General features: G+C 63.1%; 110 protein-coding genes and 4 tRNA genes (1 of these 114 running past the window's edge). 50 read left to right on the top strand and 64 right to left on the bottom strand.

Annotated elements, in window-relative coordinates; translation table 11 throughout:
* Positions 1–853: the 3' portion of a CE1 family esterase gene (locus VK792_RS03370; protein WP_326295935.1), read on the top strand. It extends 38 nt beyond the left edge of the window; 853 of the gene's 891 nt are visible here — the last part of the coding sequence; its start codon lies beyond the left edge, outside the window; it ends in the stop codon at positions 851–853.
* Positions 854–858: 5 nt separating this feature from the next.
* Here the strand turns inward: VK792_RS03370 and VK792_RS03365 are convergent, their stop codons facing one another.
* The 3 genes from VK792_RS03365 to ctaD form a co-directional block, all read right to left on the bottom strand.
* Positions 859–1767 (bottom strand): glycosyltransferase family protein, encoded by a 909-nt coding sequence (locus tag VK792_RS03365; protein ID WP_326295934.1) that lies wholly within the window; start codon positions 1765–1767, stop codon positions 859–861.
* A gap of 17 nt (positions 1768–1784) precedes the next feature.
* Positions 1785–2279 (bottom strand): DUF2244 domain-containing protein, encoded by a 495-nt coding sequence (locus VK792_RS03360; protein WP_326295933.1) that lies wholly within the window; start codon positions 2277–2279, stop codon positions 1785–1787.
* Between the two features lie 194 nt (positions 2280–2473).
* Complete coding sequence (gene ctaD, locus VK792_RS03355) at positions 2474–4147, bottom strand: cytochrome c oxidase subunit I (RefSeq protein WP_326295932.1); 1674 nt, start codon at positions 4145–4147, stop codon at positions 2474–2476.
* A 324-nt stretch (positions 4148–4471) separates the two neighbouring features.
* On the opposite strand from ctaD, the gene VK792_RS03350 reads away from it, so the two are divergent.
* On the top strand, positions 4472–4696 hold the full coding sequence (locus VK792_RS03350; RefSeq protein WP_326295931.1) for a hypothetical protein: 225 nt from the start codon (positions 4472–4474) through the stop codon (positions 4694–4696).
* Positions 4697–4819: 123 nt separating this feature from the next.
* Here the strand turns inward: VK792_RS03350 and lipB are convergent, their stop codons facing one another.
* Positions 4820–5488 (bottom strand): lipoyl(octanoyl) transferase LipB, encoded by a 669-nt coding sequence (gene lipB, locus VK792_RS03345; protein WP_326295930.1) that lies wholly within the window; start codon positions 5486–5488, stop codon positions 4820–4822.
* A 3-nt stretch (positions 5489–5491) separates the two neighbouring features.
* Positions 5492–6229: a LytTR family DNA-binding domain-containing protein gene (locus VK792_RS03340; RefSeq protein WP_326295929.1), complete on the bottom strand. Its 738-nt coding sequence runs from the start codon at positions 6227–6229 to the stop codon at positions 5492–5494.
* Positions 6230–6378: 149 nt separating this feature from the next.
* Between VK792_RS03340 and VK792_RS03335 the strand changes: the two genes are divergently transcribed.
* The 3 genes from VK792_RS03335 to VK792_RS03325 all read left to right on the top strand — a co-directional run bounded on the left by VK792_RS03335 (position 6379) and on the right by VK792_RS03325 (position 7580).
* Positions 6379–6888: a DUF2306 domain-containing protein gene (locus VK792_RS03335; protein ID WP_326295928.1), complete on the top strand. Its 510-nt coding sequence runs from the start codon at positions 6379–6381 to the stop codon at positions 6886–6888.
* Between the two features lie 65 nt (positions 6889–6953).
* Positions 6954–7040 (top strand) — tRNA-Leu (locus VK792_RS03330).
* A 345-nt stretch (positions 7041–7385) separates the two neighbouring features.
* On the top strand, positions 7386–7580 hold the full coding sequence (locus VK792_RS03325; RefSeq protein ID WP_326295927.1) for a hypothetical protein: 195 nt from the start codon (positions 7386–7388) through the stop codon (positions 7578–7580).
* On the opposite strand, the gene iolG is transcribed toward VK792_RS03325, so the two are convergent.
* Genes iolG through iolD form a run of 5 tightly spaced genes read right to left on the bottom strand, consistent with a single transcriptional unit; the run spans position 7577 to position 13119 of the window.
* A complete protein-coding gene (gene iolG, locus VK792_RS03320; protein WP_326295926.1) occupies positions 7577–8569 on the bottom strand; it encodes an inositol 2-dehydrogenase in 993 nt (330 codons plus the stop codon). The genes VK792_RS03325 and iolG overlap by 4 nt on opposite strands.
* A gap of 1 nt (position 8570) precedes the next feature.
* Positions 8571–9410, bottom strand: coding sequence for a class II fructose-bisphosphate aldolase (locus VK792_RS03315; protein WP_326295925.1), 840 nt, complete (start codon positions 9408–9410; stop codon positions 8571–8573).
* The gene (locus VK792_RS03310) at positions 9407–10264 is read right to left on the bottom strand and encodes a 5-deoxy-glucuronate isomerase (RefSeq protein ID WP_326295924.1); all 858 of its coding nucleotides are present in this window, start codon (positions 10262–10264) and stop codon (positions 9407–9409) included. Before VK792_RS03310 ends, VK792_RS03315 begins: the two co-directional genes overlap by 4 nt.
* Before the next feature lie 15 nt (positions 10265–10279).
* Positions 10280–11248, bottom strand: coding sequence for a 5-dehydro-2-deoxygluconokinase (gene iolC, locus VK792_RS03305; protein WP_326295923.1), 969 nt, complete (start codon positions 11246–11248; stop codon positions 10280–10282).
* A complete protein-coding gene (gene iolD, locus VK792_RS03300) occupies positions 11248–13119 on the bottom strand; it encodes a 3D-(3,5/4)-trihydroxycyclohexane-1,2-dione acylhydrolase (decyclizing) (RefSeq protein WP_326295922.1) in 1872 nt (623 codons plus the stop codon). Before iolD ends, iolC begins: the two co-directional genes overlap by 1 nt.
* Positions 13120–13255: 136 nt before the next feature.
* Here iolD and VK792_RS03295 point away from each other — a divergent pair, with 136 nt between their 5' ends.
* The 3 genes from VK792_RS03295 to VK792_RS03285 are packed head-to-tail and all read left to right on the top strand — an operon-like array spanning position 13256 to position 16419.
* The gene (locus VK792_RS03295) at positions 13256–14371 is read left to right on the top strand and encodes a Gfo/Idh/MocA family protein (RefSeq protein ID WP_326295921.1); all 1116 of its coding nucleotides are present in this window, start codon (positions 13256–13258) and stop codon (positions 14369–14371) included.
* 13 nt (positions 14372–14384) lie between these two features.
* Positions 14385–15275, top strand: coding sequence for a sugar phosphate isomerase/epimerase family protein (locus tag VK792_RS03290; protein WP_326295920.1), 891 nt, complete (start codon positions 14385–14387; stop codon positions 15273–15275).
* Positions 15276–15285: 10 nt separating this feature from the next.
* Positions 15286–16419, top strand: coding sequence for a Gfo/Idh/MocA family protein (locus tag VK792_RS03285; RefSeq protein WP_326295919.1), 1134 nt, complete (start codon positions 15286–15288; stop codon positions 16417–16419).
* A 68-nt stretch (positions 16420–16487) separates the two neighbouring features.
* Here VK792_RS03285 and VK792_RS03280 read toward each other — a convergent pair whose 3' ends face one another.
* Positions 16488–17486, bottom strand: coding sequence for a LacI family DNA-binding transcriptional regulator (locus tag VK792_RS03280; protein ID WP_326295918.1), 999 nt, complete (start codon positions 17484–17486; stop codon positions 16488–16490).
* A gap of 184 nt (positions 17487–17670) precedes the next feature.
* Between VK792_RS03280 and VK792_RS03275 the strand changes: the two genes are divergently transcribed.
* The 5 genes from VK792_RS03275 (at position 17671) to iolB (ending at position 22654) form a co-directional block, all read left to right on the top strand.
* On the top strand, positions 17671–18627 hold the full coding sequence (locus tag VK792_RS03275; RefSeq protein ID WP_326295917.1) for a sugar ABC transporter substrate-binding protein: 957 nt from the start codon (positions 17671–17673) through the stop codon (positions 18625–18627).
* Between the two features lie 104 nt (positions 18628–18731).
* A complete protein-coding gene (locus VK792_RS03270) occupies positions 18732–19859 on the top strand; it encodes an ABC transporter permease (protein ID WP_326295916.1) in 1128 nt (375 codons plus the stop codon).
* Positions 19860–19887: 28 nt separating this feature from the next.
* Positions 19888–20679, top strand: coding sequence for an ATP-binding cassette domain-containing protein (locus VK792_RS03265; protein ID WP_326295915.1), 792 nt, complete (start codon positions 19888–19890; stop codon positions 20677–20679).
* A gap of 19 nt (positions 20680–20698) precedes the next feature.
* Positions 20699–21844: a phytanoyl-CoA dioxygenase family protein gene (locus tag VK792_RS03260; RefSeq protein WP_326295914.1), complete on the top strand. Its 1146-nt coding sequence runs from the start codon at positions 20699–20701 to the stop codon at positions 21842–21844.
* A 12-nt stretch (positions 21845–21856) separates the two neighbouring features.
* Positions 21857–22654 carry a 5-deoxy-glucuronate isomerase gene (gene iolB / locus VK792_RS03255; protein ID WP_326295913.1) on the top strand — a complete coding sequence of 266 codons (798 nt, stop codon included), beginning with the start codon at positions 21857–21859 and terminating at the stop codon, positions 22652–22654.
* 235 nt (positions 22655–22889) lie between these two features.
* Here iolB and VK792_RS03250 read toward each other — a convergent pair whose 3' ends face one another.
* The 6 genes from VK792_RS03250 to VK792_RS03225 all read right to left on the bottom strand — a co-directional run bounded on the left by VK792_RS03250 (position 22890) and on the right by VK792_RS03225 (position 29277).
* Positions 22890–23744 carry a fumarylacetoacetate hydrolase family protein gene (locus VK792_RS03250; RefSeq protein ID WP_326295912.1) on the bottom strand — a complete coding sequence of 285 codons (855 nt, stop codon included), beginning with the start codon at positions 23742–23744 and terminating at the stop codon, positions 22890–22892.
* Between the two features lie 94 nt (positions 23745–23838).
* The gene (locus VK792_RS03245) at positions 23839–25347 is read right to left on the bottom strand and encodes a sugar ABC transporter ATP-binding protein (RefSeq protein WP_326295911.1); all 1509 of its coding nucleotides are present in this window, start codon (positions 25345–25347) and stop codon (positions 23839–23841) included.
* Positions 25344–26345 carry an ABC transporter permease gene (locus tag VK792_RS03240; RefSeq protein ID WP_326295910.1) on the bottom strand — a complete coding sequence of 334 codons (1002 nt, stop codon included), beginning with the start codon at positions 26343–26345 and terminating at the stop codon, positions 25344–25346. Before VK792_RS03240 ends, VK792_RS03245 begins: the two co-directional genes overlap by 4 nt.
* 50 nt (positions 26346–26395) lie before the next feature.
* Complete coding sequence (locus VK792_RS03235) at positions 26396–27370, bottom strand: ABC transporter permease (RefSeq protein ID WP_326295909.1); 975 nt, start codon at positions 27368–27370, stop codon at positions 26396–26398.
* 60 nt (positions 27371–27430) lie between these two features.
* Positions 27431–28234, bottom strand: coding sequence for an SDR family NAD(P)-dependent oxidoreductase (locus VK792_RS03230; RefSeq protein ID WP_326295908.1), 804 nt, complete (start codon positions 28232–28234; stop codon positions 27431–27433).
* A gap of 80 nt (positions 28235–28314) precedes the next feature.
* On the bottom strand, positions 28315–29277 hold the full coding sequence (locus tag VK792_RS03225) for a sugar ABC transporter substrate-binding protein (RefSeq protein ID WP_326295907.1): 963 nt from the start codon (positions 29275–29277) through the stop codon (positions 28315–28317).
* 371 nt (positions 29278–29648) lie between these two features.
* Here VK792_RS03225 and VK792_RS03220 point away from each other — a divergent pair, with 371 nt between their 5' ends.
* From VK792_RS03220 to VK792_RS03190, 7 genes are all read left to right on the top strand, one after another.
* Positions 29649–31352, top strand: a complete 1704-nt coding sequence (locus VK792_RS03220; protein ID WP_326295906.1) for an ABC transporter substrate-binding protein — start codon at positions 29649–29651, stop codon at positions 31350–31352.
* An 18-nt stretch (positions 31353–31370) separates the two neighbouring features.
* The gene (locus VK792_RS03215) at positions 31371–32180 is read left to right on the top strand and encodes an SDR family NAD(P)-dependent oxidoreductase (RefSeq protein ID WP_326295905.1); all 810 of its coding nucleotides are present in this window, start codon (positions 31371–31373) and stop codon (positions 32178–32180) included.
* A 68-nt stretch (positions 32181–32248) separates the two neighbouring features.
* On the top strand, positions 32249–33547 hold the full coding sequence (locus VK792_RS03210) for a M24 family metallopeptidase (RefSeq protein WP_326295904.1): 1299 nt from the start codon (positions 32249–32251) through the stop codon (positions 33545–33547).
* A gap of 3 nt (positions 33548–33550) precedes the next feature.
* Entirely contained in the window at positions 33551–34315 is a 765-nt protein-coding gene (locus VK792_RS03205) for an SDR family oxidoreductase (RefSeq protein ID WP_326295903.1), read from the top strand.
* Positions 34316–34325: 10 nt separating this feature from the next.
* Positions 34326–35066 carry an SDR family oxidoreductase gene (locus tag VK792_RS03200; RefSeq protein ID WP_326295902.1) on the top strand — a complete coding sequence of 247 codons (741 nt, stop codon included), beginning with the start codon at positions 34326–34328 and terminating at the stop codon, positions 35064–35066.
* Entirely contained in the window at positions 35066–36205 is a 1140-nt protein-coding gene (locus VK792_RS03195; protein WP_326295901.1) for an alpha-hydroxy acid oxidase, read from the top strand. The genes VK792_RS03200 and VK792_RS03195 overlap by 1 nt, the downstream gene beginning before the upstream one ends.
* Before the next feature lie 161 nt (positions 36206–36366).
* A complete protein-coding gene (locus VK792_RS03190; protein ID WP_435404826.1) occupies positions 36367–37791 on the top strand; it encodes a di-heme oxidoreductase family protein in 1425 nt (474 codons plus the stop codon).
* An 84-nt stretch (positions 37792–37875) separates the two neighbouring features.
* On the opposite strand, the gene VK792_RS03185 is transcribed toward VK792_RS03190, so the two are convergent.
* On the bottom strand, positions 37876–39114 hold the full coding sequence (locus tag VK792_RS03185) for an AGE family epimerase/isomerase (RefSeq protein WP_326295899.1): 1239 nt from the start codon (positions 39112–39114) through the stop codon (positions 37876–37878).
* A gap of 199 nt (positions 39115–39313) precedes the next feature.
* Between VK792_RS03185 and tig the strand changes: the two genes are divergently transcribed.
* The gene (tig, locus tag VK792_RS03180; RefSeq protein ID WP_326295898.1) at positions 39314–40645 is read left to right on the top strand and encodes a trigger factor; all 1332 of its coding nucleotides are present in this window, start codon (positions 39314–39316) and stop codon (positions 40643–40645) included.
* A gap of 174 nt (positions 40646–40819) precedes the next feature.
* Here tig and VK792_RS03175 read toward each other — a convergent pair whose 3' ends face one another.
* The 6 genes from VK792_RS03175 to rpsF form a co-directional block, all read right to left on the bottom strand.
* Positions 40820–41659 (bottom strand): acyl-homoserine-lactone synthase, encoded by an 840-nt coding sequence (locus VK792_RS03175; protein ID WP_326295897.1) that lies wholly within the window; start codon positions 41657–41659, stop codon positions 40820–40822.
* Between the two features lie 129 nt (positions 41660–41788).
* A complete protein-coding gene (locus VK792_RS03170; protein WP_326295896.1) occupies positions 41789–42490 on the bottom strand; it encodes a LuxR family transcriptional regulator in 702 nt (233 codons plus the stop codon).
* Between the two features lie 40 nt (positions 42491–42530).
* Positions 42531–42899 (bottom strand): helix-turn-helix domain-containing protein, encoded by a 369-nt coding sequence (locus tag VK792_RS03165; protein ID WP_326295895.1) that lies wholly within the window; start codon positions 42897–42899, stop codon positions 42531–42533.
* A gap of 223 nt (positions 42900–43122) precedes the next feature.
* Entirely contained in the window at positions 43123–43743 is a 621-nt protein-coding gene (rplI, locus tag VK792_RS03160) for a 50S ribosomal protein L9 (protein WP_326295894.1), read from the bottom strand.
* Positions 43744–43755: 12 nt separating this feature from the next.
* The gene (gene rpsR / locus VK792_RS03155; RefSeq protein WP_008328567.1) at positions 43756–43983 is read right to left on the bottom strand and encodes a 30S ribosomal protein S18; all 228 of its coding nucleotides are present in this window, start codon (positions 43981–43983) and stop codon (positions 43756–43758) included.
* Between the two features lie 24 nt (positions 43984–44007).
* Positions 44008–44364, bottom strand: a complete 357-nt coding sequence (gene rpsF, locus VK792_RS03150) for a 30S ribosomal protein S6 (RefSeq protein WP_326295893.1) — start codon at positions 44362–44364, stop codon at positions 44008–44010.
* A 256-nt stretch (positions 44365–44620) separates the two neighbouring features.
* Here rpsF and VK792_RS03145 point away from each other — a divergent pair, with 256 nt between their 5' ends.
* From VK792_RS03145 to mltG, 7 genes are all read left to right on the top strand, one after another.
* The gene (locus VK792_RS03145; RefSeq protein ID WP_326295892.1) at positions 44621–44842 is read left to right on the top strand and encodes a hypothetical protein; all 222 of its coding nucleotides are present in this window, start codon (positions 44621–44623) and stop codon (positions 44840–44842) included.
* Between the two features lie 293 nt (positions 44843–45135).
* Entirely contained in the window at positions 45136–45330 is a 195-nt protein-coding gene (locus tag VK792_RS03140) for a hypothetical protein (protein WP_326295891.1), read from the top strand.
* 84 nt (positions 45331–45414) lie between these two features.
* Positions 45415–46356 (top strand): ACP S-malonyltransferase, encoded by a 942-nt coding sequence (fabD, locus tag VK792_RS03135; RefSeq protein WP_326295890.1) that lies wholly within the window; start codon positions 45415–45417, stop codon positions 46354–46356.
* Positions 46357–46382: 26 nt separating this feature from the next.
* Positions 46383–47120, top strand: a complete 738-nt coding sequence (gene fabG, locus VK792_RS03130) for a 3-oxoacyl-[acyl-carrier-protein] reductase (RefSeq protein ID WP_326295889.1) — start codon at positions 46383–46385, stop codon at positions 47118–47120.
* A gap of 452 nt (positions 47121–47572) precedes the next feature.
* Positions 47573–47806, top strand: coding sequence for an acyl carrier protein (locus VK792_RS03125; RefSeq protein WP_189680207.1), 234 nt, complete (start codon positions 47573–47575; stop codon positions 47804–47806).
* A 175-nt stretch (positions 47807–47981) separates the two neighbouring features.
* The gene (gene fabF, locus VK792_RS03120; protein WP_326295888.1) at positions 47982–49241 is read left to right on the top strand and encodes a beta-ketoacyl-ACP synthase II; all 1260 of its coding nucleotides are present in this window, start codon (positions 47982–47984) and stop codon (positions 49239–49241) included.
* Between the two features lie 4 nt (positions 49242–49245).
* On the top strand, positions 49246–50403 hold the full coding sequence (gene mltG, locus VK792_RS03115) for an endolytic transglycosylase MltG (RefSeq protein WP_326295887.1): 1158 nt from the start codon (positions 49246–49248) through the stop codon (positions 50401–50403).
* A 228-nt stretch (positions 50404–50631) separates the two neighbouring features.
* Here the strand turns inward: mltG and VK792_RS03110 are convergent, their stop codons facing one another.
* Positions 50632–51219 (bottom strand): riboflavin synthase, encoded by a 588-nt coding sequence (locus VK792_RS03110; protein WP_326295886.1) that lies wholly within the window; start codon positions 51217–51219, stop codon positions 50632–50634.
* A gap of 112 nt (positions 51220–51331) precedes the next feature.
* Between VK792_RS03110 and VK792_RS03105 the strand changes: the two genes are divergently transcribed.
* From VK792_RS03105 to VK792_RS03095, 3 genes are all read left to right on the top strand, one after another.
* Positions 51332–52624, top strand: a complete 1293-nt coding sequence (locus tag VK792_RS03105; RefSeq protein WP_326296062.1) for a capsule polysaccharide biogenesis protein — start codon at positions 51332–51334, stop codon at positions 52622–52624.
* A gap of 95 nt (positions 52625–52719) precedes the next feature.
* Positions 52720–53868 carry a polysaccharide biosynthesis/export family protein gene (locus VK792_RS03100; protein ID WP_326295885.1) on the top strand — a complete coding sequence of 383 codons (1149 nt, stop codon included), beginning with the start codon at positions 52720–52722 and terminating at the stop codon, positions 53866–53868.
* Positions 53834–55879: a capsule polysaccharide biogenesis protein gene (locus tag VK792_RS03095; RefSeq protein ID WP_435404824.1), complete on the top strand. Its 2046-nt coding sequence runs from the start codon at positions 53834–53836 to the stop codon at positions 55877–55879. Before VK792_RS03100 ends, VK792_RS03095 begins: the two co-directional genes overlap by 35 nt.
* Here VK792_RS03095 and VK792_RS03090 read toward each other — a convergent pair.
* The 12 genes from VK792_RS03090 to VK792_RS03035 all read right to left on the bottom strand — a co-directional run bounded on the left by VK792_RS03090 (position 55876) and on the right by VK792_RS03035 (position 69196).
* Positions 55876–56472: a hypothetical protein gene (locus VK792_RS03090; RefSeq protein ID WP_326295883.1), complete on the bottom strand. Its 597-nt coding sequence runs from the start codon at positions 56470–56472 to the stop codon at positions 55876–55878. The genes VK792_RS03095 and VK792_RS03090 overlap by 4 nt on opposite strands.
* Before the next feature lie 195 nt (positions 56473–56667).
* Positions 56668–56901: an RND transporter gene (locus tag VK792_RS03085; protein ID WP_326295882.1), complete on the bottom strand. Its 234-nt coding sequence runs from the start codon at positions 56899–56901 to the stop codon at positions 56668–56670.
* Between the two features lie 13 nt (positions 56902–56914).
* Positions 56915–57196, bottom strand: coding sequence for an HlyU family transcriptional regulator (locus tag VK792_RS03080; RefSeq protein WP_326295881.1), 282 nt, complete (start codon positions 57194–57196; stop codon positions 56915–56917).
* A gap of 13 nt (positions 57197–57209) precedes the next feature.
* The gene (locus VK792_RS03075) at positions 57210–57824 is read right to left on the bottom strand and encodes a hypothetical protein (protein WP_326295880.1); all 615 of its coding nucleotides are present in this window, start codon (positions 57822–57824) and stop codon (positions 57210–57212) included.
* Positions 57825–57871: 47 nt separating this feature from the next.
* Complete coding sequence (gene rpoD / locus VK792_RS03070) at positions 57872–59860, bottom strand: RNA polymerase sigma factor RpoD (protein ID WP_326295879.1); 1989 nt, start codon at positions 59858–59860, stop codon at positions 57872–57874.
* 125 nt (positions 59861–59985) lie between these two features.
* Complete coding sequence (gene dnaG, locus VK792_RS03065) at positions 59986–61914, bottom strand: DNA primase (RefSeq protein WP_326295878.1); 1929 nt, start codon at positions 61912–61914, stop codon at positions 59986–59988.
* 46 nt (positions 61915–61960) lie between these two features.
* Positions 61961–62266, bottom strand: coding sequence for a hypothetical protein (locus tag VK792_RS03060; RefSeq protein ID WP_326295877.1), 306 nt, complete (start codon positions 62264–62266; stop codon positions 61961–61963).
* A gap of 58 nt (positions 62267–62324) precedes the next feature.
* On the bottom strand, positions 62325–62876 hold the full coding sequence (locus tag VK792_RS03055) for a sarcosine oxidase subunit gamma (protein ID WP_326295876.1): 552 nt from the start codon (positions 62874–62876) through the stop codon (positions 62325–62327).
* Positions 62869–65805, bottom strand: a complete 2937-nt coding sequence (locus VK792_RS03050) for a sarcosine oxidase subunit alpha family protein (RefSeq protein WP_326295875.1) — start codon at positions 65803–65805, stop codon at positions 62869–62871. The genes VK792_RS03055 and VK792_RS03050 overlap by 8 nt, the downstream gene beginning before the upstream one ends.
* Positions 65802–66074, bottom strand: a complete 273-nt coding sequence (locus VK792_RS03045; protein WP_326295874.1) for a sarcosine oxidase subunit delta — start codon at positions 66072–66074, stop codon at positions 65802–65804. Before VK792_RS03045 ends, VK792_RS03050 begins: the two co-directional genes overlap by 4 nt.
* Before the next feature lie 152 nt (positions 66075–66226).
* Entirely contained in the window at positions 66227–67480 is a 1254-nt protein-coding gene (locus VK792_RS03040) for a sarcosine oxidase subunit beta family protein (protein ID WP_326295873.1), read from the bottom strand.
* A gap of 279 nt (positions 67481–67759) precedes the next feature.
* Positions 67760–69196 carry a Glu/Leu/Phe/Val family dehydrogenase gene (locus VK792_RS03035; RefSeq protein WP_326295872.1) on the bottom strand — a complete coding sequence of 479 codons (1437 nt, stop codon included), beginning with the start codon at positions 69194–69196 and terminating at the stop codon, positions 67760–67762.
* Positions 69197–69796: 600 nt separating this feature from the next.
* Between VK792_RS03035 and VK792_RS03030 the strand changes: the two genes are divergently transcribed.
* From VK792_RS03030 to VK792_RS03020, 3 genes are read left to right on the top strand one after another with little or no spacing between them, the layout of a single operon-like run.
* Complete coding sequence (locus tag VK792_RS03030) at positions 69797–71341, top strand: Tad domain-containing protein (RefSeq protein WP_326295871.1); 1545 nt, start codon at positions 69797–69799, stop codon at positions 71339–71341.
* Positions 71342–71358: 17 nt separating this feature from the next.
* On the top strand, positions 71359–71874 hold the full coding sequence (locus tag VK792_RS03025; protein WP_326295870.1) for a TadE/TadG family type IV pilus assembly protein: 516 nt from the start codon (positions 71359–71361) through the stop codon (positions 71872–71874).
* Between the two features lie 16 nt (positions 71875–71890).
* Positions 71891–72646, top strand: coding sequence for a TadE/TadG family type IV pilus assembly protein (locus VK792_RS03020; RefSeq protein WP_326295869.1), 756 nt, complete (start codon positions 71891–71893; stop codon positions 72644–72646).
* A gap of 73 nt (positions 72647–72719) precedes the next feature.
* Here the strand turns inward: VK792_RS03020 and VK792_RS03015 are convergent, their stop codons facing one another.
* Positions 72720–73187 carry a hypothetical protein gene (locus tag VK792_RS03015; protein ID WP_326295868.1) on the bottom strand — a complete coding sequence of 156 codons (468 nt, stop codon included), beginning with the start codon at positions 73185–73187 and terminating at the stop codon, positions 72720–72722.
* Positions 73188–73363: 176 nt separating this feature from the next.
* On the opposite strand from VK792_RS03015, the gene VK792_RS03010 reads away from it, so the two are divergent.
* Positions 73364–74275 carry a pirin family protein gene (locus VK792_RS03010; RefSeq protein ID WP_326295867.1) on the top strand — a complete coding sequence of 304 codons (912 nt, stop codon included), beginning with the start codon at positions 73364–73366 and terminating at the stop codon, positions 74273–74275.
* Between the two features lie 44 nt (positions 74276–74319).
* Here the strand turns inward: VK792_RS03010 and VK792_RS03005 are convergent, their stop codons facing one another.
* Both VK792_RS03005 and VK792_RS03000 read right to left on the bottom strand, forming a co-directional pair.
* Positions 74320–75264, bottom strand: coding sequence for an NAD(P)-dependent oxidoreductase (locus tag VK792_RS03005; protein ID WP_326295866.1), 945 nt, complete (start codon positions 75262–75264; stop codon positions 74320–74322).
* 71 nt (positions 75265–75335) lie between these two features.
* Positions 75336–75923, bottom strand: a complete 588-nt coding sequence (locus VK792_RS03000; protein ID WP_326295865.1) for a TetR/AcrR family transcriptional regulator — start codon at positions 75921–75923, stop codon at positions 75336–75338.
* Positions 75924–76022: 99 nt separating this feature from the next.
* Here VK792_RS03000 and VK792_RS02995 point away from each other — a divergent pair, with 99 nt between their 5' ends.
* Entirely contained in the window at positions 76023–76307 is a 285-nt protein-coding gene (locus VK792_RS02995; RefSeq protein WP_326295864.1) for a hypothetical protein, read from the top strand.
* Between the two features lie 73 nt (positions 76308–76380).
* Positions 76381–77667, top strand: coding sequence for a homoserine dehydrogenase (locus tag VK792_RS02990; RefSeq protein WP_326295863.1), 1287 nt, complete (start codon positions 76381–76383; stop codon positions 77665–77667).
* A gap of 8 nt (positions 77668–77675) precedes the next feature.
* Here the strand turns inward: VK792_RS02990 and VK792_RS02985 are convergent, their stop codons facing one another.
* From VK792_RS02985 to VK792_RS02950, 8 genes are all read right to left on the bottom strand, one after another.
* Positions 77676–78143 (bottom strand): DUF1203 domain-containing protein, encoded by a 468-nt coding sequence (locus VK792_RS02985; protein ID WP_326295862.1) that lies wholly within the window; start codon positions 78141–78143, stop codon positions 77676–77678.
* A 165-nt stretch (positions 78144–78308) separates the two neighbouring features.
* On the bottom strand, positions 78309–79295 hold the full coding sequence (locus VK792_RS02980; protein WP_326295861.1) for an ABC transporter substrate-binding protein: 987 nt from the start codon (positions 79293–79295) through the stop codon (positions 78309–78311).
* Between the two features lie 46 nt (positions 79296–79341).
* Positions 79342–80187: an ABC transporter permease gene (locus VK792_RS02975; protein WP_326295860.1), complete on the bottom strand. Its 846-nt coding sequence runs from the start codon at positions 80185–80187 to the stop codon at positions 79342–79344.
* Positions 80184–81116 (bottom strand): ABC transporter permease, encoded by a 933-nt coding sequence (locus tag VK792_RS02970; RefSeq protein WP_326295859.1) that lies wholly within the window; start codon positions 81114–81116, stop codon positions 80184–80186. The genes VK792_RS02975 and VK792_RS02970 overlap by 4 nt, the downstream gene beginning before the upstream one ends.
* Positions 81113–81376, bottom strand: coding sequence for a hypothetical protein (locus tag VK792_RS02965; RefSeq protein WP_326295858.1), 264 nt, complete (start codon positions 81374–81376; stop codon positions 81113–81115). Before VK792_RS02965 ends, VK792_RS02970 begins: the two co-directional genes overlap by 4 nt.
* Entirely contained in the window at positions 81366–82136 is a 771-nt protein-coding gene (locus VK792_RS02960) for an ABC transporter ATP-binding protein (RefSeq protein ID WP_326296061.1), read from the bottom strand. Before VK792_RS02960 ends, VK792_RS02965 begins: the two co-directional genes overlap by 11 nt.
* A 443-nt stretch (positions 82137–82579) precedes the next feature.
* Positions 82580–84037, bottom strand: coding sequence for a dihydropyrimidinase (hydA, locus tag VK792_RS02955; protein ID WP_326295857.1), 1458 nt, complete (start codon positions 84035–84037; stop codon positions 82580–82582).
* A 91-nt stretch (positions 84038–84128) separates the two neighbouring features.
* Entirely contained in the window at positions 84129–85379 is a 1251-nt protein-coding gene (locus VK792_RS02950; RefSeq protein ID WP_326295856.1) for a Zn-dependent hydrolase, read from the bottom strand.
* A gap of 208 nt (positions 85380–85587) precedes the next feature.
* On the opposite strand from VK792_RS02950, the gene VK792_RS02945 reads away from it, so the two are divergent.
* Complete coding sequence (locus VK792_RS02945; RefSeq protein ID WP_326295855.1) at positions 85588–86193, top strand: TetR family transcriptional regulator C-terminal domain-containing protein; 606 nt, start codon at positions 85588–85590, stop codon at positions 86191–86193.
* An 80-nt stretch (positions 86194–86273) separates the two neighbouring features.
* Positions 86274–87476: an aminotransferase-like domain-containing protein gene (locus VK792_RS02940; protein WP_326295854.1), complete on the top strand. Its 1203-nt coding sequence runs from the start codon at positions 86274–86276 to the stop codon at positions 87474–87476.
* A gap of 53 nt (positions 87477–87529) precedes the next feature.
* On the opposite strand, the gene preA is transcribed toward VK792_RS02940, so the two are convergent.
* The 3 genes from preA to VK792_RS02925 form a co-directional block, all read right to left on the bottom strand.
* A complete protein-coding gene (gene preA, locus VK792_RS02935) occupies positions 87530–88837 on the bottom strand; it encodes an NAD-dependent dihydropyrimidine dehydrogenase subunit PreA (RefSeq protein WP_326295853.1) in 1308 nt (435 codons plus the stop codon).
* A gap of 23 nt (positions 88838–88860) precedes the next feature.
* Positions 88861–90198, bottom strand: coding sequence for an NAD(P)-dependent oxidoreductase (locus VK792_RS02930; RefSeq protein ID WP_326295852.1), 1338 nt, complete (start codon positions 90196–90198; stop codon positions 88861–88863).
* Positions 90199–90688: 490 nt separating this feature from the next.
* Complete coding sequence (locus VK792_RS02925) at positions 90689–91111, bottom strand: PaaI family thioesterase (RefSeq protein ID WP_326295851.1); 423 nt, start codon at positions 91109–91111, stop codon at positions 90689–90691.
* A gap of 57 nt (positions 91112–91168) precedes the next feature.
* On the opposite strand from VK792_RS02925, the gene VK792_RS02920 reads away from it, so the two are divergent.
* The 4 genes from VK792_RS02920 to gluQRS all read left to right on the top strand — a co-directional run bounded on the left by VK792_RS02920 (position 91169) and on the right by gluQRS (position 95013).
* Positions 91169–91954, top strand: coding sequence for an enoyl-CoA hydratase (locus tag VK792_RS02920; RefSeq protein WP_326295850.1), 786 nt, complete (start codon positions 91169–91171; stop codon positions 91952–91954).
* Between the two features lie 168 nt (positions 91955–92122).
* A complete protein-coding gene (gene trmFO / locus VK792_RS02915; protein ID WP_326295849.1) occupies positions 92123–93472 on the top strand; it encodes a methylenetetrahydrofolate--tRNA-(uracil(54)-C(5))-methyltransferase (FADH(2)-oxidizing) TrmFO in 1350 nt (449 codons plus the stop codon).
* 12 nt (positions 93473–93484) lie between these two features.
* The gene (locus VK792_RS02910) at positions 93485–94099 is read left to right on the top strand and encodes a class I SAM-dependent DNA methyltransferase (protein ID WP_326295848.1); all 615 of its coding nucleotides are present in this window, start codon (positions 93485–93487) and stop codon (positions 94097–94099) included.
* Entirely contained in the window at positions 94096–95013 is a 918-nt protein-coding gene (gene gluQRS / locus VK792_RS02905; protein WP_326295847.1) for a tRNA glutamyl-Q(34) synthetase GluQRS, read from the top strand. Before VK792_RS02910 ends, gluQRS begins: the two co-directional genes overlap by 4 nt.
* Positions 95014–95113: 100 nt before the next feature.
* Here the strand turns inward: gluQRS and VK792_RS02900 are convergent, their stop codons facing one another.
* Both VK792_RS02900 and hisI read right to left on the bottom strand, forming a co-directional pair.
* On the bottom strand, positions 95114–95848 hold the full coding sequence (locus VK792_RS02900; RefSeq protein ID WP_326295846.1) for a hypothetical protein: 735 nt from the start codon (positions 95846–95848) through the stop codon (positions 95114–95116).
* A gap of 52 nt (positions 95849–95900) precedes the next feature.
* The gene (hisI, locus tag VK792_RS02895; protein WP_326295845.1) at positions 95901–96263 is read right to left on the bottom strand and encodes a phosphoribosyl-AMP cyclohydrolase; all 363 of its coding nucleotides are present in this window, start codon (positions 96261–96263) and stop codon (positions 95901–95903) included.
* 67 nt (positions 96264–96330) lie between these two features.
* On the opposite strand from hisI, the gene VK792_RS02890 reads away from it, so the two are divergent.
* Positions 96331–96783 (top strand): iron-sulfur cluster assembly scaffold protein, encoded by a 453-nt coding sequence (locus tag VK792_RS02890; RefSeq protein WP_326295844.1) that lies wholly within the window; start codon positions 96331–96333, stop codon positions 96781–96783.
* 52 nt (positions 96784–96835) lie between these two features.
* On the top strand, positions 96836–98242 hold the full coding sequence (locus VK792_RS02885) for a methyl-accepting chemotaxis protein (protein ID WP_326295843.1): 1407 nt from the start codon (positions 96836–96838) through the stop codon (positions 98240–98242).
* A gap of 186 nt (positions 98243–98428) precedes the next feature.
* On the opposite strand, the gene VK792_RS02880 is transcribed toward VK792_RS02885, so the two are convergent.
* The 5 genes from VK792_RS02880 to sciP all read right to left on the bottom strand — a co-directional run bounded on the left by VK792_RS02880 (position 98429) and on the right by sciP (position 104187).
* Positions 98429–98581, bottom strand: coding sequence for a hypothetical protein (locus tag VK792_RS02880; RefSeq protein ID WP_326295842.1), 153 nt, complete (start codon positions 98579–98581; stop codon positions 98429–98431).
* A 60-nt stretch (positions 98582–98641) separates the two neighbouring features.
* A complete protein-coding gene (gene recG, locus VK792_RS02875) occupies positions 98642–100735 on the bottom strand; it encodes an ATP-dependent DNA helicase RecG (protein ID WP_326295841.1) in 2094 nt (697 codons plus the stop codon).
* Between the two features lie 3 nt (positions 100736–100738).
* Positions 100739–102994 carry an NAD-dependent DNA ligase LigA gene (gene ligA / locus VK792_RS02870; protein ID WP_326295840.1) on the bottom strand — a complete coding sequence of 752 codons (2256 nt, stop codon included), beginning with the start codon at positions 102992–102994 and terminating at the stop codon, positions 100739–100741.
* A gap of 70 nt (positions 102995–103064) precedes the next feature.
* Entirely contained in the window at positions 103065–103784 is a 720-nt protein-coding gene (gene ctrA / locus VK792_RS02865) for a response regulator transcription factor CtrA (protein WP_326295839.1), read from the bottom strand.
* Positions 103785–103893: 109 nt separating this feature from the next.
* Positions 103894–104187, bottom strand: a complete 294-nt coding sequence (sciP, locus tag VK792_RS02860) for a CtrA inhibitor SciP (RefSeq protein WP_326295838.1) — start codon at positions 104185–104187, stop codon at positions 103894–103896.
* Between the two features lie 120 nt (positions 104188–104307).
* Here sciP and mnmA point away from each other — a divergent pair, with 120 nt between their 5' ends.
* Entirely contained in the window at positions 104308–105450 is a 1143-nt protein-coding gene (gene mnmA / locus VK792_RS02855) for a tRNA 2-thiouridine(34) synthase MnmA (protein WP_326295837.1), read from the top strand.
* A gap of 233 nt (positions 105451–105683) precedes the next feature.
* Here the strand turns inward: mnmA and VK792_RS02850 are convergent, their stop codons facing one another.
* Genes VK792_RS02850 through VK792_RS02835 form a run of 4 tightly spaced genes read right to left on the bottom strand, consistent with a single transcriptional unit; the run spans position 105684 to position 109954 of the window.
* Positions 105684–106895 carry a beta-ketoacyl-[acyl-carrier-protein] synthase family protein gene (locus VK792_RS02850; protein ID WP_326295836.1) on the bottom strand — a complete coding sequence of 404 codons (1212 nt, stop codon included), beginning with the start codon at positions 106893–106895 and terminating at the stop codon, positions 105684–105686.
* 25 nt (positions 106896–106920) lie between these two features.
* Entirely contained in the window at positions 106921–107181 is a 261-nt protein-coding gene (locus VK792_RS02845; RefSeq protein ID WP_326295835.1) for an acyl carrier protein, read from the bottom strand.
* A gap of 35 nt (positions 107182–107216) precedes the next feature.
* Positions 107217–108308, bottom strand: a complete 1092-nt coding sequence (gene lpxD, locus VK792_RS02840; RefSeq protein ID WP_326295834.1) for a UDP-3-O-(3-hydroxymyristoyl)glucosamine N-acyltransferase — start codon at positions 108306–108308, stop codon at positions 107217–107219.
* 26 nt (positions 108309–108334) lie between these two features.
* Positions 108335–109954 (bottom strand): L,D-transpeptidase family protein, encoded by a 1620-nt coding sequence (locus tag VK792_RS02835; protein ID WP_435404823.1) that lies wholly within the window; start codon positions 109952–109954, stop codon positions 108335–108337.
* A gap of 317 nt (positions 109955–110271) precedes the next feature.
* Between VK792_RS02835 and mepK the strand changes: the two genes are divergently transcribed.
* Complete coding sequence (gene mepK, locus VK792_RS02830; RefSeq protein WP_326295833.1) at positions 110272–110841, top strand: peptidoglycan L,D-endopeptidase MepK; 570 nt, start codon at positions 110272–110274, stop codon at positions 110839–110841.
* Between the two features lie 514 nt (positions 110842–111355).
* On the opposite strand, the gene VK792_RS02825 is transcribed toward mepK, so the two are convergent.
* Positions 111356–111432 (bottom strand) — tRNA-Asp (locus tag VK792_RS02825).
* A 32-nt stretch (positions 111433–111464) separates the two neighbouring features.
* Positions 111465–111541, bottom strand: a tRNA-Asp gene (locus tag VK792_RS02820).
* A 394-nt stretch (positions 111542–111935) separates the two neighbouring features.
* Here VK792_RS02820 and VK792_RS02815 point away from each other — a divergent pair.
* The 3 genes from VK792_RS02815 (at position 111936) to VK792_RS02805 (ending at position 113119) form a co-directional block, all read left to right on the top strand.
* The gene (locus VK792_RS02815) at positions 111936–112715 is read left to right on the top strand and encodes a LytTR family DNA-binding domain-containing protein (protein ID WP_326295832.1); all 780 of its coding nucleotides are present in this window, start codon (positions 111936–111938) and stop codon (positions 112713–112715) included.
* A 46-nt stretch (positions 112716–112761) separates the two neighbouring features.
* A tRNA-Gly gene (locus VK792_RS02810) sits at positions 112762–112835 on the top strand.
* A 41-nt stretch (positions 112836–112876) separates the two neighbouring features.
* Positions 112877–113119: a hypothetical protein gene (locus tag VK792_RS02805; RefSeq protein ID WP_326295831.1), complete on the top strand. Its 243-nt coding sequence runs from the start codon at positions 112877–112879 to the stop codon at positions 113117–113119.
* Positions 113120–113180 lie beyond the last annotated feature (61 nt).

Genomic DNA, 113180 nt, shown 5'->3' with positions numbered 1-113180 from the left:
TGCGACGGTGACGATTTTCAGTTCGACCCTGTTTGTGCCGTCGACCCGCGTCAGCCATGCGCTGCGAATCCAGTTCGGGGATGACAGTTATTACGCGCTGCTGGAAGAGCCGCTGCGCGAGGATGTCAACGAACGTGTGCCGTTGATCGTCGTGTTGCACGGCTATGGCGGCACGATTTCATCGATCCGGTCGAGGAGCGAGCTGTCCTTTCTGACGTTGGGCGGGTTTGGCGTGCTGTATGTGCAGGCGCGGCCCGATGACACCGGCCAGACGCACTGGAACGCCAGCATGACCCTGACCGCGCGGGATGACCGGGCGGCATTGGTCGGGATCGTGCAGATGGCGCAGGCGCGCTATCACTTTGACCCGCAGCGCAGCTTTGTCGTCGGCTACTCCAACGGCGGGTTCATGGCCTATTCACTGGCCTGCCACAACCCGGGCGTCTTTGCCGCCGTTGCCAGCGTCAACGGCACGATGAGCGGGGCGGACTGGGTCAATTGCCCGGCGCGGGGCAGCGTGCCGCTGTTCCATTCCATGGGCGGCGCGGATGACGTGGTGCCCGGCGACGGGACGATGAATGTCGCTGATGGCTGGGGCGGGGCGCCGGCGGCGCTGAAGGTGGTGGAAAGCTGGGCAGCGGACTCGGGGGCGCGCACGCGGATCGAGAAGATGCTGGATGACCGCGTGTCAGAGGCGACGTGGTTCACCCAGCGTGGACAGATGGCGGCCAAGCTGGTCACTTTTCAGGACCTGGGCCACGACTGGCCCGACAAGCGCTTTTTCGGGGTCGAACTGGCCAACGAGATCGAACAGTTCTTCCTGCGGGTGATGCGGGAACACCCAGCCCCCTAGGCCGGTCAGGGCTTGGGGAAATCGGTTTCGATGGCGCCGAGCGCGGTTGCATCGGTCACGCGAAAGCGTTCTACGAAGCGGGTCTTGAAACTGACGCGCCCGCGCCGCGCGCCAAAGTTTTCACCGTGGTTCAGCACATAGAGAACGGCGGGCGTTGCGAACGGCACCAGCCGCCGCCCTGCCAGTTTCGCCAGATAAGGGAACATGCGGTGTTCGTGCTGCGTCATGGCGCGCAGGAAGGGCAGGGTTTCGGCGATGGCCGGATCATGCCGCAGCGCCACGCAAGAGCCGCAGAGCTTCCAGAACGGTTTGCGCAGGGGGCTGACAAGGCTGGGGGCATCGGCCAGCCCCACGTGGCCGTTGGCGTGGTTCAGAGCATAACCTGCCTGCACAAGATAGCCGCCGCTGGCCTGACCGGTCAGCATCTCGGCCACGGCGGCGCGGTGCAGCAGGTCGTCGGCATCGAAGCTCATGACATAACCGGGGACAGCGGGCAGGGTGGCCATGTGATCGTAAAGCGCGGCCAGCTTGCGCCATTTGTCATTGCCGGGGGTCGGATCGTCATAGGGCAGGTGGGTGATGCGCGGATCGTCGGGCAGGGCGGGACGGTCCTGACAGCAGATCACCGCGCGCCAGCGGGCGTCGGTCTGGGCCAAAAGGCTGTCAAGTGTGCCTTGCAGCCGGTCCTGCACCGCCTGCCAGTCACCGACGTGGTGCGGGCCCACCAGCGGGATCAGGAAGGTGACCCCCTGCGCCGGGGCGGGGGCGTGGCCGCGTTCGGCGGCGCGCAGGGCCAGCGCGGCGGCCTCGGACGGGGCAAGCGGGCCGGCAAGCGGCACCAGCGCCGGCATCAGCGCGGCCAGCAGCCGCCGCAGCGCGCGGCGGGATTTCGGGGTGGCCGGGGCCTGTGCCATGGTCGTCTCGCTTGCCGTCAGGGATGCGCGATCTTGCGGACCCTGTCAGAGAGGTCCGAATAAAGCGCCTTGCGCTCGTCTTCGCTCAGAAACGCGCCGATCTCAACCTCTCGTCCCGATCCGGCAAGAGTGACGTAATTCGGCACCGGGCCACCTTTCTGGTGCATCTCGATGCGGCACCAGTAGGTGTTGCATTCCCATTCCTGCGCCGGGCCACGGGGGTTGTGGCGTACAAGGTGCATGTTGTCGGGGGTGACAGTCAGCACCTCGAGAATCCGGCGGTCGCGTTCGTTGCGGCGCAGCGCGTACCACATGCCCGCCAGCGCCAGCAGGATGAAGGGCAAAAGCCCCCAGAACAGGAAGGTGCCGATCATCGCGCTGAGCGGGATGGTGGTCAGGGTGAACGTGGCCAGGATGAACGCGGCAAAGCCTTTGGGCGGCAGCGAATTGTGCGGCCAGAGCGTCAGTTCCGAGGCGTGGTTCTCCGACGTATGTTTCCAGTTGTAGGGCATCGGTCTGGCAGGTTGATGAGGGTCTTTAGATGACTCTGTGACTCATGGTTGAAAGTCAAGCCAGCCTGTCGCGACGGCCTGCGCCCAATCGTCCCGCCCTGCCGCGACAGCCCGTCTGGTTCGGCGCCGGCACCGCCGGCAAAGCAAAAGGCCCCGGAAATCCCGGGGCCTTTCGTTTGGTTTCGCGGCGGCGCTTAGTGCGCGTGCTGCTTGTCCCAGTCTTCCTGCTTCGGCAGCTGCTCGAACGTGTGCTCGGGCGGCGGCGAGGGCAGGGTCCATTCCAGCGTGTCCGCGTATTCGTTCCACGGGTTCTTGCGGGTTTCGCGGGCACCGGCCAGGACGGTGTAGATCACGATGCCGAAGAACAGCAGGAACGAGGCGAAGGACAGCAGGGCGCCCCAGCTGGAGACATAGTTCCAGGTGGCAAATGCCTCGGGGTAGTCGATGTAACGACGGGGCATGCCCTGACGGCCCAGGAAGTGCTGCGGGAAGAACGTCAGGTTCACACCGATGAAGAACATCCAGAAGTGCAGCTTGCCCAGGGTTTCGCTGTACATGCGGCCGGTCATCTTGGGCAGGTAGAAATAGACCCCTGCAAAGATGGTGAAGGCCGCGCCCATCGACATGGTGTAGTGGAAGTGCGCCACGACGTAATAGGTGTCATGGTAGGCACGGTCCACGCCAGCCTGCGACAGGACGATGCCGGTCACGCCGCCGATGGTGAACAGGATCAGGAAGCCCATGGCGAACAGCATCGGCGTCTTGAACTCGATCGAGCCGCCCCACATGGTCGCGATCCAGCTGAAGATCTTCACCCCGGTCGGAACCGCGATGACCATCGTGGCCAGCATGAAGTACGACTGCTGCGACAGCGACATGCCGACGGTGTACATGTGGTGCGCCCAGACCACGAAGCCCAAGGCACCAATCGCAATCAGCGCCCAGACCATCGGCAGATACCCGAAGACCGGCTTGCGCGAGAAGGTCGCGATGATGTGGCTGACAAGGCCAAAGCCCGGCAGGATCACGATGTACACTTCCGGGTGGCCGAAGAACCACAGGATGTGCTGATACAGGATCGGGTCACCGCCACCGGCCGGATCGAAGAAGGTCGTGCCGAAGTTCCGGTCGGTCAGCAGCATGGTGATTGCGCCTGCCAGAACCGGCAGCGACAGCAGGATCAGCCACGAGGTGACGAAGATCGACCACGAGAACAGCGGAACCTTGAAGAGCGTCATGCCCGGTGCGCGCATGTTCAGGAAGGTGGTGATCATGTTGATCGCGCCCAGGATCGACGACGCGCCCGAAACGTGCACGGCAAAGATCGCCAGGTCGGTCGAATAACCGGCTTCGGTGGTCGACAGCGGCGGATACAGAACCCAGCCGATGCCCGAGCCCAGCTGGTCGTTGCCGCCCGGGCTGAACACCGACAGGATCGCCAGCGACGTGCCGGTGACATACAGCCAGAACGACAGGTTGTTCATCCGCGGGAACGCCATGTCCGGCGCGCCGATCTGAAGCGGCATGAAGTAGTTGCCGAAGCCCCCGAACAGTGCCGGAATGACCACGAAGAACATCATCAGGATGCCGTGGCCGGTGATCAGCACGTTCCAGAGGTGACCGTTGGGGGTACATTCGCCAGCCGCGGCTGCGGTCAGGCGGGCACCCTCAAGGCACATGTATTGCACGCCGGGCTCCATGAGCTCCAGACGCATGTAAACGGTGAAAGCCACCGACACGAGACCGACCAGAGCAGAAACGATCAGGTACAGAACCCCGATGTCCTTGTGGTTGGTCGACATGAACCAGCGGGTGAAGAACCCGCGGTTGTCTTCGTGTTCGTGGCCGTGAATGGCGGCGTCTGCCATTGTCTGCCTCCTGCTGGTAATCGTCCGTTTGCGACTGGCGGCAGAATCCCGCTCACCCTCGCTCCCTTTCACGTTCTAGAATGTGACGGCGGGACGGGCAACGGGCTGATTTGATGTAGATCAAACATTATTGTCGCAGGGGCTTGCGCCACGGGTGCGGGATGCCTTGGCCACGGGGGCGGCTGTGGCGGTGGTTCGGGCCGGGACTGGGGGTATTCCTGACTGTGCGGACGCAATGCGGGCTTGGTAGGTTTGGGTTAAGGGGACGGCGGTAATCTGGGCCGCAACCCGGGGAAAACACCACAGTCACGAAGGACCACGGCCATGGCCTATTTCGAACAGTTTCAACAAGATAGCCAGTTTCGCGTCGCGTTGCGCGGGGTTGTGGCGGCGTTGAAGACCGCGTGGGAAACCCCGTTTGACCGGCGTAGCCGCCTGTTGGCCCAGCAAGTGGCAGACCTGCGTGCGCTGAGCGATGCAGAGCTGGCCGCCCGCGGTCTGCGGCGCGAGGACATCCTGTTCCACGTCTTCCGCCCGGCCCGCAGCTAAATAAAAGGCGAAACGCGCATCTTTTACATACGTATTTTGGAATATGAAATCTGATGCGCGGCCGATTCCCTCTCCGGTTCGCATTGGTTCAAGGTCAGCACTGATCGCGGCGCTGGCCCTTTTTCAGTCAGCGCAGCGGGGCGACGCGCCCATGGCGATGTCGAAGCTGCGCTTCAGCGCAACATCAAGATCGTCCATCGTGACCGGCAGGCCGAGATCGACCAGCGATGTCACCCCGTAATCGGTGATCCCGCAGGGAACGATGCCGCCGAAATGGCCGAGGTCCGGTTCGACGTTGATGGAAATGCCGTGGAAACTCACCCACTTGCGCAAACGGATGCCGATGGCGGCGATCTTGTCCTCGGCCATCTGGCCGGACGCGGTGCGCGGCTTGTCGGGCCGTTCGATCCAGACGCCGACGCGACCGTCGCGAATATGGCCGGTCAGGTTGAATTCGGCCAGCGTGGCGATGACCCAGCGTTCGAGATCCTGCACGAAACAGCGCACGTCGCGCCCGCGCTTGCCCACGTCCAGCATGACATACACCACCCGCTGACCCGGCCCGTGATAGGTGTATTGCCCGCCGCGTTTCGACGGGTAGACCGGGAAACGATCGGGGTCTTTCAGGTCTTCGGGCTTGGCCGATGTGCCGGCGGTATACAGCGGTGGGTGTTCCAGCAGCCAGACGCATTCGTCTGCCTGACCTTCGGCAATGGCACTCACCCGTGCCTCCATGAAGGCGAGCGCCTGGTCATAGGGGACGGGGGCGTCGCTGATCTTCCATTCCACCATATCTCACCGGGGCAGCAGCCCCGCCTCCCTGATCTTGGGCAGATTGGCGCGGCTAACCGGGATTTCCGCGCCGTCCCGCAATGTCAGAATGGCCCGGTCCCCGACCTTTTCGGCGGCAGCCACATGCTCGAACGCAACCCAATGTGACCGATGGACCTGGGCGCCCGGTGTCTGGCCGACCTCGCGCATGGCATCACTCAGCCGCATCAGGATCATTTCTTGGCCCCGTGTCGTGCGGATGCGTACATAGTGGTCTTCGACCGACAGCGCCACAAGCGGTCCGCGCTTGTCCAGCGGCAGGCGATCCAGCAAGGGCGGCAGATCGCGGGGCAAACCCTGATCCCGCACAGCTGGGGCCTTTTCGCGGTGCACCTCGAGCATTTCCAGCACCGCCGAGACGATGACGGTGATCGACACCAGCGTGGCCAGAAACACCGGCACTTCTGATGCGGCGGGCCAGATGCCAAAAACCGCGCGGTTGAGGGCAAGAACGGCCAGACAGACCCCAAGCGCCGAGCCGATCCCCTGCAATCCGACGCGCTGCCAAAAAGGGCGCTGCGCGACCTTGGGGGCCAGCCAAAGCCCAAGGGCCAGCCCCCAGCCATAGGTCACGCAGACGATGCACAGCCAATAGGCCAGCCGCGCGGGCAATGTCAGGGAGACACTTGTGCCGAAAGGCCCGGCAATGCCCAGCACCACGCCGACGGACAGCAAAACCGTGACGGTGACAGAGTGCGTCATTCGCCTTTGCCATTCACGAAGCGTGAATTGCGGTGGGCTGTCGCTCACGAAGTGGCTCCTTTCGTTGGCGTAAACTGTCTGGTTTGCGGGCGTTTCGTTTGTCTAGGTCGGTGCCAGATCAATCGCAACACAAACCCGCAGGTTCCCAAATGTCCTTCAGCTTTGCGCCTTACCTTTCTTCTGACATCATCGTGCAGACGCACGCCGCTGCTGCAACAGTGGCGCTGGTTCTGGGGCCGGTGGTCATTCATCGCCGCCGCCGCGACCGGACACACAAGGTGGCGGGGTATGTCTGGGTGCTGGCCATGGCTTTCGCGGCGCTGTCTTCTTTCGGCATCACGGATTTCGCCATGATCGGCCCCTTTAGCCCGATCCACGCGCTGTCGGTTCTGGTGCTGTGGTCGCTCTGGGTGGGGATGCGCCATGCCTTTCGCGGCGAGATCGCCGAGCACCGCGATGCTTTGCGCAGCCTTTACTACCGTGGACTGCTGATTGCGGCGGCGTTCAACTTTCTGCCGGGGCGTGTGGTGAACCGGATGTTTTTCAACGATCACAGAGAGTTGGGCTATGTCGTTCTGGCCCTGGGGCTGGGCCTGGTGTTGGCCGATGTACTGCGGGGTCGGATCGCGCGAAAAAACCGCGCGGCCCTGGCGGCCTAAGACGTTTTTTCCCTTGAGGCGCTTGCGGCCTTGAGCTAAGCAGCCGCACACCAAGTCAAGGCTGTGCGGCCGTGGCGGAATTGGTAGACGCGCAGCGTTGAGGTCGCTGTGGGGTAACTCCCGTGGAAGTTCGAGTCTTCTCGGCCGCACCATCCCCCTTCGTAAATTGATGAAAATGAATGCGCCAGCCAACGGGCTGCTGCGCAGCCTGCCAGCTGGCATGCCCCTTGCGTGGTGCGATTTTGGGAACCACAGAGCCGGTCATGTGATGGCGCGGCAATTGGCGGGGCAGTCAGGTTACCCGTTTGTTCACCGAACAAAGCGGGATCCACTTTCGAAGGGGGCGCAGCTGCACGACCGTGACAGGTGGAAGCTCCGCGTGACGTTGCGTGAAGACTGCGCGCCTGTATCTGTGTGCCACCGGAACAACGCATTGCGGCCAGGCTCATTGAGCCGTATTTGTCTTTTATTGCGCCACAGACCCCGCAAGGCTGACGATGCCCCTGTTGGATACAAAGCACCCGTTTTTTCGCCCGGCATGGCGCCGCTACGCATTGGTTGCCGTTTCGTTCATCTGGGCGGGCGTTGAGCTTTCTTACGGCAGTCAGATCTGGGCCTACCTTTGCGCCGCGATCGGCGGATTTCTGGCGTGGAAGCTGATCGTGACCTGGACGGATCCCGACGGTTCCTAGCCTGGCAGGTCCACTGGAACACCGGTTTCCAGCGATCGGGCGGCGGCATCGGCCATGATCTGCGCCTGCAACCCGTCATGGATGCCGGGAACCGCCGGCGCGGTACCGTTGGCGGCCTCGACAAAGGCCCGCATTACCGCGGCGTAGGCGGCTTCGTAGCGTTCGAGAAAGAAGTGCTGCGCGGGCGAGCGGGAAAACCCCTGGGCGGTGGCCAGTTCGACGGTGGTTTCCAACTGGTTCTCTGCCCGGAGCATCCCGTCGGAGCCATGCACCTCGATCCGTTGATCGTAGCCATAGGCGGCGCGGCGCGAGTTTGAGATCTGGCAGATGCGGCCTGAGGAGGTGGTCAGGATCACAGCGGCGGTGTCCACGTCGCCAGCCTGCCCGATGGCGGGATCCACAAGCGAGGATCCGAACGCATGCAGGCGCACGAATTCCTCGCCCATCAGGAATCGCGCCATGTCGAAGTCATGGATCATCATGTCCCGGAACAGCCCGCCTGAACGTTGGATGTAAGAAAGCGGGGGCGGCGACGGATCCCGCGAGGTGATCGTGACCAGTTCCACCCCGCCGATCGCACCGGAGGCGATGCGGGCGCGCAGGCTGGCGAAATTGGTATCAAACCGGCGGTTGAACCCGGTCAGGAATGGCACGCCGGCCGCTTCGACAACCGCCAGACAGACGCGGATGTTTTCGACGGACATGTCGATCGGCTTTTCGCAGAAAATCGCCTTGCCCGCCTGTGCGGCGCTCTGGATCAGATCGAAATGCGTATCGGTCGGGGTGGCGATGACCACGGCATCGACATCGGACGCTTGAAGTATGGCATCGACCGCCCGGACCTCGGCGCCAAGTTCGGCTGCCATGGCCGTGGCCGAAGCTTCCATTGCGTCGGCCACGGCCACGACACGCGCATCTTCCATGCGCTTGATGGTGCGCCCGTGTACCTGGCCGATGCGCCCACAGCCCAATAGTCCGATCTTCAGCATGTCAGGCCCTCCCAGCCGCGCCGACCCCACGGATGACGGCGCGCGCCGCTTGCATCACCGGGTCATGTGTTTCTTTAAGGATCTGCACACGATCAAAGCGTGTCGGATCCTTTTCGACGGCTTCCCGCAACGCGGCGCCAAAGGCCATCCGCAATTCGGTGCCGATGTTGAACTTGCAGATTCGCGACCCCGCCGCGAGCGCGAGCCGTTGGGCCAGCGGCACACCCGAGCCGCCGTGGATCACCAGGGGCACCTCTGTGACCGCCTCGATCGCATGAATACGAGGCTCATCCAATCCGCCTTCGCGGTCCTGTTGCAGATGGACGTTGCCGACGCTGATGGCCATGGCGTCGACCCCGCTGTCGCGGGCAAAAATGGCCGCCTCGTTCGGGTCGGTGCCGTCCGACGCCTCGCCCCCCGAATAGCCAACGAACCCGATCTCGCCCTCGCAGGAGATATCGGCGGCATGGGCCATGTCGGCGATCTGGCGGGTCTGGGCGATATTGTCGGCCAAAGGCAGGCGCGATCCGTCGAACATCAGTGAGGTAAAGCCGCTTTCGAGGGCTTGCCTGCACTCATCCAGCGTGTAGCCGTGGTCAAGATGCACGACGACGGGCACATCGACACTTTGGGCGAGGTGGCGCATCATCTTGCCAAGGACTGGAAGCGGCGTGTGTTCGCGGCAGCTTGGCCCGGCTTGCAGGATCACCGGCGCGCGTTCGGCCTGCGCCGCCAGAGCATAGGCGCGCATGTCTTCCCACCCAAGGCAGACGAGGCCCGGCACGGCGTAGCCGTCGCGCAGGGCGGGTTGCAGGACATCTGAGAGCGTTGCGAGGGTCACTTGAACTTTGCCACCATGTCCATGATGCCGGGGATCGTGTAGAGCTGTTCGGCATGGGTCGGCTGGAAATACTGCTTGAGCGAGCGCTGCGACAGGCCGCCAAGGATGGTGAAATAATACATTTCATAACCTGGCAGTACGCAGCAGGGGTGGTAGCCCTTGTCGATCAACACGGTTGATCCGTCCATGATGTGATAGGCGTCGCCGGGTTTGTTGTCTTCGCGCTGAAGCATCTGCAGGCCCGAGCCGTAGTTGGGCTTGAAGCGGAAGTTGTAGCATTCGTCGTGCCGTGTCTCTTCCATTTCGCCATCAGGGCCGGCCGGGCGATCGGTGTCGTGCTTGTGGCTGGGGAAACCCGACCAGCCGCCGGCCCCGACGGTGAAAAGCTCTGAGACAAGAAGCCGCCCCACACGGTCGTGGTGGCCCGCGCCGAGGATATGCTTGATCTTGCGATGGGTCTTGGTGTCGTCGGAGCCATACTGTACCAGGTCCAGTTCAGCCTTGCGCACCGCGAAGGGCTTGAGCGTTTCGGCGTATTTGGCACCCGCGATAAAGGTTTCGGTATCGGTCAGCGCCGTGACCCGACAGCCCATGTCGGTTGGCACATAGACCCCCTCCGGCTCGCCATCCCAGACATCCGCACCGCGATTGCCGATCTCATCAAAGCTTTCGCCCCCGGTCTCGACCATGACGGTGCCTGTGGCCGGCACCACGCAGGTCTCGTACCCCGCAAGGCGGTAGTCGAATGTTTCGCCCGCTTTCAGCTTGACGATGTTGAAATATGTCAGCGGCACATGGGCGTCGTCGACATCGACGATGGCCTTGTTCTGGTTGTCATAGGGGGCGATGTGCATGGGATGTGTCTCCTCTCAGGCCGCGCTGGGCCCTTCGTGCGTTTTCAGAAAGCCGTCAAGCTCGTCTCGGGTTGGCATGGCAGGTGCGCAGCCAACGCGGGCGACGACCATGGCTGCGGCGGCAGAACCTTGCAGCACCGCGTCGCGCATCGGCAGGCCGTCGGCCAGACCGCTGACAAATCCGCCCATGAAACTGTCGCCGGCACCCGTGGGTTTCAGCGCCTCGGTCTTGTAGATGCCGGTACGGACCTCGCCTTCGGCGGTGATCGTGATCGCGCCCTTTTCGCCCATCTTGTAGACGGCGATCTTGGCGCCTTCTGCCACCAGCGCACGCGCCTTGTCGAGGCCCCTGTCGTAGTCGCCCGCCATGAAGCCGAATTCGACGTCATTGCCGACGATCACGTCGCACAGTGCGCCTGCGCGGGAATAGACATCGGCCGCAACCTCTGCCGAGGGCCAGGAGTAGGGGCGATAGTCGATATCGAAGATGAGCGGCAGGCCGGCTGCCTTTGCCCGTTCGAACCCGGAAAACGCCGCCGAGCGCGAGGGTTCGGCGGCAAACACAGTGCCGGTGGTGATCAGCGCGTCGTATTGCGCGTAATCGACGGCGGCAACATCCGCTTCGGTCATCTCGAAATCAGCGGCCCCGTTGCGATAGATGACCGACTGGTGGTCCTCGATCGTGGTTTCCACCACGGCCAGCGAGTTGCGCGCCTCGCCGCCGACCGATCGCACGTGCTGTCGTCCAATGCCGTAGTAATCCAGCTGGTTCAGCGCAAAGCGGCCAATCGCGTCGTCCGAAACGCAGGTCACCAGATCGGCCGATCCGCCCAGTTTGCAGATCGCCACGCCGATATTGGCCGAGGAGCCGCCAAGGCACGCAAAAAACTGCGTCGCGGCTTCTGTCTTGGTGCCGGGCGGGTCGGGGTAGAAATCCATACCTGCGCGCCCGATGATGATGAAGCGATTGCCGTTCAGTTGCATCACACACCCTGCCGCTGCTTGACGCGCTCGGCCTCCCACTCGGCGTGTTTTTCGCGCACGTTCGGGTTTTCGGATACCTGTGCCGTGCCGACCTCCCACCAGGTGTGGCCTTCCGTGGTCCAGCCTTCGTAGGGATCGACCTTCATCACGATGACCGAGGTCTTGTCGGCGGCCTTGGCGCGCTTGAACGCCTCGCCCAGTTCGGCAGCGTTGGCGACCGTCACCGAATCCGCGCCCATCGACCGGGCATGGGCCTCGAAGTCGACGGCGAAGGCTTCGGGCACGGTTGGGCAATCGGCGATCAGGTTGTTGAAGCTTTCATTGCCGGTGTTGTTCTGCAGCTTGTTGATCACCGCAAAGCCGCCATTGTCGAGCACGAGGATGATCAGCTTTTTCCGCGTCAGAACAGAAGAATAGATGTCAGAATTCATCAGCAGATACGATCCGTCGCCGGTAAAGACGATGGTGTCCTGATCGGGCTCGACCTCGGATTGTGCGATCCGTGCGCCCCATCCGCCGGCGATTTCGTATCCCATGCAGGAAAAGCCAAATTCGACGTCCACGGTGCCGATGTCCAGCGTGCGCCAGTTGGCCGTGACTTCGGCCGGAAGGCCCCCCGCCGCGGCCACGACCCGGTCACGCGGGTCGCAGAGGTCATTCACCACGCCGATGGCCTGTGCGTAGGAGTTCGGCCGGTTCCCGTGCGCGACATTGTCGGCGACATAGGCATCCCATGCCTTGCGCTCGGCGCGCGCGCGGTCGGTCCAGGCAGCGGGCGCGACGTAGCCCGAGAGCGCCGTGCCAAGTGCCTCCAGCCCCAGTTTCGCATCCCCGACGATGGGCATGGACAGGTGCTTGGTCGCATCGTGGCGACCGACGTTCAACCCGATCAGGGTGGCGTCCTTGGCAAAGGCCGTCCATGACCCGGTGGTGAAATCCTGCAGACGGGTGCCGACGGCCAGGATCACATCTGCCTCGTATCCGATGATGTTGGCGCTGTTCGAACCGGTTACGCCGATGGGGCCGATATTCAGATCATGGGTCGCCACCATGTTGGCGCGTCCCGCGATGGTTTCGACCACCGGAATGCCATGACGCGCAGCGAATTCGGTCAGTTCGGCCACGGCGCCGGAATACTGCACCCCGCCGCCCGCGATGATCATCGGGCGCTTGGCGCTGCGCAGCGCCGCGGCGGCCGCCGCCACCTCGGCCGGGTCCGGGGCTTGGCGGCGGATTCGATGCACACGCTTTGCAAAGAAGCTGACGGGGTAATCGTAGGCCCATCCCTGTACGTCCTGCGGCAGCCCGAGGAAAGCCGGGCCGCAATCGGCCGGATCCAGCATGGTGTTCAGCGCAGCTGGCAGAGACTGGATGATCTGGGCCGGATGCGTGATGCGATCCCAGAACCGGGTCACAGCCTTGAACGCGTCATTCACGCCAAACGTCGGATTCCCGAAATGTTCGAGCTGTTGCAGCACCGGATCCGGCAGGCGGGTGAGGAACGTGTCGCCGCACAGCATCAGCATCGGCAGACGGTTGGCATGGGCGAGCGCCGAGGCCGTCAGCAGGTTGGCGGTGCCGGGACCCGCGCTGGCGGTGCAGAACATGAAGCGGCGGCGCAGGTGATACTTGGCATAGGCCGCGGCGGCAAAGCCCATGCTTTGTTCGTTCTGGCCGCGGTACAGCGGCATTTCGTCCTGAACCGGGTAGAGCGCCTCGCCCAGGCAGGGCACATTGCCATGGCCGAAAATGCCAAAGCCGCCGCCGCAGATCCGCGTTTCGACCCCGTCGATCTCGATGTACTGGTTCATCAGGTAGCGCACGATTGCCTGCGCCACCGTCAGGCGTATGGTGCTGTCTGCCTCGGCCATGAGACCCTCCTTTTCCGGGCGCTGGCGGACCCTATTTTCACGATCCGTCTGTTTGCCCGTTGCGTCGTTTCGGGACTCAGGATACGAGTTTTGCAACCGGTTGCAACCGGCATTGCACTTGGCTGGGAGGTCAATCGTGACAGAAATAGGAATCGGTCTGGTGGGTGGCGGATACATGGGCAAGGCACATGCCGTGGCCATGGCGTCTGTCGGTGCGGTGTTCAACACGGCTTTGCGGCCCCGGCTTGAGATGGTGTGCGCATCGACGACCAGCTCGGCCGAGCGATACCGGGCGGCGTATGGCTTCGCCGATGCGACGGCGGATTGGAACGTGCTGGTGTCGAACCCGCAGGTCGAAGCCGTGGTGATCGCCTCGCCGCAGGAGACCCACCGCGCCATCGCCGAAGCGGCCTTTGCGCTTGGCAAGCCGGTCTTCTGTGAAAAGCCGCTTGGTGCGTCGCTTGACGACGCCGCGGCCCTTGTGGCCGCAGCCGAAGCCGCCGACGTGGTGCACATGATCGGGTTCAACTATGTGCGCACGCCCGCGACTCAGTTCGTCCGGCAGTTGCTGGCGGACGGGGCGATTGGCGACGTGACGTGGTTCCGCGGCGAACATACCGAGGATTTCCTGGGCGACCCGGACCTGCCTGCCACATGGCGCACGACGGGCCGGGCCAATGGCACAATGGGCGATCTGGCGCCGCATATGATCAACTGCGCCCGCGCCCTGATGGGACCCATCGCCGAAGTGTCGGCCCGTATCGAAACCGCCCACACCAAGCGCCCCGGCCCCGATGGTCCGGTGCCCGTCGACAACGACGATCAGGCGCAAATGATGGTGCGTTTCGCTTCGGGCGCGATGGGGCATCTGTTTTTCAGCCGTATCGCGACGGGTCGGAAAATGGGATATGCCTATGAAATACATGGAACAAAAGGCGCGATCCGTTTCGATCAAGAGGATCAGAACGCCGTGCATTTGTATCGCGCCGAAGGGCCCGAGGCGACGCGCGGCTTTACCAAGATCCTGACCGGCCCGGCCCATCCCGACTACCTCGACTTTTGTCAGGGTCCGGGGCATGGCACGGGGTATCAGGATCAGATCATCATCGAAGCCCGCGATTTCCTTCAGGCGATTGCCGAGGGGAAACCGGCGTGGCCGACGTTCCACGAGGGGCTTGCCGTCAGCCAGGTAATCGACGCCGCATTCCGCTCTCATGACACAGGCCGATGGCAGCCTGTCCCGCAAGACTGAAAGGTACCCGAAGATGACGATTCGTATCGGCAACGCGCCCTGTTCGTGGGGCGTTGAATTTGCAAATGACCCGCGCAATCCCACCTGGCGCTCGGTGCTGAGCGACTGCGCAAACGCAGGGTATACTGGCATCGAACTGGGCCCGGTTGGTTTCATGCCCGAGGACCCCGCGATCCTGTCCGAGGCGCTGGACGAGCACGGGTTGGAGTTGATCGGCGGTGTGGTGTTCCGCCCGTTTCACGACCCCGACCAATGGGACGATGTGCTTGATGGTGCGGTACGGACCTGCAAGGCGCTGACGGCCCATGGCGCGCAGCACCTGGTGCTGATCGATTCGATCTCGCCGCGCCGCGCGCCGACCGCGGGCCGGGCAGAGGCCGCCGAGCAGATGGGGGCCGAGGAATGGGCTGCATTCCGCGACAGGATCGCCCATATCGCGAGGCTGGGGGCCGAGGAGTACGGCCTGACCGTCGGCATCCACGCCCATGCCGCTGGGTTCATGGATTTCGAACCCGAACTGGAGCGCCTGCTGGACGAGGTGCCTGAGGACATCCTGAAAATCTGCTTCGACACCGGGCATCATTCCTATGCCGGGTTCGATCCGGTGGCGTTCATGAAACGCCATATCGACCGGATTTCATACATGCATTTCAAAGACATAGACCCGGTGGTCAAGGCCGAAGCAATTGCCAAGGGCACCGGGTTCTACGATGCCTGCGGGCAAGGCATCTTCTGCAACCTTGGCAAGGGCGACGTGGATTTTACCGCGGTTCGGCAAATCCTGCTCGACTCCGGGTTCGAGGGCTGGTGCACGGTCGAGCAGGACTGCGATCCGACCCTTGATGGCTCTCCGATCGACGACGCGCGGGCAAACCGCGAATTCCTGCAATCCATCGGCTTCTGAGAGGGCACACATGGCACGTTTGAACTGGGGTATGATCGGCGGTGGCGAAGGCAGCCAGATCGGGCCGGCGCATCGTCTGGGCGCGCAGGCAGATGGGAATTTTGTCCTGGCGGCCGGGGCGATGGACGTCGATGCGGCGAAAGGCAAGGCTTACGCCGAAAGCCTTGGCGTGGCGCCGGACAGGGCATACGGCGACTGGCGCGAGATGCTGGCGGGCGAAACCACACGGGACGACCGGGTTGATCTGGTCACCGTGGCAACGCCTAACTCGACCCATTTCGAGATCACCAAGGCGTTCCTTGAAGCGGGCTTCAACGTGTTGTGCGAAAAACCCATGACCATGACCGTGGAAGAGGGCGAAGAGATCGTGCGCGTCGCCAAGGCCAGCGGCAAGATCTGCGCGGTGAACTATTGCTACTCGGCCTATCCGATGGTGCGCGAGATGCGTGAGATCGTGCGCACGGGGGGCATCGGCAAGGTTCGTCTGATCGTCACGAATTTCAGCCATGGGCACCACGGTGACGCCACGGATGCAGACAATCCACGGGTGCGCTGGCGCTATGATCCGTCGATGGCGGGTGTGTCGGGGCAATTTGCCGATTGCGGCATTCACGCCCTGCACATGGCGAGTTTTATCGCAGGAGATCAGGTGGATAAGGTGTCTGCCGACTTTGCCTCGACGATTTCCAGCCGGGTGCTTGAAGACGACGCTATGGTGAATTTCCGTATGGCTGGCGGCACGGTTGGGCGGCTCTGGACATCGTCTGTTGCCATCGGGCGGCAGCATGGGTTCGACATCCAGGTCTTCGGAGAAACCGGCGGAATGCGATGGGCGTCAGAGCAACCGAACCAGGTGTTCTATACGCCGGTGGGCGGGCGCACGCAGATCATGGAAAAGGGCGAATCGGGCCTGTCGGACGAGGCGGCGCGGCTGAGCCGGGTCGCGATTGCCCATCCCGAAGGCTTCCCCTTGGCGGTGGCGAATATCTATGTCGATCTGGCCGCCGCGATCCGGGGCGAGACGCGCGACGGGTTGCCCACGGCCGAGGACGGATTGCGGTCGATGGCGGCGGTCTATGCGGCGGTTGGTTCGGCTGAATCCGACGGGGCCTGGATAGACGCCCGACCGCCGATGTTCCGCTGAACCCACGCGCACAGGCTGTGCACACGCCATACACAACCCGTACACATACAGGGCCTGCGCGCGCTGCCTCAGGGCAAGGCGCGCAGGGTGCCGCGTTCGATCACGCGGCAGGGAAACAGGCGGGTTTCCGGGTGACGATTTGGCGTTTCGATGGTGCCGACGACAAGTTCGATCGAGGCACCGATGATTTCGGCCACGGGCTGCCGGATGGTGGTCAGGTTGATGTTTTGCCAACGGGCCATATCCATGTCGTTGAGCCCGATGATGCCAATGTCGCCGGGCACGGACAGACCGGCTTCTTGAACCGCGGAAAGCGCGCCCACCGACAACACGTCATCGCCGCAGAAATAGGCTTCGGCCGGCCCGGTCATCAACAGGCGGGTCATTTCTACCCGGCCCGCGTCAAAGGAATAGGCGCTGGCGTAACTGATCGAAACGTCGATCTCGGGGTGTTCGCGCAGCGCGCCAAAAAACCCCAAGGCGCGGTCCTGAGTCGAGGTGGCCTGTTCCGGCCCGCCAAGGAACGCCACGCGCCGATAGCCGCGTGCGATCAAGGTTTCGGCGGCCATGCGTCCGGCGGCGACGTTGTCGATGCCAACGACATGGACATTGGGCGACGTCGAGAACCGGCCAAACGAATGGACCACCGGGATGCCCGCGTCTTTGAACGCTTCGGCAAAGCTGGGCGACAGGGTCGAGGACGCCACGATCGCGCCGTCCACCGAATATTGTTTGAGCATGCGCACGGATTGCTTGGGGTCGGTCTCTGCGCTGAGGTTGACCAGCAGCGGCCGCAAACCGCGATCTTGCAGGCCGCGTGTAAACAGGTCGAAAACCTCTAGAAACAGGGGGTTGTGGAAGTTGTTCGAGATCAGACCGATCAACTTGGTGCGCCCGGTCGTCAGTGACGAGGCCAGCGCGTTGGGGCTGTAGCCAAGCTCGGCTGCCGCCTTTTCGACCTTGGCGCGGGTCTTTCTGGAGACCGAAGCACCTTCGGTAAATGTACGCGACACCGCTGAGCGGGACACACCGGCCCGTTCAGCCACGTCCTTTAGGGTTATCGCCATCGTCGATCCGTCCAGACACCATTGCGTGCGAACAGTATAGCCCGCTCGTCACGCGACCACATCGTGGATCGGTAGAGAATTTTTTGCAACCGGTTGCAAATTGTCGGAAACGCCGCTACCGTTTTCTCATGCGGCGAGGGGGTTCTGGCCCGGTCGACCGTGGAAAAGATATTGGGAGGTATCCATGAACACATTTCTGAAGACCGTGGCAGCGACAGCGGTTGCAGCCACGGCCCTGCTGGGCGGCACGGCGGCCTTCGCAGATACAAACGGCACCCTGCGCTACGTGCTGGTCAGCCACGCACCCGACAGCGACAGTTGGTGGAACACGATCAAGAACGGTCTGGCGCTGGCAGGCGAGCAGATGAACGTCGAGGTTGAATACCGCAACCCGCCAACCGGCGACCTGGCCGACATGGCGCGCATCATCGAGCAGGCGGCGGCCTCTGGTCCCGATGGCATCATCACCACGCTTGCCGATATGGACGTGCTGTCCGGCCCGGTCAGCGCTGCGGTCGAATCCGGCGTGGACGTGATCATCATGAACTCCGGCACCCCGGAACAGGCCCGCGAAGTGGGCGCGCTGATGTATGTCGGCCAGCCTGAATATGATGCGGGCTATGCTGCGGGGCTGCGCGCTGCCGGCGACGGGATCGGCAGCTTCCTGTGCGTGAACCACGCGATCTCCAACACCGTTGTGGCACAGCGGTGCCAAGGTTTTGCTGACGGTCTGGGTGTGGAGCTGGGCGATTCGATGATCGACTCGGGTCAGGACCCGCAGGAAATCCGCAACCGGGTGATGGCATACCTCAATGCCAATCCCGAAACCGAGGCGGTGCTGACCCTTGGTCCGACCTCTGCCGATCCGACCATCCTTGCGCTTGAGGAAATGGGTCTGGCCGGTGACATGTATTTCGGCACCTTCGATCTGGGCGAGAACATCGTGCAGGGCATCAAGGACGGCGTCATCAAGTGGGGTATCGACCAGCAGCCCTTCTTGCAGGCCTATCTGCCGGTCGTGGTGATGGCGAACTACCACCGTTACGGCGTGCTGCCGGGCAACAACATCAATTCCGGCCCCGGCTTCGTGACCGCCGATGGGTTGGAAATGGTCGCGAAATACGCGGGCGAGTACCGCTAAGCGCGTCGGACCGACTGACGGCTGGATGCGCGTACAGGGGCGGATGGCAGGACAGCTGTTCGCCCCTTCTTTCTCAGAAATTCACGAGGGGAGGACTCGGGGCGATGTCCGAAGAGGCACAACCGGCCGGGGGGCCGACGGACGAGCGGATCAAGACCATGGGCGGCCTGCGTCAATGGCTGATCCGTCCGGAACTTGGCGGGATCGTCGGCACCATTGCGGTGTTCATCCTGTTTGTCATTTTCGCGGGCGACAGCGGCATGTTCAATGCGCAGGGCATCATGAACTGGAGCCAGGTGAGCGCGCAGTTCATGATCATCGCGGTCGGCGCCTGCATGCTGATGGTGGCGGGCGAGTTCGACCTGTCGGTGGGCTCGATGATCGGGTTCGCGGGCATGTCGATCGCGATTCTGGGCGTGACCTTGAACCTGCCGATCTGGATCGCGATTCTTGCGACCTTTGCGCTCTGCCTCGCGATTGGCGCGCTGAACGGTATCATCGTGATCAAGACCGGACTGCCGAGCTTTATCGTGACGCTGGCCTTCCTGTTCATCCTGCGCGGCTTTACCATCTTCTTCCCGCAGGTGATCGAGCGCCGGACCATCATCGGCGGCATCGACGACGCGGCCCAGGGCGATTGGCTGGCGCCGCTGTTTGGCGGAAAGATTCTTGGCTTTGTCTTCACATGGCTTGCCGATATCGGCCTGATTGACACATTCTCGCGCGGGAATCGCGCGGGTCAGCCGGTGATCGACGGGCTGCCGATGCTGATCGTCTGGGCCATCGCGCTGGTGATCGTCGGGCATTTCATTCTGACCCGAACCCGGTTCGGAAACTGGATTTTCGCTGCGGGCGGCGACGCGCAGGCGGCGCGGTATGTTGGTGTACCAGTCGAGCGGGTGAAGATCCTGATGTTCATGCTGACCGCGTTTTGTGCCTGTGTCTTCGCGACCTGTCAGGTGATGGAGTTCGGATCGGCGGGCGCGGATCGTGGCCTGTTGAAGGAATTCGAAGCGATCATTGCCGTGGTGATTGGCGGCGCGCTTCTGACCGGGGGCTACGGCTCGGTCGTGGGGGCGGCGCTTGGTGCGCTGATCTTTGGCGTGGTGCAGCAGGGCCTGTTCTTTGCCGGCGTTGAATCGAGCCTGTTCCGGGTGTTCCTTGGCGTGATCCTGCTGCTGGCGGTGATCCTGAACACCTATATCCGCCGCATCATCACCGGAGAGCGTTGATCATGACGGATCAAAAGGAGACCAAGCGATGAGCAGCTACGATCACAACCCGATCGTCGAGATGTCCGACATCACCAAGCACTTCGGCCCGGTCATCGCGCTGAACGGGGTCAGTTTCGACATCCGTCCCGGCGAATGTCACTGCCTGCTGGGCGACAACGGCGCAGGCAAATCGACCTTCATCAAGACCATGTCGGGGGTGCACAAACCCACGTCGGGCCGGATCCTGTTCGAAGGGCGGGAGATGAATTTTTCCAGCCCCCGCGACGCGATGGAGGCCGGGATCGCCACGGTTTATCAGGATCTTGCCATGATCCCGCTGATGAGCGTGACCCGAAACTTCTGGATGGGCCGAGAACCGGTGAAGGGGTTCGGCCCGCTGAGAATGATCGACTTCGAAAAGGCGAACGCGGTCACCATGGACGAAATGCGCAAGATGGGCATCAACCTGCGCTCGCCCGATCAAGCTGTGGGCACGCTGTCGGGCGGCGAACGGCAGACGGTTGCCATCGCGCGCGCGGTCTATTTCGGCGCCAAGGTGCTGATCCTGGACGAACCGACCTCGGCGCTGGGCGTGCGGCAAACGGCGAACGTGCTGTCCACCATCGACAAGGTCCGGCGCAAGGGGATCGGCGTGGTGTTCATCACCCACAACGTCCGCCACGCGCTGGCCGTGGGCGACCGTTTTACCGTGCTTAACCGGGGCAAGACGCTGGGCACCGCGCAGCGCGGCCAGATCACACCGGAAGAGTTGCAGGACATGATGGCCGGCGGGCAGGAGTTGGTCGCGCTCGAAGGCTCGCTTGGCGGAACGGTCTGAGCCGGCGATGACGGAGCAGATGTTTTACAGGACCGAGAGCGGCGAACTGGATCAGTTCGCCGCTCTTACCGGACAGACCCTTGACCCGGCCACGGTTCCCCTGGCGGCCGAGGTGGCGATGAATATCCCGATCTACGACATGGATACCCGCGCGGGCATGCTGGACGACCCCGTTGCACGGCAACGCCTGATGGCCGAATGGGCGCGTGTTCTGGGGCACTCGGCAGGGGTGATCGTCTTGAAATCGGCGTATGCCGATACCGGCCCGATTGATGCCGCAAGCGATCTGTTCAACCAGATCATCGCGCGGGAAAAGGCAGAGAACGGGGCCAAGGCTGATCATTTCGCCGCCGCAGGGGCCAATGACCGTATCTGGAACGCGCTGCAAAAACTTTGCGCGGCCGATCCGGCGGTGTTCCTGCGCTATTTCGCCAACCCCGCCATCGCGGCGGTTTGCGAGGCGTGGCTGGGGCCGGGCTACCAGATGACCGCGCAGGTGAACCTTGTACGGCCCGGCGGGCAGACGCAGCAGGTCCATCGCGACTATCATCTCGGGTTCCAGACCGCGGAGGTTGCGGCACGGTTTCCGGCGCATCAGCATGCGCTGTCGGCTTGCATGACCTTGCAAGGCGCGGTTGCCCATTGCGACATGCCGGTCGAAAGCGGGCCGACGCAACTCTTGCCGTTTTCGCAACTGTTCCCAGAGGGCTACATGGCCTATCGCCGCCCAGAATTTCGCGATTTCTTTGCCGCCCAAGCGGTGCAATTGCCGCTGGCCAAGGGCGATGCGGTGTTCTTCAACCCCGCGCTGTTCCATGCGGCGGGCCAAAACCGCTCGACCGATATTCACCGAATGGCCAACCTGCTGCAGGTGTCGTCGGCCTTTGGGCGGGCGATGGAAAGCGTAGATCGGCTTGGGATGTGCAAGGCGCTTTACCCGCTGCTGCAAGCCGCAACCGATCTGACCGCGGCCGAGCGAGACGCGGCCATCGCAGCGACGGCCGAGGGCTACGCCTTTCCCACCAACCTGGATACCGATCCGCCGACCGGTGGGCTGGCGCCCGAGTCGCAGGCGGCGCTGATGCAGCGGGCCTTGCGCGATGGATTGAGCGCGGCCACGGTTTCGGCAGAACTTGATGCGCTCGCTGCACGGCAGCGGCCCTGAAGGAGCATCCGCATGACCGATCTGTTGCGCAAACCGACCGGCATCTCTGGCCAGACCCATGCCATCACGCCAGAAAGCGCGGGCTGGGGCTATGTCGGTTTTGACACCTGGCGGCTTGCCCCGGGGGAGGTGGCCTTGGCGCCGACCGGTGACCGCGAAGCGATCCTTGTGCTGGTCGAGGGGCATGCCGAGATCGCGGCCGCGGGCCAGGAATTCGGGGTGATCGGCGACCGGTTGTCCGTGTTTGACCGCAAGCCGCCGCATTGTCTTTATGTCCCGCCGGGCAGCGATTGGCGCGCCACGGCGACAACGAACTGTACGCTTGCCGTTTGCACGGCCCCGGCCAAGGGCGGCCGTCCGGCGCAGCGGCTGGGCCCGCAGGGGATCGAATTGGAGAAACGCGGCTCCGGCACCAATACGCGCTACATCCACAATATCGCGATGGAGGCACGCGACGTGGCCGACAGCCTGCTGGTGACAGAGGTTTACACACCCGCAGGGCACTGGTCGTCCTATCCGCCCCATCGCCACGATATCGATGATTTCCCGAACATCACCTATCTCGAAGAGACGTATTACCATCGCCTCAACCCGCCACAGGGCTTTGGTGTTCAGCGCGTGTTCACGGATGAAGGGGACCTGGATGAAACCATGGCTGTCTCGGACCACGATGTCGTGCTGGTTCCGCGCGGTCATCACCCCTGTGCAGCGCCTCATGGGATCGAGATGTACTACCTCAATGTGATGGCCGGGCCCCGCCGCAACTGGCGGTTTCAAACCCATCCGGACTTTGATTTCCTGGTGACTTAGGGCTTTGGTGCAGTCGCGTTGCGCGCACGGCTTTCCAAAAAGGTCACGCTGCGAACAGCGTCACCGGGTAAGTGTCCATGCACCTTGACCTGTCCGCCACATAGTCCCCGGTGATGGAAAGTCTGCGCCACCCTGACAGCGCAGGCGACCGCGAATGTGCCGTTTCGACGCGGCGCAAACAAGTGTGATGCCCCCAGCGCAAGACACAAGGGAATCTTGCGCTGGATCGGTCCGTTCAGGCGGGCAAGACCTTGCTTGATTGAACGCCCAACCCGTCGATCCCAAGCGACACCGTCTCTCCGCCCGAAAGATAGCGCGGCGGGGTCTGGCCCATGCCGACGCCCGGTGGCGTGCCGGTCGAGATGACATCCCCGTTTTGCAGGCTCATGAACTGGCTGCAATACGCGATGAGCTGCGGGATCTTGAAGATGAGGGTCGCGGTAGAGCCGGACTGCATCCGTGTGCCATCGACATCGAGCCACATCGCCAGCGCGTCAACATCCGCGATCTCGTCCGGCGTTACAAGCCAGGGGCCGGTGGGGCCGAAGGTGTCACAGCCCTTGCCCTTGTCCCAGGTGCCGGCGCGGTTGAGTTGGAAATCACGTTCGGAGACATCGTTGATCACGCAGTAGCCCGCCACATGATCCAGCGCATCCGATTCCGCGATGTAGGCGCCGGGTTTGCCGATGACCACGCCAAGTTCGACTTCCCAATCGGTCTTGATCGAGCCTTGCGGGATCTGGATCGGATCGTTGGGCCCGACCACCGCAGAGGTCCATTTGTTGAAGAGGATCGGCTCTTCGGGGATGGGCATCCCGGCTTCGGCCGCGTGGTCGGCATAGTTCAGCCCGATGCAGACGAATTTACCGATGCCGCCGACGCAGGCGCCAAGCCGCAGATCATCTTGTGGTGTGCCGTCGACGCGGGGCAGGGTGGCCACGTTCAGCGCGGCGATCCTGGCCAAACCTTCGGGGCGCAAAACTTCGCCGCCGATGTCGGCCACGACGCCGGACAGGTCACGCACGAAGCCGTCGCTGTCAAGCAGGCCGGGTTTCTCGGCCCCAGCGGGGCCGTAGCGGAGAAGTTTCATAAAATGTCCTTCCTGTATGTCGAGTGAGACTGAGCCGGCGGTCAACGCGCGGCTGTCCGGTGCGTGCAGTACCAGAGGCGCGGCATGGTGCGCCTTACGCCACCTCGGGCGGTGCGTTCAGCCCCGAAATCGCCTGGATCAGGCTGTCTTCGGTGACCTCTTCGGAGGTGAACGTGCGCATGATCCGGCCAGAATACATGGCCACGATCCGGTCCGAGACATGCAGCACCTCGGGCATCTCCGAGCTGATGACCATGACGGCATACCCCTGTGCTGCAAGACCGCGCAAAAGCTTGTGGATTTCCGATTTCGATCCGACGTCGATCCCACGCGTGGGTTCGTCGACGATCAGCACATCGGGGTGCATGGACAGCCACTTGCCGATGACGATCTTCTGTTGATTGCCGCCGGACAGGTTGCCGACCTTTTGCTTCCACCCCGGGGTACGGATATCGAGCCGGTCGCGGTACTGGTCGAAAATCGCCACCTCGGCGCCTTCGGCCATGAATGGCCCGGCGGTAAGGTCGTCGACCTGTGGCAGGGTCATGTTGTCCCTGCAATTCATCCCAAGCACGAGCCCCTGGCCCTTGCGGTCCTCGGGGACCAGAGAGATGCCGTGGGCGATGGCCTCTGACGGCGAATTGATGCGCAGTTCCTTGCCGCCGAGGTGAATGGTACCGGCCGTCGGCGTGCGCAGGCCAAAGAGCGTTTCCGCGATTTCCGTGCGTCCGGCACCGACCAGTCCGTAGAACCCCACAACTTCGCCGCGCCGGATCTCGAAGCTGACGTCTTCGTAAAGCTTGCCGCAGGACAGCCCGCGCACCTCAAGCGCGACATCGCCCAGGTCGTGGTGTGCGGCGTTGCGCGTCAGGTCCAGCTTGCGCCCGATCATCATCTGGGTCACCGCCTCTTCGGTGGTGTCGGCGGTGCTGACCGTGCCTTGGTATTGCCCGTCGCGCAGGATGCTGATCCGGTCGGTGATCTTGAAGATCTCTTCCATGCGGTGCGAGATATAGATGATGCCGACGCCGCTGGCCTTGAGATCCGCGATCACGTCGAACAGCACCACTTTCTCGGCATCGGTGAGCGAGGCGGTGGGTTCGTCAAAGATCACCGCCTTGGCATCCACCGTCAGGGCGCGGGCAATCTCGACCATCTGCTGATTGGCGATGGAAAGATCGCCCACCCGCGTAGAAGCGTCGAAGCCAACGTTGAGTTTTTGCAGAATCGCATTGGTCCGTTCGCGCAGCGTCGCCCAGTCCACGAAGCCAAATCGCTTGCGGGGCAGTTCCCCGAGATAGATGTTTTCGGCCACGCTCAGTTCTTCGGCAAGGCTGAGTTCCTGGTGAATGAAGACGATCCCCTTGGCCTTTGCCTCGAGCGGGCCGGCCATGACCACCTGTTCATCGCCAACCATGATCGCGCCTTCTGTCGGCTGGTGAATGCCGCCCAGAACCTTCATCAGCGTGGATTTTCCGGCGCCGTTTTCGCCCATGAGCGCGTGCACCTCGCCCGGCATGACCGCGAAAGAGACCCCGTCGAGCGCCCGTACGCCGGGAAAGGTCTTGACGATGTTTTCAAGTCTGAGAACCGGATCGGTCATACCCGCAGCTCCTCTTTGCCCTTGATGTTCAATTGCTTGTCAAGGAACAGCACCGCGATGAGGATCAGGCCGATCACCAGATTCACCGTCGAGGTATCCGCCCCGATATGGCCCAGCCCCTTGCGCAGAAGCTGGATCGCGATGACGCCGCCGAAGGTGCCGATGACATTGCCCGCGCCGCCGGTGATCTTGGTTCCGCCCAGGACTACAGCGGTGATCACCCAAAGTTCGTAAAGCTGCCCGTCGTTGGGATTGACCGAGCCGGATTCGGAGTAGAAGACCACCGCCGAAAGCGCTGCGAGAAAGCCGATGATGGCAAAGTTGATCATCATGTGCGGGCCCACGCGGATGCCGGCATTGACCGCGGCCTCGCGGTTGTCGCCGATGGCATAGGCGTTGCGGCCATGCACCGTGCGGCTCATGACGAACCACATGACAAGCGTCACCCCAAGCAGGAACCATGTCGCCGTGGCGAAGCCCAGGAACTGGGCCTCGGCAAAGTCCACCAGCGTCCAGTTCAGATGGCTGGTCGGGTTTTCGCCGTTGAACATGAAGACAATGCCACGATAACCCAGCATCGAGCCCAGCGTGACGATGAAGGCGTCCACGCCGGTTTTCCAGACGATGAACCCGTTCAGCGCGCCCAGCAGCGTACCAGTCAGAAGCGCCAGCAGCCAGGCCACCGGGATCACCCAGTCGCCAAACCCGCCGAAGATCGTCCAGGTCATGCTGTCAAGCAGGATGATGGCCGCGATGGCGAAGGTCGCGCCGACCGACAGGTCGATGTTGCCGTTGACCATGACGAGGGTCATACCCATCGCGATGATGCCGATCGGGGCGGATTGCTTGAACAGCAACAGCATGTTCTGCCCGTCCATGAATGCCTTGTCAGACAGCGAAAGGTATTCGCCTGCCACACTGAAAAAGATCAGTTCGATCAGGATGAAGCCCCAGATTGCGCCGCCCTTCAGCGCCTTGGAGAGTGTGCCCTGTTTCATAACGCCCCCTCTTGCTTTCCGTGCCCTGCCGCGGTCGCGGCGTGCGGGCGTTACGCGATATGCGAGAACAGCTTGCCGCGCTTGGCTGCGATATCGAGCCAGACCGCAAGGATGATGATGATCCAGGTCACGACAAACTGGACATAGAACTGCAAGCCCACCAGCAGCAGACCGTTCTGGATAAAGCCCAGGATCAGCACGCCGATTACTGTCTTGAAGATCGTACCAGAGCCGCCCAGCAAGGACGCGCCGCCCAGGATCACGGCGGCCAGCACCTCAAGTTCCAGACCCTGGCCCACGGTGTTTTGCGAGCCCAGCGATCGGCTGGCCTGCATCACACCTGCCGTGGCGACGCAGCCGGCCGAGATCAGGTAGCACGTGAACACGGTGCGCGCGCGCTTGATGCCCGAAAAGGTTGCCGCTGTGCCGTTGCCGCCAACCGCATAGACCTTGCGCCCGAACGGGGTGCGCGCCAGCACAAGGCCAAGCAGCGCCGCCAACAGCACCAGGATCAGGATCGGTACGGGGATGCCAAGCGCGGAGCCCTGACCGAAGACCGAGAACCAGGTGCCTTCCTTGTCGGCGATGTCCATGTTTTGCCCGCCGGAATAGGTCAGTGTCAGGCCATGGATCGCCGAGAGCATGCCGAGCGTCACGATCAGTGAGTTCAGCCGGAGGTAACCGACCAGAAACCCGATGAAGGCACCAAGGCTGAGCGTCATGGCGAACATCGCGGGAATGGCAAGGGCCGGGCCGATCCTGTCATGCAGGTCCAGCACCACGATGGTCGAAAACGACATCATCGAGCCGACCGAGAGATCGAGATTGCCGCTGATGACCACAAAGGTCACCCCCAGCGCCATGACCCCAAGGATGGCCGACGACCGGACAACGCTGAACACGTTGTCGATGGTGATGAATTTTGGATTGGCGATGGTGAAGGCGATCATGAACAGCGCAAAGGCGATCAGGATACCCTGTTTCGCCAAGACGCTGCCGATCGCCCTTCGGTCGAATGCTGCCATGATCCCCTCCCTTGAACCGCAGGCCTGCGTTTTGACGTGTCGTTCCGTGGCGCGCACCTGTCAGACCAGCGTCATGCCGCCGTCGATCATGACGATCTGGCCGGTCATGTAATCGCTGTCCTTCGAGGCAAGAAACGTCGTTGTTCCCGTGATGTCAGGGGGCGTTGCGACGCGTCCCTTGAGGATAGCGGCAGAGAATTCCTCCATCGCCTGTCCCGGACGCTCGGCGGCGCCAATTGCCATCAGGTCCTGGTCGACCTGTTCCCACATCTCTGTCCGGACCACGCCGGGTGCGAACCCTGTGACGGTGATACCATGTTTCGACAGGTCCCGCGCGCCCGATTGCGTCAACGACACGACGGCGAATTTCGACGCGCAATAGGGTGCGACGTTGTCATAGCCCTGACGGCTGGCAACCGACGCGGTGTTGATGATCTTGCCCGCCATGCCGTCAGCGGCAGGGCCTTGGGCAATCATCTGGCGGGCGGCTTCCTGCATCCCGATCAGACACCCCAAACCATTGACGCCCATGATGAAATTCCAGTTGTCTTCGTCCACGTCCATAAAGTTCATCGGCTTGTTCACGCCTGCATTGTTGAACTTGACGTCGATGCGGCCGAAGGTTTCGACGGTGTGTGCGACCATTGCGCGAACCTGCGCGCGGCTGGTGACGTCGACCTGCGCCGACGTTACGCGGTCCCCATGTTGTGCCCGGTTGGCGTCGGCGACGGCGTTGACGCCGTCAATGTCGATGTCTGCGAAACAGACCTTTGCCCCTTCGTTGAGCAAGGCTTCTCCGATGGCGCGACCGATGCCGCGCGCCGCACCCGTCACGAGGCAAACGCGATCCGTGACACGTCCCATGGCGTGCTTCCCTGTCTAAATTCGTTTAAGGCTAAACATCGTGCGGGGGCAAGTCGGCCCCCGCACCGCAGCAGACGCGATCAGAACACCGGTTTGGTGAACTCGCCCATGTTGTCCTGCGTGATTTTCGGCGTATCGAAGTAGTTCAGGAACGGCACGTCCTTGCCTTCGAGCACATCGATCGCCGTCTTCAGCGCGGCCTTCGCGTCATCAACCGGGGACTGGTAGATCGAGCCCCAGTAGTCGCCCGCGGCCATCGCTTCGTAGCCGACGGCAAAGTTGGTCGCGCCGACGAAGATGATGCCGTCGCGGCCCGCTGCCTTGGCAGCGTTCAGCGCGCCCACCCCCATGTTGTCATCGCCGGCATAGACACCGTCGATGTCGTCGTACTTTACCAGGAAGGCTTCCATAACCTGTTGCGATTTCTCGCGATTCCAGTCTCCCGGCTGGGTGTCCAGAACGGTGACGTTCGGGCAGACCTCGGGCAGACGATCATCGAAACCCTTCGCCCGTTCGATCGCCGTGGTGTACCCCGGCTGGCCGGTGATGTGGACGACCTTGGCTTCGTTCTCGATGCCCATGGCCTTGAACTTGTCGCACATGATCTCGGCCGAGCGGGCCCCCTGCGTGATGTTGTCGGGACCCGAGAATGACTTCACGAAGCTGAAGCCCGCCTCGGCAATGTTCGAATTGGTCACGATAACCGGGATGCCGGCCTGATAGGCCTTGCGCACGGCGGGAATGACCGCTTCACCGTTGGTCGGCCAGATGATGATGGCGTCGACTTCCTGCTGAATGAGGTCTTCCATCTGGGCGATCTGGCGCGCCACGTCGCCGCCGGCATCCAGCACGACGGTCTCGACCTTGTCATTGGCGTCAGCCGCTTCGATGAAGGCCTTCTCATAGGTGGTCTGATAGCTGTCGACACCCACGTTGTTCTGGGTGATTCCGATCTTCATGGTACCGCCATGGCCATCGGCAAATGCCCCACCGGCAAGGGTGGCGGCTGCGGTGGTCACTGCCAGGAATGTCCTGATCTTCATGTTCTTCCTCCCAAAAATTGAAGTGGGCGTGTGTCCCGTTACGGACGGCCCGCGGCCTCTTGCAGAAGCCGAACCATCATCCGGCCCCGCCGAACGATCGAGTCACAACCTGCCCGGATTCCCGACGCGCCGAACCAGATAAGATATCCATATCGGATATAAAGAAATTCATAATGAACATTATTGCGATACGTTGTGACGATCACATTGGACATCCTGCAAGGAGGCCAGAGGTGCCACAACGCGATTCATCCAGATTGGATACGGCGAGTACGCCGCAAGAACAGCCTGACATCAAGCCCGACAACAAAAGGCGCACATGGACAATGAACGACATGGGACGACATACCCGACACAGCCCTGCTGCGCCAATGGCGAAGCCCGAGGCGGTCGAGATCCTGTCGTTTCTGGAGGCGCTCAACGACGAGATCGAGGGCGCGATTGACCTGTTTGTTCCCAATGCCCACCTGCGGATGGCCATCCATCTGCTTCAGGGACATTTCGATGGCAAGACCGTCACCGCCACCTCTTTGATCAGCGCAAGCCGCGTGCCTTATGCCACTGCGAACCGCCGTCTGAAAGAGATGATCGAAGCCGGGCTGATCGAGCAGCGCCCCCGCACCGCATCGGGCAAGAGCTTTTCCCTGCATCCAAGCGATGTGTTGCTGGAGACATGGGTGCAGATGTCGGGCCGCTTGCGGCGCTTGTGCGAAGGGGCGTTCGGCGGCGTGGCCCGGAACCGTGATACAAAAGACTATTATTTCGGCGGCAGCTATGCGGCCGCGCATTCGATCCCGCCGCTGCGGGTTCTGACCGAACCGCTGAAGCTGTCTGGCGGGTTGCGGGTTCTGGTGCATGGCGACCCGACCTTCATGGTCATGGACAACCTCAAGCGCCAGTTCGAACAGGTGATCGGGTCAAGTATCAGCCAGCGCGCGTTCTCGATTGACCGTCTGCGCGAGGAAACCTTGCGCAATGCAGCCCGTGACACCAGCCGCTATGATATCATTGCCGTGGACCTGCCCTGGATTGGCGAGTTTGCCAGCCGCGGCATTCTAATGCCGCTCGATCAGGTGATGGACCTTGCCGAGCTTGATCCGTCCGATTTTCATACCGCGGGCTGGCAAGGCGCGCATTGGGGCGGGCGCGCTTATGGCGTGCCGGCACAGACCACGCCAGAGCTTTTGTTCTTTCGCCACGACGTGTTCGCAGAGGCCGGGTTGGAGCCACCCGCCAGCACCGATGCGCTGCTGCACGCTGCCCGTGCCCTTCACGACCCGACGCACGGAAAATATGGCATCGCCTGGAACGCGGCGCGCGGAACGGCGCTGGGCCATACCGTGTTGATGACCTATGCGGATTTCGGCCAGCCGATCCTGGATTTGCCAGACGTTGCGGGCGGATTCGGCACCGGGCATCTTGCCCAGGGCGGTTATCGCGCGATGATCGACACCAAGGCCGGGCTGCAGGTCGCGGAGTTTCTTCTCGAGCTGCTGAAGTATTCTCCGCCCGACATCCTGTCGATGTCCTGGTATGAACGGGTTCGGCCCTATGCCTCTGGCAAGGTGGCAATGGCATACGGCTATACGTTGCTGGCGCCCTATTTCGAACTTGACGATACATCACCGGCCTGCGGACAGACCAGCTATCTGCCACATCCGCCTGCACCCGGGGCGCGGCCGGTGGCGCCTGTCGGCGGCTACGTCATGGGCATCCCGGCCAACCTTGCACCTGAACGCATTCCGGCCGCGGTTGAAGCGCTCAAGGTGTTCACATCGCCCGAGGCGCAAAAGCTCTACGTTCAGAACGGCAGCCGCACGAACCCGCGCTATTCCGTCGGCGCAGACCCCGAGGTTCGCCGCACCTCGACGATCTTCGAGGCAGTGGACGGGATGTCTTGGCGGGATGAATTGCAGTTCTGGCCGCGCCCGCCGGTGCCCGAGATCGGCGGCATCTTTCAGATCTGCGGCGAGGAATTTCACGACATGCTGCGCGGGCTGACGCCCCCGCGCGAAGCGCTGCGCCGGGCACAGGCGCGCGCCGACAAACTGATACGACCAAACGCGACACCGTGATGAAAGGGAGGAAATGACATGGACCCCAATCGCTTGAAAGGGAAGAATATTCTGATCACTGGCGCGGCGCGCGGCATGGGACAGGCCAACGCCGAAGCCTTTGCCGCCCAGGGCGCCAATGTCTGTCTTGGGGATCTTGACGGGGACGAGGCGCAAAAAGTTGCCGACGCCATCAATGCCAGGGGGGCGGGCCGCGCCATTGCTGTCAGGATGGACGTAACCGGCCGCGCGGACAATGCCAATGCCGTGGCCGCGACGGTCGAGGCGTTTGGCTCGATCAACGTTGCGTTATTCAACGCCGGCCTGAACAAGCCCAGGTTCTTCATGGATATCGATGAGGCCAACTGGGACATGATCATGAACGTCAACACCAAGGCGATGTGGCTGGGGATGCAAGAGGTCGCCCGTCAGATGATCGCCCAGGGCCCGATGGCGGATCATCCCTACAAGCTGATCAACGTCGGCAGCATCGCGTCGAAAAAACCGCTGGTTGATGTAACGGTTTACTGTACCTCGAAATATGGCTGTCTCGCGCTGACTGAATGCGGCGCGCTGGGTCTGGCCGAGCACAACATCACCGTCAACGGCTATGCGCCCGGCGTGGTGGTCACGCCGCTTTGGGAGCAGCTTGACAAGGACCTGGTCGAGATCGGTTTCAAGGAACGTGAAGGCCAGGCCTATGACGATATCGTCGCCAACAACCTTGTGATCAAACGCGTGTCCTATCCCGAGGATATCACCGGCACCGCGTCGTTCCTTGCAAGTGACGACAGCGACTACATGACCGGCCAGATGATCTCGATCGACGGTGGCTGGGTGACCAAGTAACCCGCTGATTTCAATAAAATTCTAACCCCACAAAAACGGGCTGCTGCGCGCGCCCGGAGGAGTCTCTCATGTCCCGTGCCCTGATGCCGAACATGCTCACCCCGAAGGATCTTGAGCCCAACTGGGAATGGCGCGACAAGCTGCCAGCCTGGGGCCATATGTCTGTCGATTTCGAACGTCGGATCGATCATGACCGCCTGCGCCGCTATCGTCTGGCACGCACCCGGCAGGCGCTTCAGAACTCTCCGGCGGGGACGCTTTTGCTGTTCGACGTGAACAACATCCGCTACGTGTCCGCGACCAAGATCGGCGAATGGGAACGGGACAAGATGTGCCGCTTCTGCCTGCTGACGGGCGATGACAGCCCCTATGTCTGGGACTTTGGATCGGCGGCAGAGCATCACAAGCGCTATTCCGACTGGCTGGAGCCCAGCCACTGCCTCGCCGGTGTCGTGGGCATGCGCGGGACGATTCCGCCGGAATTCGGCCTGATGAAGAAATACGCGAAACAGATCGCCGGGTTGATCCGCGACGCAGGCATGGGCGACATGCCGGTGGGGGTCGACTATGCCGAAACCGCCATGTTCCACGCCCTGCAAGAGGAAGGCCTGCATGTCATCGACGGTCAGCAGATCATGTTGGCGGCGCGCGAGATCAAGAACTGGGACGAAATCCAGCTTTTGACGCAGGCGGCCAGCATGGTCGATGGCGTCTATCACATGATCTATGAAGAGCTGAAACCGGGCGTACGCGAGAGCGATATCGTCGCCCTGTCCAACAAGATGCTTTATGAAATGGGCTCCGATGACGTGGAGGCGATCAACGCGATCTCCGGCGAGCGCTGCAACCCGCATCCGCACAACTTCACGGACCGTCTGATCCGCCCCGGTGACCAGGCCTTCTTCGACATCCTGCAATCCTATCAAGGCTATCGCACCTGTTACTACCGGACCTTCAACGTCGGCCGCGCAACACCCGCTCAGAACGACGCCTACGTGAAGGCCCGCGAGTGGATCGACGCCTCGATCTCGATGATCAAGCCCGGCGTGACAACAGACAAGGTGGCCGAGGTCTGGCCCAAGGCAGAAGAGTTCGGGTTCCCCAACGAAGATGCCGCCTTTGGTCTGCAATTCGGGCATGGTCTGGGTCTGGCCTTGCACGAACGGCCCATCATCAGCCGTGCGGTTTCGCTGGATCACCCGATGGAGATCCAGACCGGCATGGTTTTTGCCCTTGAAACCTATTGCCCGGCGACGGACGGCTATTCCGCTGCCCGCATCGAGGAAGAAGTCGTCGTGACGGAAAACGGGTGCGAGGTGATCAGCCTGTTCCCGGCCGAAGACCTGCCCATCGCGAACCGGTACTGAGCCATGGGGCATCCGTTTGATCTGACGGGCCGCAAGGCGCTGGTCACCGGCGGGGCAACCGGCATCGGCGAGGGCATTGCCCTCGCCCTTGCCGCCGCCGGGGCCGACGTTGCGCTGACCTATCGCAGTCATGCCCCTGAAGAAACGATCGCCAAGATCGAATCCTTCGGGCGCAAAGGGGCCGCAGTTCGCGCCGATTTCGTCGAGATGGACGAACGCGCCGCCAGCGAGGTGATCGACTTTGCCGCCGACACGCTGGGCGGCCTTGATATCCTTGTGAACAACGCCGGTATTATCCACCGCGAAGACAGCACGCGGATGCCGCTGGCGGATTGGCGGCGCGTTCTGTCGGTGAATCTCGACAGCGTCTGGCTGCTGTGCCAGGCGGCCGGCACGCGAATGGTGGCGCAAGGGGGCGGGAAGATCGTCATCGTCTCTTCGGTGCTGGGATCGCAAGGCGGCCTTCGGGTGCCTGCCTACGCGGCGTCGAAACACGCGGTGTTGGGGTTGACCAAGGCTCTGTGCAACGAATGGGCTGCGCAGGGGGTGAACGTCAACGCCATCGCGCCCGGCTATACCGCCACTGACAACACCCAGGCGCTGCGCGACGATCCGGATCGTGCGAAGGCGCTGCTTGACCGTATCCCGGCGGGGCGCTTTGCCGAACCCTCGGAAATTGCCGGTGCCGCTGTTTTCCTCGCCTCCGACGCTGCCGCCTATTGCCACGGCAGTTGCGTGACGGTGGACGGTGGCTGGCTTGCTCGTTGAAAGGACCAAGATGCAAACGCTGAACGGAAAAACCGCCCTTGTGACCGCCGCGGCCAACGGCATTGGCCGCGCCTCGGCCGAAGCACTGGCCGCGCGCGGGGCGCGGGTGATCGCAACAGACATCGACGGCACCGGCGTGGACGCGCTGGCCGCGGGCAACGACGGGATCACCGGGCAGCGCCTTGACGTGCTGGATGCCGGGGCTGTCGCCGCGCTGGTCCAGGACCATCCGCAGTTCGACATTCTGGTCAACTGCGCAGGATGGGTGCATGACGGTACGATCCTGGACTGTGACGACGACGCATGGGACCGATCCTTTGCGCTGAATGCCAAGGCGATGTACCGGCTGACCAAGGCGGTCTTGCCGGGCATGCTGGACAAGGGCCAGGGCTCGATCGTCAACATCGCCTCGATCGTTTCAAGCGAGAAAGGCGCACCGCGCCGGTTCGCCTATGGCGCCTCCAAGGCCGCGATCATCGGCATGACCAAGGCCATCGCGGCCGATTTCGTACAAAAGGGCATCCGCTGCAACGCGATCTGCCCCGGCACGGTGCAAAGCCCCTCGCTTGAAGACAGGCTGCGGGCGACGGGTGATTTCGACGCGGCGCTGGCAGCGTTCAAGGCGCGGCAGCCCATGGGACGCCTTGGCACGCCCGAGGAAATCGCCGAGATGGTCTGCTACCTGGCATCCGACATGGCGGGGTTCACCACCGGACAGGCCTTTGCGGTCGATGGCGGGTGGTCGATCTGATGCGCCGTTCTCTGGACCGTGCCGCCTGCATCGACGACCTGCGGACCCTGGCCAGACGGCGGATTCCGCGCTTTGCCTTTGACTTGGTGGATGGCGGCGCGGAATCCGAACGGAACATGCGGCGCAATGTCGAAGCCCTTGAACGGGTCGAGTTGACCCCGCGCTACATGGTCGATGTCTCTCGGATCGACACGGGGACAACGCTTTTTGGCAAAGCGTTTGACTTGCCCTTTGGCATGGCGCCCATCGGGATGCTCAACGCGTTCTGGCCTGGTGCCGACCTGACGCTTGCGCGACTGTGCAAGCGCGAAAACATTCCCTACGTGGCCAGCTCTGCCGCCTCGACCGCGCTGGAAGCGCTGGCCGAGGCCGCGGATGGCAACGGCTGGTTCCAGCTTTACGTGTCCGGCGACGACCAGGTCACCGAAGGGCTGATCGCCCGGGCCGAGGCCGCGGGCTACGAGGTGATGATGGTGACCGTTGATGTTCCGGCCGCGGGCAAGCGCGACCGTGACATTCGTAACAAGCTCGCCGTGCCGTTCCGCTTTACGCCCGAGGTCATCGCGCAATGTGCGGCGCATCCACGTTGGGCGCTGTCCAGCCTGCGCAACGGTACGCCCAACGTGGCGAATTACGCCGATCTTCTGAAAAGCGCGACGTCTTATGCCGATGTGCAAAAGACGCTGATCACACCGGGTTTTTCCTGGGAGAGCCTTGAGAAACTACGCGCGCGCTGGGCGGGTAAGCTGTTGGTCAAGGGCATCCTGCACGCCGATGACGCGTTGCGCTGTGCCCGGATCGGCTGTGACGGCATCGTCGTTTCCAACCATGGCGGCCGACAGGTGGCGTTTGGCCCGCCGACGGCCGACGTGCTTCCGGCCATCGCGGCGGCGGTCAGCGACCAGATGACCGTGATCATGGACAGCGGCATCCGGCGTGGCGCGGATGTGCTGCGTGCCAAGGCGCTGGGCGCCGATTTCTGCCTTACCGGACGCGCGATGGCTTTCGGGGTTGGCGCCGGTGGCGCGGCGGGCGCGGATCGGGCGATGGATATCCTGAAGCTGGAATTGATCCGCGCGCTGGGGCAACTCGGTACGCCGCAATTCGAAGGCGTCGGCCCGCAACACCTTGGCGGCTGACACCCCTGGCGCGCGCCACCGCCGAACCGGGGGCGGCGGCAAGCCGCGCGGTGGCCGACTTTCACAGTCTGGACAAGCCCGGCGCAGTCTTCGATTAACACCGGGGCCAGTGGCCGAAAAACGGAAACGGGGGGCCGAACCGGTCCCCCGAACTGACAGAGGTGGCTTTGAAACATCCCGTTCTTGTCCTGTCCCTGGGCTCTGCCGTTCTGGCCATGGCGGCGCTGGCCCTGTCGGCCGAGGCCGAAACCAAGGCGCAACCGAACGCGCGCCTTCTGGCCCCCACAACGGATTTCAGCCGCCCCGAACAGTTCGAAACGCAGCAAGGCGGGACGGGCACCACCCTGGACCGGATCGACCAAAGCGCGTTTTCGCACCCCTCTGCCATGCTCACGGCCACGCAGCGGGCCGAGTTCGCCCAGGGCAACGAGGTGTTCGACCGCGAGTGGGTCGCCGCGCCGTCTTCGACCATCGCGTCGGACGGGTTGGGTCCCTATTTCAACGCCCGGTCCTGTCAGGGATGTCACATCAACGGCGGGCGTGGTCACCCGCCCCTGGACGGTGACACCAGCATGGTGTCGATGCTGTTTGCCCTGAGCGACGGGCAAGGCGCGCCCGACCCCGTGTTCGGCCACCAGTTCCAGGATCAGGCGATTGCCGGTTTCACGGGCGAAGGCACGATCCGTGTCGTATATGAGTCTGTACGGTTCACCTATCCCGACGGTACAAATGTCGATTTGCGGCGGCCGGTCTACAGCACCGATGCCGCCTTGGCCGCGGGGGTCGCGCTGAACCCGCGGATCGCGCCGCAGATGATCGGGCTGGGTCTGATCGAGGCAATCGACCAAAAGGATATCTTGTCGCGCGCGGATCCGGACGATGCCGATGGCGACGGGATTTCCGGCCGTGCGCATTGGCTGGGCGACGGTGCATTGGGGCGGTTCGGCTGGAAAGCGACAACCGGGTCGGTGATGGAGCAATCCGCACTCGCGTTTTTCAATGATATGTCGCTATCGACCTGGATGTTCCCCGCGCCGCATGGCGACTGCACAACGGCGCAGGAGACCTGCCGCACCGCAGAGCATGGCGATGACGACGGGCTGCCCGAAGTGGACGACGGCCTGTTGGACAGTGTCAGTTTCTATTCTGCCAATCTTGCCGTGCCGGCGCGTCGGGGGGTGGACGATCCGAGGGTACTGGAGGGCAAGGCGCTGTTTTACGCCGCAGGCTGCGTGTCGTGCCATGTGCCGAAACATGCGACCGGCGAAAACACCGCGCCGGAACTTCGCAACCAGGTGATCTGGCCTTACAGCGATTTCCTGCTGCACGATCTGGGGCCGGGGCTGGCCGATACGACGCCCACGGGGGATGTGGCCGGATCTGAATGGCGCACCCCGCCCCTGTGGGGGATCGGGATGACGGCAATGGTCAGCGGCCACACCAACTTTCTGCACGACGGTCGGGCCCGTTCGCTGGAAGAAGCGATCCTGTGGCACGGCGGAGAGGCGGAAAGCGCGCGGGACAGTTTCGCGGGGTTCCTGAAGGAACACCGGGCGTCCCTTCTGCATTTTCTGAACAGCCTCTGACCCGGTTGGTTGGTGCCGGTCCGTGGTTCCTGCCGCGGACCGACATGCCTGCGCCAAGTCCTGTATATTCCCGGGGCAGGGGGCCTATGCCCCCAGATCGGGCAGGGCTTGCGCCATGCGCGACAAGCCCGGCGTCAGCGGGAATAGCGTGGCCTGCAGCGCGTGGTAGATGTCGGGCTTGCCGTGGAACTGCCGTGCGGTCGGTTTGCCACCAGCGTCGATTTCCGGGAACCAGCCGCCCTTTTCCCTGTCGATGAAATGCGCCTGTGCAAAGGTCCAGAGGGTGCGATACCACGCCTCGTCCTCGGGGCGGTGCGCGAGCTTGATCAGGCTGGCCAGCACGCCGATCGCTTCGCACAGGGGCCACCAGTAGCGGTCGGGGATCGCCACGCGCCCGTCTGTTCCAAGGGTATAGACGAGGCCCCCCTGTGTCTTGTCCCAGGCGTCGGCCAGGGCACGCTCGGTCAGGGCGCGGGCGATGACCGGGGAGTCGTCGTCGGGGCGACCGCACAGGTCCCAGTGCTGCAGCATCAGCCGCGCCATTTCGAAGGAATGGCCGGGGGTGGTACCCGCAGGGCGGAACATCGGGTTGCCGGAATAGCCGGGGTCGATCTGCCAGTCCTCGGTGTAATGCTCGGGCAGGCGCCAGCCGTGATCCGGCGCGATCCGGCGCAGGAAGAAATCAAGGATGCGGCCCGCGCGGTCGCGGTAGAGCGTTTCGCCCGTCGCCTCATAGGCGGCCAGCAGCGCCTCGACGCCGTGCATGTTGGCGTTCATGCCGCGATAGGTGGAAAACGGAGTCCAGTCGCGGGCCCATTCGTCAGCGAAAAGGCCCACGTCCTCGGTCCAGAACCGTTGGTCAAGAACCTCTGACGCGTCCGAAATCAAGGCGTCGGCGTCAGGGTGGCCGGCCATCTTGGCACTGGCGCCAGCCAGCAGGACGAAGACATGACCATAGGCCAGCTTGCGGTCGTCGGCCACCGCATCGCCATCCAGCGCCCAGAGATAGCCGCCATGGACCGTGTCGTGGTGGTGGCTGCGCAGATAAGCCATGCCCCGGTCAATGATGTCGCCGCACGCCCGCACGCCCGCCAGGTGCCCGAGCGCATAGGAATGGATCAGGCGGGTGGTGGTGTGCAGTTCCTGCTTCGTGTCGGGCAGCGGGACGCCGTCATAACCCAGCACGCGAAAGCCCGCCTCATCGCCAAGGCTGGCGCGGAAAAAGGCGAACTGGCGCCGGGCATCTTCCGCCAGCATCGCGCGATGGGCTGCATCGTTCAGCCAGAGGTCGTCGGGGGCGGTTGGATCGAAGGAGGGGGGCACGTATCGCCCTTTCGGTTGTTGCCTTTCGGGTCGCCGCAACGGTAGTGATGCCGGACGGGCGAGGCAAGGGTGCAGGCGCGGACGCGGAACTGCGCGCCGGACCTGAATCCCGCTTGCAGAGCGCGCGTACGGGCAATAGAAGGTGCCAAATTTCGCTAGCGCGCCCCGGTGGCGCGCCTCAATCTTGTAGGGAAGAGAGATGCAGGTCACCGAGACGCTGAACGAAGGCCTCAAGCGCGGCTACGCGATTGTCGTCACCGCAGACGAACTGGAAACCAAGGTCAACGAAAAACTGGCCGAGGCCCAGCCGGAAATCGAAATGAAGGGCTTTCGCAAGGGCAAGGTTCCGATGGCGCTGCTGAAAAAGCAGTTCGGACAGCGCCTGATGGGCGAAGCGATGCAGGAATCCATCGACGGTGCGATGAGCAAGCACTTCGAAGACAGCGGCGACAAGCCCGCCCTGCAGCCGCAGGTCAAGATGACCAACGAAGACTGGAAAGAGGGCGACGACATTCATGTCGAGATGTCCTATGAAAAGCTGCCGGAAATCCCCGAACTCGACATGTCGGGCCTGAGCTTTGAAAAGCTGGTGGTCAAGGCCACCGATGGCGACATCGACGAGGCGCTGAAGCAGCTGGCTGAAACCGCCCAGAACTTTGCCGATCGTGACGAAGGTGCCGCAGCCGAAGACGGCGATCAGGTGACCTTTGACTTTGTTGGCAAGGTCGATGGCGAAGCCTTCGACGGCGGGTCCGCCGAAGATTACCCGCTGGTTCTCGGCTCTGGTTCGTTCATCCCCGGCTTCGAAGAACAGCTGGTCGGCGTTAAGGCCGGTGAGGAAAAAACCGTCGAGGTCACTTTCCCCGAGGAATACGGCGCAGAGAACCTTGCCGGCAAGGCTGCGACCTTTGACTGCACGATCAAGGCCGTGAAAGCCCCGGTTGCCGCCGAGATCGACGATGAACTGGCCAAGAAGTTCAACGTTGAATCGCTGGACGCCCTGAAGGGTCAGATCGCCGAACACCTGGAATCCGAATACACCGGCGCCGCGCGCCAGGTGATGAAGCGTGCCATGCTGGACGCGCTGGACGAGGCGGTTTCGTTTGACCTGCCGCCGTCGCTGGTCGAGGCAGAAGCCAAGCAGATCGCACACCAGTTGTGGCACGAAGAAAATCCCGAGGTTCACGACCACAACCACGGCGAAATCGAAACTACCGATGAGCACACCAAGCTGGCCGAACGTCGCGTGAAGCTGGGCCTTTTGCTGGCCGAGGTTGGCCAGAAGGCCGAAGTGACCGTGACCGATGCCGAGATGACCCAGGCCGTGATGGCCGCTGCCCGTCAGTACCCGGGCCAGGAACGCCAGTTCTTTGAATTCGTGCAGCAAAGCGCCGAGATGCAGCAGCAGCTGCGCGCGCCGCTGTTCGAAGACAAGGTCATCGACCACATTGCCGACCAAGCGACCGTGACCGAGAAGGAAGTCGACAAGGACGCTCTGCAAGCCGCAGTCGAAGCCCTGGACGACGAATAATACCAGAAACGCACCCAAGCGCTTGAGAGAGGTCGCCTTCGGGCGGCCTTTCTTTTTGTGCCGCGGGAGGCCGGCCAGACCTTGCGCGGGGATGGGAAGGGAAGGGCCAGGGCATGGCCCCGGCCCTTTCTGTCACGGTGTGTGGTGGAGGTCCGCGTCAGTTATCCCGGTGGGTCAGCCCAGGCGGCGGGCCAGTGCCTGCATCAGGGCCAGTGCCTTGTTCCGTTCGTCGTCATCCTGCGCATCGCTCAACTGCTCCAGGCAATAGAGTCGCAGTGCAGCAGACGCGGCCGAGCGGGCCTGTGGCAAGCCGCCGGGTTCGGCGGCCAGCTTGCGCAGGGACTGCATCGGGTCTGTGCGCTTGCTGCGCTCGAACAGCGCCAGCGCGGCGTCTTCTGACCCGAAGACATCGTGCGCGATCCCCGAAAACGCGCGGATTCCTGCGATCCGTTCTTCCGAGCAATCCATCAGCGCCGCCATGGCGGTGACCTTGCCCATCGGCTTGGGCGACCCAAGGTAGTCATAAGGCGCGTTGTTCGAGCGCTTCATCACCCGGTTCATCACCGGATCAATCACGGCCACTGCATCGGTGATGCCGGCCTGCCTGCCATATTCGAAGGCGCCGATCATCACCTCTGAGGTGACGTAAGAGATCGAGTTCTTGCCGCGCCCCCGGTCCAGCCGGTCCACATCCACGCAGAAACGTGTTGCTTCCCAGACCTGCGGGCTGCGCAGAGGTGGTTCGCCATCCAGGATGGACGCGAACACGTCGGACAGCATGTGCGGCCCGGTGGTCTGAAGCAGGCGCATACAGCCCACGACGCGGCCGGTGTCGTCATCAAGACACACCACATGGGCCGGGTCGAGATCGTCGTAGACGTCCCGCTCCATGCTGTCGACGACATCGACTTCCCAATCGAGCCGATCTTTGAAAACGCGCGCCCGCAGGCGGTACATTTCCGACAAAACTTCCCCAAATGCGCTCGCGTTAAGCGCATCAATCACGATTATCATTTTTCTTGCCCCTAGTTTGGTGAGTTACGCGATAGGGGTAGTGTAAATGTTAAGTGTGTATTTGCTATTGTGGGATTCCCGTATGGGGGAATCCCGTAGTCCGCCAGTCGTTTGGGGGGATTTGACCGATCAACCCGGCTCGATGATGCCGTAGAGGATGCCCCGTCCGACGGCCTGCGGCGTGGTCAGCGCGCTGAGCTTGGTCCGGGCCGAGCGCAGGTGCACCTCGACCGTGCGGGTCGAAATGGTCAGCAGGTCGCCGATTTCCGACTGGGTCTTGCCCATGGCGATCCATTGCAGGATTTCCGCCTCGCGCGAGGACAGGGAGGTGCGACCGAGGGTGCTGAACAGCAGCCCTGACGATGCAACCGCATCGTGAATGTGTACCGCGGCCATTTGCAGGTTGCCCATGATCTTGGCCTTGAGCTTGGCCCATTCATCGTCGCCGCAGTCACGGGTGATGCTGAGCAGGCCGCAATCGCCATAGGGGCCACGGACCGGGACCGTCAGGCCACGGTCGGTGATGCCGAAGTCACGGGCGTTTTCGAAAACCTTCGCAAAGCTGTCATCACGGCGAAAGCGCGACCAGTCCACCGGCGCGACGCTGCGCGCCGACTGGTAGAGCGTCGGGTCGATTTCATGAAGACCAAGTTCTCCGTAATGCTGGCGCCAGTCCATGCGATAAGTCGCATAGCCAGTGACATCGCCGGTCAGCAGGTTCGTGGTGGCATAGGATGCATCGTCAAGCTCAAACTCCTCGCACAGCTGTGCCAGGTAAAGGTCAAAACGATTCTCGTCATCCGCGCGCTCGGCGAGGTCGATCAACTGCATGTCCGTCCCCCGTTATGTCGCGCAAGCGGTGGACTCCAGCTTACGCGGCTGCAGGGCTGTCGGATTCTGCTACCGACCTCAAGAAAGACAGCACCGCTTGCTTTTGAGCATCCGTCAACCGGGTGTAAAGGTCAATGAGTTCCATTGCGCCACGGTCTGCAAAAACATCGCCTTTGCCGTCTTCGGCCAGGGTTTCATCGAGGCTGTCGAAGAAAAAGGTGATCGGGACCTCGAACACTTCGGCGATGTTCCAAAGACGTGCGGCCGACACGCGGTTGGTGCCGTTTTCGTATTTTTGCACTTGTTGGAAGGTGACACCAATTTTTTCAGCAAGTTGAGTCTGAGTAAGCTCCAGTGCCTGACGGCGCGCTTTGATGCGCTGGCCGACAACGGTGTCGATCACGGACATGACAATTGATCCCTGGTTATTCGCTACGCTTCGAGTGGTCTGGCGCATTTGATCATACGACTCACAATTGCATAGGGCATATTCCGTTTTCAAGCTTCTGCTTGGGGCTTTACGCAAGGGAAGGCCTGATCTTCCAAAGGTAAGTTATCCTGAACAAAAGAAAAACCGCGCGGCACAGCCGCGCGGTTCTGGTCCGGTCTGGCCGGAAAGGGGAATTCGGAACTTATTCCGAGTCGGCCTTGGCTTCGTCTTCCGGTGTGGCGACCTGCATGTCGTCATCGTCGGATGCCGCTGCGCCAATGTCTTCGAACAGGCCGGCAATTTCGAAATCAGCCGCGGCTTCTTCTTCTGCGGCCAGTTCCTGGATCGACTTTCCCGAGGCCTGAAGTTCGGCTTCTTCCGGCGAACGTGCGACGTTCAGCGAAATCGTAACCGACACTTCGGGGTGCAGGACGACGGTTGCCGAGTGCAGGCCCAGTTCCTTGATCGGGGTCACGATCACGACCTGCTTGCGGTCGATCGAGAAACCTTCGGCGGTTGCCACTTCGGCGGCGTCACGCGAGGTGACCGAGCCGTAGAGCGCGCCGCCATCTGCCGCCTGGCGAATCAAGACGAACTGCTGACCGTCGAGCTTTTCGCCCAGGGCTTCGGCTTCCTTGCGGGTTTCCAGGTTGCGGGCTTCCAGCTGGGCTTTCTGATCTTCGAAGTTGGCGATGTTCGCCTTCGACGCGGTCAGGGCCTTGCCTTGCGGCAGCAGGAAGTTGCGGGCGTAGCCGGGCTTGACGTCGACGACGTCGCCCATCTGGCCAAGCTTGGCCACACGTTCCAGAAGGATAACTTGCATGTCAGTCTCTCCTTACTTCACGGCGTAGGGCAGCAGGGCGAGGAAGCGGGCGCGCTTGATCGCGCGGGCCAGTTCACGCTGCTTCTTGGCCGAAACGGCGGTGATGCGGCTGGGGACGATCTTGCCACGCTCAGAGATGTAACGCTGAAGCAGCTTGGTGTCCTTGTAGTCGATCTTGGGTGCATTGTCGCCCGAGAAGGGGCAGACCTTGCGGCGGCGGAAAAACGGTTTTGCAGCCATGTCTTATATCCTCTTCTTCAGGTATCAGTTACGGCGCTCGCGACGCTCGCCGCGCTCTTCGCGCTTCTGCATCTGAACCGACGGGCCTTCTTCGTGTGCGTCGACCTTGATGGTCATGACGCGCATGACGTCGTCATGCAGGCGCATCAGGCGTTCCATTTCCTGAACCGCGCTTGCAGGAGCGTCGGTCTTCAGGAAGGCATAGTGGCCCTTGCGGTTCTTGTTGATCTTGTAAGCCATCGTCTTCAGGCCCCAGTACTCGTTCTCGACGACCTTGCCGCCGTTGTCCGAGAGGACGGTGCTGAAGTGTTCGATAAGGCCTTCGGCCTGCGCGTTGGACAGATCCTGACGCGAGATGAAAACATGCTCGTAAAGCGGCATGTGGACTCCGTTTCTTTTCAGGCGCCTTTCACAGGACAGGATATGATCCTTTCGCCCCTGTCCACGAGGGAGTGCGCGGTTCAATAGTCTCGCGAAAGGAAGTGCCCGTATACACGCTTTGCGTCCCGACGCAAGCGCCGAGGAACCGGTTTCGGCTGCCGCGACAATTCCCGCTTCGTGCCGCGACTGTTCCCAATTCGGGCCATGTTTGCCGCGCAGGCTGCCTGCAAGCGAGACAGATCGCAGGAGGCAGACAATGGCAATGCTCTCGGCAAATTCCCCGCAGGGGCCCGGCATCCCGGCACGGATCGCCATCGGGCTGGCGGGACTGGCACTGATGATCGCCGCCGTGGGGCTGTGGCTAACCCCCGGGCTGGACCCGTTTCCCGAAGTCTCGCTCATGAAGCTTGGCCTGTCGCTGTTCATGGCGCTGGGCGGCTGGGGCCTGACCGCGATGGCGCGGTTGCGCCGCATCTGATTCCCAAATCCTCCCCGCCTGACAGGGCAGTGACCACCGAACGTGGCGCCGCCCTTTCTTTTTGGCTGAGCGGTGTGCGTAGGGCGCTAATCCTGAGTTGTGCCCTTGTCGTGGATAGACGCCAATTCGCGTAAAATTTCATGTTGATCGCCGGATCGTCCATATTTTCGCCCGAATTCGGCAGGATCCTTGCCGTGTTTTGGTAACGATCATGTCTGGTAACGAGTATGTCTATCCCGGAGTCCGCGACTCTCGGGGCGAGGGAACCTGTGTCCCTGCCCGAGCCGCCGTCTGTGCCCTCTGTCGTCCTGTGGGCGCTGGGGACAGCCCTTGTCTTCTTTACTGTCGCGCAGTTGATCCTGTTCGCCGCTTTGTCGCATCCGCACAGGCTGGTCGACACCTGGCTTGTCGCCATGATTGCGCTGGCCGTTGATCTGTTGCTGGGCAGCCGCCTGCGTGACGGGGTGTGCCGCGCGATCCGGGCGTGATCCTTCCGCGGCGTTGCATGGCGCGTCCCGGGCGGCTAAGGGAAGTCGCCAAGGGACGGACCACAGCAACGAAGAGGACGGATCATGAGCCGCGCGTTTCTTTTCCCCGGTCAGGGGGCACAGACCATCGGCATGGGCAAGGACCTGGCAGATGCCTATCCGGCGGCCCGCGCGGTGTTCGACGAGGTCGACGAGGCGCTGGGTGAACGCCTGTCGTCGCTGATCTGGGACGGGGATATCGAAACCCTGACCCTGACCGCCAATGCCCAGCCCGCGCTGATGGCGACCTCGATGGCCGTGGTTCGCGCATTGGAAGCCGAAGGCGTGGGGATCGAGGCCGCCGCCTATGTCGCGGGCCATTCGCTGGGCGAATACTCCGCGCTGACCGCCGCCGGGGCGCTGAGCCTTTCCGATGCCGCGCGCCTGCTGCGCACCCGCGGCCGCGCCATGCAAGAGGCCGTGCCGGTGGGCAAGGGCGCCATGGCGGCGCTTCTGGGGCTGGATCTGGGGGCGGTGCGCAAGGTGGCCGAAGAGGCTGCGCAAGGCGAGGTCTGTGCTGCCGCCAATGACAACGATCCCGGCCAGGTGGTGGTTTCGGGCGACAAGGCGGCCGTCGAACGCGCCGTTGAACTGGCAAAGGCCGCCGGTGCGCGCCGCGCGCTGCTGCTGCCGGTGAGCGCACCGTTCCATTGCTCCCTGATGGCGCCCGCCGCCGGCGTCATGGCCGAAGCCCTGGACGATGTCGATATTCACGCCCCGAAAGTACCGCTCATCGCCAACGTCCGCGCCGATGCGGTCAGTGACCCGACCGTCATCCGGTCTTTGCTGGTCGAGCAGGTGACGGGCTCGGTGCGCTGGCGCGAATCGGTGATGGCCATGGCCGCGAAGGGCGTGACCGAGGTTTGGGAACTGGGCGCGGGCAAGGCGCTGATCGGCATGGTGCGGCGCATCGACAAATCGCTGGCCACTCACGCGGTCAACACCGCAGACGATGTCAAGGCCGCCGCCGCTGCGCTGGCGGGATGAGCCGATAGATTGGGAAAGGATTTCAGATGTTTGATCTGACGGGAAAATGCGCGCTGGTGACCGGCGCATCGGGTGGGATCGGCGGCGAGATCGCCAAGGCGCTGCACGGCGCCGGGGCGACGGTTGGCCTGTCGGGCACGCGCGAAGCGCCGTTGCAGGCTTTGGCGGCGGAGCTTGGGGACCGGGCCGTTGTGCTGCCCTGCAACCTGTCCGACATGGCCGCGGTCGAGGCGCTGCCGAAGCAGGCGGCCGAGGCGATGGGGGGGCTGGACATCCTGGTGAACAATGCCGGCATCACCCGCGACAACCTGTTCATGCGGATGTCGGACGACGAATGGCAGTCGGTGATCGACGTCAACCTGACCGCCACGTTCAAACTGTGCAAGGGCGTGCTGCGCGGTATGATGAAGGCGCGCTGGGGGCGGATCATCAACATCTCGTCCGTGGTGGGCGCGACCGGCAACCCCGGCCAGGGCAACTATGCCGCTTCGAAAGCGGGGGTGGTCGGCATGTCCAAGTCGCTGGCCTACGAGGTCGCGAGCCGCGGGATCACCGTGAACGCGGTGGCGCCTGGCTTCATCGCCACGGCGATGACCGACAAGCTGACCGACGAGCAGAAAGAGAAGATCAACGCCCAGATCCCCGCGGCCCGCATGGGCATGCCCGAGGAGATCGCCGCGGCGGTGCTGTACCTGGCCAGCAACGAGGCGGCCTATGTCACCGGCTCGACGCTGCATGTGAACGGCGGCATGGCGATGATCTGAGCGGTTTCGGATCGGGCTGCGCCCGATCCGATCCGCGCGCGGCTGTGCCGCGCCTGGAGGCGCTGCCTCCAGACCTCCGAGGTATTTGGAAAACCAAAGACTGGGGGTGTCGGGGCGCGGGGGCGCCCCGGGCGGGGGAATCAGGGAGGCGATCCCTGCGGGGCAGGGGGGCTGCGCGCCGGGACGGCGGTTGCTGTGGCGGCCTTGCGGATCTTTCTCCGGGCGGGATTTCCAGGCAATTGCTGCTCTCCCCCGGTTCGGTCGTGAAAGCATTTGCCATCCTGCGCAGACATGCTATAGCGCGCAGGAGTTTCAGCCGGGGGGCGCGTTGCGTGCCTTGGCCTGTCCCGCTTGACGGGTCAACAAGCGCCCGTCGAGGGCAATCAGACGCCACTCCGCAGGGCGGGGGCAAAACCGGGCCGGTAGGTTCGACAAGACTGTGAGGATAGACAATGAGCGACGTCGCAGATCGCGTTAAGAAGATTGTGGTTGAGCACCTCGGTGTGGAAGAAGACAAGGTGACCGAGAATGCCTCGTTCATCGACGATCTGGGCGCTGACAGCCTCGACACCGTGGAACTGGTGATGGCCTTCGAAGAAGAGTTCGGCATCGAGATCCCCGATGACGCAGCCGAGACCATCCAGACCTTCGGCGATGCGGTGAAGTTCATCAGCGAAGCCGCCTGAGCGCGGGTCGTCTGACCGGATAAAGAGGACGGCGCCCTGCCGGGTGCCGTCCTTTTTGTTTGTTTGCCGCGGTTTCCTGCGCAGCCGGTTGCCGGTTGCGCCCGCGGGCCTTGCCCAGGAGCGGGCAAGCGCGGTAAGAGCAAAACTCAGAAATACGTTGAGAGAAGGGCAGATCATGCGTCGTGTCGTTGTTACCGGTCTGGGGCTTGTCACCCCTCTGGCCTGCGGGGTCGAGGAAACCTGGGCCCGCATTCTGGACGGGAAATCGGGCGCGGGCACCATCACCCGGTTCGACGCCAGCAACCTGGCCACCACCTATGCCTGCGAGGTGCCCTATGGTGACGGTACCGACGGCACGTTCAATCCCGACCATTGGATGGACAAGAAGGAACAGCGCAAGGTCGACACCTTTATCCTGTTCGGCATGGCCGCGGCGCAGCAGGCGGTCGAGGATTCGGGCTGGATGCCCGAGGACGAGGAAAGCCGCCGCCGCACCGGCGTGATGATCGGATCGGGCATCGGCGGGCTGAACGCGATTGCCGAAACCGCCTATCTGATCCGGGACAAGGGGCCGCGGCGGGTGTCGCCGTTCTTTATCCCCGGTGCGCTGATCAACCTGATCTCGGGGCAGGTGTCGATCCGCTTTGGCTTCAAGGGGCCGAACCACGCGGTGGTGACGGCCTGCTCGACCGGGGCGCATGCAATTGGCGACGCGTCGCGGCTGATCAAGTACGGCGATGCTGACGTGATGATCGCCGGCGGCGCCGAGGCCGCGATTTCAGAGATCGGGATTGCCGGGTTCAATGCCTGCAAGGCGCTGTCGACCAAGCGCGGCGACGCGCCGGAAACCGCCAGCCGGCCTTATGACGCGGACCGCGACGGGTTCGTCATGGGCGAGGGCGCGGGCGTCGTGGTGTTGGAGGAATACGAACACGCCAAGGCGCGCGGGGCGAAGATCTATGCCGAGGTCTGCGGGTATGGCCTGTCGGGCGATGCCTATCATATCACTGCGCCATCCGAGGATGGCGAGGGCGGCGAGCGGTCGATGAAGGCTGCGCTGGACCATGCCGGGCTGCAGCCGTCGGACATCGACTATATCAACGCGCATGGCACGTCGACCATGGCCGATGTGATCGAACTGGGCGCGGTGGAGCGCCTTCTGGGCAATGCGGCGGCCAAGGTGACCATGTCCTCGACCAAGTCGGCCACCGGGCATTTGCTGGGAGCAGCGGGCGCGATCGAAGCGATCTTCTCGATCCTGGCGATCCGCGACCAGGTGGCGCCGCCGACGATCAACCTGGACACGCCGGCGGTTGAGTCGAAAGTCTTCCTGGCGCCCAACGCCAAGCAGGAACGTGAGATCACCTATGCGTTGTCCAACAGCTTCGGCTTTGGCGGCACCAATGCCAGCGTGATCTTCGGCAAGGTGGAGTAACCGCATGTGGCGTCACATCGCCTCGAACGCGATGACTTTCATGGTCATCGTGGTCTTCCTTTTCGGGGGCTTGCTGCTGTGGGCACAGTCGCAATACACATCTGACGGCCCGCTGGCCGAGGCGATCTGCGTGCAGGTTGACCGCGGCACCAACATTCGCCGCGTGTCCGAGGCGCTGTCCGAGGACGGGGCGATCACCAGCGACATGTTGTTCCGGGTGGCGGCGGACTATGCCGGCAAGAGCCAGGACCTGAAGGCGGGCAGCTATCTTGTACGGCCGGGCGCGTCGATGGAGGAAATCCTGGACGTGGTGACCCGGGGCGGGGCGTCGACCTGCGGCACCGAGGTGGTTTACCGGGTCGGGATTACCCGGGCCGAGGTTCAGGTGCGAGAGCTGGACCCGGCCAGCGGGCGCTATGTCGAGAAAGCAGCCTTCGATCCGGGGGACGCAGAGCGGCCAGAGATTTTCACCAAGGTGCGCAACGCCGCGGGCACGCGCTATCGTATCGCGCTGGCCGAAGGTGTGACCAGTTGGCAGGTGGTGCAGGAACTGGGCCAGGTCGACGTCCTGGAGGGCGAGGTGGCTGCACTGCCCGCCGAAGGCAGCCTGGCCCCCGACAGCTATGAGGTGCGGATCGGCGATACCCGGCAATCCGTGGTCGACCGGATGACCGCGGCGCAGTCGCGCATCCTGGCCGAAGCCTGGGCCAACCGTGCTGAAGGGCTGCCCTATGACAGCCCCGAAGAGGCGCTGGTCATGGCCTCGATCATCGAGAAGGAAACCGGGATCCCGTCGGAACGGCGCACGGTGGCGAGCGTTTTTGTCAACCGGCTTGAGCAGGGGATGCGGTTGCAGACCGACCCCACGGTGATCTATGGCATCACCAAGGGGCAGGGTACGCTGGGACGTGGATTGCGGCAGTCGGAACTGCGGCGCGAAACGCCTTGGAATACCTATGTCATCAATGGCTTGCCGCCGACCCCGATCGCCAACCCTGGCCGCGCCAGCATCGAAGCGGCGCTGGACCCCGAGAATACGGAGTTCGTGTTCTTCGTGGCCAAGACGCTGAACCCGGCGGATGGCCACGTGTTTGCCGCGACGCTGGACGAGCACAATCGCAACGTGGCCGCCTTCCGCGCGCTGGAGGCGGCGCGGCAGTGACGCCGGTTTCGGATCGGGCTGCGCCCGATCCGACCCGCCGGGGGGGGGGGGGGGGGGGGGGGGGGGGGGGGGGGGGGGGGGGGGGGGGGGCGGGGGGGGGGGGGGGGGGGGGGGGCGGGGGGGGGGGGGGGGGCGCCCCCCCCCCCCCGCCCCGGGGGCGCTGCCCCCCGGACCCCCGAGGTATTTGTCAAACCAAAGACAGGGGGGCGGACTGGCCGCAGAGGAGCGTCAGAGGCTGTCTTGCAGGCGCGCGACGTAGCGGGCGAGCGTGTCGATTTCGAGGTTGACGCGGTCGCCCACGCGGGCGGTGCCCCAGGTTGTGACCTCCTTGGTGTGGGGGATGATGTTGATGCCGAAGCTGTCGCCGTCGACCTCGTTCACCGTGAGCGAGGTGCCGTTCAGCGCGACCGAGCCTTTGGGTGCGATGAACCGGGCGAGGGTTTTCGGGGCGCGGAAGGTGAAGCGGGTGCTGTCGCCCTCGTCGCGCAGCGCGGTGATTTCGGCCACGCCATCGACATGGCCCGACACGATATGGCCGCCGAGTTCGTCACCGACCTTGAGCGCGCGTTCGAGATTGAGCCTGCGGCCGGTCTGCCAGAGATCGAGGTTGGTCTTGCAGACGGTTTCGGCGCTGATTTCAACGTCGAACCAATCGTCGCCCAGCGCCACCACGGTCAGGCAGACGCCGTCGCAGGCGATCGAGGCGCCGATGTCGATGGTCCTTGTGTCATAGGAGGTGCCGATCCGGGCGCGCAGGTCACCGCGCTGTTCCAGGTCTTTTACCTCTCCCATATCGGTGACGATGCCGGTAAACATGCAAGAAAGCCTTTCGCAGAGGCAGCAAACGGGCCCCCGCAAGAAGGGGCCACAAATTCGCCGGGTTCCGGTGGTAACGGTGTGTTTCGAGGTCAACAGGTAATCGGGCATGATGGACAAGGCAACCGGTCAGACGCGGGTCTTCCTGTTCCTGCAGGGGCCACACGGGCCGTTTTTCAACCGCCTGGGGCAGATGCTGCGCCGGACCGGCGCGCAGGTCTGGCGCGTGGGGTTCAACGCGGGCGACCGGGCGTTCTGGCGCGACCGGGACAGTTTCATCGCGTTTGACGGCACGCCCGAGACGTGGCGGTCAAGGTTTTGTGCGATCCTGGCGGAAAAGGGCGTTACCGACATCGTGCTTTACGGCGATACGCGCCCGATTCATGCCGAGGCGGTGCAAGAGGCCCGGGCGCGCGGGTTGCGGGTGCATGTCTTCGAGGAAGGCTACATGCGGCCCTATTGGGTGACCTACGAGCGCGACGGGTCGAACGGCAATTCCCGGCTGATGCAGATGAGCGTGGACGACATGCGCCGGGCGCTGGAACTGTCGGACATGGAGGCGCCGCTGCCCCCGGCCCATTGGGGCGACATGCGGCAACACATCTTCTATGGCGCGCTTTACCACTGGTTCGTGATGTTCCGGAACGGCGCGTTCCGCAATTTCCGCCCGCATCGCGCGCTGACCGTAACGCAGGAGTTCCAGCTTTACGTCAAGCGTCTGCTGGCGATGCCCTTTGCCTGGGCCGACCGGGTGATCGCCACCGCGCGGATCCGGCTGGGGGGCTATCCCTATCACCTGGCGTTGATGCAGCTGGAACATGACAGCAGTTTCCAGATGCATTCCCCCTTCGCCACCATGCCAGAGTTCCTGACGCTGGTGATCGAAGGCTTTGCCAAGGGCGCGCCGGGGCATCATCACCTTGTGTTCAAGGCCCACCCGCTGGAAGACGGGCGTGTCGATGTGCGCGGCGTGATCCGCGATACGGCGCGTCGGCTGGGGGTGTCGGACCGCGTGCATTACGTGCGCGGCGGCAAGCTGGCGCAATTGCTGAACGATGCGCGCACCGCCGTGACCGTCAATTCCACCGCCGCGCAACAGGTGTTGTGGCGGGGCATTCCGCTGAAGGTGTTCGGCGACGCGGTCTATGCCAAGCCGGAATTCGTGTCGGACCAGCCACTGGCAGAGTTCTTTGCCCAGCCGTCGCGGCCCGACAACCGCGCCTACAAGGATTACCGCCGATACCTGCTGGAAACCAGCCAGTTGCCGGGCGGGTTTTATTCGGCGCGCGGACGACGGCAATTGCTGCGCCAGGTGGTCGACATGATGCTGTCACCGGATGACCCGTATGACGCGCTGGAACTGGGCACCGCGGCCCCGAGGCAACAGTTGCGGGTCGTGACCTGACCGACGCTATCCCTGGTACTGGATTTTACAACCGAATTTCGGTACTTTGTCCGAAAAACCGAGGCAGAATAATAACAGGTCGAGGAGACCGAGCAGTGAAAAACACCCCTTCCCGGCTGGTGAAGTCCGTCGCTTTGGTGGCGGCAGTATCCGTTCTGGCGGCTTGCGGCTTGCCGCGACTTGGCCCGAACAAACGTGAAATTTTCGCGGGATCGGTGATGAACGAAGGCGATGCCTTCATCGTTTCGGTCAATGATCGCGTGACTCGGGCGACCTCGGTTGTGCCGGCGCTTGGCTTTTCGAACGAGTTCAAGAACGCGGGCGTTCTGGGATCGGACGTGATCCGCCCTGGCGATACGCTGGGCCTGACGGTGTGGGAAAACGTCGATGACCCGCTGCTGGGCGGCAGCGGCACCGGCGGCAGCGGCCCCGCGATCCTGGAAGAAGTACAGGTTGACGGCTCGGGCTTTGTCTTCGTGCCCTACGCAGGCCGGATCAAGGCCGCGGGCAACACGCCCGAAGCGGTCCGCCGCATCATCACAAGCAAACTGTCCGATGCCACACCCGACCCGCAGGTCGAAGTGCGCCGCGTGGCGGGCGACGGATCGACCGTTTCGGTCGTCGGGGGCGTCGGCACCCAGGGCGTCTTTGCAATCGAACGCCCGACCCGCACCTTGTCGGCCATGCTGGCCCGCGCGGGCGGCATTTCCATCAAGCCGGAAATCGCACAGATCACGGTCACCCGGGGCGGCAAGAATGGCAAGGTCTGGTTCCAGGACCTGTACAAGCACCCGGAACTGGACATCGCCCTGCGCGGCGGCGACCGCATCCTTGTCGAAGAAGACACCCGTGCCTTCACGGCGCTTGGCGCCACCGGCACGCAATCGCGGATGCCGTTTGAAACCCAGACGCTCAGCGCGGTCGAAGCCATCGCGCAGGTTGGCGGGCTGCTGACAACCTCGGCCGATCCGACCGGGGTGTTCATCTTCCGCAACGAACCTGCCGATATTGCCAACAAGGTTCTGGGCCGGACCGACCTGATCGGTGCACAACGCATGGTCTATGTTCTGGATCTGACCGAGCCCAACGGCATGTTCATGGCGCGCGATTTCGCGGTTCGCGACGATGATCTGCTTTACGTGACCGAAGCGCCGTTCACCCAGTGGGACAAGACGATTGCCGCCCTGACCGGCACGCTCGGCGCTGCCGATGCGGTGGCCACGACTGCCGGCACCGGAGGCTGATCCCTTGCCCGGGAAACGGGCCAGAGAGGCCGCCGAGGGGGACACCCCTCGGCGGCTTTTCGTCTATAACGGCGGGTTCCTGACCCAGCCGCGCCTGCGCCGCATCCTGCGACTGGCGGGCTACAAGGTGACGCTGGGCAAGCCCGGGCCGGGTGATCTGGTGGGGGTCTGGGGCCAGTCGCCCTATGCCCATCGCGGAGAGGTGGTTTCCGAAAAGACCGAAACGCCGCTTCTGCGGGTCGAAGACGCTTTTCTGCGCTCGCTGCACCCCGGCCGCGATGGCGAACCGCCGGTCGGGCTGATGATCGACCAGACCGGGGTGCATTTCGACGGGCGCAGCCCATCCGACCTGGAAACCCTGCTGGCCACGCACCCGCTGGACGATGGCGCGCTGTTGTCCCGCGCCCGCGCCGCGATGGCCTGGATGATGGACGCCCAACTGACAAAATATTCTGGCATCGACCCCGCGACGCCCTGCCCCGATCCCGGCTATGTGCTGGTGATCGACCAGACCAAGGGCGATGCCTCGGTCACGGCCTCGGGCGCCGGGCGGGCACGGTTCCTGGAAATGCTGACCTTCGCACGACAGGACCACCCCGGCGCGCGGATCGTGATCAAGACCCACCCCGAAACCGTCGCAGGCCACCGCGCGGGCCATTTCCGGGCCGAGGACGCGGGCGGCAACGTCACCCTGCTGGAGGACCCCGTATCGCCCTGGGCGCTGCTGCAAGGGGCGACGGCGGTCTATACCGTGTCGTCGCAAATGGGGTTCGAAGCGATCCTGGCCGGCCACAAGCCGCATGTTTATGGCCAGCCGTTCTATGCCGGCTGGGGCCTGACGGTCGATGACATGCCCATCGCACGGCGCACGCGGCAACTGACCCGGTCGCAGTTATTCGCGGGGGCGATGATGCTTTATCCGCTGTGGTTCGACCCCTACCGCGACCGGCTGTGCGAGCTGGAAGACGTGCTGGCCGCCCTGGACTCGCAGGCCCGGGCGTGGCGCGAAGACCGCAGGGGCTGGGTCGCGCATGACATGCGGATGTGGAAACGCAAACCCTTGCAGGGGTTCTTCGGAACGGTGAAACCGGTGCTGTTTTCCGGCGATGCCCCGGATCGCCGTCACATGGTCTGGGCCGCGAGAGCCGCACCCGACAGCCCGTTTCTGCGGGTTGAGGACGGGTTTCTCCGGTCTCGGGGTCTTGGCGCGGACCTGGTGCCGCCCCTGTCGCTGGTCTGCGATCCCGAGGGGATCTACTACGATCCAACCCGCCCGTCGCGGCTGGAGCGGCTGATCGTTGACAGCCCCGGCCTGCGCCCGGACCAGCTCGACCGCGCCCGCCGGCTGAGCCGAAGACTGGTGCGCGACGGTCTGTCGAAATACAATCTTGGCGGCACTGTTCCGCAACTGCCCGCCGGACATCGCATCCTGGTGCCCGGCCAGGTCGAAGATGACGCCTCGATCCGTCTGGGCACGGACCGGATCGCCACCAATGCCGCTTTGCTGGAAACGGCGCGCGCGGCGAACCCTGACGCGACAATCCTTTACAAACCCCACCCCGATGTGGTGGCAGGGCTGCGCCCAGGCACCATAGAGCGCCCCGAGCAATGGGCCGACAGGGTGTTGGACGGGGGCGACATCGGACAGTTGCTGCAGGCGGTGGACGAGGTCTGGACCATGACCTCGCTGACCGGATTCGAGGCGCTTTTGCGCGGCTGCCGCGTGGTGACCGTGGGAATGCCGTTCTATGCGGGGTGGGGCCTGACCCGGGACCTGATGCCGCGCCCGGACCGCCGCCGGGTGCATGGTGTCACGCTTGAGGGGCTGACGTTTGCGACGCTCATCGCCTATCCGCGCTACCGCGACCCGGTCACTGGTCTGCCCTGCCCGGTCGAGGTGGTGGCCGAACGGCTGGCCAGCGGTCAGGTGCCGCGCCCCGGGCCGCTCAACCGATCCTTGTCGAAAGTGCAGGGCCTGTTCGCAAGTCAGGCACATTGGTGGCGGCGCTAAACGTCTTCGCCCCGTGGCAGAAGCAACGCCTCTTCATAGAACACACCCAACCGCGTCCCGCGCCCGATCAGCATCACCTTGTCGCCCGGCGACAGCGTCATCAGCAGCGCGGGCGGCACATTGCACAGCCGGTTGAAGAGGAACGGTAAATCACGCAATTGCACCGCAGGCCGGCAACGTGCGGTGGGCATGCCTTCGGGCGAGGACACGGTGACGACCTTGACCGTCGGTGCCCCTGCGACCGTTGTCCAGACCATCGGCACCGCGCTGGTCAGCCCAACGTAGAAGATCACCGCATAGATCGCCGGGGCCGTCAGCCGCAAGACACCGAAAAACCGCCCCTTGGGCGGATGGATGAACAGCGCGACAAACAGCGCCGTCGCCATGCCGACCGCAAGCACCGAATGCAGTGTGTTGGTGGCGGCAAAGATCACCGGGTCGGGCAGGAAGGACACGCCGAACCGTTCGACCAGAAACGGCACCATCGACAGCATGCTGAACACGGCTGCGCCCAACAGCACGGCCCGCGCCGCGCGTTCCCATTTTTCGCCCAGATCGAAGGTAAAGGGCACTCGCTTCTTCTGTGTCTCCAAGACAGGCGCCCCGGCTATTTTTCACTGACAGGGAAACTATCGCGCCACAGTCGCGGCTTGGCAATCAGGAAGGGGATTGGCGGGGAAATCCGCACGGATCAACGATGAACGGTGCAGCATTCCACCGCCGGTGGAAACAGCCGAGGCGATTCCAGGCGATTGGGCCTGCCCCGTGCCGCCGCGAATCCTGCGAGGTCAATCCGTCTTGCGGGTTCCCAGCCCCAGTTTAAGCGCCAGCACCAACCACGGCAGCCCGTGAAAAAAGAAGTCGAAAATGTCGATGGGTTTCACCAACGTCCCCGACACCAGCATCGTGAGCTTTTCCCAGATGTGCGGTTCCGGCACAAAGGGAGCAAGACCCAGAAGGGCACAGGCGAAAATGATCGGGAACAGGTCGATCCTGTCGAGGATGGCGCGGAGCTTGGTCATCTTGGTTCGCCTGTCAGGAAAAAATCCGGTCGCCCATCTGGTCGATCATCTGTCGGGCCTTGAAGACCGAGGCTTCGACCGCCTCGTCCATAGATCGGATCAGATCGGCCCGCACAAGGGTGTGCACCTTGGTTTCGCCGTCGATGTCCTTCTCGATCCGCGCGGCAATGCGGAACTGGCCGTCCTCTGGCATCGGATCGGGAAAAATGCGGAAGCCGGCATGATCGACCGGGTCAGGCTTGGGGGCCGCTTTTTTGGGGCTGCCGCCGCCGAAGAGCTTGGAGAGAAGGGACATGGGACCTCCTGAATTATGGGCTGACACCGGACGAAAGATCACGCACCGATGGCGTAACCAAATGCACGAAGGGTGACAACCGGTGCTTCAACGGCAGCCCAAGCGCGTGATCTGCCGCGCGGTGCAGGGCTTGCCAGGTTTCTGCGGAAACTGGTCCTTTCATCTCTGCGTCATGCAGGAATCCGACCAACAGAAGGTGTGCTTTCACGCCTTCCCGATGCAGAAACCCTAGATGAGCCAACCGATTGGCGTATTGATAAAAAACCTTTGTCCAGTCCGTGGGCGCGATCAATGAAAGCGCGGATTGGGTTTCGGCGAACGCAGCCTTGATACGCGTCAAGGATTCTTCGGATGCACGCGACGGCGGCGAAAAGAATTCCGACACATGCGCCTTGGCTTCTACGAGAACCGGCAAACCATCCGTCAACGCCAAACCATCCCAGACCGGGCCTCCCTTCGGCCAGAAGGTTTCAAGTTCTGGCGCAAGTCGTTCGAAACCAAGCTTTTTCAGAAACATCCCGTCCTGATATTCCCGAAAACTGTCACACGCGACAGGAGACACCCAGTGCAGACGAGAACACCCCGAAGGCAGCAACTGCTCCGGGGCTTCTTCGACAAAACGTTGCAACCACTTCTGGCTACCCTTGCAAGCGCGTCCTGTTGCGGGATCGGTCCTCACTGATCCAGGAACGACCGCAGTTTGCGCGACCGGCTGGGGTGTTTCAGCTTGCGCAGCGCCTTGGCTTCGATCTGGCGGATGCGTTCGCGGGTCACGCTGAACTGCTGGCCGACTTCTTCCAGCGTGTGGTCGGTGTTCATGCCGATGCCAAAGCGCATCCGCAGCACCCGTTCTTCACGCGGGGTCAGCGACGACAGGACCCGCGTCGTTGTTTCGCGCAGGTTGTCCTGAATGGCGGCATCCAGCGGCAGGACGGCGTTCTTGTCCTCGATGAAATCGCCCAGCTGGCTGTCTTCCTCGTCGCCGATCGGCGTTTCGAGAGAGATCGGTTCCTTGGCGATCTTCATCACCTTGCGGACCTTTTCCAGCGGCATCTGCAGCTTTTCGGCCAGTTCTTCGGGCGTCGGTTCGCGGCCGATCTCGTGCAGCATCTGGCGGCCGGTGCGGACCAGCTTGTTGATCGTCTCGATCATGTGCACCGGAATACGGATGGTGCGCGCCTGGTCTGCAATGGACCGGGTGATCGCCTGGCGGATCCACCAGGTCGCGTAGGTCGAGAACTTGTAGCCGCGGCGGTATTCGAACTTGTCCACGGCCTTCATCAGGCCGATGTTGCCTTCCTGGATCAGGTCCAGGAATTGCAGCCCGCGGTTGGTGTATTTCTTGGCGATGGAAATCACGAGGCGCAGGTTCGCCTCGACCATTTCCTTTTTCGCCTGCCGGGCTTCTTTCTCGCCCTTCTGGACCTGGTTCACGATGCGGCGGAATTCAGAAATATCCAGACCGACATACTGACCGACCTGGGCCATGTCAGCGCGCAGTTCTTCGATCTTGTCCGACGACCGTTCGATCAGCATCTGCCAGCCACGGCCCGATTTCTCGCCCATGTTCTCGAGCCAGTTCGGGTCCAGTTCGCGCCCGCGATATTCGTCGATGAATTCGCGACGGTTGATTCGGGCCTGGTCGGCCAACTTCACCATGCTGGAATCGATCGACATGATCCGGCGGTTGATGCCGTAAAGCTGGTCGATCAATGCCTCGATCCGGTTGTTGTGCAGGTGCAGTTCATTCACCAGCAAAACGATTTCGGCGCGCAGCTTCTGGTACAGTTCCTCGTCCTGCGCGCTGAACGAACCGTCCTCGTTCAGGGTTGCGGAAATCCGCATGTCCTGCATCTCGGCCAGTTCTTCGTAATCGCGCGCGATCCGGTCGAGCGTTTCCAGAACCCGCGGCTTCAGCGCGGATTCCATCGCGGCCAGCGACATGTTGGCCTGATCGTCATCGTCTTCGTCGTCATCGGTCCGGATCGGGTTGCCATCCGCGTCCAGCTCGGGCTCGTCCTTCTTGGACTTCATCGCCTCGACGTTCGACGTGTCGACAACCGGTTCATCGACCTCGCCATCCTCGTCGATCTGGTTGCCAAAAGTGGTTTCAAGGTCGATCACATCGCGCAAGAGAATATCTTCGGACAGAAGTTCCTCGCGCCAGATGGTGATCGCCTGGAAGGTCAGCGGGCTTTCGCAAAGGCCCGCGATCATGGTGTTGCGCCCGGCCTCGATCCGCTTGGCAATCGCGATCTCGCCCTCACGCGACAGCAACTCGACGCTGCCCATTTCGCGCAGGTACATGCGCACCGGATCATCCGTGCGGTCCAGCTTTTCGGTGGCGGCACCGGCCAGCGCGACCTCGCCCTTGGCACCCGCGGCGACAAGATCGGTCGAGCCTTTGTTGGCGTCGTCTTCGTCCCCTTCCTCGTCGTCCTCGGTAACCTGGATCCCCATCTCCGACAGCATCGACATCACGTCCTCGATCTGGTCGGAAGAGACCTGATCGGGCGGAAGCACTTCGTTCAGCTGGTCGTAGGTGATGTAGCCACGTTCCCGCGCCTCCGCGATCATCTTCTTGACCGCGGCCTGGCTCATATCAAGGCTTACCTCGTCGTCCTGGTCGGCGGTCTTGGTGTCGTCGGTGTCTTTGGCGGCCATGTAGTGCTCCTCAGGCGGGGGGCGGGACGATTCGATTCGTTAACCCGAATCAATAGCGTGTTATGGTGATTCGAAAACCCGTCTACCCTGTTTTCTTTGCCTTTTCCTCACGAAAACGCGCCTTTTCAGCGACGCTTGGTAAACGTGATCTGATCCATCAGGGCAGAAAAGGCATCGCGTTCCTCTCGGCTGATCGGGGCGCCGTTGGGGCCCAGATCGAATTCCCTCTTGTCTTCGCGGTCGGTTTGCAGCGCGGCGTCACGGGCCTTTGCGGCGTCCCGCAGGCGCCGGGTCAGCACCTCGTCGGCGAGCGCGTTCAAGTCGTGTTCAGCCTCTGCGATCTCGGCCTTCAGCCCGCGCTGCGCTTCCAGCTTGGCAAGGGTTTCGGCCACGGTCATACGGGCCATCTCGACATTACCGGGTGTGCGGACGCAGGGCACCACTGCCACATGGCGCGCCGACAACAAGGTTTCAAGGGGGTCCGGGCCAAGTTCTTCCGCCACGTTGTCGCGCAGGTTCCCCGGTGCCCCGGCGTGGCGCAGGATGGCATCGCGCAGCCGGGCATGATCGGGGTCACTGCACAGCATGCGCTCCAGTTGCGGCTCGAATTCCTCGGCAATTTCGGGCGTGGTCAGCACAGTGGCCAGGATGACCGCCTCACGCAGTCGATCCTGCGCGATGTCGCCGGCGGCCACCAGCAACGACGACTTGGTTTCAGCCCAGACCTGCGGCTGCGCGGACCAAGGCTTGCGCGCCCCGCCGCTGCGGGCCGGGCGAAACAGATCCCAGCGCAATTGCTTGATCTCTTCGCCATAGTGCGACCGCAGGGTCGGGTCCTGGATCAGCTTGATCTTTTCGCGCAGGGCCTTGTCCAGCGCGGCCTTGCGCTCGGGGCTGTCGAACACCTTGCCCTCGGTTTCGCGCTGCCACAGCAGGCGCACCATCGGCATCGCCTGATCCAGAACCGCCTGCACCGCCCCTGCCCCTTCCGCGCGGATCAGGTCGTCTGGGTCCTTGCCTTCGGGCATCACCGCAAAGCGCAGGCCCTTGCCTGCCTCCAGTAGCGGCAGGGCGATGTCGATCACCCGCATCGCCGCGCGGATCCCGGCCTTGTCGCCGTCGAGCGCGATGATCGGCTCGTTCGAAATTCGCCAGAGCATCTGCAGGTGGCTTTCGGTCACCGCCGTACCCAGCGGCGCGACGGATGCGCCAAAGCCCGCCTCGCTGAGCGCGATGACATCCATGTAGCCTTCGGCCACCAGCAGCGGCTGGCCCTTGCCCGCCGCTTCGCGCGCGGGACCGTGGTTATACAGCGTGCGCGACTTGTCGAAGAGATCGGTTTCCGGTGAGTTCAGGTATTTCGCCCCGTCGTTCGGATCCATCGCCCGGCCGCCAAAGGCAATCACCCGGCCACGCGGGTCGGCGATGGGGAACATGATACGGTTGCGGAACACGTCATAGGGTTTGCCACCCTTCTGGCTGGGTTTGGCCAGACCGGCGGCGATGATCAAATCGGCCTCGACCCCCTTGCCTTGCAGGTGGTCCCACAGGGACTGCCAGTCGTCGGGGGCAAAGCCGATACCGAACCGTTCCTGCGCCGCGTCCGACAGACCGCGCCGCGCAAGATAGTCGCGCGCCGCTGCCGCCGCGCCGGTGCGCAGCGACATCCGAAAGAACTTTTGCGCGGCCTCTGTCACCTCAAGCAGTTGTGTCCGGCGGTCGGCCTTCTGCTGGGCCTGCGGATCGCGCGCGGGCATCTGCATCCCGGCCTCTCCGGCCAGGATTTCGATCGCTTCCATGAAGCTGACGTTCTCGGTTTCCTGCACGAACTTGATCGCGTCACCCTTGGCGTGGCACCCGAAGCAATAATAGAAACCCTTCCGGTCATCCACATGAAAAGACGCGGTTTTTTCCTGATGAAACGGGCACGGCGCCCACAGGTCGCCCTTGCCTTGGTTGGACTTGCGGGTGTCCCACATGACCTTGCGGCCCACCACCTGTGCCAGGCTGGTGCGCGTACGCAGTTCATCAAGGAAACCAGGGGGCAGACTCATAGCGTCCTATATTGGGCTTCCGCAGCCCCGAGTCCAGCACCCGTGTCTATTGTGAGGCGGCCAGGCACTGGCTTTCCCAGACCTTGCCCATCTCGCCGTCCAGTTGCTCTTGTGGCACCATCTTGAAGATATAGTCCACCATGTCGGGCAGCACGCCTTCGTATTTGCGCGCCTCTTCGGTCATGCCCTTCTTGATCAGCCGTTCAGTACGGCCCTCGGTCTTGCCGTCCAGCCGGTGATCGGTGATCAGTTGGATCAACGCCCCTTGCACGGCGCATTCGCGCTGCATGTCTGCGGCGTGGGCCGCGGTGGCGGCGGACAGGGTCAGGGCGACGGCCAGAACGACTCGCATGGGGAACCTCCCGAAGGCATTGCTTTGCCTGCAGGGGTAACGGCTTGGCGGGACAGAGTCACGCCCCGGTGCGCGCCGCGACCCCGGACAGGGCAGTTTCCAACTCATGCCAAAGCGTGCCTGCCATCGACCGGAACACCATGATCTGCACCGTATCGCCCGACAGCCGCGCGACAGAGGCCGTCATGTGCCCCACCTGCGTGCGCATCGCCGTCCCTTCGGGAAAAGCCTTGGTGCGCAGGTCCACCGGGATCAGCCGCGCCAGAACGTCAACGCCCGCCGCACCGGTCAGGGTGACAACGGTCCAGCCATCGGACTGGTCGACCACTGCAGCATGGGCACACAGCGCATCGGCCGGTTCCGCCCCTATCAACATCGCCTGGTCCAGCCCGGTCCACAGGCAGGTCACGTTGCCCGCCCGCGTCAGGCTGTTCGGCCCCGGCAGGGCCAGCCCGTGCGCATCCTGCAACGCCGCCGACAGCTCCGCCGTCTTGCCGCGATAGGGCAGCAGCGCGGTGATCGTGGTCACCGGCACCTCGCTCAGCGTCACACTGCCGTGGGTGACGGGTTTGCGCCCCTGGCAGGGGCTCTTGGCTTTCAGTTCAACCACGCATCCGCCCTCCGTCCGGGTCAAAGACCACCGGGTCACCGACGGTGCAGCGCACCTCGATCCCGCGCAGGTGGTCAACCAGCCTGATCACCTCGCCATGCCGAGCGCGACCATTCTCAAGAAACCCCAGCCCCATGTAGGTGCCCAGTGTCGGCGAATAGCAAACCGAGGTGACATAACCCTGATCGTTCACCCGGACTGCGGCGTCACCATCCTTGAACAGATGTGCGCCCGCGCTGATCGGCTCGGTCGCCGTCACCGGGCGCAGGCCCACAAGCTGCTGCCGATGATCGCCGACAAGGCCTGGACGCGCCGCCATGGTCTTGCCCACGCAGTCCTTTTTCGCCGACACCATGCGCTCCATCCCGATGTCATAGGCCGTCACCCGCCCGTGGATCTCGGCATGGGTGATGAACCCCTTTTCGATCCGCAGCACGTTCAGCGCCTCCATCCCGTAGGCGCCGCCGCCCATACCCTCGGCGCGCCTGACCAGTTCACGGAACAGGCTGTCGCCATAGCGCGACGGCACCGCGAGTTCATAGGCGCGTTCGCCGCTGAACGAGATCCGGAACAGACGTCCGGTGACCCCGCCCACGGACACCGGCCCGCAAGCCATGAACGGCCAGTCGGCATCGGTCGCGGGCGTGTCCAGCAGCCCGTTCAGCAATTCCAGCGACTGCGGCCCGGCCACGGCGAACTGCGCCCACTGTTCGGTGACCGAGATGAACCGCACATCCATCTGCGGACACAGCGCCTGGTGCACCCAGTCGAGGTGCTTCATCACCAGACCCGCCGCCGCCGTTGTGGTGGTCATGACGAAATGGGTCTCGCCCAGCCGGGCGGTGGTGCCATCGTCCATGACGTGACCATCCTCGCGCAGCATCAGGCCATAGCGGGTGCGCCCGACCTTCAGCGTGCTGAATGTGTTGGTATAGACAAAATCAAGAAAGGCGGCCGCGTCCGGCCCCTGGATGTCGATCTTGCCCAGGGTGGACACGTCGCAGACGCCCACCCGGTTGCGCACCATCGCAACCTCTCGGTCGCAGGCATGGCGCCAGGTCTTTTCGCCGTCGCGCGGGAAATAGCTGGGGCGGTACCACAGCCCGGCCTCGATCATCGGCGCGCCCATCTCGACGCTGGCAGCGTGGCTGGTGGTCAGCCGCTGCGGGGCAAAGCCCGCGCCCTGCGCCCCGGCCCCCATCGCGGCGATGCTGACCGGCGAATACGGCGGGCGGAACGTCGTCGTTCCGGTGCCGGGAATGTCGCGCCCGGTCGCATCCGCCAGAACGGCCAGCGCGGCCACGTTGGAATTCTTGCCCTGGTCGGGGGCCATGCCCTGCGTGGTGTAACGCTTCATATGCTCGACCGAGGCATAGTTTTCCTGCGCCGCCAGTTTCACATCCTTGACCGTCACGTCGTTCTGGAAATCCAGCCAGGCCCGGCCCTTGCCTGGCACCGCCCAAAGCTGCGCGATGCGGTACGGCGCGTTTTCGGCCTGCGGCGTTTCCATGTCGGGCGCGGTCAGGTTCAGCGCCTGAACCGCGTCCCGTGCCGCCGCGATCCCTTGGTCCAGGCAGGTTTGCGTCGCAAAGGCACCATTCGCCGCGCCGGCGGCCGCCATCCCCGGCACCATGTCGGGCCTGGGCACGAAAGCCTTGATTTCTGCGTTCCAGACCGGGCGTGCGTTCATATGACAGGCCAGGTGAACAGACGGATTCCAGCCGCCCGTCATCGCAACGGCGTCGCAGTTCAGCTTGATCTCTGACCCGTCGCCCCGGCGCAGCGTCACCGCCTCGACCCCGCCACGCCCACCGTGGGCATTGGCGATCACCGTGCCGGTAAAGACATCGCAAGAGGCCTTGGGCCGGGCGTCGTGGCGGCTGTCGATCAGCGCGCAGACCCGAACGCCCGCCGCCTGCAGATCGCGGGCGGTGCGGGCGGCATCGTCGGTGTTGCCGAAGACGGCGACATTCTGGCCCGGCACCACGCCCCATTGATGCAGGTAGGCGCGCACCGCGCCCGCGTTCAGGATCCCCGGACGATCGTTGTTGCGAAAGGCCACCGGGCGTTCCAGCGCACCGGCGGTCAGGATCGACCGTTTGGCGGCGATGCGCCAGAAACATTCGCGCGGACGCCCGGCGGGATCGGACAGGTGATGGCTGACCCGTTCCAGCGCACCAAAGGTGCCCTGGTCATAGGCACCGGTCACGGTGGTGCGGGTCAGGATACGGACGTTGTCCATACCGGCCAGTTCCGCCGTCACCTCGCGCGCCCAGGCGTGGCCCGGCAGACCGCCGACCTCTTCCTCTTCGAACCGCAGGCGACCACCGGTTTCGGGCGCCTCGTCGCACAGGATGACATCCGCGCCAGAGCGCGCCGCCGTCAGCGCCGCCATCAACCCCGAAGGGCCCGCGCCGATGACCAGAACGTCACAGAAAGCATAAGCCTTTTCATAGGCATCCGGGTTGTTGCGTCCGTCCAGCGCCCCCAGTCCGGCGGCGCGCCGGATCATCGGCTCGTAAAGCTTTTCCCAGAACGCTCTGGGCCACATGAAGGTCTTGTAATAAAACCCCGCGCCCAGGAACGGGGCGGCCATATCGTTGACCGACAGAAGGTCCCACGCCAGCGACGGCCAGCGGTTCTGGCTGCGGGCCTCGAGCCCGTCAAAGAGTTCCTGAACCGTTGCCCGCGTGTTGGGTTCGCGGTGGGGGCCCTTGCCGACGGTGACAAGGGCGTTGGGTTCCTCGCTGCCGGCGGTCAGCACGCCGCGGGGACGGTGGTACTTGAACGACCGGCCCATCAGCCGCACGTTCGACGCCATCAGCGCCGAGGCCAGCGTATCGCCGGGGTGCCCGGTGAAGCGCTGGCCGTCGAAACGGAAATTCAGGGTTCTCGACCGGTCGATCCGGCCCTTGCCGTCGATCCTCACGCGGCACCCCCTTTTGCGTCGCGGGCAAGCTCTACACCCTTGATTTCATGGGTAATCGTGTTGCGCGTGACCACCAGCCACGCCCCGCAGCCGCCGTCGTGATACCACAGGTCGCGGGTGTCGCCCGCGGGGTTTTCCCGGTTGTGCAGATAGTCGTCCCAGACCGTTTCGCCGGTGTCGGGTGCGGGGCGGTCCAGCATCACCGCATGGCCCTGGTAATAGAATTCGCGGCGGTCGCGGTCGCCACAGATCGGACAGGGGATCCTCATTTGCTGCTCCTTTCCCGGGGGGCAAATCCGGGATGCACACGCCATGCACATTCCATGCACAATCGATGCATACGACCCCGCATATCGCCGGTGGCGATCTGGTTTCTGTTCTTCGGTGCGAAAATCGTCACGTTCATCCCCTTGACCCCGGCCTAGTGCAGGTTGTGCTGCGCGCCGGTGCCTTCTTCGTCCATCAGACCCTGGCCGGTCCGGAACCTGTCCAGCCGGAACCGCGCGGCCGGTTCGTGCGGGCGGTCGGTGGCGATCAGATGGGCAAAGCTGAAGCCCGAGCCCGGCACCGCCTTGAACCCGCCATAACACCAGCCGCAGTTCAGATAGAGCCCATCGATCCCGGTCTTGTCGATGATCGGCGAGCCGTCGGGCGACATGTCCATGATCCCGCCCCAACTGCGCAGAACGCGGGCCTTGCCGATCATCGGCATCAGGGTCATCGCGGCCTCCATCACGTGTTCCTGCATCGGCAGGTTGCCGCGTGCCGCATAAGAGGCATAGAAATCGAGGTCGCCGCCAAACACCAGTCCGCCCTTGTCGGACTGGCTGATATAGAAGTGGCCCATGCCGAAGCTGACGACATGGTCGATCACCGGTTTCAGCCCTTCGGTCACGAAGGCCTGCAACAGGTGGCTTTCGATCGGCAGGCGCATGCCGGCCATGGCCGCCACCTGCCCCGACCGGCCGGCGGTGACGATGGCCACCTTTTTTGCCCGGATCGCGCCGCGGGTGGTTTGCACGCCGCGCACCTTGCCACCTTCGATGTCGATGCTGGTGACTTCGCAGTTCTGGATCAGATCGACACCGCGCTGGTCGGCGCCACGGGCATAGCCCCAGGCCACAGCATCGTGGCGGGCGGTACCGCCACGCGGGTGCAGCAGGCCGCCATAGACCGGAAAGCGGACGTTGTCGAAATCGAGATAGGGCAGGTGTTTGCGCACGCCGTCACGGTCCAGCAGGATGGCATCGTCGCCCTGGTTGATCATCGAATTGCCGCGCCGGGCGAAGGCATCGCGCTGACCATCGGAATGGAACAGGTTGATCAGCCCGCGCTGCGAATGCATGACGTTGTAGTTCAGCTCGGATTCCAGCCCTTCCCACAGCTTCAGCGAATGGCTGTAGAATTCGGAGTTGCCAGGCAGGAAATAGTTGGCGCGCACGATGGTCGTGTTGCGCCCGACGTTGCCACCGCCAAGATAGCCCTTTTCCAGCACCGCGACATTGGTCAGGCCATGTTCGCGCGCCAGGTAATAGGCCGTGGACAGGCCGTGACCGCCGCCGCCGATGATGACAATGTCATACTCGGATTTCGGCTGCGGATCGCGCCAATGCGGCGTCCAGCCCTTGTTGCCGGTCAGCCCTTCGGTCAGGACCTTCAATGCAGAAAAGCGCATCCGCGTCTCCCTTTGCTTGGGCAGACTGAACCAAGACGCGCGCCGCACTTCAATTCACAAACGACGACAAAAAGCAGTTTTTCGACTTTTTCTGCCGCGAACGGCATTTCGCCGCGCCACGCGGCTGGGTCCGGGATGTCGGGGTAACGGCAGGCCACTGGAAAGACCTGCCCAATACGCGGACCGGCCGAAGATCGCTGTGTGTGTGTCACGGGAATGACAGGCCCACCCTGCCGCAAAGCCGGGTGTGCCGCCTTGATGTAAATCAACCCACGGGTGTCAGATGCCCTTGGCGCGATAGCTGTTGGCGACCTTGGTGATGCTGACGATATACCCTGCGGTGCGCAGATCCTCGACATCGTCGCGGCCATGCCAGACTTCGCGCATGGACTGGTAGGCAATCCGCATCGTGTCATCGAGACCGGAGCGCACCAGTTCCAGTTCGTCCGCGCCTTTCAGGTACTTTTCCTTGAAATTGGGGCTGAGGGTCCAGCCGATGCCGGTATCTGCGGACAGCCGTTCGAGTTCGTCGATCACCAGTTGGTGGCGTGCCTCTTCCTGGCGGCGCTGCATCCGGCCAAAGCGGATGTGACTGAGGTTCTTGACCCATTCGAAATAGGACACCGTCACACCGCCCGCATTGGCGTAGAGATCCGGGATGATCACCGTGCCCTTCTTGCGCAGGATATCGTCCGCCCCGGCGGTGATCGGGCCGTTGGCAGCCTCGATGATCAGGGGTGCGGCGATGCGTTCGGCATTCGAGATGTTGATGACCCCTTCCATCGCGGCAGGGATCAGGATGTCGCAGTCTTCCTCGAGCACCTTGGCCCCGTCGGCGACATAGCGCGGCCCGGGGAACATATCGACGCCGCCGTGGCGGTCGATGTGGTGCTTGACGGCCTCGACGTCGATGCCGGCGGGGTCGATCAGGGCGCCGTCGCGTTCGATGATCCCGACGATCTTGCAGCCGTCTTCCTCGCTCAGGAATTTGGCGGCGTGGTAGCCCACGTTGCCCAGACCCTGAACGATGACGCGCTTGCCGTCGAGCCGGCCGGTCAGGCCGGCCTTGGCCATGTCGCGCGGATCGCGAAAGAATTCGCGCAGGGCGTATTGCACGCCCCGGCCCGTCGCCTCGACCCGGCCGGAAATGCCGCCGGAATTCAGCGGCTTGCCGGTGACACAGGCGCGGGCGTTGATGTCGGTGGTGTTCATCCGGGCGTATTGGTCGGCGATCCAGGCCATTTCCCGTTCGCCCGTACCCATGTCGGGCGCGGGCACGTTTTGCGACGGGTTGATCAGGTCGCGCTTGATCAGTTCATAGGCGAAGCGCCGGGTGATCTGTTCCAGTTCGTGTTCGTCCCACTGGCGCGGGTCGATGCACAAGCCCCCCTTTGAGCCGCCGAACGGTGCCTCGACCAGCGCGCATTTATAGGTCATCAGCGCGGCCAGCGCCTCGACCTCGTCCTGGTTGACGGAACTGGCGAAGCGGATGCCGCCCTTGACCGGTTCCATATGTTCGGAGTGGACCGAGCGGTAGCCGGTGAAGGTGTGGATGTGGCCACGCAGGCGGACACCGAACCGGACGGTGTAGGTCGAGTTGCAGACGCGGATTTTTTCCTCGAGACCGGGCGGCAGATCCATCAGGGCCACGGCGCGGTTGAACATCAGGTCCACGCTTTGACGGAAGGTTGGTTCGCCTCTGGCTGCGAGGGTCATGGGTCTCTCCTTGCTGGCGGCCATGCGCGAGAGGTTCACACAGTGACCATTTTTTCAGCAACCTAAGCCGATGGTCCCCGGAAGGCTACCAAATTGTCGCACCCTGACGGCGGGCGTCGAGATGCGCATTTTTGCACATATATATGTGAATATTTTAACGAAACTTGACATGGAAATGTGATGTTGAGCGGGTAAAGTGTTGACGTAGCGTCATCCCATACCGCCTTTTTTCGCCCGTTCCGCGGCGTTCTGGGTCTCCGAAAAACCGAGTCTGTGAATCACCCTTTTCAATTTGAGGGGGATTGCAGGTTTTTCCCTCAGGACTGTCGACGCCCACGAAACAGACCCCCGGAATACCAGGGAAATTCGCGAGTGTTTCCGAACAATTAAGACGAATCCCCGGTCCTGCTGCCCAACTTTCGCCACGTTGGCCCGTCATAAATACGTCCATCGCTATGTGTGTGTTCAAGGTGAGAAGGTTGAGCCGGTAGGCCCGGCGAAAGGTACGGGATGACAAATGTAACCGAAACTTCTGTCGCCGGCAGCTGCCGTCTGGCGACCCGTTTGAAAGGCAGGTTGCGCAACAGCGCGTCCGCTTTCTTGCGCGAGGAATCCGGTAGCATGACCCACATGGCGCTGGCGACAATCATGATCATGATGGCCTTCGGCGGCATCGGGATCGACATGATCCATGCCGAGCTGAAGCGGACGCGAATCCAGGCGACGCTGGACCGGGCTGTCCTGGCCGGCGCGGCACTGGACAACGAACTGGGCGGCGAAGAAGTCGTCGAAGACTATTTCGCCAAGATGGGGATCGCGGACACGCTGGTGTCGGTCGATGACCGGTCTGGCGTGAACTTCAGACGTGTCTCTGCCGTGGCCAACGACACGCTTGCGGCCAATTTCTCTCAATTCATCGGGGTCGACCATTTCGAAATCGACGCGAGCGGCACAGCCGAGCAGCAGGCGCGCAACGTCGAGATCTCCCTCGTTCTCGATATCTCGGCCTCGATGGGGTTCAACAACCGCCTGCCGAACTTGCAGGACGCGGCCGAAGTGTTCCTGGACACCGTCATGGATGACACCTATCCGGATGCGGTTTCCGTGTCGCTGGTGCCCTATTCGGAACATGTCAGCGTCGGCCTTGAGGTCGCGCGGCACATGAACGTGGATTGGGAACACCCGTTTTCGTTCTGCATCGAAATGCCGGACAACGAGGTGCGCCAGGCCGATCTGGACCTGAACCGCACCTATGACCAGGCGCAGGCCTATCAGTGGAACCTTTTCGGGTCACTCAACGACCTGGACACGCCGGTTTGCCCGAACGCAGACTGGGCCGAGGTCACGCCGCTGTCGAACGATCACCAGGCGCTGGTCGATCAGATCAACGCCTTTGTGCCGCAGGCCGGGACGTCGATCTTTCTGGGCATGAAATGGGGCGTCGCCCTGCTGGATCCGTCCGCCCGCCCGCTGGTGCGCGACCTGGCCGATGACGGCATCGTTCCGAACGCATTCCGCGACCGTCCGATGAACTATGGCCGCGAAGACACGATGAAACACATCGTTCTGATGACAGACGGCGAAAACGGCGAATCGTACCGGATCAGCAGCGACCGCTATGATCCGATCGTGGCATCGCTGGCCGACGTTGAAGCCATGGTCGCCAATGGTGCGGCCGAGACCGGGGGCATGGAAAACGTCTATAGCTGTTCCGGCGACGAATGGTGGAAGGACGGTCACCCCGATTGCGACGCCGGCTCGGGCAACAACACCCCGTTCGACCCCGACCCCTTGGCCGTCTGGGACACCAACGGCGATGGCATCACCGCAAGCACCTGGTCTGGTCAGAACTTTTGGTATTTTCTGGTGAATTTCGTGCTCGACCCGTTCAGCTGGGGCGACTGGTACCAGCAGAAATACAGCCAAGGTCAGGGCGACTGGCTGTTGCAGCAGGCCTGCGACGCCGCAAAGGCGCAAAATATCACAGTCTGGACGATCGCGTTCGAAACCACGAGCCACGGTGAACAGGTGATGCGGCAGTGTGCTTCGTCCAGTGCGCATTACTTCGAGGCTGACGGCACGGACCTTTCTTCGATCTTCGCGGCGATCGGCCGGTCGATCAAGCAAGTCAGATTGACCCAATGACACGAATGGTGGGCGTCATGTTTAAAAAGTTCAGGCGTAGTGAAGACGGCTCTATGGTGGTGCCCTTTGCCCTTTGGGCGCCACTGTTCATCATGATCATGGTCTCGACCATCGAAATGGGGACGATGACGCTGCGCCACAGCTCTCTTGAGCGGGCGCTGGATCAGACGGTCCGGGACGTGCGCCTGGGCACCGGCACCACCTATACCCACGCGCAGCTGAAGCGGATGATCTGCGATCACGCCGGCGTGCTGCCCGAATGCAATTCCAAGCTGCAACTGGAAATGATCCTGCTGCATATGGACAACTGGCGTGAACCCGACGCCAAGGCCGACTGCGTGAACGTCGCGCGGCAGGCCACCCCGCAACGCAACTATGACGTCGGCGAAGCCAATGACGTGATGCTGCTGCGCGCCTGTTACAAGTATGATCCGTTTTCGCCCGCAGGTTACCTGGGCGGCGCGATGCGGACCGATGGCGACGGCTATGTCGCCCTGGTATCGAACTCTTCGTTCGTACAGGAACCGGACTGAGTTGAGGTAACGAGCAATGATAAGAAAAATATCAAAGAAGTTCCGGGGGTTCCATCTTGATGAGCGTGGATATGTCACCATCGAGGCGCTCATCGCGCTTCCGGTGATTTTCACGCTTTTCGGCACCCTTTTCGTGTTCTTCGACGCCTATCGCCAGCAAAGCATCAGCCAGAAGGCGAACTATACGATTGGCGACATGATCTCTCGGGAAACCGATGCGGTCGACCATATCTATCTGAACAACGTGATGAAGCTGTACCGCGTCCTGACGCATACGCAGGGCGAAGACAGCAAGATCCGCATCACCGTGGTGCAGTGGCGCCAGACCGGGAATGGCAACGGCAACGGGAACAACGGCAATTACTTTGTCGAATGGTCCCAGGGCCGGATGGGGCCGAGCCCGCTGAACAACGGTCAGCTGCGCGCGAACTATCGCGACCGCCTGCCGATCATGCCCGATGGCGACCGCGTGATCATGGTCGAGACCTGGGACCGGCACGAGCCGGTGTTCGGCATCGGTCTGGATGATTTCGACATCACCACCTATTCCTTCACCCGTCCGCGCTACGCGCCGACGCTGATCTGTGATTGCAACGGCAACCCGCCGCCGGTGGATCCGCCGCCGCCGCCACCACCGCCTCCGCCTCCTCCGCCGCCTCCTCCGCCGCCGCCGCCGGCCCCACCGCCGCCGCCGCCGCCGCCTCCACCGCCGCCGCCGCCTCCACCGCCGCCGCCGCCGCCGCCGCCGACACCGCCGGGTGGCAACATCTGAGGCCGGACAGACAGAAACGGGAAAGGGCCGGGTTGATCCCCGGCCCTTTTTGCTGTTTCGGCTGTCTTTTCTGTTACTTGCTGGCGATCAGCAGGGCGAGAGTGTCGGCCATGACCTTGCTTTGCGCCCCGGGCGTCACGCCGCCGATGGCGATGCGCTTGCCCAACCGCCACCACAGGCCAGGACGCCAGACGCGGGGCTGCGCCGTTCTGGTCTTGATGACGAACCCGTTGGACGGCTTCATCGCGAATGCGCCGCGTTCGACCACGTCGATATCATCGACCCGTGCCACCACGGTGCCGTCGATATCCCGCAGTTCCGTGGCAGTCAGTTCAAGGAACGATTCAGTCGCGCGCCACATTGCCACCGCCATGTAGAGCGCCCCCACGGCCACGGCGAGCAGGAACAGGCGCCAGTGAAATTCCGGCAGGGTGAACAGCGCAAGGTAAAGAAGCAGGACACCCAGCCCCCCCATCATCGTCACGCCGAACACCCGGCGCGGTTGCGACGCCTTCACAACGGCCAGGACCTCTTCCGACATGCGTTCCCCCCTTGCGGTTTCTGTCTGTGTCACCGCGCGGGCTTAGCCCAGATGCGGCGCCAAGGGTAGCCCCACTGTGCGCCGCCGCACAGGAATTGACCGCAGGCGGCAATTGCCGAGCACGCCCGGTGACCCTAGCTGTTTTCCACACAGAGACTGGACGAGAGGAGCCCATCATGTCCCTCAGACCGACGATCGAGACCCGCAAGGCGCAGGCGACGATGGAAGGCGCAGGCGTGCACCTGCACCGCGCTTTCGGCTTTCACGACCCGAGCGAGCTGGACCCGTTCCTGCTGTTCGACGATTTCCGCAACGATATCCCGTCGCATTTCGAACGCGGGTTTCCGTGGCACCCGCATCGCGGCATCGAAACCATCACCTATGTGCTGAACGGCACGGTGGACCATGGCGACAGCCTGGGCAACGTCGGCACGCTGGGTGCGGGCGACGTGCAGTGGATGACCGCCGGATCGGGCATCCTGCACCAGGAAATGCCCAAGGGGAACGCGCAGGGCCAGATGCACGGGTTCCAGCTGTGGGCCAACCTGCCGTCATCGCTGAAGATGACCGCGCCGCGCTATCAGGATGTGCAGGGCAAGGACATTCCGGAAATCATCGACGATGACGGCACCCGGGTGAAGGTCATCGTGGGGTCGTTCTGGGGCAAGACCGGCCCGGTCGACGGCATCGCCGCCGATCCGCAATACCTGGATATCTTCGTGCCGGCGGGTGTGAAAAAGACCTTCCCGGTCGACACCTATCGCCGCGCCTTTGCCTATGTGTTCGAAGGCGTCGGGGCCTTTGCCGATGCCTCCGCCCCCGAGGGCGTGCTGCTGGAAAAAGAGGTGCGCGGCGAAGAGGTCAACATTCGTGACCTGTCCGGCAACCGCACGCTGATCCGGTTCGGCACAGGCGATGAGGTGACGGTGCAGGCCGGGCCCGAGGGCATCCGGTTTCTGCTGATTTCCGGGGCGCCGATCCAGGAACCGGTGGCCTGGCACGGGCCGATCGTGATGAACACGCAGGAAGAACTGCGGCAGGCGATGCGCGAATTGCGCAACGGCACCTTCATCAAGCCCGCGCATTGACCAGCGGACCCCGGCGGCTGCGCCGGGGTCTTTTTCGGCGGGGGTCAGCGTTTGACGAAAACCTCGGCCCCCCGGCCTTCGGGTTCGTCATCGACCAGTTCGGTGGGAAAGCCCGCGGCCTGGATGCTCAGGCCGGTGGCTTCTTCCAGCCGTTCGATCATCCGGTCCGACTGGGCGCGGTCGCCATAGCGCGCCTGTCCGTCGCGCATCATGTCGATGATCATCGGCGACAGTTCCAGCGGCACGCCGTGGGTGTCGGCCAGCGCCTGGAACAGGCCCACGTCCTTCAGCACCAGATCCATGGTGAAATCCACGTCGCGGTTGCCCGACAGGATCAGCTGGCTTTCGGTTTCATGGACAAAGGAATTGCCCGACGAATGCAGGATCGCTTCGTAGGTGGTGGCAAGGTCCATGCCGGCGGCCTTCATCACCGTCAGCGCTTCGCACAGGGTCAGCAGGTTTGCGGTGGCGAGGTAGTTCGTCATCACCTTGAGCGTGCTGGCGGTGCCGATCGCCCCGGTGTGCAGGATCTTGCGCCCCATGATCGTCAGCAGCGGCAGCACCCGTTCGAAATCGGCCCGATCCGCCCCGGCAAGAATCGCGATATTGCCGGTGGCGGCGCGATGACACCCGCCCGAGACCGGTGCCTCGACCAGCGCGGCACCGGTTTGGGCAACGCGGGTGGCCTGATCGACGATGCCCTTGGGATCGGTCGTCGACATTTCGACCCAGGTCTTGCCGGGCCCCATCTGCGGCAGCATCTCTGCCAGCACCGATTCTGAAATCGCCGGGCTGGGCAGTGAGGTGATGACCACGTCGCAGGCCGCCATCATCGCCGCCGCGCCGTCGATATGGGTGGCGCCTTTTGCGGTGAACTCCGCGACGCGCGCCGCATCCAGATCGTGGACCGCAAGGTCGATGCCGTTGCGCACAAGGCTGCCGGCCAGCTTGCCGCCGACCGCGCCCAGACCGATGAAACCAATTTTCATGAAACCCTCCCTTTTGGGGCAGATTGGCCAGGGAGGAACGGCGCTGTCCGCGCCGTTTGCGACATATCGCGTTAGTGTCCGACCGCCTTGCGCACCATGTCCCAATAGATCGTCTCGACCTCGGCCAGGGTCAGTCGGCCCTTGGCGCGGTACCAGGTGTTGACGCCGGTCAGCATGGCAATCACCGCCATGGCGGTCACGCGCGGTTCGGGCGCATCGAACAGGCCCGCATCGACACCGCTGCGCAGGATGGTTTCCAGTTCGTGTTCATAGGCCCGGCGCAGGGTTTCGATGGACTCGAAATTCGCGGGCTCGAGGTTGCGCAGCTCCATATAAGAGATGAACACCGCCTCGGGCCGTTCCAGGTGAAAGCGGATGTGGAATTTCACGAAGCCTTCCAGCGCCTTGACCGGGTCGGGTTCGGCGGGCAACGCAGCGCGGGCGGCCAGCAGATCGTCCATGTGGCCCTTGAGCAGCGAAAACAGAAGGGTCTGCTTGTCGGGGGTGTAGTTGTAAAGCGCGCCGGCCTGAACGCCGACCTCTTTCGCGATCTGGCGCATCGACACGGCGGCATAGCCATGGCGCGCGAACAGACGCAGCGCGGCGTCGCGCACGCGCGGTCCTGTGATGTCGGAATGGGATCCTGCTGTCCTTGCCATGTCCCCGTGATAACTGAACATTCGTTCAGATCAAAGCCCGGACCTTGCCCTGCCCGCCCCCTTGCGGCATGACAGGGACAAGCTGCCCGGATTTTCCCCATGCGCCTTTGGCCTTTGTTGTTTGTGTCCGCCCTGACGGCCTGCACCCAGTTCCCGGAACTGGGCGACGACACGTTGTCGGCGCATCGCACCACCGCCTATCCGCAGCTGATGCCGCTGGAGGCGCTGTTGAATGCGCCCGATCCGGTGGCGACGCCGGACATGGCTGCGGGGATCGACGGGCGGCTGCGGGCGTTGAAAAACCGTGCCGCACAGTTGCGGCGCCCGGTTGTTGACCGTTCGACCCGTACGCGCATGGCGCAAGGGGTCGCATCCCCGTTCTGAGATTGCACGCCCCGGGCGAAGCCGTTAGATCAGCCGAAAAGCCCCGCGCTCAGACTTGTGAAGGAGACCCCGAATGACCGAACCCTTGCGCCTTGGGATTGCGGGTCTGGGCACCGTTGGTGCCGGTGTGATCAAGATCGTCCGCCAGAAGGCCGCGCTGCTGGCGGCGCGGTCTGGCCGCCCGATCACGATTTCGGCGGTATCGGCCCGCAACCGCGACAAGGATCGCGGCGTGCCACTGAAGGACTATGCCTGGGAAGACGACCCCGTCGCGCTGGCTACGCGCGATGATGTCGATGTCTTCGTCGAACTGATGGGCGGCAGCGACGGCCCGGCCAAGGCCGCGACCGAAGCAGCGCTGGCCGCCGGCAAGCACGTTGTCACCGCCAACAAGGCGATGCTGGCCCATCACGGGCAGGCGCTGGCCGAACTGGCCGAGGCCAAGGGCCGGGCGCTGCGGTTCGAAGCGGCGGTGGCCGGGGGCATTCCGGTGATCAAGGCCCTGACCGAAGGGTTGGCCGGCAACGAGATCCAGCGGGTGATGGGCGTGATGAACGGCACCTGCAACTATATCCTGACGCGGATGGAAAACGGCGGGCTGAGCTATCAAGAGGCATTCGACGAGGCCGATGGCCTGGGGTATCTCGAGGCCGATCCGCAACTTGACGTGGGCGGCATCGACGCTGGTCACAAGCTGTCGCTGCTGGCGGCGATCGCCTATGGCACGCAAGTCGCGTTCGACGCGGTGGAACTGGAAGGCATCGGCTGCGTCAGCATCGAGGATATCCGCCAGGCCGCCGACATGGGCTACAAGATCAAGCTTCTGGGTGTGTGCCGGATGACCGGGCGCGGGCTTGAACAAAGCATGACGCCCTGCCTGGTGCCGGCGACGTCGCCGCTGGGGCAACTTGACGGTGGCACCAACATGGTGGTGATCGAAGGCGACCAGGTTGGCCAGATCGTGATGCGCGGTGCCGGTGCGGGCGAAGGCCCGACCGCCAGCGCGGTGATGGGCGACGTGATGGACATCGCGCGCGGCATCGACATTTCGACCTTCGGCCAGCCGGCATCGACACTTGTGCCCGCGCAGGCGGCCAAGGCCACCGCACCTGCACCCTATTACCTGCGCATGTCGCTGGTGGACAAACCCGGCGCACTGGCCAAGATCGCGACCGTTCTGGGCGAAAAAGGCATTTCGATCAACCGGATGCGCCAGTACCGACACCAGGACGACACCGCCCCTGTGCTGATCGTCACGCACAAGACAACGCGCAGCGCGCTGGACGATGCGCTGGCCGCCCTGCCCGCCACCGGCGTGCTGTCGGGCGAGCCGGTGGCACTGCGGATCGAGGACGTCTGAAAAGCCGACTAGGCGCGCGTCGCCCGGGCTGCATAACAGCCCGGCCCGGCGTTGTGGATGTCGACAAAGCTTATCGACGGATCGGCCAGCAGCCGGTGCAGGGTCTGTGCAAGCCCTGTGCCCTGAACCACCTCGGCCGCGCGCATCATCTGGTCAGCACCGAACCCCCGCACTGACAACAGGCGGCGCGACAGTTGTTCCGGCACATCGCCCGGGGCAGGCGTGCATGTGATCGCGTTGCGGCGGACATATATCGCGTGCCGGCCGTCATAGGGACCGTCGCTGCGCAGGTGATGGTGATTGAGCAAGAGCAGGTCTTCGCCAATCTGCGCGTCCTGAAGACTGACGCGGCAGGGATAGCCCGGGTTGGTATCGGCAACGACCCGGCGGATGCCGCGCCGGATCAATTCGGTCTCGGGCAAGTCGAACAGGTGGGCAAAATCGCGCTGATCAAGCGCATGGATCTGAAAGGTCATGGTTGGGCCCTTTGGGTGCTGATCCCGGTTCCGTAGCCGCCTGCCCCTGACCGTGCGACCCGGTTCCTGCGCATTGGTCCCAACCCGAAACGAACATGGCCCCGGACGGACTCCGGGGCCATGCTTTTTCCGGTCAGCCGTTCCGGATCTTGCCCGGGGCTGCGTTTACTGAAGCGCCTTGTCGGTGATCGCCAGGGTATAGGCGCCCTTGGGTTCCATGGTGATCACCGGGTCAGAGCCGCCTGACAGCAGGGTCTGAACCGTGCGTTCGTAATCGGCCACGTCCAGCGCGCCGTTCGAACCCGCGGTCAGCTTGGCCACCTCGCCCATCATGCGGATCTGGTGCTTTTCAGTCTGCGCGCCGGTCTCGTCATATTCCAGCACGATCATGGCGGCGTCTTCGGGGTTTTCCTCGGCCCATTTCCAGCCTTTCATCGACGCGCGCACGAACCGCACCATCTTGTCCTCGAAGGCGGGGTCGGACAGGTTTTCCTCCAGCACATAAAGCCCGTCTTCCAGCGTCGCGACGCCCTGGTCTTCGTATTTGAAGGTGATCAGGTCATCGGGGCTGACGCCCGCGTCGATCACCTGCCAGTATTCGTTATAGGTCATGGTGCTGATGCAGTCGGCCTGACGTTGCAGCAGCGGATCGACGTTGAAGCCCTGCTTGAGCACTTCGACACCGGTTTCCGATTTGCCGTCGGTGGAAATCCCCAGTTTGCTCATCCAGCTCATGAACGGGAATTCGTTGCCGAAGAACCAGACCCCCAGGGTGCGGTTGGCCAGGCTGGCGGGATCGGTGATGCCCACGTCGTTCCAGCAGGTCAGCATCATGCCCGAGCTTTTGAACGGCTGCGCGATGTTGACCATCGGCAGGCCCTTTTCGCGCGCCGACAGCGCTGACGGCATCCAGTCGACGGTCACATCGGCGCCACCACCGGCCAGAACCTGCGTCGGGGCGATGTCCGGGCCACCCGGCTTGATCGTGACGTTCAGGTCCTCGTCGCCGTAATAGCCGTTTTCCAGCGCGACGTAATAGCCCGCGAACTGGGCCTGGGTCACCCATTTCAGTTGCAGCGTGACATCGTCCGCCGCCCAGGCCGGCGCGGCCAGACCAAGTGCCGCCACGGTTCCCATCAGTGTCTTTTTCATTGTCTTACCTCCAGTTTCTGTTGGTCGTTATTTTGTCTGCCCGGCCTCAACGCCGGTGCGAGGGATGCCAGAAGGTCACTCGCTTTTCTATCAAGGCAACCATGCCATAGAATGCCGTCCCGACCATCGCCGCCACGGCAATTTCAGCCCAGACAAGGTCGATGGAAAGGCTTCCGACGCCGGTCGAGATACGAAAGCCCATGCCGCGGGTCGGAGAGCCGAAATATTCGGCAACAATCGCCCCGATCAGCGCCAGGGTGGTCGCGATCTTCAGCCCGTTGAAGATGAAGGGCATCGCGGCGGGCAGGCGCAGCTTGACCAGCGTCTGGGTGTACCCGGCGGCATAGGTCCGCATCAGGTCGCGCTGCATTGCATCGGTTTCCCGCAGCCCCTGCACCGTGTTCACCAGGATCGGGAAAAACACCATCACCACGACCACGGCCGCCTTGGACTGCCAGTCAAAGCCGAACCAGCTGACAAGGATCGGGGCGATGCCGACGATCGGCAGTGCCGCGACGAAATTCCCGATCGGCAGCAATCCCCGGGTCAGGAACGTCGAGCGGTCGATCAGGACAGCGGTGGCAAAGGCCGCCAGCGCGCCAATGACGAAGCCCGAAAGCGCCCCCTTCATCACGGTCTGGGTGAAATCCTCCCACAAGGTGCCGGTCGATGTGGCAAAGGTCTGCGCAACTTGCGATGGTGGTGGCAGGATCACCGGGGAAACGTCAAGCCCGCGCACCAGGCCCTCCCACAGGACCAGCAGGGTGATACCGAAAATGACCGGAACCGCGATGCGCACCGCCAGAGTGCCGCGCCAGGCCGAATGCGCCAGCCAGGCATTCAGCGCCCAGGCACCCAGCCAGAAAACAAGGGCAAGGGTCAGCGCGCTCATGCCTGGATCCCCATACGCTTCAGCGTGACCCGCTGCAGGATATCCAGCAGCGTCACCAACAGCCCCGCCAGAACGGCCGCGGCAAGAAGCGCCGCCCAGATCGCCAGCGGCGTACCGAACTGGTCCCCGATCAGGATCCGCGCGCCCAGGCCCGAAATCGCCCCGGTCGGCAGTTCCCCGACGATGGTCCCCACCAGCGCCGCCGCTATCCCCACCTTGAGCGAGGTGAAAAGATAGGGCACCGAGGAGGGCAACCGCAGTTTCAAGAAGCTCTGCAAGCCGGTGGCGCTGTAGGTATGCAGCAGGTCTAGCTGCGAAACCGCAGGCGACCGCAACCCCTTCACCATGCCGACAAGCACCGGGAAGTAACACAGATAGGCGGAAATGATCGCCTTGGGCACAGTGCGTCCCTCGATCCCCAGCTGGCTGCTCACCACGATGATCATCGGCGCCAGGGCAACGATGGGAATGGTCTGGCTGATGATCGCCCAGGGCATCAGACTCATGTCGACAACGCGGCTGTAGGTGATGGCCACCGCTCCCGCCATGCCTAGAACAGTCCCCAGCGCAAACCCCCAAAGCGTCGCCTGAAGCGTGATCCAGCCGTGATAGATCAACGAGCGTTTCGACATCGCCCGCCCTTTCAGAACCATCGCGCCGGTGGTTTTCCACAGTTCCTGGCCGACCTGCACAGGTGTCGGCAGGCGCGGGCGGTCCAGCGCATAGCCCCCGGCAATGTGCTCGGGGTTTTTCAGCATCAGCGACCAGACCGACACCTCCAGCCGCTCGCGCGCCCCTGCCGGCGTAACCACGGCGCCGCCGCGCTCCGCCAGATCGAGGCTCGAACGGATGTTCATCGGCGCCACGGCCAGATACCAGAGCGTAACGATCGCCACGAGCACGCTCAGAACCGGAAACAGGTTTCTCATGCCCGCACCCCCATCCTGCTTTCATCTTTCTCCAAATACTCAATCGCAGCGCTGGCCACGACGCTTAGTTTTTTGAGTATTTTAAGAAAGATGAAAGGTTTGAGCTGTCTTCTCTTCTCACGGTACAGGCTGGAGAGCCGATGACCGTGAAAGGTGAAAGGGGTGCCCCTGTCCTTACAACAAGCCGGGGCCGGTCCCGTCGGATGCTGTGCCACCAGCGGACGGCGGGCCGTCACCGACATCTGGCGCTCAGTCATCATAGGCATGCCCCGCGCGCAGGCCTTCGCGGACGCGATGGGCGATTTGCAGAAATTCCGGCGTGTCGCGGATATCCAGGGGGCGTTCGCGCGGCAGCGGGCTTTCGATCACATCGGTGATCCGGCCCGGGCGCGGCGACATCACCACGATCTTTGTCGACAGGTAAACCGCTTCGGGGATGGAATGGGTAACGAAGCCGATGGTCTTGCCCGTGCGCGCCCAGAGCGCGAGCAGCTGTTCGTTCAGGTGGTCGCGGACGATTTCGTCGAGCGCTCCAAAAGGTTCGTCCATCAAAAGGATATCGGCATCGAAGGCCAGCGCGCGGGCGATGCTTGCGCGTTGCTGCATGCCTCCTGAAAGTTGCCAGGGGTATTTCTTGCCAAAGCCGCCGAGGTCGACAAGGTCAAGCACGCGGGCGATCCGCTCGTCCTGCTCTGCCTTTGAATAGCCCATGATTTCCAGCGGCAGGGCAATGTTCTTGGCAATCGTGCGCCAGGGGTAGAGCCCCGCCGCCTGGAAGACATAGCCATAGGCGCGCGCGCGCCGGGCCTCATCCGCAGTCATGCCGTTGACGCTCAGCGTTCCCCCGGTGGGCGTTTCCAGCGCTGCAATACAGCGTAGAAAGGTTGTCTTGCCGCAGCCTGACGGGCCGATGAAGCTGACGAAATCCCCCTTGACGATATCAAGGTTCACACCTTTCAGTGCATGGACCGGGCCATCGTTGGTCTGGAACGTCAGGTCGAGATTCCGGGCGGAGATCACCACCTGCTCAGCGTTGCCCTGCGCATGCCCTGCGGATACCGCTCTTTTTTCTTGCGCCTGTTCACCCCGCACGAACACCTCCTTCGAAACCGTCATTGTAGTCGCACCACGAAACCAGTGGCCCGGCAAGGACCGATACAAATGCACATTGCGGCGCCTCGCCCAAGATGCGGTCGGGATCGACCCGAACAGCGCGCCACCCCCACGGCAAAAGCGCGCCAACGATCGCGATCATCAGAGCCCATGCCGCGGCGGTTGGCCCCGGCCGCATTGTCCGTGGGAAGGCGGCGTGCCAGACCATCGGCCAGACAAGCGCGGCGGTCCCACAACCGGTGCACCACCAACAGGGCTGGCCAAGGAAAGTTCTGAAACGGATCTGGTCCATAGGTTCTTCAGCCCAAAGAAAGGGGCCCCGGGACAGGCCCGGGGCGCGATGTTCTGACTCAAACCCCCGTCACAGGAATGCCCGTGCGCTGCACCGGGCGCGGGGCGGTCAGGTCTTTCCACTGGCTCAGCGCCTTGTTCACGGTGGCGTTGGGCTCGCGCTTCACGAACTCGCCGTGCCCCTCTTGTGTTCGGATCTCGCCGTCATGCACGGCGAGATGGCCACGGGTCAGGGTGAAGCGCGGCAGGCCTTTGACGTGGTGACCTTCGAAAACATTGTAATCAATCGCCGATTGCTGGGTACTGGCGGAAATCGTCTTTTCCTTCTCCGGATCCCAGACCACCAGATCGGCATCCGCGCCCACCAGCACCGCGCCTTTTTTCGGATAGCAGTTCAGAATCTTGGCGATGTTGGTCGAGGTAACGGCGACAAATTCGTTCGGTGTCAGCCGGCCAGTGGCGACGCCCTGGGTCCACAGCATCGGCATCCGGTCTTCCAGCCCGCCAGTGCCGTTGGGGATCTTGGAAAAATCGCCGACACCATAGCGTTTCTGATCCGTGGTGAAGGCACAGTGATCGGTGGCAACGCAGGACAGCGTGCCCGATTGCAGGCCGGCCCACAGGCTGTCCTGGTGCTTCTTGTTGCGGAAGGGCGGCGACATGACGCGACGCGCGGCGTGGTCCCAGTCGGGGTGGAAATATTCGCTTTCGTCCAGCGTCAGGTGCTGGATCAACGGCTCTCCCCAGACCCGCTTGCCATTTTGCTTGGCACGGCGGATGGCCTCATGCGCCTCTTCGCAGCTGGTGTGAACCACGTACAGCGGCACACCTGCCATGTCGGCGATCATGATGGCGCGGTTGGTGGCCTCGCCTTCGACCTGGCTGGGCCGCGAATAGGCATGCGCCTCGGGGCCGGTGTTGCCCTCGGCCAGCAGCTTGGCGGTCAATTCCGCCACCACATCGCCGTTTTCGGCATGGACCATGGCAGTCGCGCCCAGTTCAGCCAGACGCGTGAACGACGCATACATCTCGTCATCGTTCACCATCAGCGCGCCTTTGTACGCCATGAAATGCTTGAAGGTGTTGATGCCGCGGTCCTTCACCACGCCTTCCATCTCGTTGAACACCTGCTCCCCCCACCAGGTGACGGCCATGTGGAAGGAATAGTCGCAGTTGGCGCGGGTGGATTTGTTGTCCCACATTTGCAGCGCGTCGAACAGGCCCTGCCCCGGCGCGGGCAGCGCGAAATCGACCACCATCGTGGTGCCGCCCGACAGCGCCGCGCGGGTACCGGAGTCGAAATCGTCGCTGGAATACGTGCCCATGAAGGGCATTTCCAGGTGCGTGTGCGGGTCGATCCCGCCCGGCATGACATAGCAGCCGGTGGCATCGAGTTCGGTATCACCCGTCAGGCCCTGCCCGATCTCGCTAATCACGCCGTTTTCAATGGCCACATCGGCCTTGTAGGTCAGGTCCGCCGTGACGACGGTGCCGTTCTTGATGACTGTGGTGGGCATGGTGTCAACGCTCCCGCAATGGTGTCTTGTCTTCTTCTGGCTCAAAATATCCCGGGGGTGCGGGGGCAGAGCCCCCGCTTGCTGCAGGCAATCACGCCACGATCCCCGCCGTTTCCACGACGGCATGGAACAGAACGTCGGTCCCGGCCGCCGCCCAGTCCTTGCTGATTTCCTCGGCCTCGTTGTGGCTCAGCCCGTCGACGCAGGGGCACATGATCATGGCCGTGGGGTAAAGATCGTTGATCCAGCAGGCATCGTGGCCGGCGCCCGACACGATATCCATATGGCTGTAGCCCAGGCGCTCGGCGGCATCGCGGATCGCTTTGACGCAGCCCTCGTCGAAAGCGGGCGGATCGAACTGGCCAACGATTTCGCAAGAAAACGCCACCCCGATCTCTTCGCACAGCTCTGGCGCGCGTTCCATCAGTTCGTCCACCATGCCGTTCAGCTTGTCCAGCAGATGGGTGCGCATGTCGACGGTGAAAACGACTTTGCCGGGGATGATGTTGCGGCTGTTGGGATAGACGTCGATGTGACCGATGGCACCCACGGCGTTGGGCTGGTTCTTCATCGCGATCTCGTGCACCAGCTCGGTGATCAGCGCCAAACCCCGGCCCGCATTCTTGCGCATGTGCATGGGCGTCGATCCGGTATGGCTTTCCTTGCCGGTCACGGTGCATTCGATCCAGCGCAGGCCCTGCCCGTGGGTGACGACGCCGATATCCTTGCCCTCGGCCTCGAGGATGGGGCCTTGTTCGATATGCAGTTCGAACATCGCATGCATCTTGCGGTCGCCGACCTTTTCGGAGCCTTTCCAGCCGATGCGCTCCAGTTCGTCGCCGAACCGCTTGCCGTCCGAATCGACGCGGTCGAGCGCCCAGTCGAGCGTATGTTTGCCGGCGAACACGCCCGAGGCCAGCATGGCCGGGGCAAACCGCGTGCCTTCCTCGTTCGTCCAGTTGGTGACGACGATGGGGTGTTTGGTCCTGATGCCCAGATCGTTCAGCGTGCGGACCAGTTCCAGCCCGCCCAGAACCCCCAGCACGCCGTCATACTTGCCGCCGGTCGGTTGGGTATCCAGATGGCTGCCGACATAGACCGGCAACGCGTCCGGGTCAGTACCGTCGCGGCGGGCGAACATGTTGCCGATCTCGTCGACACCCATGGTCATGCCGGCCTCTTCGCACCATTTCTGGAACAGGGCGCGGCCTTCGGCATCTGCGTCGGTCAGGGTCTGGCGGTTGTTGCCCCCGGCAATGCCGGGCCCGATCTTGGCCATCTCCATCAGGCTGTCCCACAGCCGGTCGGGATTGATGCGCAGGTTTGCGGCGGGTGCGGTCATCGCGGGCTCCTTGCATGTCGTTCCGCGGGCATCCAAAAAACGACGGGTGCCTGCGGATGGGTCTTGATTTGACCATTCGGTCAAAGGCACGCTAGCAGGTGAACGACCCCAGTCAAGGAGAACGCCACCTGTATCGGCAAATGGTCACGAAACAGGCAAGCGCTTTTCATTCGGGTGCAAAGAGTTTGGGCAGACGGAAAGACAACTGATGACAGGACAGACACGCATCCAGCGCCGCAACCGAGAAACCATCCTGACGGCTGCGCTGGCGGTGTTTTCGCAATACGGTTTTCGTGGCGCGACACTGGACCAGATCGCGAAACAGGCGGGTCTGTCGAAACCCAACCTTCTGTATTATTTCCCGTCCAAGGAATCGATTCACGTCGAACTGCTGGAGGGGCTGCTGGACACCTGGCTCGATCCCCTGCGCGAGATGAACGCAGGCGGGGAGCCGGTCGAGGAAATCCTCGCCTATGTCCGCCGCAAACTGGACCTGAGCCGGGACTATCCGCAGGAAAGCCGGCTGTTTGCCAACGAGATCCTGCAAGGCGCACCCCGGATCGCCGAAAACCTGAGCACGGAACTGAAGGAACTGGTCGATGAAAAGGCTGTCGTCATAAGTGGTTGGGCCGATGCCGGGCGGATCGCGCGTGTCGATCCGCATCACCTGATCTTCTCGATCTGGGCGATGACGCAGCACTACGCCGATTTCGACGTGCAGGTCCGCGCGGTGCTGGGCCCTGGCCACGATCCGTTTGCCGAAGCGGAACAGTTTCTGAACACCATGTTTACCAAGCTGCTCCGGCCGGTTTAGGACCGCTTCGGGCTTATAGGTCAATATTGTTGACTTAAATTGCGAAAGGCGTAGTGTTTCCTGTCGAGGAGGACTCACCTATGTCGATTGCCCAACATTTCGCCACCCGCGCCGCGCGGATGAAAGCGTCTGAAATCCGCGAACTTCTGAAACTGCTCGACCGTCCCGGCATACTGTCCTTTGCCGGTGGCATCCCCGATGCCAAGCTGTTCCCGGCTCAAGCCTTTGCCGAGGCTTACGCCGAGATCATGGCTGAAAGCGCCTCGAAGGCGCTGCAATATTCCGTGTCCGAAGGGTTTCTGCCGCTGCGCGAATGGATCGCCGGGCAGATGGCGAAGATCGGCATTCCCTGCGATGCCTCGCATGTGCTGATCACCTCGGGGTCGCAACAGGCGCTGGACTATCTGGGCAAGCTGTTCCTGTCGCCGGGCGATACCGCGCTGGTGAACTGGCCCACCTATCTTGGCGCGCTGGGGGCGTTCAACGCCTACGAGCCGCGGTACGACCGGCTGGACGTGCGCGGCAACCGGCCTGCCAGCGACTATGCCCAGGCGGCGGACGCGGCCGGCGGTCGGGTGAAATTCGCCTATCTGTCATCGGATTTCGCGAACCCGACCGGCGAAACCGTGGACCGGACGGGGCGCGAGGCGCTGCTGGACATGGCCGAAGACCTGGACTGCGTCGTGCTGGAAGACGCGGCCTATCAGTCGCTGCGCTATGACGGAGAGGCGGTGCCGCCGATCCTTGCGCTGGAACTGGCGCGCAAGGGCGATCTGGATGCCTGCCGCACGATCTATTGCGGCAGTTTTTCGAAAACCCTGTCACCGGGCCTGCGGGTCGGCTGGGTGGTGGCGGCGCAGCCGGTGATCCAGCAGTTGGTGCTGATGAAACAGGCCGCCGACCTGCACAGCGCGACGATCAACCAGATGGTCATTCACAAGGTGGCAGAGACCTGTTTCGACACCCATGTCGACACGATCCGCGCCGCCTATCGCAGCCGCCGCGACGCCCTGCTGGACGCGCTTGCGCGGCACATGCCCGGCGGCGTGACATGGACCCGACCCGAAGGCGGAATGTTCGTCTGGGTGACCCTGCCCAAGGGCATGGATGCTGCCGACCTGCTGGCGCGGGCGATCGCGGAACACGACCTGGCCTTTGTGCCGGGGCGGGCGTTCCATGCCGACGGGTCGGGCGGCAATACCCTGCGGCTGTCGTTTTCCTGCGCCGATGCCGCGATGATCGAGGCCGGCATGAAACGGCTGGGGCAGCTTTTGCGCGGCTGACACGAAAAAGGCGGGCCTGACGGCCCGCCCTGTTCCCTACCGTCGACGCGACGTTATTCCGCCGCCTTCACCGCCATCGGGTTGTTCGGATGCGTGGTCCAGTTGCCATACTCTTCGGGCACCACCTTGCCGGTGCGCGGGTCGACCTGGCCGGGCTGGACCCGTTCCATGGTGATGCAGTTTTCCACCGGGCAGACGTCGATGCACAGGTTGCAGGCGACGCATTCGGCATCGTTCACTTCGAAAACCCGGCCTTCGTGCATCCAGATCGCCTGGTGGCTGGTGTCCTCGCAGGCGGCATAGCAGCGGCCGCACTTGATGCAGGCCTCCTGGTCGATCCTGGCCTTGGTGATGTAATTCAGGTTCAGGTACTGCCAGTCGGTGACATTGGGCACCGCCTTGCCGACGAAATCGTCGACAGAGGTATAGCCCTTTTCGTCCATCCACTGTGACAGGCCGCGCTTCATTTCCTCGACGATCTTGAAGCCATAGGTCATCGCGGCGGTGCAGACCTGCACGTTGCCCGCACCCAACACCATGAATTCCGCCGCGTCGCGCCAGGTGGTGACGCCACCGATGCCGGAAATCGGCAGGCCCGCCGTGGCCGGATCGCGGGCGATTTCGGCCACCATGTTCAGCGCGATGGGTTTCACCGCCGGGCCACAATAGCCACCGTGGCTGCCCTTGCCGTCGATCGTCGGTTCCGGGCAGAGCATGTCCAGATCGACCGAGGTGATCGAATTGATCGTGTTGATCAGCGACACCGCGTCGGCCCCGCCGTTCTTGGCCGCCAGTGCCGGCTTGCGGATGTCGGTGATGTTCGGGGTCAGTTTAACGATCACCGGCTTGTCGTAGTATTCCTTGCACCAGCGGGTGACCATTTCGATGTATTCCGGCACCTGGCCCACGGCGGCGCCCATGCCGCGCTCGCTCATCCCATGTGGGCAGCCGAAATTGAGTTCGATGCCATCGGCACCGGTTTCGGCCACCCTCGGGAGGATCGCTTTCCAACTCGCCTCGTCGCAGGGCACCATGATCGACGCGATCAACGCCCGATCCGGGTAGTCCGCCTTGACCCGCGCCATTTCTTCAAGGTTCACCTCAAGCGGACGGTCGGTGATCAGTTCGATGTTGTTGATGCCCAGAACGCGGCGATCTGCGCCGTGGATCACGCCGTAGCGCGGGCCGTTGACGTTGACCACGGGCGGTCCTTCGGAGCCCAGCGTTTTCCACACCACGCCGCCCCAGCCCGCATCGAACGCGCGGCGGACGTTGTATTCCTTGTCGGTCGGCGGGGCCGAGGCGAGCCAGAACGGGTTGGGGCTTTCGATGCCCAGGAAGTTCGTTTTCAGATCAGCCATGTCTTGTTCCTCCGTCGCGGGGCTCAGCCCGCCTGCCCCATCAAGGTGGCGTGAATGTCTTCGGCGGCGTCGCGGCCTTCGGCGACGGCGGTCACCGTCAGGTCGTCGCCCCCGCTGGCGCAGTCGCCCCCGGCCCAGACCTTGGCCATGGATGTGGCCCCGGCCCCGGTCACGGCAATCTTGCCGCCCTCGATCTTCAGGCCGGCATCGGTGGTCAGGCTCTGGCCGATGGCGCGGAACACCTGGTCGACGGGCAGGCGCAGGGTTTCGCCGGTGCCCTTCAGCGAGCCGCCATCCTCGGACGTGATCTCCAGTTCGATTTCCACAGCCGAGCCGTTGCCGTGGATCGTCACCGGCTGGACGTTGAACAACAGGCGCACGCCCTTGGACGCGGCCAGATCCTGTTCAAACCGGCTGGCCGCCATGCGGTCGCGACCGCGTCGATAGGCGATGGTCACATTGTCCGCCCCCAGCAGCTTGGCCTGAACGGCGGCGTCCACGGCGGTCATGCCGCCGCCAATGACCACCACGTTGCGGCCCACTGGAAGGGTTGTCAGGTCGGATGCCTGGCGCAGGTCGCGGATGAAATCGACCGCATCCAGAACGCCCGCCTTGTCGGCGCCTTCTGCCGACAAGGCGTTGACCCCACCCAGGCCCACGCCCAGGAACACGGCATCGTGCGACGCCAGCAGCGCATCGAGCGAGAGCCCGTCCCCCAGCGCCATGCCGGAATGCAGGGTAATCCCGCCGATCTGCATCAGCCAGTCAACCTCGGCCTGGGCAAAGTTGTCGACCGCCTTGTAGGCCGCGATCCCATATTCGTTCAGCCCGCCCGCCTTGGGCCTGGCATCGTAAAGGTCGACGGTGTGGCCCTTCATCGCCAGGCGGTGCGCGCAGGACAGGCCCGCAGGCCCCGCGCCAACCACGGCAACCGCCTTGCCCGTGTCGGCGGCGCGGGTGAAGGGATGCACGCCCTTCGCCATCAGCGCATCGGTGGCATAACGTTGCAGGCGACCGATCTCGACCGGCTTGCCCTCGGCGGTTTCGCGGACGCAGGCCTCTTCACACAGGTTTTCCGTCGGGCAGACACGGGCGCACATGCCGCCAAGGATGTTCTGCTCAAGGATCGTTACCGCCGACGCCTCGGGCTGGCCGGTCGCGATCTGGCGGATGAACAGCGGAATATCGATCGAGGTCGGGCAGGCCACGGTGCAGGGCGCGTCGTGGCAGAAATAGCACCGGTCGGCCGCCACGGCGGCTTCGTGCGCATCATAGGGCGGATGCAGGTCTTCGAAATTCCGGGCGATATCGTCTGCGCTCAGGCGCCCGGAAACGATCCCGGGGGTCAGGTGGCTGTTCATTTCGGCTCCCGTTGGGTTCTTGGTTTTGATGCAGGGTGCCACAAGTTGAAATTTTATCAATTGGTAAATTTTGACCCGAAGGACAAAATTTTCCCCCTTGCCTGATTTTTAGGCATATTTCTTCGCCTAGTGTAGCGTGACAAAATCTTTTGCAGTGATTTACACAACGTTTTACAGCAACGCGCTTTTTTCAGCGGTGCCCGGGAAGGTTCCGGCGGCGGGCGATCAGGCCCCCTGACCAGACCCGCCGCCGAAACCTTCAAAACCCGTCTCTCAACGATCCTTTCGAACCCCGTTCAAGACCGGTTCAAAGGGTCAGTTGCTGATCAACAGCTCCCCCCGGGGCTTCCTCGAACCTGTCTGTTTGCCGATGGTGTCGCTGGTTTCGACCTCGGCAATGGTGAACCCGGCGAAGTTCCGCCATCGTCGATCCACTTCCGGGGTCCACTGCAAAAGGGTGTGTCAACGAACACCCTTTGTCGTCGAAAGATCAGCCCTTGGGCGGGATCGAGTAGGTCAGGTTGGCCCGCGCGACCGGTTCCGGCTTGCCTTCGGAATACAACAGCACGTCGGTCACGCTCAGCGCCCGGCCCAGTTTCAGAAGCCGGGCGTGGGCCAGCAGATCCACACCGGCCGCGGGTTTGCGCATGAAATCGATCGCGCAATTGGTAGTCACGGTCAGTGCCTGCGGCCCGATCCGCGCCATGGTGGCGACGTAGGCCGCCACATCGGCCAGAGAGAACATGGCCGGCCCCGAGACGGTGCCGCCGGGGCGCAGGTGACGTTCGTCATTGTGCAGACGCATGATCAGCAGGTCTTCGTCCATCCGGTCGATGCCGAACATGCCCTGAACCTGCGGAAAGACCTTGTCGAGATAGGCGGTCATTTCCGGAATGGTGAATTGCAGCGCCACGGCTTCCCTCCCCTGTTGCCGGGCGCTAAGGTCGCGCGCAAGCTTGAGGAGGGCAAGATGGGAATTCTGGAACGTAACGACACGGGCGCGATCGCCCACCTGAAACTGAACGCGCCCGAACGGCTGAACGCGCTGTCGGACGAGATGCTGGCAGAGTTGCAGGGCCAGTTCGACGCGCTGAAGGACGACCGCAGCATTCGCGCGGTCATCCTGTCGGGCGAGGGAAAGGTGTTCTGCGCCGGGCACGACCTGAAACAGATGACCGCGGGCCGGCAGGCCGAGGACGGTGGCAAGGCCTATTTCAAGGACCTGTTCGACCGCTGCGCGGCAATGATGATGTCGATCCAGAAGATGCCGCAGCCGGTGATCGCGCAGGTTCATGGCATCGCCACGGCGGCGGGCTGTCAGCTTGTGGCCAGTTGTGACATGGCGGTTGCCGCCGAGGGCACGCGGTTCGGGGTGAACGGGGTGAACATCGGGCTGTTCTGCTCGACCCCGATGGTGGCGCTGTCGCGCAACATCCCGCGCAAGATGGCCTTCGAGATGCTGACCACCGGCCATTTCATCGACGCCACCCGTGCCGAGGCGCTGGGGCTGGTGAACAAGGTGGTGCCGCACGAGATGCTGGCGGCGACGACCAACGCGCTGGCCGAGACCGTGGCAGGAAAACTGGGCGCGGCGGTGAAGGTCGGCAAGGAGGCGTTCTACAACCAGATCCAGATGCCGATGGAAGAGGCGTATGACTATGCGGGCGACGTGATGGTGCAGAACATGCTGTACCGCGACACCGAGGAAGGCATCGCCGCCTTCCTGGAAAAGCGCCCGCCGGAGTGGGAACAGTAAGAGCGGTTTCGGACCGGGCTGCGCCCGGTCCGACCGGCGCGGCTGCGCCGCGCGAAGCGCGCCTTGCGCGCTGAGAAGGCTCTGCCTCCACACCTCCGAGGTATTTTCAAAACCAAAGAGATGAGAGCGGCGCGTGACAAGGTCTGCGGCGCACAGTATGGGGAGCGGATGAAAAACGAGCTTCATATTGTCGGCGGCGGTATGGCCGGGTCCGAGGCCGCCTGGCAGGCCGCGCAACGTGGTCTGAACGTGGTCCTGCACGAGATGCGCCCCGAGGTCGAAACCTTTGCCCACAAGACCGGCAAACTGGGCGAGATGGTCTGTTCCAACTCGTTCCGGTCAGATGACGACGAGCAGAACGCCGTCGGCTTGCTGCATTGGGAAATGCGCGCGGCGGGCGGGCTGATCATCTCGACCGCGGGAGAGTACCGCCTGCCGGCGGGGGGGGCCCTGGCGGTGGATCGCGAGGCGTTCGCCGATGCGATCACGGCCAAGTTGACCGCGTTGGACACTGTCCGTGTCAGCCACGAGGAAGTGACCGAATTGCCCGACCAGGGACAGTGGATCTTTGCCACAGGACCGCTGACCTCGGCCCGGCTGGGGCAGGCGATCCAAGCGGAAACCGGGGCGGATGCGCTGGCGTTTTTCGACGCGATCGCGCCCATCGTCTATGCCGAGAGCATCGACATGGAAAAGGCCTGGCTGCAGTCGCGCTATGACAAGGGCGAGACCGAGGACGAGCAGAAGGCCTACGTCAACTGCCCGATGGACCGCGACCAGTACGAGGCTTTCATCGACGCGCTGCTGGCCGCCGACAAGACCGAGTTCCACGAAGGTGAGACCGCGGGCTATTTCGACGGCTGTCTGCCGATCGAGGTGATGGCAGAGCGCGGCCGCGAAACGCTGCGGCATGGGCCGATGAAACCCGTGGGGCTGACGAACCCGCATCAGCCGGACGTGAAACCCCATGCGGTGGTGCAATTGCGCCGTGACAACGCGCTTGGCACGTTGTTCAACATCGTCGGTTTTCAGACCAAGATGAAATACGGTGCGCAGGCGGATGTGTTCCGCATGATCCCCGGGCTGGCAGAGGCGCGGTTCGCCCGGCTGGGTGGGATTCACCGCAATACCTTCCTGAATTCGCCGACGCTGCTGGATGCACAAATGCGACTGCGGTCCAGACCGAACATCCGCTTCGCCGGTCAGATCACCGGGGTCGAGGGTTATGTCGAAAGTTCCGCAATGGGGCTGCTGGCTGGGCGGATGGCGGCTGCGGAACTGCTGGGCACGCCCCTGCCCGAGGTGCCGCAGGACAGCGCCCATGGCGCGCTGATCCACCACATCACCGGCGGCGCCGAAGCGAAGACCTTTCAGCCGATGAATGTGAACTTCGGGCTGTTCCGCCCGGTCGACGGGCTGAAAGGCGGGCGGCGCGGGCGCAAGGACCGCTACAAGGCCTATACCGACCGCGCCAAGGCAGCGTGGTCGGCGTGGCTGGACGCACAGCGGACAGCGTGATTTACTGCCGGCATGGCAGAGAAGTTCCTGAGCAAGGTCTATACGGTCAGCGGGGTCGATGAGACCCGCGCGATCTATGACGACTGGTCGGCCAGCTACGAGGCCGAGATTGGTGAGAACGGCTATGCCACGCCGGGACGGATCGCGGCGGCGCTGGCCGGGCTGATCGCCGACAAGTCCCGGCCGCTGCTGGACTATGGCTGTGGCACCGGTCTGGGCGGGCTGGCGCTGCGGTTGCAGGGTTTTTCTGTGATCGACGGGATGGACCTGTCCCCCGAGATGCTGGAGCAGGCACGCGCCAAGCACCTGTACCGTCATCTGGCCATCGTGGCCGGGGACGCCCCGCCGCCGGTTGATCCTGGGACTTATGGCGCGATTGCTGCGGTTGGCGTGATTGGATCCGGCGCGGCCCCTGTCAGCGTGTTGGCGCAGCTTCTGGACTGCCTTGCCCCGGGCGGGCTACTGGCGTTTTCCTTCAACGATCACACCCTGGAGGACCCCAGCTATGCTGCGGTCGTCGACGGCTGGCTGCGCAGTGGCGCGGCGGTAGAGCGGTTTCGCGAACACGGCCCGCACTTGCCGGGGATCGGGCTGGGGGCAAACGTCTATGTAATTGAAAAGACGTGAGCTTCACCACCCGCTTTGCCCCGTCACCAACTGGGTCGCTACACCTTGGCCATGCCTTTTCCGCCCTTCTGGCGCATGACATGGCCCGGGCCGAGGGCGGCACCTTCCTGCTGCGGATCGAGGATATCGACCGCCAGCGCAGCAAGCCTGAGTGGGAGGCGCAGATATACGACGACCTGCGCTGGCTGGGGGTGGACTGGGACGGGCCAGTGATGCGTCAATCCGACCGGCTGCCGGCCTACGAGGCCGCATTGGACGCGCTTTGGCAGCGCGATCTGTTGTTTCCCTGCACCTGCACCCGGCGCGATATCATTGCGGCCGCCAGCGCGCCGCAAGAAGGGGGCGACCCGGTGTTCGGGCCGGATGGGGTGGTGTACCCGGGCACGTGCCGCACGCCCAAGCGCGAGCCGTTTTCGATGCAGTCCCGCCCGTCAGGTGTGGCGCTGCGTCTGAACATGCGCCTTGCGGTGATGGCCGCCAGTGAGGCGGTGACCGACACACCAGAAGGCGTCCGCTCGATCGTGCGTTTTGTCGAAACCGGGCGCGGCCCCAACGGCGAAACCGGGGTCATCGAAACCGACAGCCGCTGGCTGGAAACCCGGGTGGGCGACGTTGTGCTGTCACGGCGCGATTTTCCTGGCTCCTACCATCTGTCTGTCGTTCTGGATGACGCGGCGCAGGGCATAACCCACGTGGTGCGCGGCGCCGACCTGTTCGATGCGACACGGATCCATGTCGTCTTGCAACGGCTTCTGGGGGTGCCGCGACCGATTTATCACCACCACCGACTGATCCGCGATGCGGCCGGCAAACGGCTGGCAAAGCGCGACGATGCGCGCGCGATTGCCTTGTTCCGGCGTGACGGGGCAAGCCCGAACGACATCCGGCGGATCGTAGGGTTGCCGCTGCGCTGACAACAGCGCTGACCCCGGCACCAAGGCCCCCGCTTTCCGCGCGTCACGTTGTCGGCACAGGCTTGCGTTGCCACTCGAACCGGGAGAGCGGTCGGGCGCTTCAGTCCAGCGCTTGCCAGGGTGACGGCATGAAAACCCAACGGCCGCCCACGAAAACCAGCGCGTCATAAACCGTGCCCTGGTTCGAGCCTGCAGCGACGAAGGCAAAGCGCACGATCGGAATGCCCGGCAACATCTGGTCAGTCAGGTCCGCGTATTCTGGCGGGAAGTCCTTGAGCACAGGGTCACCACGCTTGAAGTTGGTCGTGGTGGCGCGGATGACACGCAGTTCTGTCTGGCCCGGTTTCGGCCGAATTTGTACATCAGGCGTGAACAGAGCGGCGTAGTAGGGCACCAGCCGGTCCGCAAGCGGCGGCAGGAAGACCCGGCGAATGTCGTCCTCGGTCGGTTTGATCCCTGCGGTCAACGCAGCGGTGTCCGCGCCCACCGCAAGAAAACCCGCCAACATCGCCTTTGCATGGGCGGCGCTTCCGGGGGTGTTGGCGTCGCCCGGCGTGCTGGCCTCGACCAGTTGCAGGATCGTGGCCTGCGGATTGCGGCCGCAGATGTCGTTCAGGTTGCGCAGGACCACCTTCATGTTGTCGAGATCGACGATCCTGCTCGCCCCGTGACGGTGATCGAGATAGCCCGACACCCAGGCCGCCAGAATCAGCTTGTCCACATCGCTGGCGCGGTCGAGCACATGCTGACAAATCTCGCTTGGGTAAAATCCACTGTCTTGCGCCGCCACGGGGGAAGACCCGGCAAGCGCGCATACCAGAAGCAGACGTTTCATAAATCACCTTTCCGCGAGGACCAATTCCGGCACCCTAGCAGAAAGAGACCGGTCAGTCCTGCATCGGGGCCATCAGTTCGACCTCTGCCCCGTCGCGCACGGCGGTGTAGAAACAGCTGCGTCGGTTGGTGTGGCAGGCGGGGCCGGTCTGGCGCACCGTCACCAAAAGGCAATCGCGATCACAATCGACACGGAAATCAACCAGTTCCTGCACATGGCCCGAGGTTTCGCCCTTGATCCAGAATGCCTGCCGCGAGCGCGACCAATAGGTGACCCGCCCGGTTTCCAGCGTCTGCGCCACGGCCCGCGCATTCATCCAGGCCATCATCAGCACGTCGCCGCTCTCGGCATCCTGCGCGATTGCGGGGATCAGGCCCTGATCGTTGTATTTCAGCGTTGCCGGATCGAAGCCCATGGGAAAAACCTTTTTGCAACTGACGCGTTGGCGCCTATTTAGAAGCGCAGGAATGAAAGGGAAAGCCATGTCCGCCGAAAGCGACCTGATCAAGCTCTACTCCACGCGCATTCTGGCACTGGCGGCGGATATCCCGCATCTGGACCGGTTGGACACGCCCGATGCCACGGTCAAGAAACGGTCGCCGTTGTGCGGCTCGACGGTGACCGTCGACGTGACGATGCGCGATGGCAAGGTTGCCGAATTCGGTCAGGATGTGAAAGCTTGTGCGCTGGGGCAGGCCGCCGCGTCGGTGGTGGGCGATGCGATCATCGGCTGCACACCGGATCAGATACTTGCCGCCCGCGATTCCCTGCGCGACATGCTGAAAAAAGGCGGGCCGGTACCTGACGCGCCGTTTGGCGGGCTGGAAGTGCTGCGCCCGGCCGCGGATTTCAAGAATCGCCACGCGTCGATCCTGCTTTGCCTCGATGCCGCTGTCGAAGCGACGCAGCAGGCAATGGCTGCCAAGACTGCTTAACGCTCTGTTTGGAACCTGCTGCCTATAAGTCCCCTGCAAGCAGGAGGCCCCCATGCAGATTGACCCCAAACTTAGCCTGCCCGCGGCTGAAGCGGCGCTTTCCCATCTCAGTCTCGCGTCCGGCATCCTGGGCCGGGAAATCGTCGATGTCGCCGGATTTCTCGACGAACTGTCGACCCAGGCCGAAGAACAGTTGATCGCACTGGAAGCGCTGCGCTTTGGCTCTGACTCGATTGTCGAGGCCAACAGCGAGGTCACCGCAAACATCGAAGAGGTGTCCCGTACGGCCGAGGAAACCATGAACAACGTGAAGGTGTCGGTCACCTTCATCGCGGAAACCTCGGAACATTCGGTGGAACTGGCGGGTTGGGTCCGTTCGATCCACGAGAAAAGCTCGGCCATCGAAGACATCCTGACCGAGGTGCGCAAATCGAACGACCAGATTTCGTCGATTGCCGCACAGGTCAACGTCTTGGCCATGAATGCCAAGATCGAAGCCGCCCGCGCCGGGGCCGCCGGCAAGGGTTTTGCCATCGTCGCCGAAGCGATCAACGACCTGTCGCAGAAAACCACTGCCGCGGCAGAGGATATCTCTGAATCGATCCAGAACATGGCCAACTGGATGAGCCAGTTGCAACAAGGCGCAGAAGTATCGGCCCAGCGTGCGGCGACACTTCTGGAACGCAGCCAGGACTCTGACAAGGCATTGGCATCAATCGAAAACCAGGTTGCAGAAACCCAACTGGCAACACGGTCCATCTTCGAACAAGTGCAGCGCGCCGACCAGTCGCTGGAACGTTTCGTGCCGTCCATCACCCAGATCGACAGTTCCATCCGGCGGATCACGGACGGCGTACACAAGACGACGGAACGTGTGGAGAACCTGATAGATCAGTCTGAAATCGCGGTTCAAGCCAGCGTTGCCCTTGGCGGCGGAACCGAAGACGACCGTCACATGATCACCCTGGCGCAGGACATCGCCGGGCAAATCTCTCAGGAATTCGACGCCGCACTGGGAAGTGGCCGGATCACGATGGATGATCTGTTCGACACCAACTATACGGCGATCCCCGAAACCAACCCCAAGCAGGTCTTGACCCGCTTCACCAAACACACCGACCGGCTGTTGCCGCCGATCCAGGAACCTGCTGTGGAGCAGGATCCCCGGATCGTGTTTTGCGCCGCGGTCGACCGCAACGGATACCTGCCCACGCACAATGTGCGCTTTTCCAAGCGGCAGGGGACGGACCCGGTCTGGAACGCCGCGCATTGCCGCAACCGGCGTATCTTCGACGACCGGGTTGGCCTGAAAGCGGGCCGCAGCGAAGCGCCGTTCCTGTTACAGGTCTATCGCCGCGACATGGGGGGTGGAAAACATGTGCTGATGAAAGACCTGTCAGCCCCGATCACCGTGCGCGGGCGGCATTGGGGCGGATTGCGCATCGGCTATACCTTCTAGGCAAGAAAAAACCGCCGCACTTCCGGGGATGGGAAGGCGGCGGTCAAGTGGCGTGTCTTGTGTCGGATCGGCGGATCAGGCTGGCAGACCTGAACGGAACCGGTTCGAGCAGGCAGAGTGGGCGACGCGACAGGTTGGGACAGAACGCGACACCCGCGGGAACAAGCACGCAGGCAGAAGAAAACGTCAGAAAAAGGCCGGCACGTGCAGCGCGCCGAACATCACGACACACAGGCACAAAACCCCCAGCGCATCCTGCAACAACGTGTCAGAAGACCGGTCGATGATCGTCTTGATGTCTCGCAGCATGTTCGCCTCCAGAGTCGATTTGTTGACCATTTGTTCTCATATGTTCCGCTGCGAGTAAAGAACTTTTTGAGAACAAAATGGAACAAACCGCTATCCGACAGACATCAGGCGGAACGCCTCGTCCCGGCGCATCAACCACAGCAACGTGCGCGCGGCCTGTCCGCGCGGGCTTTGCAATGTGGGATCGTCGGCCAACAGGCGGCGTGCATCGCTTTGCGCGACCTTCATCAGCACTGCTTGACGTTCAAGATCGGCGATCTGGAAGCGGGGCAACCCGGACTGGGCGGTACCCAGGACATCCCCCGCCCCGCGCATTTCCAAATCAACCTCGGAAATCCGAAACCCGTCTTCGGTTTCGCGCAGCGTGGTCAGCCGGCGGCGGCCGGTTTCCGAAAGCGGGGGCTGGTACATCAAGAGACAGGTCGATTCGGCGTCGCCGCGCCCGACCCGGCCGCGCAGTTGGTGCAATTGCGCGAGGCCAAAGTTCTCGGCCCGTTCGATCACCATGATGGTCGCGTTGGGCACGTTCACGCCGACCTCGATCACGGTGGTGGCGACCAGAACAGCCAGCCGATTTGCCACGAAATCCGCCATGGCGGCATCTTTTTCGTCATGGGGCATCTGGCCGTGGACAAGGCCGACAACGCCCTCCCCAAATATTGCACGCAGGTGTTCGAACCGGGTTTGTGCTGCGGTCAGGTCCACCAACTCGCTGTCATCCACCAGTGGACAGACCCAATAAGCCTGCCGCCCTTCGGCCACGGCCTTGCGCAGGTGGGCCACCACCTCGTCCATCCGCTCGGTCGACACCATCGCGGTCTTGACCGGTTTGCGCCCGGGGGGCTTTTCATCCAGCACCGACACGTCCATGTCGCCGTATTGCGCAAGCGCCAGAGAGCGCGGAATCGGCGTCGCCGTCATCACCAGTACGTCAACCGCGGCCCCTTTGCGCCCCAATTCCAGCCGCTGGCGAACGCCGAAACGGTGCTGTTCGTCGACAATGGCCAGCCGCAAATCGTGGAACACAACATCCTTCTGGAACACCGCATGCGTGCCGATCAGAATGTCGATCGTACCATCTGCAAGGGCAGCCAGCTTGCGCTGCCGGTCCGCTCCCTTGTCGCGCCCGGTCAGCAGCGTCAGCGTTACCCCTGCCGCAAGTGCCAGCGGGGTAAGGCCTTCCATATGCTGCCGGGCCAGGATCTCTGTCGGGGCCATCATCACACCCTGCCCGCCGGCTTCGACCGCGTTGAGCAGCGCCATCATGGCGACCAGCGTCTTGCCCGCGCCCACATCCCCCTGCAACAGCCGGTTCATCCGCTCAGGCGCGGCCATGTCGGTCACGATTTCACCCACTGCACGGGTCTGCGCCCCGGTCGGCCGATAGGGCAAGGCGGCCAGAACACGCGCTTGCAACCGCCCATCCCCCCGGGTGACCGCGCCCTTGCCCTTTCGCCGGGCCAGCCGGGCGATGCCCAGCGTCAACTGATGAGCAAAAAGCTCGTCATACGCCAGCCGCTGCCTGCACCGCGCTTCGGGAGACAAATCCCCTGCCTGGACCGGCCGGTGGGCGGCCGCCAGCGCCGCGTTCCAGTCTGGCCACCCCTCTTGCCGCTTCAGTTCCGGGTCAATCCACTCGGGCAGTTCCGGCAGGTCTTTCAGAACCGACCCGGTCGCGCGGAACATAAGCTTTTGCGACACACCCGCGGTGAGCGGATAAACCGGCTCATAACCCGGCAGGTCAACGGCGTCCTCGGGCTTCAGGATGTGATCCGGGTGGACGATCTGGGCTATGCCGTCGAACAGTTCTGCCTTGCCGGAAATCACTCGGGTTTCACCGCTGGGCAGCAGTTTTTGCAGATAGTCGCCGCGGGCGTGAAAGAACACGATCTGGAAACTGGTTTTCGCGTCTTCAGCATGGATGCGATAGGGGCCCCCCTTGCGCCGCGAAGGCGTATGCCCACCGATGCGCGCCATGACCGTGACGACGCCGGGCAAGCCCGCATCCAGCACAGAATCCCGCAAAGCGCGGTCAACACCGGCATAGGGCAACGTGAACAGAAGATCACGCGGTGCAACGATCTCCAACTGTTCCAAGTGCTTGGCGGTCTTCGGACCGACACCGTCCAGCCCCGTCAAATCGCCAAACAGCGGGAACAGGATCTCCGGGCGGCCTGCCGACATGACTCAGCCCTGCCCGATCAGCGCCAGCCAGCCGGCTTCGTCAAGCACCTGAACACCCAGTTCGCGGGCCTTTTGCTCTTTCGATCCGGCGCCGGGCCCTGCCACGACGATATCGGTCTTGCCAGAGACAGAGCCGGACACCTTGGCACCCAGCGCTTCGGCGCGCGCCTTGGCTTCGGCCCGGGTCATCAACTCCAGCGTGCCGGTAAACACCACGGTCTTGCCAGCAACCGGGCTGCCGGCGTCGGTCGGCGCTGCGACCGGCTGAATGTCGAGATGTGCAACGAGCCTGTCGATCGAGGCCCGTTCCGCCCCTTGGGCAAAGGCGGTGACCAGTGCGACGGCCACCGTCGCGCCAATGCCATCAACGCCCACCAGATCGTCCCATGCGGCCCGTGCCGCGACCGGGACGGCAGGGTCGTCTTGCCAGATCTTGTTGCGGGTTTCGCTGATCCTGGCACGGCGGCCCTCGGCCTCTGCCGCGGCGCGTTCCCTGGTGACGGCCTGTTCGGCGGCAAGGTATCGCTCAAGCGCCGGGTGCGCCCGGTCCAGTGCCGTGGTCAACGCCTCCCATGTGCCATAGTGGCGAGCCAGGTCCATTGCCACGACCTCTCCTGCATGGCGGATTCCGAGGGAAAAAATAATGCGGTTCAAGTCAATCCGACGACGGTCGTCGATGGCGGCGAAAAGATTGTTGGCGGATTTTTCACCCCAGCCGTCACGGTTTTTCAGCTTCGAAAGGTTGGCGGCGTCACGGTCGCGCAGGGTAAAGATATCCGCGGGTTCGCGGATCGGAAGCACCTCGTCGGCATAGAACTGTTCAACCTGCTTGGCACCCAGACCTTCGATGTCGAAAGCAGCGCGACTAACGAAATGCTTCAGTTTTTCGACCGCTTGCGCCGGACAAATCAGGCCACCAGAGCAGCGCCGCACAGCGTCGCCGTCTTCGCGGACAGCCTCTGACCCGCATTCGGGGCAAACCGATGGGAAAGCAAAGGGTTGTGCATCGTCGGGACGTTTCGACAGGTCCACATCGGCCACCTTGGGAATCACGTCCCCGGCGCGATAGACCTGTACCCAGTCACCTTCGCGGATGTCCTTGCCCCCCCGGATCGGTTGTCCCTTGGCATCGCGGCCAGCGATGTAGTCTTCGTTGTGCAGCGTCGCATTCGACACCACGACGCCTCCCACGGTGACCGGGGCCAGCCGGGCCACCGGGGACAACGCCCCGGTGCGACCGACCTGGATTTCGATCTTTTCCAGCCGGGTCCAGGCCAGTTCTGCGGGAAATTTGTGGGCAATGGCCCAGCGCGGCGTTGTCGACCGGAACCCAAGCCTGCCCTGCAAGGCAAGATCGTCGACCTTGTAGACCACCCCGTCAATGTCATAGCCCAGCGTGGCGCGCTGCGCCTCGATCTTGCGGTAGTGGGCAAGCATATCGCGTGGCCCGTCGCAAAGCGCTGTCAGCGGGTTGGTCTGGAAACCAAGCTGGGCCAATCGCTGGATCGCACCCGACTGCGTCCGGGCCAAAGGCGCCGACACCTCACCCCACGCATAAGCGAAAAACCGCAGCGGGCGGCTTGCGGTGATGGCGCTATCCAGTTGCCGCAACGATCCGGCGGCCGCATTGCGCGGATTGGCAAAGGTCTTGCCGCCGCGCTCGGTTTGCCGGGCATTCAGAGCCTCGAAATCCGCGTGGCTCATATAAACTTCGCCCCGCACCTCCAGCACACCGGGCGCGCCAATCAGGGTTTCGGGGATGTCCGCGATGGTGCGTGCGTTCGCGGTCACGTTTTCGCCCACCGTCCCATCGCCGCGCGTGGCCGCGGCTACCAATTGCCCGCCTTCATACCGCAGGCTGAGCGAAAGTCCGTCAATCTTCGGTTCCGCCGTATAGGCCAGCGGCGCATCATCCGACAGGTTCAGGTAGCGCCGGATGCGGTTGTCGAATTCGGCGACGTCCGCATCTTCGAAGGCATTGCCAAGTGACAGCATGCGAACCGCATGGGTGACCTTGGCAAAACCATCAGCAGGCGCGGCACCGACCTGTTCACTGGGGCTGTCGTCGCGCTTAAGCTCTGGAAAACGGTCCTCGATCGCGGCATTGCGCTTTTTCAGCCGGTCGTAGTCTGCATCCGAAATTTCGGGGGCGTCCTGACCGTGATAAGCCTCGTTCGCCCGTGCCAGCAGATGCGCCAGCCGGGCCAGTTCTGCCGTGGCCTGCTCTGCCGACAATGCCTCAACCGCAATTTCCGCCATGCGCGCCCCCATCCATGCCCGAATGTCATGAGTGATAGGGCGCGACTGCCGCGCAGTCCAGTCGCCTCCTCTAGGCGCCAATCGCCAGCGGATTGTCCGCGTCGCCGGTCTTCGGCTGGGGATCGCGCAAGACATACCCACGGCCCCAGACGGTTTCGATATAGCTCTCCTCGCCCGTCGCCTCGGACAGTTTCTTGCGCAGCTTGCAAATGAAGACATCGATGATCTTCAGTTCGGGTTCGTCCATGCCGCCATAAAGGTGGTTCAGGAACATTTCTTTTGTCAGCGTCGTGCCCTTGCGCAGCGACAAAAGCTCCAGCATCTGGTATTCCTTGCCGGTAAGATGCACCTGCTTGCCATCGACCTCGACCGTCTTGGCATCCAGGTTCACCGACACCTTGCCGGTGTGAATGATCGACTGCGAATGCCCCTTGGACCGGCGGATGATGGCATGGATCCTCGCCACCAGTTCTTCGCGATGGAACGGCTTGGTCAGGTAATCGTCAGCCCCAAACCCAAAGCCCTTTAGCTTGCTGTCAGTGTCGTCGTCGCCCGACAGGATCAGGATCGGCGTTTCAATGCGCGCCATCCGCAACTGACGCAGCACCTCATGCCCGGTCATGTCTGGCAGGTTCAGGTCAAGCAGGATCAGATCATAGTCATACAGCTTGGCCAGGTCGATCCCTTCTTCCCCCAGATCGGTGGCGTAAACGTTGAGGTTCGCGTTGGTCAGCATCATCTCGATGCTTTTCGAGGTCGTCGGATCGTCTTCCACCAGCAGAACGCGCATGTCTTTCTCCGATTAATGAGCTTTAACGGTCACCGACAACTAGAAAGGCAATTGGTTAATCGCATGTTACCATAAGTTGATTTGCCCGCTTTTCAATCAAAATCTGACGCTAACCAGCTTCACCTCCTTTTTGCCGGAGTTTCTGGATCGCCGTTGCCTTCAAACCCTCGTCGCCGTGGATCGCCGCCGCCCGGATCCACGCCGCAAGTTCCTCGGGGCTCAACCCATAGGTCGCAATCGCGTTGTCCTGCGTCAAAAGCCCATACAGCACACCGCGCACCACCGCCGCCTTGCGCGATGCGACCCAGCGCCGGGTACTTGCGTTGGGCAGATCGGCCCGCGTCATCACCGTTCCGTCAGGCAGGGTAACCGCCCTTGGCCCTTCGACTTTCTTCAAATACATACCACTCACCCTCACTGGACTGTCCGACACCCTGAACGCCGGCCTTTAACGCCCGGTGAAACCGACCCTTGAGAGTGGTTCGGATTTTCCTATATTCCGCCGGATCGGAAGGAACGCGCCATGGCACTCGATACCCACCCCCTGAACTCGCTCGGCTTTGCCAAGCCGCCTGCCGAAACGCGAGTGGTGGTGGCGATGTCCGGCGGAGTCGACAGTTCCGTTGTCGCCGCACAACTGGCCGAAGAAGGCTATGACGTGGTGGGCGTGACGCTTCAGCTGTACGACCACGGCGCCGCGCTGGCCAAGAAGGGCGCCTGCTGCGCCGGGATTGACATCCACGACGCCCGCCGCGTGGCAGAGCAGATGGGGTTTCCGCATTACGTTCTGGACTATGAAAACATCTTCCGCGATGCGGTGATCGAGGAATTCGCCGACAGCTACCTCGGCGGCGCGACGCCGGTGCCCTGCATCCGCTGCAACGAACGGGTCAAGTTCAAGGACCTGCTGGAAACCGCGCGCGACCTGGACGCCGATTGCATGGCGACCGGCCACTACATCCAGCGCAAGATCGGCGCCCACGGCCCCGAATTGCATTGCGCCGCCGATGCTGGACGCGACCAAAGCTATTTCCTGTTCTCGACGACCCCGGAACAGCTCGACTACCTGCGCTTCCCGCTTGGCCACCTGCCGTCCAAGGCCGCAACCCGCGCGCTGGCCGAAAAATACGGGCTCAGCGTCGCCGACAAGCCCGACAGCCAGGACATCTGTTTCGTGCCCGACGGCAACTATGCTGGGGTGATCGAAAAACTGCGCCCGGGCGCGGCCGAGCCTGGCGAAATCGTGCATGCCGATGGCCGCGTGCTGGGCCGGCACACCGGCGTCATCCATTACACCATCGGCCAACGCCGGGGCCTTGGCATCGGCGGCCTGACCGATCCGCTCTACGTGGTCAAGCTCGACGTCGACACCCGCCGCGTGGTCGTCGGCCCCAAGGACATGCTTGCCACCCGGGTCGTCCCGATACGCGAGATCAACTGGCTTGGGGACTCGCCCTTCGACAGCCAGAAGGAATGGCACGTCTCGGTCAAGGTCCGTTCCACCCGCCCCCCGCGAGAGGCGATCATCCGCCCTCTCTCGGCAACCGCGGCACAGGTCGAGCTGATGACCCCCGAGGAAGGCGTGAGCCCCGGACAGGCCTGCGTGTTCTACCAGACAGACAACAGCCGCATTCTTGGCGGCGGCTGGATATGGCGGGGCGCCTAGGCGCGCTCCACCACCCGCCGCGTCCGTCCCGACGCCCCGACACCGGCTGTGCTGCCTTGCCGCCGGACAACCAAGCGCGGGAAACCCGCGCCCATGTCCTTTCATCTTTCTGAAAATACTCACTGAACCACGGCGCAACCAGGAACACGCCGATCAGGGTTTCCGCGGTCACCACACGCGGACGCGCGCGGCACGGGTCGATCCTGTCCCGGCCGCCGGCCCGCACAGGTGAATCAGGAAAACCGTTTCAGCGCCAGAACCGCGTTCAGCCCACCGAAGGCGAAGGCATTCGACAGCGCCACGTCGACCCGTGCGTCACGTGCGACGTTGGGGACAACGTCCAGCGGACAGGCCGGGTCGGGCTCCTCGTAACCGATGGTGGGTGCGACGATCCCCTCGCGCAGCGCCATCAGGCACGCCAGCAGTTCAACCGCCCCGGTGCCCCCGATCAAGTGGCCGTGCATCGCCTTGGTCGACGAGATCATAAGTTTGCCGGCATGATCGCCAAAGACATCGGCCACAGCGGCACATTCGGTGCGGTCGTTGGCGGCGGTTCCGGTGCCATGGGCGTTGATGTAGTCCACATCCTGCGGGTTCAGCCCGGCATCGCGCAGCGCACCGGTCATGGCGCGGGCGGCACCCTCGCAGGACGGCATGACGATATCCGTCGCGTCCGAGGACATGGCAAACCCCACCACCTCGGCCAGGACATCGGCTCCCCGGGCCCGGGCATGGTCATAGTCTTCGAACACGAAGACCCCGGCGCCTTCCCCCTGCACCATGCCATTGCGATTGGCGGAAAACGGACGACAGGCGTCTTTCGACATCACCCGCAGCCCCTCCCAGGCCTTGACCCCACCGAAACACAGCATCGATTCCGAGCCACCGGTCACCACCGCCGGGCACAGCCCGCTCCGCACCAACTGGAACGCCTGCCCCATCGCGTGGTTCGAGCTGGCGCATGCCGTCGATACGGTGAAGGTCGGGCCGCGCAGGTTGAATTCCATGCTGACATGGCTTGCCGCGGCGTTGTTCATCAGCTTGGGCACGACGAAAGGGTGAACCCGGTTCTTGCCCTCTTCGTAAACCGCCCGATAGCTTTCTTCCTGCGTGCCAAGCCCCCCGCCCGAGGTGCCCAGCACCACACCGCAACGGTCGGCAAAGTCGCCTTCGAACACAAGCCCGGACTGAGTCAGCGCCTGGCGCGCCGCAAGCAGCGCGAACTGGGTGAACCGGTCGTAAAGCGTCAGTTGCTGGCGGGAAAAATGCGCCGCGGGATCGTAATCCTTGACCTGACCGCCAATTCGAATTGTCAGCCGATCAACATCGCGGAACTGCAACGGGCCGATGCCGCAGCGCCCGTTGCGCATCGCATCCCAGGTCGCCGCCACGTCATGGCCAAGCGCATTGACCGTCCCGGCCCCGGTGATGACAACCCGTTTCACATGTGTATCCTCGGTCGCCGCGTTCTCAGGCTGTCTGCTGGGCGATCAGTTGCTCGATCCCCGCAATGATGCTGGCAACCGACGAAATATCGAAGTCGCTTTCGCTTGGGTCGTTGGCGTTGAACGGCACAGAGATGTCGAAAGCTTCCTCGATCGCGAAAATGCTTTCGACCAACCCAAGGCTGTCGATGCCCAACTCTTCCAGCGTGCTCTCGGGTGTTACGTCCGACGACTCCAGTACCGCCTGCTCGGCAATGATCTCGATGACCTTGGTCTTGATGTCCATAGTCTCCCCCGGGGACAATCGCATTCGAGGCTCATTTAGTCACTCGGATCACCGTTTAAAATCTTTTTCTGCAAAGCGGCGACATCCCGGAACAGACGCGGCAGGCGGCGGATCGCCTTGTAGCTGTCGATATGGGCGTCCATCTTCATCGCCGGATAGCCCAGCATGACACGACCGGCGGGCACTTTGGCCAAGACCTTGGTGCCTCCGCCGGTGATCACGTTGTCCCCAATGAACAGGTTATCGCTGACCCCGGTCTGTCCACCCAGCACCACATTGTTGCCGATCCGGGTTGACCCGGCGATGCCGACCTGCGCGCAGATCAGGCAGTCGTTGCCGATCACCACGTTGTGGCCGATCTGTACGAGGTTGTCGAACTTGGTGCCGTTGCCCACGCGGGTGTCGCGCACGGTGCCCCGGTCGATGCAGCAATGTGACCCAACCTCGCAATCGTCGCCGATGGTCACGGCGCCCAAAGAATGGATCCGGGCCCAGGATTGCGCACCACTGTCGCCCGTTGCACCCAGACTCTCACGCGCCTTTTCGACGGCGGACACCTCTGGCGTGACGAAGGAAAAACCATCTGCCCCGATCACAGCGTTGGGTTGGGCAATGAACCGTGCGCCAATCCGCACCCGCGCGCCGATCCGCACGCCCACGTGCAGCAGCGCACCCTCACCCAGTTCGGCCTCCCAGCCGATATGGCACTGTGCCGCGATGACCGATCCGGCCCCGATCCGCGCGCCCCGTTCGATCACCGCGAAGGGACCGACAGAACACCCGTCGCCCAGTTTTGCCTCTGGATGGACAAGGGCGGTGTCGTGGATTCCCGGCGCATAGCCCTGCCCCGGGTCCATCATAGCCGACAAGCCCGAAAGGGCGAATCGTGGGCGTTCCGGCAGGATCGCGGCTTCCAGCCCGAAGGATTGCCAGTCGGCTCCGTGCCACATCACAGCCGCCCGCGCCTTGCCCTGGGACAGTTGCGCCGCAAAAGCCGGCTTCATCGCCAGCGCAAGCTGGCTGGGCAATGCATCCGACGGCTCTGCCACGCCAGACACCCGCAGGCTGCCGTCCCCGACAAACTGCAAGCCCAGCGCCTGCGCAATCTCAGCAATGGAATGGCTCATCGTGCACCTCGCCTTTCGGGCGAGATTTAGCTGTCTCCGCGGCCCAATACCACCCCTGCCGCAGAAAGCGCATTCCAGATCTTGGCATCGCGGCCATAGACATCGCGGCGGTACTGAATCTGCCCCTTCGCCTGCGTATAGGCCGTGCGATAGATCAGGTGCACGGGTATCGGTTGTTCCAGCGGCACCGGGGTTTCAACCCCTGACCGCAGACGGCTTTGGAAAAAGCCGACCGGGTCGTCGGTTTGCTTGGCCAACAGCGCATAGGCGAAATCCTTGGGGTCCCCCAAGCGGATGCAGCCATGGCTGTAGGTCCGCACCTCGCGAGAGAACAGGTTCTTCGCGGGCGTGTCGTGAAGGTAGATGTTGTACTTGTTCGGGAAAAGGAATTTCACCACGCCCAGCGCGTTACGCGGACCCGGCGGCTGGCTCATCGCGAAGGGAAAGTTCGAAGCGGTGTATTGCGAGAACCCGTTGGACCGGCTGACAACACGACCGCGGGAATCGGTGATCCGCAGGTGCCCCGCCGCGCCCGGGTTGCTGCGCAACAACGGCAGGTATTCGTTGACGATGATCGAACGCGGCACATGCCAGCTGGGGTTGATCACCATCACCTCCATCACGTCGGAAAATTCCGGCGTGCGGCGATCAAGATCCTGGTGTCCGATCACCGACCGGGTTTCAAAGGTCACCTTGTCATGGTCGATGATACGCGCCTTGAAGTCGGTCAGGTTGACCAGCACGTGGCGATCACCGCGGCCTTCCGGAAAGTTCAGCCAACGTTCACGTTCCATCGCGACCACAACCGACTCAAGGCGTTCGCGGGCGCTGACGTTGATTTCCTTTATGGTCGATGGTCCGGCGACGCCGTCGGCTTCCATGCCGTGATCTTCCTGGAAGGTCTGTACCGCCGCCTGCAACGCCGCGTCATAGCCTGCCGCAGCACTGCGATGCAGATATCCCATGGCGATCAGACGGTTGCGCAGCGCGACCACAGCCTTGCCGGATGCGCCCGGTTTCAACGCTCCGCCAGGCACTTCCTGTCCCCAGCCACCAGAGGCAGCAATGTGTTCAAGCTGCAGCTTGGCCTTCATGAGCCGCGCGTATTCGTGCGTTTGCGGCGCCAGGCCGCGCATGGTGACACGCGGGTCGCCGGTTTCCAGCGCCGCCAGCAACGCGGTTCGGTCGCGATAGGGCGGCTCGCGCTTGATTCCATCGTCCGCTCTGGACGGTTTCAAAACGCCAGTCTGAATATCGCGAGCAAAGCGCAGGTAAATCTTGCTCAGTTCAACCTCGACCTCCCCCATGTCGCGGGCGTTTCCGACACCACGCATCAGCGCAAGGATTTGCGGCGCGTCATAGCGACCGGTCGGCAACCCGTGTGACGGAGCCGCCTGAACCGCTTCGATCAGCGCCTGGCGCCGCAGCAGGTATTCGGCCCCTTCACCGGTCCAAAGCGGCTCGAAATTGCGGGCGCGGTAGAAGGCCGCGATATCGTCATCGCGGGCCGCGTTTTCCGCCACGGCTTGCTTGAAGGCCGTCACACCCGCGCTGGCGGGCGGCGCCCCCACTGTCAGCGCCAACGCCAATACCGCTGCCGCCACCATGCCGGACACACCGCGCGCCTGACCGATCCGCATCATCATCTCTGCCCCTAATATGCATTCTTCAGATTGCAGAAGATCGTTTCAGACCGCTATCCCCTTGTCCATTCACATTTTATACAGACATCTCTCCTATCCATGGATGGTGCAATGCTGCACCGGCCCACGCATACGGGCCACAGTGACTGAGGTTTAAGCAGATTCCTGCCGAAAACCCTTGAAGTGGGAATGCGTGACAAGAATCGGGGTTCCGGCTTGATTCGTAATATGTCATACCAATCTTGCATCTGGGGATGAGATGGCAGGAGCCGTGCAACGTCACGGCCAAACAGGTAAGCGACGGGACAGGCGCTCACACGATGACTGATATCAGCAAAGGCGGTATGACTCGCCGGGGCCTTTTGGGTGCATTTGCAGCAACCCTGGTGACGGCAGCACCGACATATTCGAACGCCGCGGGTTTCCTGCGCGGGGCTGGCGATATCCGCCGCTTGCGCATGTATTCAGGCCGAACCGGCGAACGACTGGACATGATCTATTGGATCGAAGGCGATTACATCGCCGACGCTGTGGACGAGATCAATCATTTCATGCGCGACTGGCGCACCAATGAAATCAAGAAGATCGACATGCGCACCATGGATATCATGGCTGCGGCGCACAACCTTCTGGATGTCAACGAACCCTACATGCTGCTTTCGGGCTATCGCTGCCCGAAAACCAACGCGATGCTGCGGTCCCGGTCATCGGGTGTGGCCAAGAATTCGCTGCATATGCAAGGCAAGGCCGCAGACCTGCGTTTGTCGTCGCGCTCGGTCAGCCAGATGGCCAGTGCTGCCTCGGCGTGCAAGGCGGGCGGCGTCGGACGCTATTCGAAGTCGGACTTCGTTCACATGGATTGTGGGCCGGTCCGCAGCTGGGGCAAGTAAGCCCCGTTTCATACAGGCAAATGGAAAACGGCGTCCGATGGGGCGCCGTTTTTCGTTGAGCGCGCCACCCTGACCAGGCAGTCTTGCACATTTGATTTGGCGCAGAATGAACCTCCGCAACGTGCAGACGGGCGCGGCGCTGAGGTATTTCAGTTTTTTTGTAGGCGACGTTGGCGAAAGCCACTGGCAGGATAGCGCGCTTGCTTTGACAGAACGGGGCTTTGCCCCATCGACCAAAGAGTTCGAAGTGGCAGAGCCCGAACTCGTGACCATGCTGATTTCCTGCGACTGCGATCGGGGTGGAATAAACCGATCCGCCTTTTGGGCTGCGCGCGTGTCACCGCCTGCGACGGCGAAACCCGCGACATCCACCCCGGCGATGCCTGACAGATGGAAGACCTGTACGGAAAAGGCCATCACACCCGGGCAGCCAGCGCGAAGGAGTCCGGAGATGTGATCGTTCAGCACAGCTGAGTTGCGACAAGCGCAGGGTATTTTCCGAAGTCAGGAAAAATGGCGCGGTTGACGGGGCTCGAACCCGCGACCCCCGGCGTGACAGGCCGGTACTCTAACCAACTGAGCTACAACCGCGCATTACGTTTCGGGATTTTCTAAGGCAGCGGTGGCGCGGTTGACGGGGCTCGAACCCGCGACCCCCGGCGTGACAGGCCGGTACTCTAACCAACTGAGCTACAACCGCTCGCTGCCTTGGTTCCCCAAGCGTAGCGCCGCTTTTATGGCCGAGGTCGGGTGCCGTCAAGCGCTTTCGCCCGCCAATTTCCGGCATTTTTGCGCAGCCCGGTAAAAAGACATCCCGCTCCACATCCGAACCCTTCGTACTCTCCATGAGTCGGCCCCGTCTTGGCGCGAAATCGGGGGAGACAAGCCGCAACGATATCCGCCCGAACAGCCCCACCAAAGCGGCAGACGCCCTGCTTCCTGCAATTTTTGACAGGAAATATCGCTACTGAACGTTGATTTAAGCGTGACCCACGCTTAATTACGAATGTGATGGGCTTCAGTGGGGAAGCCGGGTGAACAGAGTTTTTAAACAGCGAATGTGCATCGTCGATGCACTCGGCGGGCGTGTCTACATGACATTTGCGCAAACCTTTGCGCTTGTGTCTCACCGCCTGTCGTTGATCTTTTTCGGATTGGCAACGGTCGCGATGTACGCATCCGATCCGCCAAACCTGCTGTCTTACATGGCCGCTTGGAAAGCGGCGCTGATCTGGCCGCTGGCTGCGGTCATGCACTTGTCGCTGTTCGTCATGGGCCTTCTGGTGTTCGCGCTGCTCACACGCCAGTTCCAACGATGCGTGACGTTCACGCCACTGGTTGGTGCACTGGCCCTGACACCCACAGTGCTCTTTTCCGAATGGTTGGCAGGCTATTTGTCCAACGGTGTCTATCCACCCTCGGTGATGCAGAACTTCCCGTTTTACTTCCTGTCCGTGCAGGTGTTCGAAACGGTCTTCATCAGGTTCGTCGTTCCGCTCACAGACGTACTGAAAGAAACGGGTGCGGCCGACAGCGGCACGCGATCGGATCGGCATATCCTGATTGGTGGACGCAGCATCCCGGTGGACGATTTGCACCATATCGAAGCGCGCAAGCATTTCGTCAAAATCAAAACCGAAGACGGAGAGATCGAACAGCGCGCTCGTATGTCCGACATCCTGGCCCAGACGAAGGGCGACGATGGCATCCAGCCGCACAGGTCCTGGTGGGTGTCCCAGCACGCGCGCCCGCGCCTTGATGATGATGATGGCCGCCCTGTTCTGCGACTTCTGGACAACACGGTGGTGCCCATCGCCCGTGCCCGGCTCGAGGAGGTCCGGCGCTGGCTGGAAAAGGGCTTTCCGGCGGAATGAGCCCTCTTGCGCTCTCGCCGGCTTCGCACTAAATCTCCGCAACAGCGCGGGTATGATGTAATGGTAGCCTGTCAGCTTCCCAAGCTGAACGCGCGGGTTCGATTCCCGCTACCCGCTCCAAGCTTCTTTCTTTCCGATCTTCAACGCGTTAGCGTTCGCTCATGAGCGATTTCAGAAACACATCAGATTGGAAGATCAAGGACAGCACGACGCTCGTCTATCCCCGCGAGTACAAGGGTGAAAAGAGAGAAGGCGAGTCCGAGAAACGGCCTAACAGCCTCAGTCTGCAAATCGAGCGCCTGTCCGTCCTGAACGAAACCTCGTGGGAATTGGAGCGGCACAGAGAGCCGAAACAAGAAGCCGGATTCAATACCCGCGAATACATCAGTGCGCTAGTGGATTGAATCCAACATTTGGAACCCTCGATTTCTTGCGGCGATGATGTCGTTGGGGTCTGCCCGCCAA

The organism is Mesobacterium hydrothermale (assembly GCF_035818635.1).
Classification (GTDB): Bacteria; Pseudomonadota; Alphaproteobacteria; order Rhodobacterales; family Rhodobacteraceae; genus Mesobacterium_A; species Mesobacterium_A hydrothermale.
Note: the sequence above shows the minus strand (reverse complement) of the source record. Positions and strands in the feature narration are given on the sequence as shown.

Bases quoted from the DNA above. Each gene is read 5' to 3' on its own strand.
- VK792_RS03275 (WP_326295917.1), top strand. From the start codon at position 17,671: ATGAACACATTTCTGAAGACCGTGGCAGCGACAGCGGTTGCAGCCACG.
- VK792_RS02980 (WP_326295861.1), bottom strand. From the start codon at position 79,295: ATGAAAAAGACACTGATGGGAACCGTGGCGGCACTTGGTCTGGCCGCG.
- iolG (WP_326295926.1), bottom strand. From the start codon at position 8,569: ATGCTGAAGATCGGACTATTGGGCTGTGGGCGCATCGGCCAGGTACAC.
- lpxD (WP_326295834.1), bottom strand. From the start codon at position 108,308: ATGAGCCATTCCATTGCTGAGATTGCGCAGGCGCTGGGCTTGCAGTTT.
- VK792_RS03040 (WP_326295873.1), bottom strand. From the start codon at position 67,480: ATGCGCTTTTCTGCATTGAAGGTCCTGACCGAAGGGCTGACCGGCAAC.
- VK792_RS03265 (WP_326295915.1), top strand. From the start codon at position 19,888: ATGAGCAGCTACGATCACAACCCGATCGTCGAGATGTCCGACATCACC.
- VK792_RS02845 (WP_326295835.1), bottom strand. From the start codon at position 107,181: ATGGACATCAAGACCAAGGTCATCGAGATCATTGCCGAGCAGGCGGTA.
- VK792_RS03170 (WP_326295896.1), bottom strand. From the start codon at position 42,490: ATGCAGTTGATCGACCTCGCCGAGCGCGCGGATGACGAGAATCGTTTT.
- VK792_RS02920 (WP_326295850.1), top strand. From the start codon at position 91,169: ATGGGAATTCTGGAACGTAACGACACGGGCGCGATCGCCCACCTGAAA.
- VK792_RS03085 (WP_326295882.1), bottom strand. From the start codon at position 56,901: ATGACCAAGCTCCGCGCCATCCTCGACAGGATCGACCTGTTCCCGATC.
- VK792_RS03350 (WP_326295931.1), top strand. From the start codon at position 4,472: ATGGCCTATTTCGAACAGTTTCAACAAGATAGCCAGTTTCGCGTCGCG.
- ctaD (WP_326295932.1), bottom strand. From the start codon at position 4,147: ATGGCAGACGCCGCCATTCACGGCCACGAACACGAAGACAACCGCGGG.
- fabF (WP_326295888.1), top strand. From the start codon at position 47,982: ATGCGTCGTGTCGTTGTTACCGGTCTGGGGCTTGTCACCCCTCTGGCC.
- VK792_RS03145 (WP_326295892.1), top strand. From the start codon at position 44,621: ATGGCAATGCTCTCGGCAAATTCCCCGCAGGGGCCCGGCATCCCGGCA.
- VK792_RS02880 (WP_326295842.1), bottom strand. From the start codon at position 98,581: ATGGTCAACAAATCGACTCTGGAGGCGAACATGCTGCGAGACATCAAG.
- dnaG (WP_326295878.1), bottom strand. From the start codon at position 61,914: ATGAGTCTGCCCCCTGGTTTCCTTGATGAACTGCGTACGCGCACCAGC.
- VK792_RS03010 (WP_326295867.1), top strand. From the start codon at position 73,364: ATGTCCCTCAGACCGACGATCGAGACCCGCAAGGCGCAGGCGACGATG.
- VK792_RS02950 (WP_326295856.1), bottom strand. From the start codon at position 85,379: ATGACCGCACCCGCCGCAAACCTGCGCATCAATCCCGACCGGCTGTGG.
- VK792_RS03175 (WP_326295897.1), bottom strand. From the start codon at position 41,659: ATGATAATCGTGATTGATGCGCTTAACGCGAGCGCATTTGGGGAAGTT.
- rpsR (WP_008328567.1), bottom strand. From the start codon at position 43,983: ATGGCTGCAAAACCGTTTTTCCGCCGCCGCAAGGTCTGCCCCTTCTCG.
- VK792_RS02940 (WP_326295854.1), top strand. From the start codon at position 86,274: ATGTCGATTGCCCAACATTTCGCCACCCGCGCCGCGCGGATGAAAGCG.
- VK792_RS03335 (WP_326295928.1), top strand. From the start codon at position 6,379: ATGTCCTTCAGCTTTGCGCCTTACCTTTCTTCTGACATCATCGTGCAG.
- preA (WP_326295853.1), bottom strand. From the start codon at position 88,837: ATGGCTGATCTGAAAACGAACTTCCTGGGCATCGAAAGCCCCAACCCG.
- VK792_RS02965 (WP_326295858.1), bottom strand. From the start codon at position 81,376: ATGATGACTGAGCGCCAGATGTCGGTGACGGCCCGCCGTCCGCTGGTG.
- hydA (WP_326295857.1), bottom strand. From the start codon at position 84,037: ATGCCCACCACAGTCATCAAGAACGGCACCGTCGTCACGGCGGACCTG.
- VK792_RS02805 (WP_326295831.1), top strand. From the start codon at position 112,877: ATGAGCGATTTCAGAAACACATCAGATTGGAAGATCAAGGACAGCACG.
- VK792_RS03280 (WP_326295918.1), bottom strand. From the start codon at position 17,486: ATGGCGATAACCCTAAAGGACGTGGCTGAACGGGCCGGTGTGTCCCGC.
- VK792_RS03215 (WP_326295905.1), top strand. From the start codon at position 31,371: ATGGACCCCAATCGCTTGAAAGGGAAGAATATTCTGATCACTGGCGCG.
- VK792_RS02930 (WP_326295852.1), bottom strand. From the start codon at position 90,198: ATGAACAGCCACCTGACCCCCGGGATCGTTTCCGGGCGCCTGAGCGCA.
- iolC (WP_326295923.1), bottom strand. From the start codon at position 11,248: ATGCAACTGAACGGCAATCGCTTCATCATCATCGGGCGCGCAGGTATG.
- VK792_RS03260 (WP_326295914.1), top strand. From the start codon at position 20,699: ATGTTTTACAGGACCGAGAGCGGCGAACTGGATCAGTTCGCCGCTCTT.
- VK792_RS03200 (WP_326295902.1), top strand. From the start codon at position 34,326: ATGCAAACGCTGAACGGAAAAACCGCCCTTGTGACCGCCGCGGCCAAC.
- VK792_RS03245 (WP_326295911.1), bottom strand. From the start codon at position 25,347: ATGACCGATCCGGTTCTCAGACTTGAAAACATCGTCAAGACCTTTCCC.
- VK792_RS03210 (WP_326295904.1), top strand. From the start codon at position 32,249: ATGTCCCGTGCCCTGATGCCGAACATGCTCACCCCGAAGGATCTTGAG.
- VK792_RS02900 (WP_326295846.1), bottom strand. From the start codon at position 95,848: ATGAAACGTCTGCTTCTGGTATGCGCGCTTGCCGGGTCTTCCCCCGTG.
- VK792_RS03060 (WP_326295877.1), bottom strand. From the start codon at position 62,266: ATGCGAGTCGTTCTGGCCGTCGCCCTGACCCTGTCCGCCGCCACCGCG.
- VK792_RS02970 (WP_326295859.1), bottom strand. From the start codon at position 81,116: ATGAGAAACCTGTTTCCGGTTCTGAGCGTGCTCGTGGCGATCGTTACG.
- rplI (WP_326295894.1), bottom strand. From the start codon at position 43,743: ATGCAAGTTATCCTTCTGGAACGTGTGGCCAAGCTTGGCCAGATGGGC.
- VK792_RS03240 (WP_326295910.1), bottom strand. From the start codon at position 26,345: ATGAAACAGGGCACACTCTCCAAGGCGCTGAAGGGCGGCGCAATCTGG.
- VK792_RS03195 (WP_326295901.1), top strand. From the start codon at position 35,066: ATGCGCCGTTCTCTGGACCGTGCCGCCTGCATCGACGACCTGCGGACC.
- VK792_RS03080 (WP_326295881.1), bottom strand. From the start codon at position 57,196: ATGTCCCTTCTCTCCAAGCTCTTCGGCGGCGGCAGCCCCAAAAAAGCG.
- ligA (WP_326295840.1), bottom strand. From the start codon at position 102,994: ATGGCGGAAATTGCGGTTGAGGCATTGTCGGCAGAGCAGGCCACGGCA.
- VK792_RS03025 (WP_326295870.1), top strand. From the start codon at position 71,359: ATGTTTAAAAAGTTCAGGCGTAGTGAAGACGGCTCTATGGTGGTGCCC.
- VK792_RS03165 (WP_326295895.1), bottom strand. From the start codon at position 42,899: ATGTCCGTGATCGACACCGTTGTCGGCCAGCGCATCAAAGCGCGCCGT.
- VK792_RS03250 (WP_326295912.1), bottom strand. From the start codon at position 23,744: ATGAAACTTCTCCGCTACGGCCCCGCTGGGGCCGAGAAACCCGGCCTG.
- VK792_RS02910 (WP_326295848.1), top strand. From the start codon at position 93,485: ATGGCAGAGAAGTTCCTGAGCAAGGTCTATACGGTCAGCGGGGTCGAT.
- rpsF (WP_326295893.1), bottom strand. From the start codon at position 44,364: ATGCCGCTTTACGAGCATGTTTTCATCTCGCGTCAGGATCTGTCCAAC.
- VK792_RS03020 (WP_326295869.1), top strand. From the start codon at position 71,891: ATGATAAGAAAAATATCAAAGAAGTTCCGGGGGTTCCATCTTGATGAG.
- hisI (WP_326295845.1), bottom strand. From the start codon at position 96,263: ATGGGCTTCGATCCGGCAACGCTGAAATACAACGATCAGGGCCTGATC.
- VK792_RS03365 (WP_326295934.1), bottom strand. From the start codon at position 1,767: ATGGCACAGGCCCCGGCCACCCCGAAATCCCGCCGCGCGCTGCGGCGG.
- VK792_RS03220 (WP_326295906.1), top strand. From the start codon at position 29,649: ATGGCGAAGCCCGAGGCGGTCGAGATCCTGTCGTTTCTGGAGGCGCTC.
- trmFO (WP_326295849.1), top strand. From the start codon at position 92,123: ATGAAAAACGAGCTTCATATTGTCGGCGGCGGTATGGCCGGGTCCGAG.
- ctrA (WP_326295839.1), bottom strand. From the start codon at position 103,784: ATGCGCGTTCTGCTGGTGGAAGACGATCCGACGACCTCGAAAAGCATC.
- VK792_RS02890 (WP_326295844.1), top strand. From the start codon at position 96,331: ATGTCCGCCGAAAGCGACCTGATCAAGCTCTACTCCACGCGCATTCTG.
- VK792_RS03325 (WP_326295927.1), top strand. From the start codon at position 7,386: ATGCCCCTGTTGGATACAAAGCACCCGTTTTTTCGCCCGGCATGGCGC.
- lipB (WP_326295930.1), bottom strand. From the start codon at position 5,488: ATGGTGGAATGGAAGATCAGCGACGCCCCCGTCCCCTATGACCAGGCG.
- VK792_RS03285 (WP_326295919.1), top strand. From the start codon at position 15,286: ATGGCACGTTTGAACTGGGGTATGATCGGCGGTGGCGAAGGCAGCCAG.
- recG (WP_326295841.1), bottom strand. From the start codon at position 100,735: ATGTCGGCAGGCCGCCCGGAGATCCTGTTCCCGCTGTTTGGCGATTTG.
- VK792_RS03000 (WP_326295865.1), bottom strand. From the start codon at position 75,923: ATGGCAAGGACAGCAGGATCCCATTCCGACATCACAGGACCGCGCGTG.
- VK792_RS03125 (WP_189680207.1), top strand. From the start codon at position 47,573: ATGAGCGACGTCGCAGATCGCGTTAAGAAGATTGTGGTTGAGCACCTC.
- VK792_RS03310 (WP_326295924.1), bottom strand. From the start codon at position 10,264: ATGCACATCGCCCCCTATGACAACCAGAACAAGGCCATCGTCGATGTC.
- VK792_RS02975 (WP_326295860.1), bottom strand. From the start codon at position 80,187: ATGAGCGCGCTGACCCTTGCCCTTGTTTTCTGGCTGGGTGCCTGGGCG.
- VK792_RS02885 (WP_326295843.1), top strand. From the start codon at position 96,836: ATGCAGATTGACCCCAAACTTAGCCTGCCCGCGGCTGAAGCGGCGCTT.
- VK792_RS02985 (WP_326295862.1), bottom strand. From the start codon at position 78,143: ATGACCTTTCAGATCCATGCGCTTGATCAGCGCGATTTTGCCCACCTG.
- VK792_RS03360 (WP_326295933.1), bottom strand. From the start codon at position 2,279: ATGCCCTACAACTGGAAACATACGTCGGAGAACCACGCCTCGGAACTG.
- fabG (WP_326295889.1), top strand. From the start codon at position 46,383: ATGTTTGATCTGACGGGAAAATGCGCGCTGGTGACCGGCGCATCGGGT.
- VK792_RS03230 (WP_326295908.1), bottom strand. From the start codon at position 28,234: ATGGGACGTGTCACGGATCGCGTTTGCCTCGTGACGGGTGCGGCGCGC.
- fabD (WP_326295890.1), top strand. From the start codon at position 45,415: ATGAGCCGCGCGTTTCTTTTCCCCGGTCAGGGGGCACAGACCATCGGC.
- VK792_RS03270 (WP_326295916.1), top strand. From the start codon at position 18,732: ATGTCCGAAGAGGCACAACCGGCCGGGGGGCCGACGGACGAGCGGATC.
- VK792_RS03035 (WP_326295872.1), bottom strand. From the start codon at position 69,196: ATGACCCTCGCAGCCAGAGGCGAACCAACCTTCCGTCAAAGCGTGGAC.
- VK792_RS03105 (WP_326296062.1), top strand. From the start codon at position 51,332: ATGGACAAGGCAACCGGTCAGACGCGGGTCTTCCTGTTCCTGCAGGGG.
- sciP (WP_326295838.1), bottom strand. From the start codon at position 104,187: ATGTATTTGAAGAAAGTCGAAGGGCCAAGGGCGGTTACCCTGCCTGAC.
- VK792_RS03045 (WP_326295874.1), bottom strand. From the start codon at position 66,074: ATGAGGATCCCCTGTCCGATCTGTGGCGACCGCGACCGCCGCGAATTC.
- VK792_RS02815 (WP_326295832.1), top strand. From the start codon at position 111,936: ATGACATTTGCGCAAACCTTTGCGCTTGTGTCTCACCGCCTGTCGTTG.
- mepK (WP_326295833.1), top strand. From the start codon at position 110,272: ATGACTGATATCAGCAAAGGCGGTATGACTCGCCGGGGCCTTTTGGGT.
- mltG (WP_326295887.1), top strand. From the start codon at position 49,246: ATGTGGCGTCACATCGCCTCGAACGCGATGACTTTCATGGTCATCGTG.
- VK792_RS03005 (WP_326295866.1), bottom strand. From the start codon at position 75,264: ATGAAAATTGGTTTCATCGGTCTGGGCGCGGTCGGCGGCAAGCTGGCC.
- VK792_RS03290 (WP_326295920.1), top strand. From the start codon at position 14,385: ATGACGATTCGTATCGGCAACGCGCCCTGTTCGTGGGGCGTTGAATTT.
- VK792_RS03015 (WP_326295868.1), bottom strand. From the start codon at position 73,187: ATGTCGGAAGAGGTCCTGGCCGTTGTGAAGGCGTCGCAACCGCGCCGG.
- VK792_RS03235 (WP_326295909.1), bottom strand. From the start codon at position 27,370: ATGGCAGCATTCGACCGAAGGGCGATCGGCAGCGTCTTGGCGAAACAG.
- VK792_RS03110 (WP_326295886.1), bottom strand. From the start codon at position 51,219: ATGTTTACCGGCATCGTCACCGATATGGGAGAGGTAAAAGACCTGGAA.
- tig (WP_326295898.1), top strand. From the start codon at position 39,314: ATGCAGGTCACCGAGACGCTGAACGAAGGCCTCAAGCGCGGCTACGCG.
- rpoD (WP_326295879.1), bottom strand. From the start codon at position 59,860: ATGGCCGCCAAAGACACCGACGACACCAAGACCGCCGACCAGGACGAC.
- VK792_RS03225 (WP_326295907.1), bottom strand. From the start codon at position 29,277: ATGAAGATCAGGACATTCCTGGCAGTGACCACCGCAGCCGCCACCCTT.
- VK792_RS03205 (WP_326295903.1), top strand. From the start codon at position 33,551: ATGGGGCATCCGTTTGATCTGACGGGCCGCAAGGCGCTGGTCACCGGC.
- VK792_RS02995 (WP_326295864.1), top strand. From the start codon at position 76,023: ATGCGCCTTTGGCCTTTGTTGTTTGTGTCCGCCCTGACGGCCTGCACC.
- iolB (WP_326295913.1), top strand. From the start codon at position 21,857: ATGACCGATCTGTTGCGCAAACCGACCGGCATCTCTGGCCAGACCCAT.
- VK792_RS03095 (WP_435404824.1), top strand. From the start codon at position 53,834: ATGCGGTGGCCACGACTGCCGGCACCGGAGGCTGATCCCTTGCCCGGG.
- VK792_RS03340 (WP_326295929.1), bottom strand. From the start codon at position 6,229: ATGACGCACTCTGTCACCGTCACGGTTTTGCTGTCCGTCGGCGTGGTG.
- VK792_RS02990 (WP_326295863.1), top strand. From the start codon at position 76,381: ATGACCGAACCCTTGCGCCTTGGGATTGCGGGTCTGGGCACCGTTGGT.
- VK792_RS02945 (WP_326295855.1), top strand. From the start codon at position 85,588: ATGACAGGACAGACACGCATCCAGCGCCGCAACCGAGAAACCATCCTG.
- mnmA (WP_326295837.1), top strand. From the start codon at position 104,308: ATGGCACTCGATACCCACCCCCTGAACTCGCTCGGCTTTGCCAAGCCG.
- iolD (WP_326295922.1), bottom strand. From the start codon at position 13,119: ATGGCCGAGGCAGACAGCACCATACGCCTGACGGTGGCGCAGGCAATC.
- VK792_RS02835 (WP_435404823.1), bottom strand. From the start codon at position 109,954: ATGATGATGCGGATCGGTCAGGCGCGCGGTGTGTCCGGCATGGTGGCG.